Consider the following 104,629-nt stretch of genomic DNA (forward strand, 5'->3'; position numbering starts at 1 on the left):
TTCTTTTCTTTTTTTTTTTTTGGGCCCCCCCCCCCTAATTAAAAATTTTGCCCCCCCCCCCCCCCCCCCCGCCCCCCCCACCCCCGAAACCCACCCCACACCCGCACCCACACAACCGAGGCCCGCACAAACGAACCGCAGGACCCCAAGCGCGCCGCACGGCGCTACCGCACGCCACCCCCAAGATCAAGGTGCCCCGTCTCGTTCCACGCCTCGATCGCCGTCTCCCCGTACGCCCACCCCAGAATCGACAGCGACGTCGGATTCAGCTTGATCCGCGCCCCGAACGACACGTCCTCCCCCAGCCAGCGCGCCGCCAGCGCCCGCAGAATGTGCCCGTGCGCGAAGACCAGCACATCGCGGTCTGCCGAGCGTGCCCACTCCACCACCGCGTCCGCCCGCCGGGCGAGCTGCTCCAGGGTCTCCCCGTCCTGTACGCCGTCGCGCCAGATGAACCAGCCCGGCCGCTGTGCCTGGATCTCGGTCCCGGTCAGGCCCTCGTACGCGCCGTAGTCCCATTCCATCAGCGCGTCGAACGGCTCGGCACGGTCCCCGAAGCCGGCCAGCTCGCAGGTCTCGGCCGCCCGGACCAGGGGGCTGGTGCGGATCTCCGCGTCGGGGAGCCCGTTGAACGGGGCCCGGTGCAGGCGCTCCCCCAGGAGCTTCGCGCCGCGCCGCCCCTCCTCCAGGAGCGGGATGTCGGTCCGCCCGGTGTGTCTGCCGGACAGTGACCATTCCGTCTGCCCGTGCCGTGCCAGCAGGATGCGGGGAGCCATAGCGGACCTCTCGCCGTGTTGCGTCGTGCGCGCCTGCCGCACGGCACCCGCCCGCCGCGGCCCGGCCGGTCGGCCCGCCGGCCGTCGGCCGGTCCCGCCCGGCCTGCCGCGCCGCTCCGACCCGTACCGACCCGCCGGCCCGAATCCGCCCCGCCGAGCCCGTACGCGCCGGTGCGAGCCCATACGAGCCAGAGCGAGCCCGTACGCGCCGGTGCGAACCCGTACGAGCCGCCGGGCCCGTAGGGGCCCGCCGCGCCCGCGCGGCCGCCGTGCAGGTGATGCCCGTGCGACAGGTGTGACCTGTCGTCTCCATCATCACGCAGATGTTCGGGAAGCAACCCGCCGGGCGGACTCCACGTCTTCCCGCCCGGACGGCCGGACAGGGGACGGCCGGGGCCCGAAGGGCATCCGAACGGCGGGCGAAGCAGGGGGCGTGCGGCACCGGGGGCAGTGTGCCGACAGATTCACGTACACCGTACAGTTGAACGAGCGCCTCGGTGCCGTCCCAAGACTTGGAGAGCGTCCGCATGCCAGCGACCGCACCCGCGCACCACACAGCGGAGAGCCACCCCAGCCGGCCCCGCTGGTGGACCGAACTGCCGCTGGTGATCGTGGTGTACGCCGTGTACTCGGCGGGACGGCTGCTGGCCCGGGGGGACGCCACCACGGCCGTCGATCACGGACTGGCGATTCTCCGCTTCGAGCAGCGGTGGGGCCTGAACGCGGAGCACCCGCTCAACCGGATCTTCACCGCGCACGCCTGGGTGGGCATACCCGCCGACTTCGCGTACGCCACGCTGCACTACCTGGTGACCCCCGCGATCCTGATATGGCTGTGGCGGCGCCGCCCGGCGAGCTACCGCGCCGCCCGCGGCTGGCTGATGGGCTCCACCCTGCTCGGCCTGATCGGCTTCACCCTCCTTCCGACCTGCCCGCCCCGCCTCCTCGAGGCGGGGCACGGTTTTGTGGACACCATGGCGCAGTACAGCGCGTACGGCTGGTGGGGCGGGGCGGCGAGTGCGCCCCGCGGGCTGGGCAGCCTCACCAACCAGTTCGCGGCGATGCCGAGTCTCCACGTCGGCTGGTCGCTGTGGTGCGGGGTGATGCTCTGGCGGCACGGCCGCGGAACGGCGGCCCGGGTGGCCGGCATCGCCTATCCCCTGCTCACCACGCTGGTGGTGATGGGCACCGCGAACCACTACTTCCTCGACGCCGTCGCGGGTGCGGCGGTCATGGGGGCCGGGCTGCTGCTGACGCCGCCGGTGCTCCGGCTCGTCGACCGGGCCCGGGAGCGCGCCGGTCTCCGTCCCGCTCCCGGGGCGGCGGTGGCCGCCCGTTCCACGGCGCCGGCGGGGGCCCGTACCGCCATCCCGCGCCCCGCCGCTGCATCGAACTCCACCACTTCGCCGAGCCTCATCACCTCGCCCGGCCCCACCACTGCGCCCGGCCCCACCACTTCGCCGAGCGCCACCACTTCCCCGAATCCGGCCGTCCCGGAAAGCGGAACCGCGACGACTGTCGGTGGCGGATGCGAGACTTCGGCGGGTGAACGGATCCCTCGACAGCCGAGCCGTGGCGGCCGCCCCGACGGCGCCGCCACCGCAGGCCCTGCCACAGCCGGGGACGGCACTCCGGCAGCGGCTCGCTGAGCTGCGCGGACCCTCCGCGGCACCGCAGCCGCTCGACGCCCGTGCCCTCGCCGCGCTCGCGGCCAACCCGGGCTGCCGTCGGCGTGCTCTGCTCGACGGCGCCGGGGTGAACAAGGCCGCCCTGGCGCGTGCCCTGGGCTCCCCGGCGACGTTCGGCCAGTCCCAGTTCGCCTTCGTCCGCGGCAACGCCTTCGAGGCGCGCGTCGGGGCGGACAGCGGTGCGGAGCTGATGCGGCTGGTGCACGACCGCCTCGGCGGCCCCGGGGCCCCGCCCGCGCCGGACGAGGTGGACGTACCCGATCTGACGGCGGCGGGCCCCGAGGGCCGGGCCGCCCGCACCAGGTTCGCCCTGGCGGAGGCGACGTCGGCCGGACGCTGGGCGCTGCTGTTCCACCCCATGGTGCCGCTGGACGTGGCCGGTTCCCCCGTCCATCTGGAACCGGACGCCGTGGTGGTGCACCCGGACGGGCGGTGGACGGTGGTGGAGGTCAAGTCCTTCCCCGTGGTGGACGGTGCGGCGGACGCGGCGAAGGTCGGCGCCGCCGCCCGGCAGGCCGCGGTGTACGTGCTGGCGCTGGAGCGGCTGGCCGGAGGGATGGCCGCGACCACGGCCGCTGGAACCCCGGCCCCGGGCGTCCGGCACACCGTGCTGCTGGTCTGCCCCAAGGACTTCTCCAACCTGCCGGTCGCCGAGCCGGTGGACGTCCGCAAGCAGCTGTCCGTCACCCGGCGCCAGCTCACCCGGCTCACCCGGATCGAGGAGATCGCGGCGGCGCTGCCGGAGGGCACCACGTTCGACCTGCGGCTCGCGGACGACGGCAGCACGCCCACCCGGCCCGCGGAGGAGCTGACGGAGGCGGTCGAAGCGGTCGGGGCGACGTACGCCCCCGAGTGCCTGGCCGCCTGTGAACTGGCCTTCCACTGCCGCTCCCGGGCCCGGGCCGAGGGCGCGGTGGAGACGCTGGGCCGCGGGGTCCGGGGCGAGCTGGGCGGCCTCTCCACGGTGGAGAGCGTGCTGGCGGCGGCCCTCGGCGAGCCCGGCCCGCTGCCGGCGGCGTACGGGGAGGACGGGCCGGAACCGGCGACCGGTGAACCGGAAGCCGACGCCCCGGAGACCACAGCCCCGGAGACCGGCGCCCCCGAGGCCACACCCCCGGAAACCGGCGCCCCGGAAGCGGAGACCGGCACCCCGGAAACCGCGGCCCCCGAGACCGAGGACCCGGCCGTCGAAGCGCTCCGCAGAGCCGCGGCCCTGCGCGCCGAGGCGCTGGCCGGTTTCGAGCCGGCCGCCGGGTTCGAGCCGTCCGGACGCAAGGGGGAGGTCCCGTGTCGTTGATCGCCACCCTGGCCCGGCTGGAAGCCGTACGGTCGGGGCGCGCCCAGCCGGGCGCCACCGTGCTGCACCGTCATCTCTCCGCCCGGCCCCTCGTCTTCGTCCCGCTCACCACCGCGGGTGAGGCGGGCGCTCCGCTGGGGGCACTGGTCGGCACCGACCGGGACGCGCCGCGGCTGCTCGTGGTGGCCCAGCCGCGCGACCGGAATCTGCGGTTCGCGTTCCTCGCGGAGCTGGCGGAGGCGGTGCTGCCGCACATCGACGCGTACGCGGACGACGTGGAGACCGAGCAGCGCAAGGAGACCGACCCGGAGACCGGCAAGCGGGTGCCGGTCGAGGTCGAGCTGTGCGCGGACGCCCCGCAGCTGCTGGTGCCGAGCACAGCGGGGGTGGAGTTCGTCCGGCTGCTGGGGCGGTCCATGCGGTTCCGCCGCACCGCCGAGCAGGCCCCGGACACGCCCCATCCGGCGCCCGCCCGGGTGCCGCTGCTCGGCCGCTGGCTGACGCACTACGGCGAGCGGTCCCGGGTGCCCGGGTCCTCGCTGCTGCTGTCGATGACGGAGCTGCTGGGCCGGCACTGGGCGACCGGTCAGAGCAACCTGGAGGACCAGCATCTGGGCTCCCTCCTGGCCTGGATCGACCCGCCGGACGGCGAGTCGGGGGCGGAGGCCGCGCTCCGGGCCGAGCTGGCGCGCGACGCGGACGGGCTGCTGCGGTGCCCACCGGCCGGTCCGGCCACCGACCCGGTGTTCGACAACACGCTGCTGGCCCCGGCCATGTCCCGGTTCGACGCGGCGCGTTCGGGGACGGCGGGCGCCGCGGCCGGCCCGCGGGCCGTCGCCGCCGCGGAGGCCGAGATCCGCGAGCTGGTCGCCGCTCAGCTGCGCCCCACCTGGGACGCCCTGTGGCACGGGGTGGACCTGCTCCGCGCACTGCCCCCGGGCGGCCATGTCGCGGACCGGTGGAAGCGCGACCGCTGGTCGTTCACCGGCCACCGGGACCGGGTCCGCGCCGGTGAACCGCCGCAGCCGAAGCGGGACGACGCGGTGACGGCCGCGCAGAAGCTCGCCACCCGGGAGACCGCGCAGGCCCAGCTCGACGCGCAGGAGGCGCTGGACGACCCGTTGGTCATGGCGAGCCGCCGGCTGGCCGGGGAAGCCTTCGCGGGAGAGGTCACGGAGGTGGTGATGGCGTACAGCGAGGCGAAGGTCCCGCGGCCGCGCCCGCTGGTGACGGTGCGCACGGAGGACCGGCCGCATCTGGCCGAGTCGGCGAAGGTGTACCGGGCGCTGGCCGACGGCCGGACGCAGCCGGCGGAGTTCGTCTCCTACGCGCCCGACGGGCTGGTCGTCCGGCTGACGGGCGGGATGGGCCGGGGCAAGGTCCCGGAGCCGGGTTCGGTGCCGGAGAACGGCGACCGGGTGTGCTGGACGCTGTTCGAACATGCGCCGCGCGGCGGGCCGGAGCTGCCCGACCCGGAGGAGACGCCGTGGACGCACGGCGGGCCACCCGGCTCTCCGGCCGTGGCCGAAGCCCCCGACCCGGTGACCGATGAGGATCTGCTGTGAGCGACGACCCGACGGGCCGGTGGGCCCGGGACGGCCGGGTGCCGAACGCCCGCGTACCGAACGGCCGCGTACCGAACGACCCTGTCCGGAACGGCCGGGCACCGCATGCCCCGGATCCGGACGGCCCTCATCCGGACGGCCCGGAGCGGGACGACCGTCGCCCGGGCCACGAGGCGGTGCCGGGCGGCCCCGGTGGCGACCGCGGCACCGGCGGCCCGTACGACGACCACGGCCCCGGCGGCCAGTACGACGGCGGCGGTGCCGGTGGCTCCGGTCCCGGCGGCAGCCCGGCCGGCGACGGGCCGTTCGATCCGGGAGCCGCCGCGGCCCGGGCGACCGACGCGATCCTGCACGCCACCCTGCACGGCACGCACCGCGGCGTGGTCGTCGACTCGCCCCCGGGAGCCGGGAAGTCGACCCTCGTGGTGCGGGCCGCCCGCGAACTGGCCGCCGCCGGGCGCCCACTGATGGTGGTGGCGCAGACCAACGCCCAGGTGGACGACCTGGTGGACCGGCTGGCCACCGCCGACCCGGACCTCCCGGTCGGCCGGCTGCACAGCAGCGACCCGAAGGCGTACGACCCGGTCCTCGACCGGCACCCGTCCGTCCGCACCTCCGCCAAGGCCGCCGACCTGGCCGGACTCGACGTCGTGATCTCGACCGCCGCGAAGTGGGCGCACACCGGGAACGTCGAGCCGTGGCAGCACGCCATCGTGGACGAGGCCTACCAGATGCGGTCGGACGCGCTGCTGGCCGTGGCCGGCCTGTTCGAACGGGCGCTGTTCGTCGGCGACCCGGGGCAGCTCGACCCGTTCAGCGTGGTGGGCGCCGAGCAGTGGGCGGGCCTCTCGTACGACCCGTCGGCCAGTGCGGTCACCACCCTGCTGGCCCACAACCCCGATCTGCCGCAGCACCGGCTGCCGGTGTCGTGGCGGCTGCCCGCGTCCGCCGCGCCGCTGGTCTCCGACGCGTTCTACCCGTACACGCGCTTCCGCAGCGGCACCGGGCACGGCGACCGCCGGCTGGCGTTCGGGGTGCGGTCGGACGGTTCGGCGGCGGACCGGGTGCTGGACGAGGCCGCCGAGTCCGGCTGGGGGCTGCTGGAGCTGCCCGCCCGGCGGACGCCCCGGACGGATCCGGAAGCGGTCGGGGCGGTGGCGCAGGTGGTGCGGCGGCTGCTGGACCGGGGCGGAGCAGCGACGAGTGAGCGCTCCCCGGAGCCGGTGCCGCTGACGGCGGACCGCGTCGCGGTCGGCACCGCCCACCGCGACCAGGCTGCGGCCGTCCGGGCGGCGCTGGCCGGGCTCGGGGTGTCCGGGGTGGCGGTGGACACCGCGAACCGGCTGCAGGGCCGGGAGTTCGATGTCACGGTGGTCCTCCACCCGCTGTCGGGCCGGCCGGACGCCACGGCGTTCCATCTGGAGACGGGGCGGCTGTGCGTGCTGGCCTCGCGCCACCGCCACGCGTGCATCGTGGTGTGCCGGGCCGGGGTGGCGGAACTCCTGGACGAGCACCCGTCGACGGAGCCCGTCCAGCTCGGCGTGACGGTGAAGTTCCCCGACGGCTGGGAGGCGAACCACGCGGTGCTGTCGCACCTCACGGAGCACCGGGTGCGCTGGCGTCCCTGAACGGACGCCTCGCCGGGTCCGGCACGCTGCCCGGCGGCGCGGGGCTGCACGGGGAACCGGGGACGACGGGGGGCGACGGGGGTGACAGGGGCGAGGGGGTCCGGGGAGCGCCGCGCCCCAGGTGTCCGGGTGCAGGTGTCCGGGCCCCAGGTGTCCGGGTCCAAGGGTGCCCGGGGCCCGGTGCCGGGTACAGGACAGGGGGCTGCGAGTGCCGGGCCGCGCTCGCCGACAGCCCGCGGAAGGCACCTCGGGGCCGCCGGGAAGCACCTGCGGACGTCTTGCCGGACGCGGGACAATGGAGAACAGCGAATGTCTCATTCGGGAGAACGGCGGAGGTAGTTCCATGTCGGAGCCGGGGTCGGCTCACCACCAGACGGACGACGCCAAACGACGGCTGCGCCCCGCGGCACTGCTCTTCGAGCCCGCGGAGGTGGCCGAGGACGACGAGCACTTCTTCGACCTGGAGTCGATCGACGACCCCAAGGAGCTGCTGGGCCGGTCGACGGAGCTGACGCTGGCGTTCCGGGAGGCCGCCGACCGGGCGACCGAGTACCAGGCGATCGCCGCGGCGCAGCTCGCGGACCCCCAGCGCTTCGACAGACTTCCCGTGTCCGCCATCGCGGAGCGGGCGGACTGGAGCGAGGACTACGCGGTGCGCATGATCGAGTTCGGTCGCGATCTGCTGCGCAACGGCGGTTCGGCCGCTCCCTGACCCGCCGGACCGCGCCGCCTCCCCGCACTCACCGCACGACGCGCCGTCTGCACTGGTCATGCCGTCTGCACTGGTCATGCGGTCTGCACTGGTCATGGGCGTGAACAGCACCGACGGCAGCACGCTCCGACGCCCAGGACCGGCGCGCGGTGCCGCACGGCGAACGGTTCCAGGGCCGCCGACGGCCGCACCCGGCCGTCGGCATATGCGGGCGGGAAGGTACCCCACCCCTCCTCACCTTGTCCCCGTTTCTGCTATTCACCGGAGTCGGAGCATCCAAGTCCGGTACTTGTTTGTTTATGAACGACTGGCAGCGGGACAGCTGGCACTTCGACGCCGACCGGCGCCCGGACGTCTCCGACGCCAGCGCCCCGGAGCAGGGCCCCGCGGAGCCCGGACCGGAGTCCGCCTCCGGCTCCCCCGCGGCCGGGCACGGCGCCGCCCCCACGGCGGGGACGCGTCCGGCGGCGGGCCCGCGCCGGACCACCGCCGACCGGGTGACGAGCGCCGGCGCCCAGTGGCTGGTGTCCGCCGACCCGGCCCCGCACCGCCTGCTCGCCCGCTGGTCACGCCACCCCACCGCACCCGGCGTCCTGCCCTGCGGCACCGCGTTCGACGTGATCAACGTCCCGGCGGTCTTCGGCCGCCGCATGCTGGACCGGCTCTGGTCCGAGGGCCCGGGCACCGGACCGGTGTCGGTGCACCGCAGCCGGATGCTGATCTTCGCCGCGACCGGCACCGCCCGCCGGCTGCCCGAGCTGCTCGGCGGTGCGGCCCGGAGCCGCGCCGTGCCGCCGCTGCTGTTCCACGGCGCGGGCGACGCGGTGGCGGTGCCGCCGCCCGCCGGACCGCCGCGGAACGCCGGCCCGGAGTGGACGGAGCGGGGGATATCCCGCTGGCTGGTCGCCCCGGAGGTCCGGCACCCCTGGCTGCCGGGGCCGGAGATCCTGCTCCGGGCCGTCGTCCATGCAGCTCGGAGCTGCTGCGCCGGTGCGGACGAGCGCGGCGGAGCGGCAGAATCCGCCCTGGCCCCGGGCTGAGGCTTATCGATTTTTGATCCCCCGGATCCGGATGCTAATGTCTTCCACGTCAGGCGCCGCTAGCTCAGTTGGTTAGAGCAGCTGACTCTTAATCAGCGGGTCCGGGGTTCGAGTCCCTGGCGGCGCACTTACGGTTACACCGTTGACCTGGGCTTCCTCGCTCGCGAGGGAGCCTTTCGTCATTCTCGGGACAGGCCATCCTCGGGCACGGGTCACCCTCGGACACGGGTCACCCTCGGACACGGGTCGCCGCCGGACAAGGGGCGCTTCGGGCCCCGGATCACTCTCAGGCTCGGATCGCCCTCGGGCACGCGTCCACGCCTCGTCCGCCGGGCCCTGCCCACCCCGCCCCACACCCCAGCGGCTCCGCCCTCAGGGCCGGGTCACCTTGACCGTCCACCGGCCGCTGCTGTCCGTACCCAGCACCTCCACCGCGACCCCGCTGGCCCGGTCGGTCATCCGCTCCCCCACGCCGAGCGGCGCGTCCGCCAGGGGCGGGTAGACCGAGGACTCCCGGCAGGCGCTCGTCCGGGGATGGCCGTCGAGCACCTCCATCGGGCCGCCGCCGGAGGCGGCACCGCTGCGCACCCGGTAGACCAGCACGCCCCTGGTGCACGTCCCGGAGTCGTTCCCCCGGTTCTCGCGGACCTCGAGCGCGAGCGCGGCCGCCTCCCCGGTCCGGACGACCAGGAGCCGCTCGCCGTCGTCCGCACCGGGCGCGGCGGCCGGGGCGGTGAGCGGGGTGAGGCTGTGGAGGCTCGTGCCGCCCCGCCGGACGCAGCCGACCTGATGCCGGTCGAGCCAGCCCAGCTTCCACTTGTGCCAGCCGAACGGTTCGGGCGCGAGCCCGAACTGGCTGCCCATGAGGTCCCAGTCGCCGACGTGGGTGTCCCAGTCGCCCTTGCCGTCCTGGGGCCGCTTGTAGAGGTCGGGCAGGTCGAAGACGTGGCCGGTCTCGTGGGCCAGCACATTGCGGTCCGGGGGGTGCTGCTCGAAGACGGTGACGATCCGGCGCAGGGCCGACCCGTCGGCCAGCAGCGGACGGGCGAAGTTCACGACCTTGGTGGCGTCGGAGTCCACCCCGGGGGCGTCGGGATCGGCGATCAGATACACGATGTCGTACCGGGAGAAGTCCACCCGGCTGTCGGCGGCCTTGACGGCGTCACTGAGGTACTTGGTCCGCAGACCCGGGTCCCAGTCCCGTTCTATCCCATACGCGCCGGACGCGCGCGGCATCTTCACCCAGGTGCGCACCGGGTGGGCGCGGAGCTCGAAACGCCCGTACGACGCGCGGCGGAAGAAGCCGGAGGTGTCGGGGAAGTAGTCGGCGGCCAGTTCGTCGGGGGTGGCGTCCGGGGCGGAGTCGGGGAAGGACAGGAACACCATGACCGCGTCGAGACGGCCCTGCGGCCTGGAGTAGGCGGCGTTCCAGGAGTCGACCCCCTCGGAGTGGTGCGCTCCGGTCCGTGCGAGCGCGCACGGGCCCGCCGCCGAATCGGCCGATGCGGGGCCCGCGACGAGCGAGGTGGCGATCATCGCCGTGAGGGAGGTGAACGCGGCCGCGAGGCTGCGCAGCCGCGACCGTTCCACTCCCCCGGGTGTCTGCGGACGCGGCACGTCGACCTCCCCGAGCGGAATCGGAACTCCTCATCCACCCTGTGGGGGTTCATGCCTATATGTCCTGTTCCGGTGGCCCGGTCGAGTGATCGGGAGGACGCCTCCCCGTGTCACTGACAGTCACAGAAGGTCATTGAGAGAACAGGGGCGTTCAAAGTCGCGCAGGAATGGTCGGGACGGCCGCCACGGGTGCCCGGAATCACGGTTGCCTTACTGGAACGCCCCTCCCACCGGCCTCTATGATCGCCACATTTCCAGCGCGGATTCCTCCTTGAGCGGTCGTCCGCCGCCGGCCGGACCACCTCTGCGTGATCTGTACGAGACGAGTGCCCTGAGGGAGCGAGCGGTGAGCGAATCCCCCGACGGGCCGGGCCACGGGCCCGGCATCACGGTGCCGACGGTCACGGAACGTAGTGCGACGGGCCGCCGGTCCCGTACGGAACCCGGGGTCGGCAGGCCCGCATCGGAAGTACGTGATCTGCAGGCCGCGTTCAACGCCGCGCAGCTCGCCATGGCGGTCGTCGACCGCGAGGGCAAGGTGATCAGCGCCAACCAGGCGCTCGGGACCCTGCTCGGCGCCGAACCCGCCCGGCTCACCGACGAGCCCGCCGCCGACCTCGTCGGCCTGGGCCAGGACTCCCGCACCTGGGCCGCGTACTGCGAAGTGCTGCGCGGGCGCAGCGAACGCCTCCGCTGCACCCAGCGGCTCAAGAGCCCGGACGGGCAGTCGGTCTGGGCGGATGTGACGGTCGCGCCGCTGGCCGACAGCCGCAGCGTGCTGATGTCGGTCGCGGACATCAGCGACCGCCGCGATCTCCAGGCCCGCCTGCGCCATCTGCAGATGCACGACCCGGTGACCCGGCTGCCCAATCGCGCGCTGTTCTTCGAGCGGCTCGCCGCGGCGCTGGACACCTCGGTCCATCCGCGCGGCAGCACCGGCCGGATCGGGCTCTGCTATCTCGACCTCGACGGCTTCAAGGCGGTCAACGACACCCTCGGGCACCGGGTGGGCGACCAGTTGCTGAGCGCCGTCGCCCAGCGGCTGGCGCACTGCGCGGACCAGGCCGGCTACGGGCGGCGCGGCGGGCACCTGGTGGCCCGGCTCGGCGGTGACGAGTTCGCGCTGCTGGTCGAGGACTCCACCGGGACCGAGCAGCTGTCGGCGCTCGCCGGGTCCGTACTGGCCACCCTGCAGAGGCCGTTCGAGCTGGCCGGGCAGCGCCTGTCCATCTCGGCGAGCATCGGCGTCGTCGAGCGGATCGCGGCGGGGACGACGGCGACGGCCCTGATGCAGGCCGCCGACACCACGCTGTACTGGGCCAAGGCGGACGGCAAGGCCCGCTGGACCCTGTTCGACCCCGAGCGCAACGCCCACCGGATGACGCGGCAGGCGCTGGCGAGCACCTTGCGACCGGCCGTGGAGCACGGTGAGTTCACCCTGGAGTACCAGCCGCTGGTCGGCCTCGGCGACGGGTCGGTGCGCGGGGTGGAGGCACTGGTGCGGTGGCGTCACCCGCAGTTCGGCACGCTCGCGCCGAATCGGTTCATCGGACTGGCCGAGGAGGACGGCTCCATCGTCGAACTCGGCCGCTGGGTGCTGGAGACCGCCTGCCGGCAGGCGCGCCGGTGGCAGCTGCAGCACCCCGACGCCCCGGTCTTCGTCAGCGTCAACGTGGCCGTGCGGCAGGTGTGGGACTCGGACCTGGTGGCGGACGTCGCCGGAATCCTGGAGAACACCGGACTGCCGCCCGAGCTCCTGCAGTTGGAGCTGACCGAGTCCGCCGTCATGGGATCGGCCGGCCGGCCGCTCCAGGCCCTGCAGGCGCTCAGCGACATGGGGGTCTCGATCGCCATCGACGACTTCGGGACCGGCTACTCGAACCTCGCCTATCTGAGCCGGCTGCCCGTCTCCACGCTGAAGTTGGACGGATCGTTCGTGCAGGGCTTCCGGGACGAGGAGCACCCGAATCCGGCCGACGAGACCATCGTCGAGGCCCTGGTGCAGCTCGCGCACCGGCTGGGGCTGACCGTGACCGCCGAGTGCGTGGAGAGCGCCGAACAGGCGGACCGGCTGCGGCGCATCGGCTGCGACACCGGGCAGGGGTGGTTCTACTCCCGCCCGGTGCCGGCGGACCGGGTGTCGGCGCTGCTGGGTCCCCACCCCGCCCCCTGACCCCTCCCGTTCCGTTGCCGGTTCTGCCGCCGTCGGTCCGCCGAGGACGGCGGCGGGTGTCAGCCTTCTGTGCCGGGGAGTCCGTAGGCCTCGGCGATCAGTTCGTAGGAACGCAGCCGCACCTGGGCGCCGTGCGCATTGCTCGTGATCATCAGCTCGTCGGCGCCGGTCCGCTTGACCAGGCCGTCGAGTCCGTCGCGTACGGCGTCGGCCGTACCGTGCACGACGTTCCGCAGCCAGCTGTCGGCGAACTCCTGCTCCAGCGCGCTGAACTCATGGGCCTCGGCCTCTTCCGGTGACGGGATGAGCCCCGGTCGTCCGGTGCGCAGCCGGACCATGGAGAGGGCACCGGTCAGCACCTGTCGGCGGGCCTCCTTCTCGTCCTCCGCCGCGAGCGCCGAGACACCGATGAGCGCATACGGCTCGTCGAGCGTCGCGGACGGGCGGAAGGACTCACGGTAGAGATCGAGCGCGGGAATCGTATGGGCGGCGGAGAAGTGGTGGGCGAAGGCGAACGGCAGCCCGAGCACCCCGGCGAGCCGGGCACTGAACCCACTGGAGCCGAGGAGCCAGACGGGCGGCCTCGCCGGGGACTGCACCCCGCCGGCGACCGTGCCCTGGACCGGTCCGGGCACGGCGTGAATGCGGCGGTAGGGGTGGCCGTCGGGGAAGTCGTCGTCCAGGAAGCGGGTCAGTTCGGCCAACTGCTGGGGGAAGTCCTCGGCTCCTTCGTTCAGCCGGTCCGTGCGGCGCAGGGCGGCGGCCGTCGCCCCGTCGGTCCCCGGTGCGCGGCCCAGCCCGAGGTCGATCCGTCCCGGTGCCAGGGCTTCCAGGGTGCCGAACTGTTCGGCGATGACCAGCGGAGCGTGGTTGGGCAGCATGACTCCACCGGAGCCGAGGCGGATCCGCTCGGTGTGCGCGGCGAGGTGGGCGAGGATCACCGCGGGGGAGGAACTGGCCACTCCGGGCATGGAGTGGTGCTCCGCGACCCAGAACCGGTGGTAGCCGAGCCGCTCCGCGCCCCGCGCCAGTTCCACTCCGGCGCGCAGCGCGTCGGTCGCGGTCCGGCCACTGCCGACGGTGGCGAGGTCGAGAACGGACAGCGGAACCGGTGCGGTCCCGGCTGCCCCGGCGCGGATGCTGTCGTGCTGCTCGGCCATGCCTGGCCCGCCTCCCTGGTTGGTCTGCCTGCGACGCAGGCAGCAACCGGAGACACTCTCCGCTTATTCCCGGGTCCGGGTCCGGGTCCGGGGTTCCTGGGCGCTGGGCCCTGGGCGCTGGGCCCTGGGCCGCCGGCGTTCCCGAAGCGCCCGAGACGCTCACGGCTCCGCGGCTCACCCGGGGATCGGCGTGCGGCTCCCCGCTTCGGCCGTGAACAAGGTCCCGAGGTCCGGGCGGAGCACGGTCCGGTCGAGCAGGCGCAGCCCCTCCCAGACGGTGACCTGGTTGGCGGTGAGCACTGGCTTGCCCAGCTCGGCCTCGAGCTCGCTGAGGTGGGCGGCGGTGTGGAGGGCGGTGTCCGGGAGGAGGACCGCCTGGGCCTCGGGGTGGTCGCCCGCCCGGGCGAGCGCCAGCACTTCGTCACGCTCCCAGGTGCCGACCTCGGCCGCGGTGATGATGCCGCTGCCGCGCATGGCGACGACTTCCGTGCCGGCCGCCTTGAGGAACGCCATGAAGTGCTCGGCGACGTCCTCCGGGTAGGTCGCCGCGATGGCCACCCGGTCGGCACCGACGGCGCGGATGGCACGGGCGAAGGCGAAGGAGGTGCTGGAGGCGGGGAGGCCCGCGGTGCGGGAGAGCTCACGCACCTGTGCCTGGGCGCCCTCCCAGCCGAAGACGAAGCTGGCACTGGTGCAGGCCCAGACGACGGCCTGGGCTCCCCGGGCCTTCAGCTCCTCGACCCCGGCGGCGAGCCGCCCGGCCGACCCCATCTCCAACAGGGCGTCGACCCGGTGGGCGTCCTCGCCGATGTCCGTGTGGACCAGGGGGAGCCGGACGCCCGCCGACAGCATGGACTCCAGCCGGGGGTAGTCGTCCTCGGCCGAGTATCCCGGGTACAGGAAGCCGACTGCCGCTCCGGGCGCTGCTTCCTCCGATGCCCGCATCGTCGCCGCGTCTGTCATCTCCACCTCCGTGTCATGTTCCATGCGCTTCTTGTCGAGCTGCCTTCTCTTCGAGCTGCGCCGCCCTTTCGAGCAGCGCTGTTCCTCCTCCGGCCCGACCGGCACTTCCCACCCGGACCGGACGGCGCCCACGTGGCGCCGGCCGCCGTGCGTTGCGCGGACGGCTCCCGTGCAACTGCTCTGATGGCACCGGCGGGCTCCGTGGTGTTCCGCCCGTGCCGTCTTCGGTCGGCCTTCACCCCTGCGGGTGAGCGGGAGCCCGGCCGCCGCCGCGCCGCTCCCGGCCCGCCCGGCGCCGCACCCGGGACACACCGGCCCGGGACGCACCGCACCCGGGACACACCCGCCGGGCCCCGCCGCCCAGGGCGACCCGCCCGCCGCGAGCCACCCGGCCGGGCGGGCCGCCGGAGCCCAGGGTCCCGGTGCCTCACCCGAGCGCGGGCCCGCCCGGCTCGTCCGGGTACAGCGGCGGTTCCGGACCGTCCCCGGCGTCGCCCGCGTCCGGCTGGACCGCGGGGGCCGCGAAGGCCGCCTCCGGCTCCGGCCGTTCCGTCGAGTACGTCGGCCCCGGCAGGGAGCCCGGACGGACCGGCGGGTACTCCGGCTGGGACGCCATGGCCGCCGGACCGCGTCTGGCCACCGGGTCCAGCAGCGCCTGGTACGGGCCGACCGCCTGTTCCCCGATCCGGGCCAGGGCCGCCCACATGGTCACCTGGTTCGCCGACAGCACCGGCATGCGCAGCTCCGCCTCGAGCTGCGGGATCACGTCGTACGTCGGGAGGTTGGTGCAGCTGATGAAGAGCGCGTCCGCCGAGCCCACCACCGCCTGCCGCGCCATGTCCACCACATCGCGGTACGGCACCTTCCAGATGTGCCGGGTCAGTCCGAGGTACGCGCGCCCGGTGACCGAGACACCGCCCTCGGCGAGGTAGTCCTCCAGGGAGGCGGTCACCGACCTGGTGTACGGGGTGACCAGGGCGATGCGCCGGGCGCCGATCTCCCGCAGGGCGGCGAGCAGGGCACCCGAGGTGGTGAGCGCCGGGAGCTCCCCGGACTGCTCCATGGCCGCGCACATCCCGCGCTCCCCGGCCATTCCGCCGACGAAGCTGCCCGATGTGCAGGCGTAGGCGACGACCTCCGGGGCGACCGCGCACAGGGCCTGCACCGCTTCGCGCAGGGTCTCGTGCTCGCTCACCATCCGGGCCAGGTCGAGACTGACCTCGACCGGCACAAAAGGCGTCCGCGTGAGGTACAGCGACACGTCGTCGGGCACCCAACGCCACAATTCTCGATCAAGAGCGAAATCGAACGGCGCTACGACACCCACACCACGCTGTGGCTGCGGACCACCCAGAAAGGAGACGTCCATTTCGAGCCCCAATACACAACGGAGGGCTGGCACGATGGCAGAAAGAAAACGAAAGCCGGAACACGCCGGGACGCCGGGACAGAAGTCGGGCAGATGCCCGTGTTGACGAAGGTAGTTTCCGCTCCCTAGCGTGGTCAATCCTCGGTTTCTCCGGCTTCTCGTCGACCTTCCGAATCAGCCAAGCGGACCTACGTTGCGAAATGGTTTCCCGCCCATGTCCGAGCGCACCCTTCTCGTATTCGGCACCGATCCCGAGCCCCGGCTGGACCGGCTGACCGGACGCGTCCGCATCGTGACCAGCGACGAGCAGTCCCTTCCCGAGCTGCTGCCGACCGCGGACGCACTTCTCGTCTGGGACTTCACCTCCGACGCGGTGCGCGCCGCCTGGCCGGGCGGCGGCCCCCGGCCGGGCTGGGTGCACACCGCGAGCGCCGGCGTCGACCGGCTGCTCTGCCCCGAGCTGGCCGGCTCGGACACCGTGCTGACCAATGCCCGCGGGGTCTTCGAGCAGCCGATCGCCGAGTACGTCGCCGGCCTCGTCATCGCCATGGCCAAGGATTTTCCGGGCAGTTGGGAGCTCCAGCGGCAGCGGCGCTGGAAGCACCGGGAGACCATGCGGGTGGCCGGAAGCCGTGCGGTCGTCGTCGGTTCCGGGCCGATCGGCCGGGCCATCGGCCGGACCCTGACGGCGCTGGGGGTCGGCACGGACCTGGTGGGCCGGACGGCGCGCGAGGACGATCCCGAGTTCGGCCGGGTGCACGGCAGCGCCGCCCTGGACGGTCTGCTGCCGTCGGCCGACTGGGTGGTCTGTGCGGCGCCCCTGACGGATGCCACCCGGGGCATGTTCCACGCGTCCGTATTCGGTCGGATGAAGCCGTCGGCCCGGTTCATCAATGTCGGCCGCGGGCCGATGGTGGTGGAGAAGGATCTGATCGACGCTTTGCTGGCACGGACCATCAGCGGCGCGGCCCTGGATGTCTTCGAGGAGGAGCCGCTGCCCACCGACAGCCGGGTCTGGGATGTGCCGGGTCTGTTGGTGTCGCCGCACATGAGCGGGGACACGGTCGGCTGGCGGAATGCCCTCGCCGAACAGTTCATGGACAACTTCGACCGCTGGGCCGCGGGCGAGCCGCTGCTCAATGTGGTCGACAAACGGCTGGGCTACGTCCCGGTGGCCTGACCCGGTACCGGTTCCGGCGCCCCGTCCCACCCGGGCGCCGGGCGCCGCGTCCGGCTCCCGTCCGCGTTCCGATCCCCTGCGCCCCGAGCGATTTCCATGGAGGGCTGGATGACCGAGCTCAGCGACCTGACCGCGGCACGACTCGTCGAGGGCTTCGCCTCCGGCGCCTTCTCCCCCGTCGAGGCGGCCCGCGCCGCGCTGGAGCGGATCGAGCGGACCGAGCCGGCCCTCAACGCGTTCGTGCGGGTCGATGCCGAGGAGGCGCTGGGCCGGGCCGCCGAGTCCGGGGAGCGGTGGCGCCGCGGCGAGCCGGCCGGGCTGGTGGACGGTGTCCCGGTGACGGTGAAGGACATCCTGCTGCAGCGCGGCGGGCCGACCTTCCGCGGCTCGCGGACCGTCCGGGCCGAGGGCCGGTCCTGGGACGAGGACGCGCCCGCGGTGGCGCGGCTGCGCGAGCACGGGGCGGTGTTCCTCGGCAAGACGACGACGCCGGAGTTCGGCTGGAAGGGCGTCACGGACAGCCCGCGGCACGGGGTGACCGGCAATCCGTACGACCCGGGGCGCACGGCGGGCGGGTCCAGCGGGGGCAGTGCCGCCGCGGTGGCGGTCGGCGCGGGTCCGCTGAGCCTCGGGACGGACGGGGGCGGCTCGGTCCGCATCCCGGCGGGCTTCTGCGGGATCTTCGCCCTCAAGCCCACCTACGGCCGGGTGCCGAACTATCCCGCGAGCCCGTTCGGGACGCTGGCGCACGTCGGGCCGATGACGCGGGACGCGGCGGACGCGGCGCTGCTGATGGATGTGATCACCGGCCCCGACGCGCGGGACTGGTCGCAGCTGGGCCGGGTGCCCGGGTCGTTCCGTGACGCTCTGGGCGGCGGGGTCGCGGGCCTGCGCGTCGCCTGGTCCCCGGACTTCGGCGGCCGGGTGGCCGTCGATCCGCAGGTGGCCGGGGCGGTCCGGCGGGCGGTCGACCGGCTCGCGGAGCTGGGCGCCCGGGTGGAGGAGGCGGACCCCGGCTTCGAGGACCCGGTGGACGCGTTCCACACCCTGTGGTTCAGCGGCGTGGCCCGCGTGGTGCAGCATCTCGGCACGGAGGAGCGCGCGTTGCTCGACCTGGGGCTGCGGGAGGTCTGCGAGCGGGGCGCCGAGTACAGCGCGCTGGACTACCTGGCGGCGGTGGACGAGCGGATGGCGCTGGGGGTGGCGATGGGCCGGTTCCACGAGCGGTACGACCTGCTGGTGACCCCGACGCTGCCGATCACCGCGTTCGAGGCGGGTGCCGAGGTGCCCCGGGGCTCGGGGCTGAGCCGGTGGACCGGCTGGACGCCGTTCACCTACCCCTTCAACCTGACCCAGCAGCCCGCCGCGTCCGTGCCGTGCGGACAGGACCGGGACGGGCTGCCGATCGGGGTGCAGCTGGTCGCCGCACGCCACGGGGACGACCTGGTCCTGCGGGCGGCGCACGCGCTGTACGAGGCGGGCGTCGCGGACGGCGTCGGCCCGCCGCCGGCCGTGGGCGGCTGACCCGCGGGCCCACGGCCCGGCTTCCGGCCGCTCCGGACGAGTCCGGGCCCGTCGTCCCGCGGGGCGGGTGGCGGACCCGGACGGCTCGCGCCGGGCCGGTCGGACAGACCCTAGGCCCGTCGGAAGTTGAGCGTCTCGCCCAGCGCGCCGGCCCGCCAGAGGTCCTGGCAGGCGTCGGCCATGCGGTCGAGCCCGTCCACGACCGAGCCCCAGACGATGCCCGGGACCCACCCGGCGTCCCCGTTGATCAGCAGGTTGTTGCGCTCGTAGAACAGCGCCAGGTCGACGACCTGGGTCTGCCCCTGGTGCTTGGCCTGCTGCTCGTACCCGTAGGACTTCGTCCCCAACTGGGTGTCGGAGAAGGTGAAGTAGCACAGGTCCCCCGGGATGGGGGTGATGGTCGGGTTCTCCAGCGGCGGCTCGGCCGGGGCGAAGGGGGGCAGCAGCGCGTAGATCTCGTTGCGTGCGTACTTCGCGTGGTAGACGTCTCCGCCCAGCGGAAGGGCGTTCCACACCGCATCACAGGTGATCGGCGCGCGGTCGTCCAGCAGCTTCGCCGTACAGGTGACACCGCGCTTGTCGAGCGAGACTTCGATGAAGCGGTCTGCCATCGTGGGTCCTCTCGGTCGGATACGTGCCCCATTGTGTCTATCTGGTCAAGCGCGCCGATCACAACCGGCTGAAAACGATCGGAATATTTGGAGCAGGGCCGGGTAGCCGCGCGCCCATGGCTCACCTCAGGGGAACGACATGATCGAGAGACCGGTCAGCCGCCGTTCGTTGCTCGCGGGAGCGGCAGCGTTCGGCGCATTGGGGGCGGCCGGCTGCAGCCGGGTCTCCACTGCCGATGTCACGGACGGGGGCAACCTGCTGGAACGCCTCCGCGCCCAGGGCACGGTACGGCTGGGGATCGCGGGTGAGATCCCCTTCGGCTACATCAACAAGAAGGCGGAGGTCACCGGGGAGGCCCCGGAACTTGCAAAGATCATCTTCAAGCGGCTCGGCGTACCGCACGTCCAGCCGGTCCCGACCGAGTTCGGATCACTGATCCCCGGTCTCAATTCGCAGCAGTTCGATGTGATCTCCGCGGGCATGTTCATCACCCCGGAGCGGTGCAAACAAGTCCTTTTCGCCGACCCCGACTACCAGGTGCTGGACGCCTTGATCGTCCGCAAGGGGAATCCCAAGGGGCTGCGGAACTACGCCGACATCAAGCGGACCGGCGCCAAGCTGGCGAGCGGCACCGCCTACGCCGAGATCGACTATGCGGTGGACGCCGGCGTCAAGCGCGACTCCATCCAGGTCTACCCGGACCAGCTGGCCGGCCTGCTGGCGGTTGCCCAGGGCCGGGCCGACGCCTTCGCCGGGACCAGTCTGACGGTGCGCAACGTCATCGAGCAGACCAAGAACCCCAAGGTCGAGGGCACCAAGCCGTTCCTGCCGAGGCTCGACGGCAAGCCGGCGTACGGCGCGGGCGCCTTCGCCTTCCGCAAGGGCGAGACGACGCTGCGGAACGCCTTCAACGAACAGCTGCTGAAGATGAAGAAGAGCGGCGAGCTCCTCCGGGTGGTCAAGCCCTTCGGCTTCACCGCCACCGAGATGACCGACCTGACGGCAGAGGAGCTGTGCAAGGGATGACAGCCGAACTCTGGGGACTGATCTTCAAGGGCGTCTGGATCACGGTCCAGCTCACGATCTACAGCGCGGCCCTCGGCGCTGTGGTCGCCTTCGTCACCGGGATCGCCCGCACCTCGCGGTTCTGGATCGTCCGCTTCCTCTCCGGCTTCTACGTGGAGGTCTTCCGCGGGACATCGGCGCTGGTGCTGATGTTCTGGCTGTTCTTCGTGGTGCCGCTGGCGTTCAACTGGCAGTTCGTGCCGATGTGGGCCGCCACGCTCGCCCTGGGGCTCTCCTACGGCGCGTACGGCTCGGAAATCGTCCGCGGCGGCATCGCCGCCGTCGCCCCGGCGCAGCGCGAGGCCGGTATCGCCCTGAGCTTCTCCCCCTGGCAGCGGCTGCGGCTGATCATCCTGCCGCAGGCCGTGCCGGAGATGCTGCCGCCGTTCAACAACCTGCTGGTCGAGCTGCTCAAGGGCACCGCCCTGGTCTCGCTGCTCGGCGTCGGTGACATCTCCTTCGCGGCGCAGCTGGCGCGGCTGGCGACCGGCGAGAGCGGCAGCATCTACTTCACCATCCTCCTCATGTACTTCGTGCTGGCCTTCCTGCTCACCCGGGTGATGCGGCTGGCCGAGAGCCGGGCGAAGGCGCGGATCGGCCAGAAGCCGGAGAAGGGCGGCGGCATCGTCCGCAAGCTCGGCATCCGGCAGGAGACCGATCAGTCCTTCGGCATGACCGTCGTGGGAGGCCCGTCATGAGCTGGGATTGGTCCGTCGTCGGCGACTTCATGCCGATGTTCTGGGACGGCGTCAAGGTCACGCTGCAGGCGACCGCGCTGGGCTCCCTGCTGGCGTTCGCGCTGGGTCTGGTCTGGGCGCTGGTGCTGCGGGCCCCGTCCCGCTTCGTGCGGTGGCCGGTGGGGATCTTCGTCGAGTTCATCCGCAACACCCCGCTGCTGGTCCAGCTGTTCTTCTTTTTCTTCGTGCTGCCCGAGTGGGGCATCCAGACCACCGCGCTGGCCACCGGCGTCATCGGCATCGGTCTGCACTACTCGACGTACACCGCCGAGGTGTACCGGGCCGGTATCGAGGCCGTGCCGCAGGGCCAGTGGGAGGCGGCCACCGCGCTGAGCCTGCCGCGCGGCCGCACCTGGCGTTCGGTGATCCTGCCGCAGGCGATCCGCCGGGTCGTCCCGGCGCTCGGCAACTACGTCATCGCGCTGCTGAAGGACAGCCCGATGCTGCTGGCCATCGGCGTCCCGGAGATGCTGAACGAGGCGCGGCTGTTCGGGGCCGAGACGTTCCAGTACATCGAGCCGTACACCGTGGTCGGTGTCGCCTTCATCCTCATCTCCTACCCGGCATCCCTCCTCATGCGATTCCTGGAGCGTCGTCTTGTCCACTGACAACACCCCCGCCCCGGCCGTTCCGGGAAGCACGAACGGCAGCGAGCTGATCCGCTTCGACCAGGTGACGAAGCGTTTCGGCAGCAATACGGTCCTGGACCACCTCGACTTCACGGTGGCGCCGGGCAAGCACGTGACCCTCATCGGCCCGTCCGGCTCCGGCAAGACCACGATCCTGCGGCTGCTGATGACGCTGGCCAAGCCGGACGAGGGCACGATCCGGGTCGCCGGGGAGTACCTCACCCACGAGGACAAGGGCGGCAAGCTCGTCCCGGCGGGCGAGAAGCACAGCCGGGAGATCCGCAAGAAGATCGGCATGGTCTTCCAGCAGTTCAACCTCTTCCCCAACATGAAGGTGCTGCGGAACATCACCGAGGCGCCGGTCCACGTGCTGGGCCTGGGCAAGGACGAGGCCGAGGAGCGGGCCCGCGAGCTGCTGGAGCTGGTGGGGCTGACCGAGCACATCGACAAGTACCCGACCCAGCTCTCCGGCGGGCAGCAGCAGCGGGTGGCGATCGCCCGGGCGCTGGCGATGCGGCCGCAGGTGCTGCTGCTGGACGAGGTGACCTCGGCACTGGACCCGGAGCTCGTGGCCGGTGTGCTGGACGTGCTCCGGGACATCGCGCACAGCACCGACATCACCATGCTGTGCGTGACGCACGAGATGAACTTCGCCCGGGACATCTCGGACGACGTGCTGATGTTCGACTCCGGGCGGGTCATCGAGTCCGGTCCGCCGGAAAAGATCTTCAGCGAGCCGGAGCACCAGCGCACCCGGGAGTTCCTCAGCGCCGTGCTGTGATGTCCCAGCTCCGACGGTCACTCCGTGACCGGGGCATATGCCATGGTGGCGCGCTCCTGCCCGGCCGGGTGGGAGCGCGCCGTCGATCTGGCCAACAGCTGCTCCCTTTAGGCCTCTTGGCGGCTATCGTGGTATCCCAGCCCAGCTGCCGGGCCCGCATGGAGCGCCACTCCCTCGTCACCGGCAGCGACGGCGACGACGCAAGCGGTCACAACCTGCCAGGGGGGAAACCGTGGCGCTCAAGCCCGAGCCGACGGCGCCGTTCCAGTCGGTGCAGTACGCACTCCGTGTGCTCGAATGCGTCGCCCGGCACGGCGGTGGCGTCGTCGGCACGCAGATCGCGCGCGAGACCGGCGTGCCGTCCGGCCGCCTCTCCCCCATGCTGCTGATGCTGCGCCGCGAGGGCTACGTGGAGCAGGTCGCCGACGGCGCGTACGTCATGGGCGAATCGCTCGTCCTGCTGGGCTCGGGCGACGACCGCCGGCAGGCCCTGGAGGACAAGCTCCAGCGCACTCTGTCGGAGATCCGCGACTCGGTCGGAGCGGCGGTCTACATCAGCCGCTACATCGACGGCGAAGTCAAGATCACCCAGTACGCCGACGGGCCCCGCGCCCCGAAGGTCAACGAGTGGGTGGACTTCCGGTCCGCGGCGCACGCGAGCGCGGTCGGCAAGTGCCTGCTGACCCAGCTCGACCACAACGGCCGGCGCGACCACCTCTCCCGGCACAAGACGGCCCGGCTCACCTCGCGGACGATCACCAGCGAGAAGGTGCTCTTCACCAAGCTGGACAACCAGCCGCCGACGGTGCCGGTGCTGGACCTCCAGGAGTACGCGGTGGGCACGGTCTGCGCGGCGGTGCCGATCACCGCGGGCCAGGCCGTCGGCTGCCTGGCCCTGTCGCTGCCGATCGAGCACGCCCACCGGCTGCGCAAGGCTGCTGACGCGCTCAACCGCAAGGCCGCCCCGGTGCTGCTCTCGCTCGCCATTTGAGGTGGTCAGGAGCACCCCCGGGGAGCGGGTAGTATTTACGACGTCAGCGAGCGCCGCTAGCTCAGTTGGTTAGAGCAGCTGACTCTTAATCAGCGGGTCCGGGGTTCGAGTCCCTGGCGGCGCACCATGCAAAACGCTGTTGACCTGGGCGTTCTCGGTTCTCCGAGAACGCCCTGAGTCATTTCCGGGTCGCTTCATTTCCGGGTCGCTTCATTTCCGGGTCGCTTGATTTCCGGGCTGCGTCGCTTCCGGGCCGTGTCGCTTCCGGGCTGTGTCCGCTCCGGGCCCGGCGTCATGTCCGGGCCCGGTGGCCACGGCGGCCGGCACCCGCCGTGGGAGCCGGCGGCCGGCATCGGTCAGCGCCCCAGCAGATCGCCCCGCCCCTGTTCCCGGTAGTGCGTGAGCAGCCGCGCGACGTCCGCCTCGTCCAGCCGCCGGTACGCGGTCCCGCACCGGCCCGGGCCCGGCGGGGACCACCAGACGGGGTCGGGGCAGCGGAAGCCGTCGCGGCGGAGGGCGGCCCGGTGGACCTTGTTGGTCGCGGTGACCGGCATGGCGGCCGGTATCCGCACGAACCGGGGGGCCATCTTGGTGCCCAGGTCCGGCCGGGCGGCGAGGAAGGCGGCGAAGTCCTCCGGGTCGAAGGCCGCGCCCGCGCGCAGGGCCAGGGCGGCCATGACCTGGTCGCCCGCCACCGGGTCGGGGACGGCGTAGACGGCCGCGGAGACGACCGGCGGGTAGTCGGCGAGGATGTTCTCGATCATGGCGGCGGCCAGGTTCTCGCTGTCGACGCGCAGCCGGTCGTCGGTGCGCCCCGCGAAGTGGAAGAACCCGTGCGGGTCGCGGAAGAAGAGGTCGCCGGTCCAGTACCAGCCGCCGCGGGTGCGGGCCGCCTCCGCCGCCGGGTTCCGCCAGTAGCCCTCGAAGGGGCTGCGGCCCCGGTTGACCAGTTCGCCGATCGCCGCGTCGCCGTTCAGCAGCCGCCCGGACCGGTCGAGGACCGCCCGTGGCCGTTCCTCCCCGGTCTCCGGGTCGACCACCGCGAGGTCGGCGCCGGGGGCGGCGCGGCCGATGGCCCCGGGCGGGGTGTCCGGCGAGCGCTGGAGGGCGGCGCCGCCCTCCGAGGAGCCGTAGCCCTCGACGAGCCGGACGCCGAAGCGGGCGGTGAAGCGCGCCGCGTCGACCGCGCCCGCCTCGGTACCGAAGCCGGTGCGCAGCGGGTGGTCCCGGTCGTCCGGGCGCTCGGGGGTGGCGAGCAGATACTGCACGGCGCGGCCGACGTAGGTGAAGTAGGTCGCCCCGAAGGCCCGGACGTCGGGCAGGAAGCCGGACGCGGAGAAGGTGCGGCGCAGCGCGACGGCCGCTCCGCTCACCAGGGCGGGCGCCCAGTCGGCGAGCACGGCGTTGCCGTGGAACATCGGCATGCAGATGTAGTGGACGTCGTCCGGGCCCAGGCCGAAGTACGTCACCAGGGAGCGGCCCGCGGCGGCGAGCCGGCCCTGGGAGCAGATGGCCGCTTTGGGGGCGCCGGTGGAGCCGGAGGTGAAGGAGAGCAGGAACCGGGTGCCGGGGCCGACGGGACGGAGCCGCGCCTCGCCGGGGCGGGCGTCGGCGTACGGCGCGAGCAGGGCGGCGTAGCCGGGGTCGTCGACGACGAGGACGCGCTCCCGGGGAATGCGGAGGTCCAGGCCGCGGAGCAGCGGCAGATGGGACCGTTCGGTGATCAGCAGGGCGCAGTCGGTGTGGGTGATGTCGCGGGCCAGTTCGGGACCGCGCCGGGTGGGGTTGACGCCGACGACGGTGGCGCCGGCGAGGGCCGCGGCGGCGAGCCACACCGGGTATTCGGGGACGTTGTCCAGCAGGACGCCGATGTGCGGCTCCGCGCGGGGCGGCAGCAGGTCGGCGAGCAGCGCGGCACGGGCGGCGGCCCGGGCCGCGAGCTGGTGCGCGGTGAGCAGCCGGTCCTCGTACTTGAGGCCGGGGCGGTGGTCGTCCCAGCGGGCCTGCACCAGCTCCGCGACCGTTCCCGCTGTGGTCTCCGGTGTCGTCCCCATGACGAGGCACCATAATTGACGGTTCGTCAGATGGGCAGGGCGCGGACCGGCCGAACCGGCCCGCACCCCCGCGCCCAGCCGCGCCGAGGCGGCGGAAGGCGGCCCCGCGGGGCGAGGCGCAGCGGGCCCGTCAGCCCGGGAAGCGCACGTCCGAGCAGGCGTAGAAGGCGTTCTCCGTGTCGGCGATGGTCCAGACGCCCACGATCAGCTGCTTGCCGGTGCGTCCGGAGGGGAGGGTGCCGGTGTGGGTGACGGTGGTTCCCGGGCGGGCGCCACCGAACGGGACGGTGAGGAACGGCCGGGTCTCCAGCGCCGACCGGGTGAGCGGACGTGCGGGGTCGTAGCCCGGCTTGGTGAGGTAGTAGCGGAAGTCCTCGGTGGCGTGCGGGGCGGTGAGTCTCCAGCTGAAGGTGTAGCGCTCGCCGGCGGTCACCGCCGTGGCGGGCCAGGTGCCGCCGCGGGGGTCGTCGAGCTGGGCGAAGCGGCTGTTCCCGCCGCTGCAGATGGTGCCGTCGGCGGGGCCGCGCAGCGGGAAGCCCTTGGGGCCTTCGACGCTCTGCGGCTCCCACTGGATGGGCCCGCAGTCCTGCACGGCGCCGTCGGCGCAGAGGACCTGCCGGCTGACGGGGAGGTGGGGGCTGCCGTGACCGGTGGCGCTGCCGGCCGCGAGGAGGAGGGTGCCGGTGAGGGAGAGGCCGACCACGGCCGCCCGGGTGCGTGTGCGCATGCTGTGCTCCTGGAGAACGTGGGGGATGTTCTGCGAGCAGGGGTGATGAGCTCAGCGCGGTTCAGGTCCAGACCAATGCGCAGGCTAATCCCGGCCATTGGAGATGTCCAGACCAATCGGCGGCAGGACGCGGTCGCAGTTCCCCCGCACACGCTCGACCTGTTCACCGTTGGGGCGGTCGTTGGTGTCCACCCACGCCCGGGCCTCCGCGGCGGTCCGGCCGCCGGCCAACTGCCGGGCGACGAGCCGCCGGTCGCGCACCTCGACCGGAGCGTCGACGTACCAGACCTCGGCCATCCACCGCCGGGCGGCGGTCCAGCCGGGCTCGTCGCAGGCGAGGTAGTTGCCCTCAGTGACGACGAGCCGCGTGCCGGGGCGGATCAGGTGGCGGGCGGCGACGGGCTCGTGCAGGGTCCGGTCGTAGTCCGGTACGTAGATGGCGTGGCCGGTCTCGGTGACGGTCCGGTGCAGCAGCGCCGCGTACCCGTGGACGTCGAAGCTGGGCGCGGAGCCCTTGCGGGAGGCCAGGCCCAGCCGGTCGAGCTGGGCGTTGGAGAGGTGGAAGCCGTCGAGCGGGAGATACCCGGCCGCGCCGGGGCCGCGCCGCCGTTCGACCTCGGCGACCAGGGCGCGGGCGAGGGTGGACTTGCCGGCTGCGGGCGGCCCGACCAGCCCGAGGACGACCCGTGGGCCCGGCTCGCGCTCGGCGAGGCGCCAGGCGTCGGCCGCCAGTTCGTGGATCTCCATGCGGTCGCAGCGTACGCGCCCGGATTCCGCCCCGGCGCGTGTGACCCGGGCCACTCCACGCCCCCTCCACGAGGCCGGCCGGCGGCCGATTCGGAGCATCCCCGGACGTCGGGTAGGATCCTTCCGTCAGCAGGCGCCGCTAGCTCAGTTGGTTAGAGCAGCTGACTCTTAATCAGCGGGTCCGGGGTTCGAGTCCCTGGCGGCGCACATGACACTTCGGTCCCCCTCGCTTCGGCGAGGGGGACCGAAGTCGTTTTCGGGCCGGCGCCCTCCGCCGCTGACCTCCGCGACGGCCTGGGGATGGCCAAAACGGAGGTTGCGGTGCAGAGTCGCGGAATGGCGAGCGACATCCAGGACCGGATCAAGAAGCTGATCATCGACCGGCGGCTGCCGTCCGGCGCACCGCTGCCCACCGAGACCGAGCTCATGGAGCTGATCGGGGTCAGCCGCAACTCCGTCCGCGAGGCCCTCAAGGCACTGCAGGCGATGGGCATCGTGGAGATCCGGCACGGCTTCGGCACCTATGTGGGGCCGATGTCCATGGCCCCGATGATCGAGGGCCTGACCTTCCGCACGGTCGCCGGGCACTACCGCGGCGAGGACAGCCTCCTCCAGCTGCTGGAACTGCGCGAGGCGATGGAGACCGGCCTGATAGCGCGGCTCGCCGGACGCGTTTCCGCCGCCGATCTCGCTGAACTGGAAGCGCTCGTGGCACGTATGGAGGGGGAGGCCTCCGGTGGCGCGGTCCAGGCGGACACCGACCGGGCCTTCCACGCCACCCTCTACCGCGGGATGGAGAACCGTCTGTTGAGCGAGCTCCTGGAGGCATTCTGGGATGCCTTCCACCGGGTCCGCACGGATCTGACGCACACCCCTCCGGATCCCGGGGTCACCTTCCGGCAGCACCGGGAGATCCTGCACGCCGTGCGCTCCGGGGACGCGGCCCGCGCAGAGGAGGCCCTGCGCGACCATTTCGGCGACATCCGCACCCGGCTGCGGTCCGCCCGCGAGGAGCACCGGGCGCACGATCCGGAAGCACCGGCCGGCCCGGGAGCACCGATGACGCCTCTCCAGCGGGTCGCTGACGGAGCGTAAGCATCCTGTCCGCCCGACCCAACCCAAATGCCCCCTAAATGGACACATACGACCGATAATGTGTGCGTTTCGGCCTTGCGATCAAGCGTGCGGGTTCGGGAGCCTATCCTGAACCTCGCAGCTCCAGCGGGTAAATGGAATCTCAAACGTGCGCGCTGGAGCTCGAACGGTTGCGTTCGATATCAGGGTGGGGCCCCTGTTCACGTGCAGACACCTGAACGTGCATCATGCAACCGGAAGGTGGTTGTTCGAAGTCTTAACGAACGACCACCCGAAAAACGCTGGGCCGGGGTCTGTCGAGGGGGACCTTGACCCGGGACCAGAAGCCATACGAACACGCAGTGACCTGCGTGCGGGGGGAATGACCCATGACGTCGACGCCTGACGGCGCCCGGCACTCCTACGACGCGTCGCGGACGACCCGGCTCCGCGTACCCCAGCAGCACCGCCCGGCCCGCCGCCCTCGGCGCGCCAAGAAGGTCCTGCCGCGCTACGACTACGAGCACTACAGCCGGCTCGCCGGGCCCCTCACCCAGCCCGACCCCGACCAGCCGTACCGGGTGCGCTACCGCAGCCTGCTGGCCGAGGAGCCGCACCGCATCCGGGCGGCGCTGCTGCTGGGTGCCGCACCACTCGTGTCGCTGGGGCTGTTCGGCTGGCTGATGCAGCCCGCGCACTGGACCGAGCGGGACAACGCCTCGGACACGCTGATCGTCCTCGACGCCATCATGCTGGTGGCGATCGGGCTGATCGAGCTCTTCCGCACGCTGAACGTGCTGTCCAACGCGCATGCCACGCTGGTGGCGCGGGATCCGGTGCCGGTGGTGCCGGAGAAGGGCACCAAGGTCGCCTTCCTCACCTCGTTCGTGCCCGGCAAGGAGCCGATCGAGATGGTGACGAAGACCCTGGAGGCGGCCGTCCGCATCCGGCACCGCGGTCTGCTGCACGTGTGGCTGCTGGACGAGGGCGACGACCCCGAGGTCAAGGAGGTCTGCGCCCGGCTCGGCGTGCACCACTTCAGCCGCAAGGGCGTGGCCAAGTGGAACCAGCCCTCCGGTCCGCACCGGGCGAAGACCAAGCACGGCAACTACAACGCCTGGCTCGACGCCCACGGCGACGACTACGACTACTTCGCCTCGGTCGACACCGACCACGTGCCGCTGCCCAACTACCTCGAGCGGATGCTCGGCTTCTTCCGCGACCCCGACATCGCCTTCGTCATCGGCCCCCAGGTCTACGGCAACTACGACACCGCCGTCACCAAGGCCGCCGAGAGCCAGCAGTTCCTCTTCCACGCCCTCATCCAGCGGGCCGGCAACGCCTACGGCGGACCGATGTTCGTCGGCACCAGCAACGCCGTCCGCATCAAGGCCATCAAGGGCATCGGCGGGCTGTACGACTCCATCACCGAGGACATGGCCACCGGCTTCGAGCTGCACCGCCACCGCAACCCCGCCACCGGCCAGAAGTGGCGCTCGGTCTACACCCCCGACGTCCTCGCCGTCGGCGAAGGCCCCACCGCCTGGACCGACTTCTTCACCCAGCAGCTCCGCTGGTCCCGCGGCACCTACGAGACCATCCTCAAGCAGTTCTGGAAGGCGCCGTTCAGCCTGCCGCCGGGCAAGCTGTTCAACTACACACTGATGGTGATCTTCTATCCCATATCGGCGCTCAACTGGATCCTCGCGGCCCTGAGCTGTGCGCTGTTCCTCGGGTTCGGCGCCTCCGGCGTCCAGATCGACCCGGCGATGTGGATGATGCTCTACGGCAACGCCTCCGCCCTCCAGATCGGGCTGTACATCTGGAACCGGCGGCACAACGTCTCCCCGCACGAGCCCGAGGGCTCCGGCGGCGTGGCCGGCATGGTGATGTCGGCGCTGTCCGCCCCCATCTACGCCCGCTCGCTGATGGACGCGGTGCTGCGGCGCAAGAGCAAGTTCGTGGTGACCCCCAAGGGCGACTCGTCCAGCCCGGACACTCTCTTCGGCACCTTCCGGATCCACATGTTCTTCATGCTGGTCTTCGGCGGGTCCCTCGCGTCCTCCTTCTACTTCGGCCACAGCCACCCCGCGATGATCGTCTGGGCCTCGCTCGCGCTGATCATCACTGCCTCGCCGATCCTCGCCTGGGCCTGGACCCTCCGGCAGGAGAAGCGGAAGAAGCAGTCCGGGGGCGGCGCCTCCCGCGGCTCCGGCGGCCCGGGGGACGGTGAACGGCCGTCCGCGGGCCCGCAGCCCGAGCCCGCCCGGACCCGTAACGAAGAGACCATGCAGATCGCCCTTGGGGGACGTCACACATGAAGTACCGTCCGAGCCGCCGCGCCCGACGCATATCCATCGGCGCGGCGGCGGTACTCGTCGTGGCCGGAATGAACGGTCCGGCCCTCTACCGCTTCGGTACGGAGAAGTACCACACGTACTCGATCAACCGGCCGGAGTACAAGGCGAAGAACGGCCACTGGGACCTGCTGGACATCCCGCAGAAGAACCAGATCCACTCGATCCACGCCGCACTGCTGCACACCGGCAAGGTGCTGCTGATCGCCGGATCGGGCAACAACGCCAAGATGTTCGCCTCCAAGACCTTCCGCTCGGTCCTGTGGGACCCGAAGACGAACACCTACAAGAACATTCCGACCCCCAAGGACATGTTCTGCGCCGGGCACACCCAGCTGCCCGACGGCAAGCTGCTGGTGGCGGGCGGCACCGCCCGCTACGAGAAGCTGCAGGGCGATGTGAACAAGGCCGGCGGCCTGATGATCGTCAAGAACGAGAACCCGGACGCCCCCAAGACCCTCCCCCCGGGCACCCTCTTCACCGGCAAGAGCAGCGGCAAGATCTTCGAGTCCAAGGACAACCTGCTCGTCCCCCGGGCGAAGAAGCGGATCGACCCGGTGACCGGCCGGGCGACCGTCACCGCCAGTGAGGCGCGGGTCTATGTCGAGGCCCGGAAGCGCGGCCGCCAGTACTCCACCGGCGACACCGACAACTACCGCATCCAGGGGCTCAAGGGCGCCGAGGCGAAGAACCTCTACGGCATCGCCAACAAGCTCTCGTTCGACAAGAAGGACTTCCAGGGGATCAAGGACTCCTTCGAGTTCGACCCGGTCGCCGAGAAGTACATCCGGGTCGACCCGATGCACGAGGCCCGCTGGTACCCGACGCTGACCACGCTGAAGAGCGGCAAGGTCCTCTCGGTCTCCGGCCTCGACGAGATCGGGCAGGTCGTCCCGGGCAAGAACGAGGTCTACGACCCGAAGACGAAGAAGTGGACCTACCTGCCCAAGCAGCGCTTCTTCCCGACCTACCCGGCCCTGTTCCTCACCAACGGGGGCAAGATCTTCTACACCGGCTCCAACGCGGGCTACGGCCCGGCCACCCAGGGCCGTACCCCCGGCCTGTGGGACGTGGACACCAACCGGTTCTCCCCGGTGCGCGGCATGAGCGACCCGGACGTCCTGGAGACCTCGATGTCCGTGATGCTGCCGCCCGCCCAGGAGCAGAAGTTCATGGTGATCGGCGGCGGCGGGGTCGGTGAGTCGACCAAGTCCTCCGAGAAGACCCGGCTGGTCGACCTCAAGAAGCGCGACCCGCGCTTCCGGGACGGCGCGCCGCTGTCCGAGGGCACCCGCTACCCCGGCGGATCGATCCTCCCGGACGACACGGTCTTCGTCTCCGGCGGCTCCGGCGACTACCGCGGGCGCAGCGGCAGCAACATCCTCAAGGCCCAGCTCTACAACCCCCAGAAGGACACCTTCCGTCGCGTGGCCGACCCGACCGTGGGCCGCAACTACCACTCCGGCACCGTGCTCCTGCCGGACGGCCGGGTCATGATCTTCGGCTCGGACTCGCTCTACGCCGACGACGACAACACCAAGCCGGGTGTCTTCGAGAAGCGCATCGAGATCTACACCCCGCCGTACCTCTACCGGGACTCGCGGCCGAAGCTCGACTCCGGCCCGAAGCAGGTCCGCCGCGGCGGGACCGCCACGTTCGGGACCCAGCACCCGGAGAAGATCAAGACGGCGCGGCTGATGCGCCCCAGCGCCGTCACCCACGTCACCGATGTGGACCAGCGGTCCATCGCCCTGGACGTGAAGCGCACGGCGGACGGCATCCAGGTGACCGTGCCCAGGGACCGCTCGCTGGTCCCCTCGGGCTGGTACATGCTGTTCGTCAACGACGGCAAGGGCACGCCGTCCAAGGCGCGCTGGGTCGAGGTGCCGTAGGCGCCCGCCTCCGGTACTCCCCCGTGACGGGGCCGCAGCTCTTCGGCTGCGGCCCCGTCGTCGTGTGTCCGGACCGCGACACGCCGCGCCACCCTGCGGTTGTGTAACAGCGGTCGATGGACGGCTGTAACACGGTTGCCGGACGGCTGCGACCAGCGCCTTCTACGTTCTTGGGTGTCCGCGGGGCGAGCTTCTCCCCGGCGGTCACGAGGAACGGAAACGGCCCGCAAGGGTCCACGCGAACCATCGGAGGCAACATGAACACCAGCTCGAACAGGCGACGCAGCGCCGTGACGGCGGCGGCCGTGGCGGTGCTGGGACTCGGGACCGTATCGGCCTGGGCGTCCAACGCGTCCGCCGGCGAGACCGACGGAATGGTGAACACCAACCCGTACGTGCTGAACCTGTACGGCGAGGAGAACGCCGACCACGGGGACGCGCAGCGCACCCCGCGGAACCTGGTCCTCTCGGAGTTCACCTCGCTGAACAAGGTCGACTGGAAGCAGTGGGGCAAGGGCAAGGCCGTGGGCACCGCCGACGTCACCGGCAACTGGTGCCTGGAGACCTGCCAGGAGAAGCCGCTGCGCGGCAAGGTCACCCTCTCCGACCCCAAGGAGGTGGGGGGCGAGATGTACTACAGCTCGTTCACGCTGAAGCTGGCCCCCGGCTCCGGTCACTACGAGAGCGAGGACCTCAACCGGAAGCACGCCCTCCCCACCCCGTAAGGCCGGTGGCGTAACCTCGGCACCCCCAGCGGAGTGAAGCGGAGAGTCCGGATGAGCACGTCCACACCGCCCCGGGCTCCCCGCGCAGGGGCCCGCGTCCGCCCGGCACGGGTGGCGCGGGCCCTGGCCGTGGTTCTCGTGACGCTGGCCGGCTCGGGCTGTGCCGGCGCCGACCGGCTGCACGTCGAGGGGCCCGCCCCCACGGCCCGGAGCAACGGCCCGGTGTACGTGACCGACACCCTGGGCCACCCGCTGCGCCGCCCGGCGGGCTTCGGACTGACCGAGTTCAGCTCCGTCACCGAGCTGAAGTGGCGGTCCTGGGGCGGCGACCGGGCCGTCGCCACCGGCCGGGTCGGGGGCAACTGGTGCTACGGCGCCTGCCCGGAGGACGGCTATCCGGCGACCGTGGTGCTCAGCCGGCTCGAACGGCGGGAGAACATCGCCTACTACACCCGCGCGACCGTCAGATCGTCGAAGAGGCTGCCCGAGGTGGCGCGGGACGAGCTGCGGTCCGTGCACCTCTTCGTCCCCGAGGACTGACCGTCCTCGCCCGCGGGACCCGACCGCCGACCGCCCCCGTCCGCATCCCGGCCCGTCTCCCGGACCGCATCCCGTGAAGGAACCGAATGACCGGCGTACTGCTCGTCGAGGACGACGCCGTCCTGCGCGAGGCCACCCAGATCGCCCTGGAGCGCTACGGATTCGAGGTGCGCACCGCCTCCGACGGGCTCACCGGCCTGGACCTGGTCCGCAAGCACGCCCCGGACATCGCCGTGCTCGATGTGATGCTGCCGCATCTCGACGGGGTGAGCCTGGTCCGCCGGATCCGTGAGGCGAGCCGGATGCCGGTGCTGATGATCTCCGCCCGCACCGATCCCGTCGATGTGGTCCTCGGGCTGGAGGCCGGCGCCGACGACTACCTCACCAAGCCGTACGACACCAATGTGCTCGTCGCCCGGATCCGGGCCGCGCTGCGCCGGGCCGCGCCCGTGGAGGAGGAGTCCCGCGCGCCGCTGACCTTCGGCGACCTCACCGTGGACCCGGACTCCGTGGAGGTCCGGCGGGACGGCGCCCGGCTGGACCTCACCCCCACCGAGCTGCGGCTCATGCTGGTCTTCGCCGAGTCCCCCGGCGTGCTGCTCTCCCGCACCACCCTGCTGGAGCGGGTCTGGGACTACGCCTGGGGCGGCGACAGCCGGGTCGTCGACGTCCATGTGCAGCGGCTGCGCGGGAAGATCGGCCATCAGCGCATCGAGACCGTCCGCGGTTTCGGCTACAAGCTCAGGCACTGACGTGGGACTGCGCGGCAGAACCGCGGCGCTGGTCGCCGGTGCGGTGGTGCTGGTCGCCACCGTCATCGGCCTGCTGGTGCACCGGCAGACGGCCGGGGACCAACTGGCGGACGCCCGCCGGGTGGTGGACTCCCGGCTGCTCACCGCCGTCCGGGACCACGCCGACGGGGAGAGCGGCGCCGCCCTGACCGACCCGCCCGGGCTGCCGGACGAGCTGCGGCGGCTCGTCACCCGGGACCGGGTGCGCGCCACCTACCTCCAGGAGGGGGACGGCGAGCGGGATCCGGTGCTGTGGGCCGCCACCCGGACCGACGGCCAGGTGCTCGCGGTGCGGCACTCCTACGCCCCGCAGGCGCGCGCCCTGGCGGACCTGGACGGTGTCCTCATCGGATCGGGCGCGCTCGCCGCGGTGCTGGGCTGCGGGCTGGGGGTGGCCGTGGCGGCGGCGATGGGGCGGCGGATCGGCGCGTCCGCCCGGACGGCGCAGCGCATCGCGGACGGCGATCTGAGCGCGCGGGTCAGCCCGCGCGGCCGGGACGAGATCGCCCGGCTCGGGGCGGCCGTCAACACCATGGCCGACGCGCTGGCCGCCCGGCTGGAGGCCGAGCGGCGGGTGACCGCCGACATCGCCCACGAGCTGCGCACCCCGGTCGCGGGGCTGGTCACCGCGGCGGGGCTGCTGCCGCCGGACCGGTCCAGCGAACTCGTCCAGGACCGGGTGCACGCGCTGCGCTCCCTGGTCGAGGACGTGCTGGAGGTGGCCCGGCTGGATGTGCCGGGCGTCGAGCAGGTGCAGTGGGAACGGGCCACGGTGAGTTCGCTGGCGCGGCGCGCGGTCGCCGCGGTGGTGGACGGCGACCCGGCGGCCGGGGACCGCGTCCGGCTCCTCGTCGGCGCCGACGCCGACGTGGACACCGACCCCCGGCGCGTCGAACGCATCCTCGGAAACCTCGTCACCAACGCGCTGCGGCACGGGGCGCCACCGGTGGAGGTGGAGGTCGACGGCCCGGTGGTCCGGGTGACCGACCGCGGGACGGGCTTCCCCGGGGAGCTGCTGGCGCAGGGGCCGCAGCGGTTCCGCACCGGCGCCCGGGAGCGGGGCCGCGGTACGGGCCTGGGGCTGACCATCGTCGCAGGTCAGGCCCATGTGCTGGGCGTGGCGGTGACGTTCGCGAACCCGCCGGAGGGCGGCGCGCGGGCCACCGTGGACCTCTCCGCCCGGCAGCCGGCCCGGGACTGGGACAGCCCGGGGGCGGCGGGGGCGGGCGCCGGGGGCCGATAGCTCCCGGGTCCGGAGGGTCCGGAGGATCCAGGTCAGTGGTTCCGGAGCTGCGTGGCTCCGGTGCGGGCCTCACGCCCCGCCCCGGAGCCACGGCTCCACTCCGTGCCGCGCCGGTCCCACGCGGCGTTGCGGCACGGCGCGTCCCACGCGGCGTTGCCGCGCGCCGGTCCTACTCGGCGTTGCGCGCCAGGTCCAGGGCGTACTTCGGCCACCACTGGCCCGCGGGCGGGCCGCCCTTGCAGTCGCCGTCGGACTCGCCGGGCCGCTTGACCCAGAGGTAGGCGTCGACCAGGGCGTCGCCGGTCTTCGTCGTCGGGGGCTCGCCGAGCGAGCGGCCCTTCGGGTTGCACCAGGCCTCGGGGTCCTCCCGGCCGGGCGCCGGGCCGTTGCCGTTCCGGCTGGTGTCGATCACGAAGGGCTTGTTGCCGACCATGGCCGACAGCTTCTTGCCGTACTTCGTGTTCTCGGCGGTCGTCTGGTAGTTGGAGGTGTTGAGCGCGAAGCCGTCGGCCCGGTCGATGCCGGCCCGCTTCAGGGGTTCGACCATCCGGCCCGCGTCCTTGATCCAGTGCGGGTTGCCCGCGTCCAGGTAGACCTTGGTGCCGGGCAGGTCCCCGAGCTTCTGCACCGCCTCGTTGAGCAGGGCGAACCGCTCCTCGTGGAACTTCTTCGGGGTGCAGCCGTCCTCGACGTGCGGCAGGGCGTCCGGTTCCAGGACGACGGTCGCCTTGCGGTCGCCGATGCCCTTGGCCACCTTGCCGAGCCAGTCGCGGTAGGCGTTGCCGTCGGCCGCCCCGCCCTTGGAGTACTGGCCGCAGTCGCGGTGCGGGATGTTGTAGAGGACGAGCAGGGCGTCGCGGTCCGCCTTGGCCGCGGCCTCGGTGAAGCCGCGGGCCTGTCCCTCCGGGTCGTCGACGCCGACCCACTCCGCGACCGGCTGCCGGGAGATCTTCTCCAGCAGGTCGGCGTCCTTGCCGCGGCCGTTCTTGCGGAGGGCGGCGACCTCCTTGGCGGCCTTCCCGTCGGGATTCACCCAGTACGGGACCGTCGCCTTCGGCTGCTGCCGGGGGCGCGATCCCGCGTCGGACGTGCTGTCGTCGGACGGGGAGAAGCACCCCGACAGGGCGAGGAGCGCGCCCATCGTCGCGGTGCCCGCCATGAACCGGGCCGCCCGGGCCCGACGCCCCCGGCGGGTGTAACTGCCGTACATCCACTCCCCCTTGGTCTTGCTTTCCTGGGCCGTATGCCCAGGTCCCCTGGGATCAGACCGGTTCGCCCCATCGTGGCACACCGGTTCGAGGCACCACGACCGCGTCCGCGCATCGTCGATCAGCTGTTACAGCCCGGATCGGAGCGGTTCACGGCCCCGGCTCGGCTGTTCAACAGCCCGGCCCCGTCCGTTCACCGGCTGAGCCGTGAACGGACGGATCCGGGCTGTTCCGGGGCGCACGGGGTGCCCGCCCCGGGCCCGCTCTCAGAGCCTCGCCGCCGTGGTGGTCCCGCCGGACCGGGTTCCGGTCAGATACGCCGACACCACGACGTTTGCGGTGTAGGTGTGCCGCTTCCGGTCGTAGTCGCCCCCGCAGGTGATGAGGCGCAGCTCGGCGCGGTCGAGCTTGCGGGCGCCGTAGACCCGTTGGGCGTCGAAGCGGGCCTTGCTGAACGTCTCGACGGCCTCCACGGTGAACTCGGCGACGGACCGGTCCTCGCGCAGCACCCGCACCTTCTCTCCCGGCTTCACCCGGGCGAGCCGGTGGAAGACCGCGGGCTCGGTGTGGGTGTCGACGTGGCCGACGAGGACGGCCACGCCCGCGGCGCCGGGCTGGGCGCCGCCGTTGAACCAGCCGACGACGCCCGGACTGTCGAACGGCGGCGGATCGACTCCGCCGAACTCGTCCAGCCCGCGTTCGATGACCGGGGCCTTCACGCCCGCGGAGTCGATCGCGACCCGCAGCGGGCGCGCCGCGGTCAGCGGGATGCGGGACGCGGGCAACGGGGCGGCGGCGGGGTGTCCCACCGCTGCCACGTCACCGGCCGCGGGGCGTCCGACGGTGGGGCCGTCGGTGATCCGGACGCCCCACAGCCACAGCCCCGACAGGACGACGGCCCAGGTCGCACAGCTCACCAGACGGCCCAGCACTCGGTAGTGACGGTTGACCACGGTCGCCCGGCCCTCAGTCGCCGGCGGAGTGGACGCGACGGCGGTGCAGGGCGATGCCCGCGACGGCCAGGCCCGCGGCGCTCGCGAGTCCGGCACCGACGAGGATCTGCACGGCGCCGGGGCCGTCCTCGTCCTTGGACGCGAGTCCGGCGGTGCCGCCGCCCCCGGCCCGTACGGGCGCGCTCGGGGTCTCGCCCTCGCCCACGACGGTCAGTTCGGCCTCGCCGCCGCAGTCGCAGCGGACCTTGTACCGGCCTGGCGCGGTGGTGGACTTGACCTTCGCCGCGGCGTGGTGACCGCCGCCGCCCTCCTCGGCGGAGAGCTCGGCGTCCTCGACGAACACCTCGGAGCGGGCCATCACCTTGGTGCCGCGGCAGCCCTCGACCTTGACCTCGACCTCGGCTCCGGCCGCGACGACGGACGGGGTGAGCCGCAGCTGTTCGGCGCCGGCTTCGTGGCCGGTGCCGGTGTCCGCGTCACTGCCGGTGCCGGTGCCGGTGTCGCTGCCGGTGTCGCTGCCGGTGCCCATGTCACTGCCGGTGTCGGCGAGCGCGTCGGGGCCGGTTCCGGCCCCCTGGTCGCGCCCGGTATCGGTACCGGATTCCGCCGGTGGGTCGGCGAGCGGATCCTCCACACCGTCGGGGGACGACGGCGCGGAGGGCGCGTCACTGCTGTCGCGCTTGGCGAGCAGCGACGCGTCCGCGGAGGCGCTGGGCGCCCCGGGGTCGAGGTCGTCGGCGACGGCGGGCAGCGCGGTCGCCGAGCACAGGGCTGCCGCGGCGAGGACCACGGCCGCGCGATGGGTCACGCGGGACAGCCGCCGGGGCCGTCCGGAAGACCGTACAGATCGCATCGTGAACCTCCTCCTCACGTCAGCAGGTTCACGTGCGCCCGGCCGCTCCGCACCCGGAGCGTGACGCTGCTACTCCGTTCGGTGGTCAGGTGCGGCCACTCGGTCCACCAGGTCCGCGATGGAGTCGACCACGGTCGACGGGCGGAAGGGGAACCGGTCGACTTCCTCCGGCTTGGTCAGGCCGGTGAGCACCAGGAAGGTCTCCATCCCGGCCTCCAGACCCGCCAGCACGTCGGTGTCCATCCGGTCGCCGATCATGGCGCTGGTCTCGGAGTGCGCGCCGATCGCGTTCAGTCCGGCGCGCATCATCAGCGGGTTGGGCTTGCCGACGAAGTACGGTTCCCGGCCGGTCGCCTTGGTGATCAGTGCGGCGACCGAGCCGGTGGCGGGCAGGGCGCCCTCGGCGGACGGGCCGGTCTCGTCCGGGTTGGTGGCGATGAACCGGGCCCCCGCGTTGATCAGGCGGATCGCCTTGGTGAGCGCCTCGAAGCTGTAGGTGCGGGTCTCGCCCAGCACCACGTAGTCGGGCTCGGAGTCGGTGAGGACGTAGCCGATGTCGTGCAGCGCGGTGGTGAGCCCCGCCTCGCCGATGACGTACGCGGTGCCGTTCGGCCGCTGGTCATCCAGGAACTGGGCGGTGGCCAGGGCGGACGTCCAGATGTTCTCGACCGGTACGTGGAGCCCCATCCGGGACAGCCGGGCGTGCAGATCGCGCGGGGTGTAGATCGAGTTGTTGGTGAGCACGAGGAAGGGCCTGCCGGACTCGGACAGCCGCTTGACGAAGGCGTCGGCCCCCGGGATCGGAATCCCCTCGTGGATGAGGACCCCGTCCATGTCGGTGAGCCATGACTCGATCGGCTTGCGCTCTGCCATGCCGGACTCCTGCCGTGCTGCCGGTGCTGGGGCCTGCCGGCGGGCACCGCGCTGTGGCCGCCGACGCCCACAGCCTAGGCCAGGTGGCGGGTATCCCGGCCGGGCGGTCGTTCGCCGGTTCCGGAACGGGCGGACGGCCGCCCCCGGGGACCGGGAGGACGGGCTGATGGCCGGCCCCGGTCGTCGGAACGAGCGGACGGGCTCTAGGGCGCTCCCCCGGCGGGCCGGCCGCCCGGAAGCGCCGTGGTCAGCGGGACCGGCGGCGGGCCAGCGCCAGCAGGAGCGCGCCGCCGGCGAGGCAGACCCCGGCGCCGGCCGCGATCCAGCGCAGCGACGTCTGTCCGGTCCGGGCGAGCTCCTGGCCGGCCTCGGCGGCAGGCAGCGGCCGTTCCGGTTGTGCCTCGTTCCCCTTGGACTCCCGGCGGGGTTCCCGACCGGGCTCCGGGCGCTCGGGGAGGTCCGAGGCGCTGGGGCCGGGGGACGGCCGGTGCTGCTTCTCGTGGCTCTCCGGGCGGTCCGGCCGCAGGCCCGTCGTGCCGTCCGCGCCGCGGATGGAGAACTCGTAGTCGTTGGACTCGCCGACCCAGTCCCCGTCGTCAGCGCGGCGCTGCACGGTGGCGACGTTGACCCGGACCCGGTCCTCGCCGGTCTCCGCGGAGAACCGCATCCGCACCTGCACGGTCAGGGTCCGGCGCGCGGGCACGGCGAAGCCCCGGAAGCGGTCGCCGTCCTCGAACACCGCGATCTGCTCGTCCTGGTCGGTGGTCTCGAAGGTGACGGGCCGCCACTCCCGCTGCCCCGGGTCGTAGAACTCCAGGTCGATGCGGTCCCGGTCGAGCGAGCGCCGGTGGTCCACCAGCACCGCGACCGGGTGGACGTCCCGGCACGGCACCGTCGTGGTGTTCCGCAGGTCCAGGTTCCAGGTCTGCCAGTCGCCGCCCGCCGCGTAGCTGTCCGGGCCGCCGTGGATCCGGGTCTCGATGGGGAAGTCGGGGCTCTTGGGGTCCCCGCAGTACGGCTGCGGGCCCCGCCGGGATGCCTGGTCGTGCGGCGGCCGGTCCGCCTCCGCCGCGCCGGCGGGCCCGAGAAGTACCAGGACCGGGGCGAGGGCGGCCGTTGCGGCTCCGGCGAGGACTGTGCGCAGACGCATGGGGCACCTTCGAGGTTCGCGCGCGGCCGGCCGCGGGGCCGGCCGGTCGGGTTCGACCGGTACCGGCAGGACCCTGCCACCCGCGCCCGCCCGGTCGGCCGCACCACGGCGGGGGCGGCCGGGCCCGGCGGCGAATCCCCCTCGATCAGCCCACGATCTCCTGATCCGATGGGGTGGTGAGCGTTTCAGCAGGCCCCGGCCGCGCCGCCGCGTGGCCGAAGAGCGGGGCGAGAATCAGCTGCGCCGCCCCGTGCACGACGGTGTGTCCGCCGCCGGGCGCCACGGCGACCGGCACGGGACGGCCCGCGCGGCCGGCGGCTCCCTCGCGGGCGGCGCGTTCGGTGAGCACCGCGCCCACGCCGGTGAGGAACGCCTCGGGAGCGGCCACCACGGTGCGGCCGCCGAGCAGCACCCGGTCGATGTCGAGCAGCCCGACGAGGTTGGCCGCGCCGATGCCGAGGACCCGGGCCGCCGCCGGGGTGTCGCCGCGCGCCACGGCGGCCAGGCACAGCGCCTCGACGCAGCCGTGGTCGCCGCAGCCGCACGGCGGGCCGTCGAGCTGGATCACCTGATGGCCGAACTCCCCTGCGCCGGTGCGGCTTCCGCGGTGGAGCCCGCCGCCGAGCACCAGTCCGGCGCCGAGGCCGGTGCCGAGGTGGAGATAGGCGAACGAGGGCGCGGCGGAGGCCCCGTCGGGGTGCGGCGGGGCGGCGAGGGCGAGTCCCAGTGCGGCGGCGTTGGTGTCCTTGTCGAGGACGACGGGCAGCCCGAGGCGTTCGGCGAGGGCCGCCCGCAGCGGGTAGCCGTCCCACTGCGGAAATCCGGTGACCCGGCCCAGGACGCCCGTCCGGTGGTCCAGGGGCCCGGGGCCGGCGACGCCGACGCCGAGTACCGGTCCGACGCCGGCCCCTTGCAGCAGCGCCCGTACCTCCGCCGCCGCCCCGTCCACCACCGCGGCGGCGTCCGCGCCGAAGTCGAACGGCACGGTGCGGACGGCCAGCGGCTCACCGGTCAGGTCGGTGAGCACCGCCGTCAGCTCGTCGCGGTCCAGGTGCAGCCCCACCGCGCTGCGCGCCCCGCGGACCAGCCGCAGCACCGTGCGCGGCTTGCCGCCCGTCGACGCGCGCTGCCCCGCCTCGGCCGCCAGGCCCGCCTCCCGCAGCCGTGCCGTGATCTTGCTGACCGCCTGCGGGGTGAGCCCGGTGCTCTCGGCTAGCTCCAGCCGGCTGATGCCGGCCGCGCCCGCCGTGCGCAGCAGATCGAGCACGAGCGCGGCGTTGTGGCTGCGCAGCGCGGGAAGGTTGGCTCCGGAGTGTCCCCTGTTCACTCCCTCATTCTCGCTGCCGCTTGCTCTTTGGCAACAGCGTTGCTTAAGTGGGCGGCATGACTGGCAGCGACATGACCGGCCCGGGCACCCCCTTCCGCGTCGGCCTGATCGGTTACGGACTCGCGGGCTCGGCCTTCCACGCCCCGCTGATCGCCGCCACCGACGGTCTGACCCTGGACACCGTGGTCACCACGGATCCCGGGCGCCGCGCCGGGGTCGCGGCCGAGCACCCCGGGGTGCGCTTCGCGGCTTCGCCGGACGAGCTCCTGGCCCGTGCGGACGAGCTGGATCTGATCGTCATCGCCTCGCCCAACCGCACCCATGTGCCGCTCGCCGCCGCGGCCCTGCGCGCCGGGCTCCCGGTGGTCGTGGACAAGCCGCTGGCCGCCACCGCCGCCGAGGCGCGGGAGCTCGCGGCCCTCGCGGAGGAGCGCGGCCTGCTGCTCTCCGTCTTCCAGAACCGGCGCTGGGACAACGACTTCCTCACCCTCCGCGCGCTGATCGACGAGGGCGCGCTGGGCGACGTCCACCGCTTCGAGTCCCGCTTCGAACGGTGGCGGCCGCGGCCCAAGGGCGGCTGGCGGGAGTCCGGCGACCCCGCGGAGATCGGCGGGCTCCTCTACGACCTGGGGAGTCATGTCGTCGATCAGGCGCTGGTGCTGTTCGGCCCGGCCGTCCGCGTCTACGCCGAGTCCGACGTCCGCCGCACCGGCGCGGAGGCGGACGACGACACCTTCATCGCCGTCACCCATGCCTCCGGCGTCCGTTCCCATCTGTGGGTGAGCGCGTGCACCGCGCGGCTCGGCCCGCGGTTCCGGGCCCTCGGCAGCACCGTCGGCTACGTCAAGTACGGGCTCGACCCGCAGGAGGCCGCGCTGCGCGAGGGGCTGCGGCCGGGCAGCGCGCCCGGCTGGGGCGAGGAACCGGAAGCCCTGTGGGGCGTGCTGGGCGCCGGGGCGCCGGACGTCGCCGCGGGAGAGTCCCCGGCGACCGGCGGCGGCACCCCGGTCCGCACCCGGCCCGGCGACTACCCTGCCTACTACGCGGGCATCGCCGCCGCCCTGCGCGACGGCACCCCGCCGCCGGTCACGGCACACGAGGCCGCGGCCGCCCTGGACGTCCTGGAAGCAGCGCGCGTCTCGGCCCGCGAGGGCCGGACGGTCGGCATCGGAGCGGAGGCATGATGGGGGCAGAACGAGGCAGCCAGGTCGCTCCCGGCGGCACGGCGCGGGACAGCGGTTCCGCGGTGTCCCCGGCGGAGGAGGCCGCGGCGCTCATCCCGCATCTCGAGGCCCAGGAACGGCGCCTGGTACTGCGGAGCTTCACCCACGAGGACGCCTGGCACCTGGGGTCGATGCTGGTGGAGCTGGCCCGGCTGCGCGAGGCGCCGGTCGCCGTGGACATCCGCCGCGGGGCGCAGCAGGTCTTCCACGCCGCCCTGCCGCGCTCCTCCGCGGACAACGACGCCTGGATCGACCGCAAGCGCCGGGTCGTCGAGCGGTACGCCGAGAGTTCGTACCTGGTCGGGGCGCGGTTCCGGGCGAAGGGCACGACGTTCGAGGCGGCCTCCCGGCTGGACCCGGACCGCTATGCCGCACACGGCGGTTCGTTCCCCGTCCTCGTCCAGGACGCGGGCGTCATCGGCTCGGTGACGGTGTCCGGGCTGCCGCAGGCCGATGACCACGCACTGGTGGTCGAGGCGCTGGAACGCTTCCTCTCCGCGGGGCGCACGGAGTCCGCGACGCACTGATCCCGCACGCCGCGCCCTGGCCGGCATGACCCGCCCCGCCGTCAGGACGGCTTTCCGGCCCAGGCGGTGAGCGCCTCGGCCCGCTCGCCCCGGCGCTCGCCGACGGCGGTGCGGCGCGTGGCCCAGGCGATGTGGCCGTCGGGCCGTACGAGGATCTCCGTCACCCCCACGAGCTCGGGGTGGTCGTCGCGTCCGGTGACGGTGACGGGGGTGACGCGCGAGCCCCACCCGGGCCCGGGGGACGCGCCGGACTCCGGGTCGCCCGCGAGGTCGAGGTGGACGAACCGGCCCGCGGGCAGCAGGTCGTAGACCCGTGTCGCGTCCGACCCGGCGGCGGTCAGCCCGATGTCGGGCATCCGGCGCCCCACCAGCGGGTCGGCCCCGGGCGTCGTGGCGGGATAGACGGTGCCGAGGCCGGAGACCCGGGCGGCGATCCGGCGGTTGACCTCGGCCACGCCCAGGAGTTCGTCGAAGAGCGCCCGCAGGGCGAGCGCGGGGCGCCGGTACTGTTCGACGAGCGTCAGCTCCGCGAGCAGCGCCTGGACCTCGGTGTTCTCGGTGACCGCCCGGCCGACCGGGTTGCGCTCCGCGTCGTAGCTGTCCAGCAGCCCGGGCGGCGCCCATCCGGCCACGGCGGCGGCCAGCTTCCAGCCGAGGTTCATGGCGTCCTGGAGGCCGGTGTTGAGCCCCTGGCCACCGGCGGGGAAGTGGATGTGCGCGGCGTCGCCCGCGAGCAGGATGCGGCCGGAGCGGTACCGCTCGGCGAGCCGGGTGGCGTTGCCGAAGCGGGACAGCCAACGGGGCCCGGCGACACCGCAGTCGGAGCCGCAGAGCCGGATCAGCGACGCCCGGAACTCCTCCAGGGTGACGGGCTCCCGGGCCGGCACCCGCATCCGTTCCGGGTCGAGGTAGATCAGCCGGGTCAGCCCGTCCTCCAGCGGTGCGACCAGTACGCCGCGGGACCGGAGGGCGTCGAGGGCCGCCGGGTCCGGGTCGAGCACCGCGAAGTCGCCGAGCACCCCGGTGAGGGTCTCGTCGGTGCCGGGGAAGCCGATTCCGGCGGCCTCCCGCACCGCGCTGCGGGCTCCGTCGCACCCGACGAGGTACCGGGCCCGGAGGGTCTCGGTGCCGCGGGGCCCGCGCACCTCCGCCTCGGCCCCGCCGTCGTCCTGGCGTACGGCCACCACCTCGTGACCGCGCAGGATCTCCACGCCCAGTTCGGCCGCCCGCTCCGCCAGCAGCGCCTCGGTGCGCGCCTGGGCGAGGAACAGCGTGTAGCCGTGCCGGGAGTCCAGCGCGGAGAAGTCCAGGTGGGTGGGGAGTGCGGAGAAGTGCCAGCCGGGCACGGTGCGGCCGAGCGGGAGGAACCGGTCGAGCAGGCCGCGCTGGTCCAGCAGCTCCACGCTGCGCGCATGCAGGGTCAACGCCCGCGAGTTCCGGTGCGGTTCGGCCCGGCGTTCCAGGACGCGGGTGCGCACCCCGGCCAGGGCCAGCTCGCTGGCGAGCATCAGCCCGGTCGGTCCCGCCCCCGTGACGATCACGTCGACGTCCATCGAAGTCACCTTCCCCCATCAGTGAACAGTGTTCACGTGAACGATGTTCACTATACTGACGCCCATGAGCTCCCCGTCAATCCCCGCCCGCGGCCGGCCGTCCCGCCTGGACCGGGCACGGACCGTGCAGACGGCCCTCGACCTGCTGAACCAGTCGGGCCTCGACGCCCTGACCATGCGGCGGCTCGCCGACGCGATGGGCGTTCAGGCCGGTGCGCTGTACCGCTACTTCGCCACCAAGCAGGACCTCCTGACGGCAATGGCCGAGCGCATGATGGACGGCGCCACGGACGCGGCCACGGCGGCGGACGACGACGACTGGGCCGGGCAACTGACCGCCCTGGCCCGCGCGATGCGCACGGCCCTGCTCTCCCACCGCGACGGCGCCCGGGTGTTCGCCGGGACGCACTCCAACGGGGAGAACACCCTCGGCTTCGCCGACGCGCTCGTGGGCGTGCTGCGGGACGCGGGCTTCCCTGACGACGACGCGGCGCTGGCCCTGTACACGGTGGCCAACTACACCGTGGGCCACACCCTGGAGGAACAGGCCGCCCGCCAACCGGGGAACGGCGGGCCGGCGGATCCCGGAGTCCTGCGGGACGCGGTGACGGCCGGCGCGTATCCCCACCTCAGCGCCACCCTCCCCACACTCACCGGCCAGGACTTCACCCGGCTCTTCGAGTTCGGGCTCGGGCTGCTCGTGACGGGGCTGCGGGCGCGGCACTGAGGGCGGGGCAGTGGGAGCGGGACACTGAGGGCAGGCCGGCCCGAGTCCCGTGCAGGGGCCGGGCAGCGGCCGAGGCCCGGATCCGGGCGGGCACCACGGGATCCGGGCGAACGACCCACCGGGGGGGTGGTGGTCCATGACGTGACCGTGGCGAAGGACACGGACGACGGAACAGCCCCTCAGGCGGCCCCCGACTCCCGTCGTGCCACCACGACGAGAGCCTTGCGCCGGAACATCCGTCCCGGTTCGCATGGGACCAGCATCACGGCCCGACGGTGGGAAGTCGTTCGCACTCCGTCCACACATCACTGCGCAATGCGTGCACCCGCAACCCCGGTGCGGGGCCCGGACGGAGGCGGCCGGACGGAGGAGGCCCGACGCACCCGCCCGTCACCCCTCCGCCGTGCGTACGCCCCACGACCGTCCCCCGGCGCCCTCGGCATCGGCATCGGCATCGGCATCGGTGACGGCATCGGTGACGGTGGCGGCGGCGGTGGCAGCAGGGCCCCCGGTGGCCGCCCAGCCCGCGAGGAACCGCAGGGCCTCCGCGGAGCGGGACCCCGGCTCGGCGGTGTAGACGATCATCGTCTGGTCGGCGTCGTCCCCCACCGTCAGCGTCTGGAACTCCAGCTCCAGAGGGCCCGCCAGCGGGTGCCGGAACGCCTTCCGGCCGAACGCCCTGGTCCGCACCCGCTGGTCGGCCCACCAGCGGCGGAAGTCCGGGTCCTTGACGGACAGTTCGCCGACGAGGGCGGCCAGCAGCGGATCACCGGCGTAGCGGGCGGCGTCCATCCGCAGATAGGCCACGCACTCGCGGGCCGCCGTGGGCCAGTCCGCGTACAGCGCGCGGAACTCGGGGCGCAGGAAGGCCAGCCGTACGAGGTTGCGTTCGGCGTCCGGGAGCGCTCCGAAGTCGCCGAGCAGGGCCGCCGCGAGGGGGTTCCAGGCGAGGACGTCGAGCCGCCGCCCGAGCACGATCGCGGGCATCTCCCGGAGCCCGTCCAGGAGTTGCCGGGTCTGCGGGCGGACGTGCGGGCCGTTGGTCCGGGCCGCTGCCGCCCGCCGGGCGGGACCGGCGATCCGCAGCAGATAGGCCCGTTCGTCGTCGGCCAGCCGCAGGGCGGTGGCGAGCGACTCCAGGACGGCCGGGGAGACGTTCGTCATCCGGCCCTGCTCCACCCGCACCAGGTAGTCCACGCTGACGTTCGCCAGCTGCGCCAGCTCCTCGCGGCGCAGGCCGGGGACGCGCCGGACCCGGCCGTCGTCGGGGAGCCCCACGTCGGCGGGGCGGACGCGCGACCGGCAGGCGCGCAGGAATCCGGCGAGCGGGGCACTGGTCTCGGGGCGGGCATCCATGGCCATGCGCCCCATTGTGGGCCGGTGGACGGCCCGTTGCCTGGTACTGCCGGACCCAGGGAGGGCGGTACCCGGGGACGTCCGGTCCCCGGACGGTCCGTCCCTGGTGGCGCCTGCCGCCGCCCCCGCAGGGTGGCGGAGACGGCAGGGGGCGTTTCCCCTGCTCCACCGCCCCGGCAGGGGCTCTCACCGAGGAGCACCATGACCATCTGGTTCATCACCGGCGCCTCCCGCGGCTTCGGGCTGGAGATCGCCCGGCAGGCGCTCGCGCAGGGCGACCGCGTCGTGGCCACCGCCCGTGATCCGCGCGCCGTGGACGCGGCGCTGCCCGGGAATTCGGGCCGGCTGCTCACCCTCCCCCTGGACGTCACCGACACCGGCCGGGCGGCCGAGGCCGTCGCCACCGCGGTCGACCGGTTCGGCGGGATCGACGTCCTGGTCAACAACGCCGGGCGGGGCCTGCTCGGCGCCGTCGAGGAGACCAGCGACGCGGAGGCCCGCGCGATCTTCGACATCAACGTCTTCGGGCTGCTGGCCGTGACCCGCGCGGTGCTGCCCGTCATGCGGCGCCGGGGCAGCGGACGGATCATCAACCTCAGCTCCGTGGGCGGCTTCGTGAGCTGGGCCGGCTCCGGTCTGTACTGCGCGACGAAGTTCGCCGTGGAAGCCCTGACGGAGAGCCTGCGGATCGAGGCGGCGCCGTTCGGGGTACAGGTCACGGCCGTCGAACCGGGCCCGTTCCGCACGGACTTCCTCGACCCCAGCTCGCTGCACCGCACGGCGGCGGTCATCGACGCCTACGCGGCGAGCTCCGGCGCGCTGCGCACCTGGGCGGACGACACCAACCACGGCCAGGCGGGCGACCCGGTCAAGGGCGCGGCCGCCGTCCTCCTGCTCGCCGCCACCGCCGAACCGCCGACCCGGCTCCCCCTCGGCTCCGCCACGGTGACCGACATCGAGGACAAGCTCGCGCGGGTCGCCCGGGAGGTCGATGCCTGGCGGGAGGTGGCCAGGAGCACCGACTACCCGGCGGGCGACTCGGCGGGCGAGCGCAGCGGACCGACGGGCGAGCTGCCGTGCGCGGTGTGACGGCGGACCGGTCCGCCGGGCCGGCCCGCGACAGCGCGTGGAAGGCGTTCCCCGACAACGCGTGGGACGCGTTCCCGGGCGGCACGTGGGGCGCGCTCCTCGACAGCGCGTGGGGCGGGTTCGCCGACAGCGCGTGGGGCGCTTACTGATCGTTTCAAAATGAGGTTTGCAGGCGGCGCAGGCAGATGAGGCTGCAGGCCAGTTCGAGCAGGCCGTTGTGGAGTTCGGCACGTCGTTCATACCGTATGCGCAGCCGTTTACTGGTGCAGCCAGTGGGACTCGACCACCCAGCACTCGTTGTTCGGACTGGAACTGTGGCCGCCGCCGAGTGGGGCGATCACCGGCGTGATGCCGCGCTTCCGCAGCAGACGACGTCACTTGTCGAAGTTGTAGCTCCGTTGGGTGTACAGGCGCCGAGGTTTGCCGCGGGGTCGTCTACGAAGTGCCCTCATCAGTGGGACCGAAGCCGAGGTGGACGTCAAGGAGTCGCGCGGCGGCCGGCCGGGGCAGCGATGGCCGGGCGCCGCGAGACGGTGAGTGACATGGGAGAAAGCCTTCTCCGGCTAAGGAATCGAAAGCTCCGCTAGGGCCGGCGATCGGTCGGCAGGGCGATCGCCGCGGCAGGGCAGAGGTCGACGGCCTCACGTACCGCGCCCTGTGTTTCGGTGGGCGGCTCGGGGCGCAGGACGATTGCCTTGCCGTCGTCCTGACGCTGGTCGAACACCGTGCCGGCCGTCAAGACGCACATTCCGGAGCCGACGCAGCGCTGGGCGTCCACGGTGATCCTCATGGGTCACGCATCCCAGGTGACCGGGAGGCGCTTCACTCCGAAGACGTCCGCGGTTTCGGGGCGCAGGTCGACCTCCTCGGCCGGTACGTCCAAGCGCAGGGTGGGGAAGCGTTTGACCAGCGCGGGGAAGGCGACCTGCATCTCGACTCGCGCCAATTGCTGGCCCAGGCACTGGTGGATACCGTGACCGAAGCCGAGGTGTCCGGTGGCCTGCCGTCGGATGTCGAGGGTGTCGGGGTCGGTGAAGCGCTGCGGGTCGCGGTTGGCGGTGTGGAACGACAGGATGACTGTGGTGCCTGCCTTGATGGTCCGGCCGCCCAACTCGACGTCCTCCAACGCCGTTCTCATGAAGGTCTTGGCGACGCTCAGATAGCGCATCAGTTCCTCGACGGCCTTGTCGGCGATCGCCGGATCGGCGTGCAGCGCGGCGAACTGCTCGGGATGGCTCAGCAGGGCGAAGGTGCCCAGTGCCAGCATGTTGGTGGTGGTGTCGATCCCGGCTGCCAGCAGAAGAAGGCCAACCCCCATCAGTTCCTCATCGGTCAGGTCGCTGCCGGTGAGATCGCTGAGGATGTCATCAGTGGGACGGGCGCGCTTGGCGGCCACCAGCTGTGCGAGGTATTCCTGGATCGCGGTGTAGGCGTCCATCTGGTCCTCTGCGCTCGTATCCCCGCCGAAGATCGTCGCGGCCTGCTCCTGGAAGGAGCCACGATCCCGATACGGCACTCCCAGCAGCTCGCAGATCATGATCGCGGGGATGGGCTTGGCGAACGCGGTCACCAAGTCCGTCGGCGGCCCGGCGCTTTCCATGGCGTCCAAGTGGTCGGCGGTGACCTGCCCGACGCGCTCGGTGAGCGATCGCATCCGCCGGACGGTGAACTTGCCTGCCAGCAGCTTCCGGTAGCGGCCGTGCTGTGGCTCGTCCATGAGGACGAACTCGCCGGGCGCCGCCGGAGGCATCCTGATGTCGCCGATGTCCATGTACGGGTGGAGCATGAGCTCCTTGCGGGAGCTGAACCGTGAGTCGGCCAGGACCGACCGGACCAGGCCGTAGCCGGTGATCAGCCAGCCCTGGCGTCCGCCGGGGAAGGGGTATCGGCTGATGGGACCGTGCCGGCGGGCCTGGATCAGCTCCTTGGGCGGGTCAAAGGGGCAGCCGGACTGACGCGCCGTCGGCAGCACGCTGACGGTGTGTACGGGTTCTGTCATGTTCGCCGTGATCGGATCCGCCATAATCTCCCCCACTGGGTACCTTGTACGCGGTCGTGGCGGTCAAGCTAAGGTACTGGGTACCAGGTACGCAAGTGGGTGATGAAACGGTGACCGGCGCCGAGTACGTGAACATCTGGATGCGGCCCGAGCGCCAGGGCCACGGGCCGAAGCCGGCCTACAGCCGCGCCCGGATCACCGAGGCGGCGGTCCGGATCGCCGACGCCGAGGGACTGGAAGCCGCCACCATGCGGCGGATCGCCGCCGAGATCGGCGCGGGCGCGATGTCGCTCTACCGGTACGTACCGAGCCGCGACGACCTCATCGAGCTCATGGCCGACCAACTGATGGGCGAGATCGACGTCACGGGCATGCCCTCCGGCGACTGGCGCACGGACCTGACGCGCTACGCCGACGGGGTGCGGGCGATGTGGCTGCGGCACCCGTGGATTGCCACCGTGCACCGGTCACTCCCCAGCTACGGCCCCAACCAGCTGCTCTTGATCGAACGCGTGATGGGAGCCCTTGATACGCACGTCTCCATCGACGAGAACCTCGGTCTCATGGCGATCCTGAACGGCTATGTCGAGGGCACCGTCCGCGACGAGGTCAGCTGGGCCGAGGAGGTCCGCCGCAGCGGGCTCAGCGAGTCGCAGTGGCTGACGCGCAGCGCCCCGCGCGTCCACCAGCTGCTGAAGAGCGGGGAGTATCCGATCTTCGCCAAGATCGCGACACAGGCGCACCAGCCCCACCTGAACCGCGACGACCACTTCCGGCACGGGCTGGAGCGCGTCCTCGACTGCATCGCGGCAGCCCTCCCGTCAACGGCTGAGCCTCCGTCGGAGGCCATCGCGGGCAACCGGCTCCCGGCCACCATGCCCGACCTGTCCAGCGCCATGCGTGATGAAACGCTCGCCGTGGCGGGCTGGGAGACTCCCGCATGTGACGAAACGCCGGATGATCTCAGCCCAACCCCAGGGTGCACTGTGTGCGGCGACGTCGTCCCCCAAAACGTCACCGGACGGCCCCGCGCATACTGCTCACGGGCATGCCAACAGCGCGCCTACCGCACGCGGAGAAGGGCTGGATCTTCAGGGTGATCACCGAGGACTGGGCCCTGTGACACGACGCAGCTCCCTCACAAACTGATCGCTTCAGCATGAGTTCGGTGTGGCGGCTGGGAGTTGGAGACGGGTGGGGCAGGTTCTGTCGCAGGCGCTCAGTCCGTCGGGCGCTTTCCTGGGAGGACGGCCGACCCCTACCCGACGACGGCGGCGGTGGCCGCTCCCGCGTCCGTCCGGTCCCGGTACAGCCAGGCCCGTTCGGCGGCGCTCCAGGCCGTGGTGGTGGCCAGGTAGAGCCCGGCGGCCAGCGGTACGACGGCGGCGGTGATGAGGGTGCCGAACGACAGCAGCGGCATGACCTTGGCCACCCCCGCCATCCCGGGCAGCGCCTCCGGTTCCGCGGAGGCCTTCCGGGACGCCCCGGCGCTACGGTTCGCGGCCGTGGCTGCCGCCGCCGCGGCCGCGGCCTTCCGGCCCCGGGTGTAGTTCCAGCCGGCCACCGCGGCGATCACGGCGAACAGCCCCAGGTAGACCAGCCCGTGCGGCCCGGCCACGCCCCCGTCGGCCAGCGCGTCGGACCACCGGCCGCCGAGCGGCGCACCGAGCAGGGTGTGGTCGAGCAGTCCGCTGCCGCGGCTGGTGAACAGGTGGTACATCACGACGAACACGGGCAGTTGGAGCAGCGTCGGCAGGCAGCCGGCCACCGGCGAGGTGCCGGTCTCGGCCTGCAGTTCGGCCACTGCGGCGCGCAGCTTCTCGGGGTCCTTCCCGTGCTTCTTCTTCAGCTCGGCGATGCGCGGCGCGAGCGCGGAGCGGGCCTTCTCGCCGCGCGCCGCGGCCCGGGCGAGCGGGTGCAGCGCGAGCCGTACGCACAGGGTGAACAGGACGATGGCGGCGGCCGTCGCCGAGCTGCCGAAGAACGGGTCGAGCGCGTCGGCGACATGGGAGAGAAGCGCACCGAGGGATGCGAAGACGGACATGGTTGAGCCCTCCACGGGGTCTCGTCGTGCCGGGATGAGGATTCGGCGTGACGAGCCGCGCGGGCCCTGCGGTCCAGGGTTCAGCGAGCCCGAAGGGGGCTGTTGCGGGTCCCGGGTCCGGGGAGCACCTACGCGGCCGTCAGGAGGGGACGGCCGGGTGCTCGCGGCCGGGGGCGGCCGGAGGCGTCGGGATCTCGCTGGGGAAGGAAGGCGGTACGGCGTTCGCGGTCCCTGATCGCCGTACGGATCCGGGTCCGTGGCACGGGCGGTGCCGACCGGGCCGCCCAGAGCATGCAGGCCAGCAGCGCGGCGCTGACGGCCGCGGTGGCCGCGAGGGTGACGGCGCCGCCGAGTCCGCTCTCGGCGAGCAGGATCTCGGTCAGCAGGAAGAGGAGCGCGTTGAGGTGCATACGCACCGATCCGAGTGGACGGATCACACGGCCCCCCTTCATCCCTCTCGCGTCCGCACCGGCTCTTGCCGGTATGTGACGCCGGTGTCCTTCACCGCGATGCTAACCGGACGCCGAGCCGGAGCGGTAGGAGATCCGTGCCACGCCGGCCGCGGGTCCTGGGCACCGGCACGGGCAACCTCCCCCGCACCGTCAGCCCGACGCCGCCACCACCCGGTCGCCGTCGCCGCTGCCCAGGTCCTCGCGGTCGCTGGCCAGCACCTCGGAGTCGGGCCGCTCGTCCGTCCCCCGCGGGCCGAGGAACGTCACCAGGAGCGCCACCCCCAGGTTCACCGCGAGGGCGACGATCCCGGCGTTCACGCCCCACACGGGGTCGTGCCCGGTGAAGACCAGCGCGCACACCACGGCGACGCCGACGGCGAGCCCGCTCACCGCCCCGGCGAGGGTCAGCCGCCGCCACACCAGCCCGAGCAGCAGCATGGGGACGAGCTGCGCCATGCCCTCGTACGAGATCAGCGACAGCCGCACCAGGGTGTTGGGCGCGACATACGTCATCACCAGGGCCAGCGCGCCCGCGATCACCACGACCGTCTGCGAGGCGGCCTTCTCCCGCCGCCCGCGGACCGACGGCATCAGCGACAGCACGCTCCGGCCCCACATCGTGCCGATGACCAGCATGAACACCGCCATCGGCACGATCGACGACAGCGCCGCCGCCACCCCGACGAGGCCGACCGCCCAGGCCGGGAGGGCGTCGACGATCAGCTTGAACAGGGCCAGGTTGGAGTCGGCCCCGGCCAGGCCCGGCACCACGAACGCCGCCGCCAGCCCGAGCAGCATCGGGACGAACAGCAGCACGTTGTAGGAGGGGAGCCAGATGGCGTTGCGCCGCAGCGCGTCGGCGTTCCGGGCGCCCAGGTAGCCGGCCACGGTCGTCGGGAAGATCACCACAGTGAGGGCGTTGAGCAGCGAGGTGGTGATGAACCACCCCTCCCCCAGCCCGCCGGAGTCGTGCCCGGGCAGCGTCAGCCAGGCGCGCTTCTCCTCGACCACCCGGTGCAGCAGCTCCCCGTAGCCGTCGAAGTAGTGCAGCGGCACGTAGACCGCGAGGAACCCGAGGGTCGCGATGACCAGCACGTCCTTCAGCACCGACACCCAGGCGCTGCCGCGCAGCCCGCTCACCACGACGAAGCCGGTGGCCACCGCGAAGGCCAGGAAGTACGCCCAGTTCAGCGAGACGGCCCCGTAGGAGATCGTCGAGACGACGACGCCCATGCCGGTGATCTGCAGCTGGATGTAGGGCAGCAGGAAGACGGTGGCGAGCACGGCGACGGCGGCGCCGAGCCACCGGCTGCCGAACCGGTGCGCCACGATGTCCGTGATGCCCACCAGCCCGTGCTTCCGGGCGTACGTCCAGAGCATCGGCCCCACGACGTAGCCGAGGGCGTAGCCGCAGGACATGTACGCGATGACGTACAGGACGGGCGCGCCGAAGTTGTACCCCCAGCCCGCGGCGCCGAGGTAGCTGAAGCTGGTGTAGCCCTCGCCGGCCATCAGCACCCAGATGAAGACCGGCCCCAGGCTGCGCCCGCCCACGGACCACTCGGCGAGCCCGCCGCCGCTGCCCCGGCCGCGGACGGCGAGCAGGCCGAGGGCGACGGTGAGGACCATGAAGGCGGCGAAGACGGAGGTGGCGACGGCGGCGTTCACCGGCGGTCCCCCCGCCAGGCGAGCCACACGGCGACGGGCGTCGCGACGGTCGCGGCGAACAGCCACACCATCAGGAACGGCACCCCGAACACCAGGGGCTCCACCCGGTTCGCCCAGGGCAGGACCCCGAGGTAGAGCACGAACGGCACCAGCAGCCACAGCAGATGAGGACGTCGTCGGAACACGACGCCCGACCTTACTCGGCGCCCCGCACCCGGACGCTCGCCAGCCGCCCCCAGACGACGAGCCGGTAGCGCGAGGTGTACTCGGGGGTGCAGGTGGTGAGGGTGAGGTAGTACCCCGGCTCGCGGTATCCCCGGCCCGGGTGGACGGAGCTGCGGGGCACGGCGCCGAGTACGGCGGAGTCGCGGGCGGAGGTCTGCGGCAGCGTCTTCTCGATCACGTAGGCGTACCGGGCCTCGGCGGTCTCGACGGTGACCCGGTCGCCCGCCCGCAGCCGGTCGAGCCGGCGGAACGGCTCCCCGTGGGTGTTCCGGTGCCCGGCGAGCGCGAAGTTCCCGGCCTCCCCGGGCCGGGCGGTGCGCGGATAGTGCCCGACGTACCCCCGGTCCAGCACCCCGGCCTTGCCGGTGCCCTCCGCGACGGGCACGGTCACGCCGATCCGGGGGATCCGCAGCACGGCGTACGCCTGGTCCCAGCGGGGCGCCCGTGGCCGTCCCGCTGTCGGGCTGCCCGGCGTCCCCCGGCCCGCTGCCGCCCGGCCTGGCGCCTGGGGCTCCTCCCGGCCGGTCTTCTCCGGGCCGGAGGCCGCCCCGGGCCCGGTGCCGGCGGCGTCCGCACCGGCCCCGTCGGCCGCCGGGCCACGGGCCCACTCCCGCTCCAGCGCCCGTACCTGCCGCTCGGCGCCCTCCCGGGCCTGCCGGTTGGTCCACCACAGCTGGTGGGCGACGAGCAGCAGCACCAGCACCCCCAGCGTCACCGCCGCCTCGGCCGCACCCCACAGGCCCCGCGCGAGAAGGAGCCGCGCCCCTCCCCGCCGCTGTCCCCGGACCACGACCGGCACCCGACCGCGCACCCCGACCACCTCCCGGCCGCCGCAGACCGCCGCCGCGGACCGCCGCCCACGCACGGACAAGGGCCGCACGATAGGGCCTTCCCCGCCAACCCACCAGGGGCGACGGCGCAGGAACGGCCCCCGCCGGAGGGGTCGCTGTCGGCGGACGGCAGTACGGTGGGCCCATGCCCTCCGACACCCCCGCCCAGCACGCGTCCGAAGCCGAGCGCCTGGAGCGCATCGCGGTGCAGCACCCCGAGGACAACGAACAGGTGCTCCTGCGCGCCGCCGCCCACCGCGAGCTGGCCGGCGACCGTCCCGGAGCCACCGCCCTCTACGACCGGCTCCTCTCCGACGAGCCCCGGAACCCGCCCCTGATCAAGGCCCTCAAGGCGGCGAACCTCTGGGAGTACGGGCACGAGGCCGAGGCCCGCGCCATCATCGACGGCATCCGCGCCGCCGCCCCGCGGGACTCCGCGCCCTGGGAGATCATCGCCGAGGCCCTGGAGACGCACGACGACCTCCAGGCCGCCCACGACTGCTTCACCACGGGCGCCACTCTGCTGATCGACGGCAGCGAAGTCCCGTACGAGGCACGCCTCCTGCTGGTCGGCCGCCACCGCGTCCGCCGCATGCTGGGCACGCCCCACGACGAGTGGGACACCCTCGCCGACACCCTGCACGCGGGGGACATCTCCCTCGACGAGCTCCACAACCCCAAGCGCCTCTGGGCCCTCGGCTCGGACGACCCGACCGAACTCCGCGCCGAAATCGCCCGCCTCCGCGCCGAGCTGGGCGAGCGCCGCGCGGCCCTCTCCCGCCCGTTCCCGGTGGCCGTGCTGCACTGGCCGGCCTCGGAACTGGCCGAACTCCTCGCGGCCTACCCCTCCATCGCCGCCGAGTACCCCTCCCACGCCGAGCACGTGGCCGGCGTGGAGTCCGCCCTCCGCGAGCTGGCCTCGACCGGCGCGGAGAACTTCGGCATCGTCACCGGCACCGTCCCCTCCTTCGAGGCCTTCGCCGCCGCCGAACAGACCTCCCCCGACGACCCGTCGCTCCTCCCGGAATACACCACCTCGATGGCCGCCCGCGGCCGCGCCACCCCCTGGCCCCCGGCCCGGAACGCCCCGTGCTGGTGCGGGTCGGGGCTGCCGTACGGGGGGTGCCACGGGGGGTCGTCCGGGGGGTGAGGGCGCCGTCCCCCGTCCCGGGCGTGACGGCGCCGTCCCGGGAGTGACGGCCTCTTCCGGGGCGTGACGGCCTCTTCCGGGGCGTGAGGGCCCGGGGCCGACGTGAGTGCCCTGGAGCCGCGCGAGTTGCCCGGGGCCCACATGCGTGCCCGGGCCCTCGCGCCTGCCTGGGGCCACTCGCGCCTGCCCGGGGCCCTCGTGAGCACCCGGGACCCTCATGGCGCGTTCCAGCCCCGGGGTGAGGGGGTGAGCACCCCGGACCGGGCGCGAACCTCCGCCCCACCCCGCCCGCAGCCCGACAGTGACGACGACCGGCTGCCTCCCGACCGGATCTAGGCCCGGCCGGGATGTCGCCCGGCCAGGAGGCCTCCCGGCCCGGCCGGCGGCCGCCCAGCCCGTCCCGACCGAAAGGCAACCCACCATGCCGAGGACCCACCACTACGACGTCACCATCACCTGGACGGGCAACCGCGGCACCGGCACGAGCGGCTACCGCGCCTTCGACCGGGACCACGAGATCACCGCCCCCGGCCTCCCGCCCATCCCGGGCAGCTCGGACCCCGCGTTCCGCGGCGACCCGTCCCGCTGGAACCCGGAACAGGGCCTCACCGCGTCCCTCTCCCAGTGCCACATGCTGTGGTACCTGCACCTCTGCGCGGTGGCGGGCGTCGTCGTCACCGACTACAAGGACGAGGCCCACGGCACGATGGCCGAAACCCCGGACGGCGGCGGCCACTTCACCGAGGTCGTCCTCCGCCCCCGCGTCACGGTCGCCTCCCCGGAGATGATCGCGAAGGCCACCGACCTCCACGCAGCAGCGAACGAGAAGTGCTTCATCGCCCGCTCAGTGAACTTCCCGGTGAGGCACGAGCCGGTGGTGGGGGTGGCGGGGGGCTGACACGGGGGCACGTGCCGAAGGCCCCGTCAACGCCGCTGACGGGGCTGGCACAGGCCATCCCTGCGCTGCTGGGCCCGGCCGTGCCCCAGTGGCTAGTCTGGAACTGATGCCGACCGAGGACCCGAGCCAGATGCAACCAGCCGCGTGGCAGCCACCCGAAGGATCATGGGCGTCCTCGGCTGCCAGACGCCGCAATATGCAGGCCATCCGCAGCCGTGACACCAAACCTGAGCGGCTGATCCGGCAACTTGTACACGCTCAGGGTCTGCGCTACCGGGTCAGCGCCAAGCCCTTGCGCGACCTTCGCAGGACGGCAGATATAGTCTTCCGCCCCGCGAAAGTCGCGGTCTTCATTGACGGGTGCTACTGGCATGGCTGCCCCGAGCACTATGTGTCACCGAAGACAAATCCCGGCTACTGGTCAGACAAAGTAGCCCGCAATGTCACCCGTGACCGGGACACAGATCATCGGCTGACCGAGGCGGGATGGCTCGTACTCCGCTTCTGGGAGCATGAGTCACCTGATGAGTGCGCCTTCACGATCAGCAGCGTCGTCCGCGAACGCCGGAGCCAGCTCAGTCTCTGAGATCTCACTGACAGAATCCTGCTGCGATACAGCGGCCCCGCGGTCCTCTGCCCTGCGCGCGGCCATGAGCACCTGCGCAATCGATTCGCCCACTGCCTTGGCGACGGGCGGGGGAAACGCATTTCCGACCTGGCGATACCGGGCCGTCTTCCCGCCTTCAAACTTCCAGCCTCGCGGGAATCCCTGAATAATCGCCGCCTGCTCAACTGTGAGCATCGGCCCGTCTGGGCGGAGGAAGTCCCGCTCCGGAACGCATGCTTCGGGGTCGTTGGCTACGCCCATCGGGTCGACGCCCAGCGCCCGCCAGGCCGCCTTCGCGCGGCTGGGGCCCAGGTCCGCCCCTCCATGCTTCTTGGAGCCGCCTACGAGCGTGGGCGCCACGCTGTCGGCCTTCGTCACGTCGCCCAGCCACTTGTCGTACGCGGCCTGAGCACGCTTGGCGAGCTCCGGATGATCACGCTTCAGTGACTCCAGACGCTCTTGCATGGAGATTCCGAGAGCCTTGGCGACCGTGACCTGCTCGGCACTTACGCCCGTAGGCCACTCATACTTCACACCCTCAAGAGCCGCGAGTTCCAGGATGTCTTTCCTGATCGCTACCAAGAGAGCCCGGGGCCTGAGCTGCGGAACGCCGAAATCACATGCCTCCAGCAGATCCCACTCGCAAACCTGGTAGGCATGCCCACCGGGATAGCGACCATCATCCTCAAGGCTGCTCGAGATACGCCCGCGATACTCATCGAACTTGGAGTCAAGAATCCCGCGAACATTCTCAATCATGACGGCTCTTGGCTGAAGCTGCTGAACGATGCCAAGCATCCGCGGAAAGAGGTCGCGGTCATCGTCCTCGCCCAGCTGCTTGCCGGCATGAGAAAACGGCGGGCACGGGACTCCGCCAGCCAAGAGGTCGAGTTCCCTCGGTTCAAGAACTCCGCCATCGCAATCTGAATCGCCCCGGCGCAGAGCAGTCATGGTGCGCAGCGCATCGAACTCATCTACCAGGTCTTCTTCCAGAACCTCACAGCCGCCCCATTCCTCCACGCCTTGGACATTGGCGCGCAGGGTACGGCAGGCGAACTTATCGATCTCGACAAGCGCCAAATGCTTGAACATGGCCTGGTGCAGTCCGACCGCCTGGCCGCCAGCTCCCGCGCAGATCTCGATCGAGGTCAGCGAACGCTCGCTGGAGCTCATGGGTCTCTCCTGTAACGAAGTACTCGGCCCCGCCCGTCGAGGCCTCGATCATTCAAGTCAGGCCCATAGCTTCGCACGAGCGCCGGCAGGCTCACTGGCTAGTCCGCCTCATTGTTCAGCGGCAGCGGTCCAGACTGCCACAGATGTGCCCATACCAGTCAATCCACAGTCAAGTGGATGACGGTATCGCAACGTTGCCCCCTGGCTTGCCGAGCCATCCAGAAGAAGCCGCTCATCAGCCCCGGCACGGATCCCCACGAGAAGCGCCTCAGGAGGAACGGCCAACCGCACCGACTCCCACTGCCCCCGCTCGTTCTGGTCCTCGGGAACTACTGACGCCAGCCAAGCCCTGCGCACTGTTGCCACAGCCGCCGCTTCACCTTCGGCATCCACCAGTACGGCGACCATGCTCCACTCCGGATCGGCCCGCATGGTCTCGTACTCGTGCCGGGTGAGGTGCACGACAAGCCGGTCCGCGCCGACCGTTGCCTTCACTTCCAGGTGCGCGGAGAGTCTTCCGGGCACCATGACCTCGATGTCGTAGCCGAAGCCGTCAGAGATGGCCGCTGCATGGCGGACTTGGCAGCCTGCGGCGCGCAACAACGCAAGGAGGGCCAGTTCCCCAGCCAGCCCCGTCCGTCGGCGCTTTTCCGGATCTGCCTCACCGTGACCAGCCAGGTGGAGACCGGCCAGGGGGTGCCACTCCAGACCGAGCTCTCTCGTGGCAGTCCATGCCTCATCACATAGCACGCTAGCGTCCACTCCGCCTGCGGCTGCCGCCTCCTGCCACCCCAGGATCAACGGCTCAAGCGTTCGCAGACACTCCTCCAGAACCGGACGTCCGTCGGGCCCCAGCAGCCCAGAGCGGCGCAGCCAGGCGAGCGCGTCCGCATACTGCACGGGAGCGAGGTCGGCATAGCGCCGTTGATGGGTGAAGAGTGCCCGGGCGCGGCTGACGTCCTCCGTCCGCAGGTGCGTCAGCCAGCGCAAGGCCGCACGGAGCGTGCCGTTACCGGGCAGCGACCGCATCGACGTGCCGGAGCAGGGCGCGTACATCGGCCGAATCCATGCCCCCAGCCGCTGAGGGCTCTTCTTGCAGATCGGCAAGCTGCTGCACGGAAGGGTCATCGAGGATCTGGCCCATGAATTCCAGCTTCTCTTCCAGGCGCAGAGCGACGACCTCATCAATCGTGCCTTCCGAGGCGAGCACGGTGACCCGGGTCTCGGTTCCGGGCTCCAGGCCGAGACGGTGGATGCGGTCGAGGCTCTGCAGGAAGCGGCCAGCCATGAAGTCACGGTCCACGTAGACGGCGTCGTGACACTCATGGTGGAGGCTGATCCCCTCTCCGAGCGTGGCCGGATTGGAGAGCAGGACCCAGCAGTCCGGGTCATACCGGAACCTGCGGATCTGCTCCTCCCGGTCCGGAGTCCCCCCGTGCACGACCGCCGGCTGGTACGGGCTGAACAGCTGCTCCAGGGTGGTCAGGCTCCTCACGAACGTCGTCCAGACCAGCGTCTTGCGGCCCTGCCGGGCATTCTCGGCGACGATGCTGAGCGCTTCCTTGTACTTCGGAGAGAGCTCGTACTTCGGCAGGTCGCCCATCAGCGAGTACAGCGAGTCTCCCTCAGGAATCTGCAAGGGCGGTACCTGGTAAGACAGCGGTTCGTAGCGGCTGGTCCCCTCCAGCAGGAGCGCAGGACTCGTCGCAGCCATCAGCAGGCGGAGCATCGCCTTGCCCAAGGCGTCGAAATCCGAGCGGGAAGCCTCAGCCCGGGTGGTGAACCGCCCCACCAGCGCGTCATACACCTCCCGGTGCAGTGGCGGCATTCCGACGTACCGGATCCTCGTCTCAAAGGGCGGCAGCCCCAGTTCACCCTTGGTCGTGCGCGTGAACATCGGCCGCAGGACGGTACTGGCGTGCGCCAGATCACCTCCCGCTACAGCGCTGGTCACCACCCGCCGGCCGTGGCCGGGCCAGACGAAGGACAGCAAGTTCTCCAGGTCCCGGGCGCCATTCGGAGCGGGAGTACCCGTCAGGATCAAGCGGCGTCGGCTCAGCGGCCCCAGGGCCATGCAGGCACTGCCATAGATGCCCCGCGCCCCGAGCTTCATCCGGTGCGCTTCATCCAGCACGATCATCGACGGAGCTGCCCGCAGCCAGGAAGCGAGGGCCGCTAGTGAGCGGTCCAGGCGCTCGTAATTCACGATCAGGACTTCGGTACCCGGCTCAGGAGTCCGCTCCATGACGCGGGCCGACAGCGGCTCCTTGAAGCAGGCATCGCTCTCATACAGCCACGACTCATAGGCCGACTTAGGACTCACGACCAGCAGACGACGCACCTGCCCCCGTTCCCGCAGGGCAGCAAAGACCGCCAGAGCCACGCGGGTTTTCCCAGCACCAGGAACGCTGAAGTTGGCACCGTGCTGGAGTGAGAGCAGCCGCGCAATGTCCCGACGCTGAAAGTCCGTGAGGTCAGCACACCAGTCCGTTCCCAACAGTGTGTCGACATCATCGGGGGTGACCGCAGCCGTTCGCTCACCGTCCGAGAGACATCGCTCTGCCGCCTCCGCGTCGTCGAGCACCCCGCCAACCAGTTGGGCCAGCGCCTCTTCCCACTGGACCTCAGGCGAGGGCCAGGTGGCGAGAGCATCGAGCCCGACAAGGAAGTCGTCCAGGTCAATGTCCGCGGACAGGAGTTCCCGGTGTCCGCTCGCGGGGAAGCGGGAGACCAGCCGGGCCAGGTCCCGCTGGAACTCCGGAACCGTGCGGAGCACTGCCTTGGTGCGGGTCACATCGAATTCGATCCGCAGTGACGGACCGTCGGCCGTGCTCACTGCCCCTCCTGCCGGGCAGCGTTCAGCAGCCAGGTCACACCGTCTCCGGGTTCTTCAATACTCCGAGCCGATTCAGCAGCGAGCTTCTGAAGGCTGTCCCGAAGCTTCAGTACAGCCTCATCGAAGGTCTCTTCATCAAGGCTCCTCGACGCCCGGGCCAGGACCAAGTCAGTGACAGCCTGCTCGATGTCCTGACAAGCGTCCACAACACGGTCTGGCGCGGCTTGCTTCCGCTTTCGCAACCGGGCATCGCGGCCGGCAGGCTCCAGTGCGTCTTCCATCGCCTGCCGCACGTCCGCGTAGACCCGGGAGGCCTGCTTGCCCTCTTCCGTGGTTTCCAGCCGCCTGGTGCTGCTGACTGCCCGGGCTTGGAGGACTACATCGGTGAGCCTCTTGGCCGCTTCGACCTTCGGGTCTGCCGCCTTGACGGAGCGGCCGAGCCCCGGGATGGCGACAGGTGCGCTCGCGGACTCCTGCGGCTTCAGACTCTCCGGCAGCCGCGTCTCCAGGTAGCGCGCCCGGAAGTCGGGCTCGATCAGACGAATATCCGTCTTGGAGAATTTCAGCGCAATAGCCGCCAGCCTAGCCTCCTTCAGGAGTTCAGCATTCTCCTGGTTGACCAGCGACTCCTTGACGTAGCGACGGTAGAGCTCGGCGAGCTTTTCCTTGGCCTCTTCAAAATCGAGCAGCTTCAGCTGTGCTTCACCGTCACGGCTTCGGTCGATCAAGTCCCGCAGGCATTCGAGCACCCAGAGATCCCGCTTGCACGTCTTGACCTGCACTCGGAAGTCATGAGCGATCTTGTCCAGCGGCCGCCCCTGGGCGTGCTGTTCCTCCATCGCGAGCAGATGGTTGATGTAGGAATAGTCCCGTCGGTGATCCTTGCGGAGCTGGAGGGACAGCTCGACGGCGTTGATGTCTTCCCAAGTGCAGGACTCCGGAAGCACTCCGACGCGGATATGTCGGTTGCCGATTTCCTTAAGTGCGGCACGGCGCGTATTTCCGTTGACGAGGATCCCGTCACGCGTAATGAGCCCAGGCTCATTCTGCTGGAAGTCCCGCAGGCTGTTCAGCAGTTCATCGAAGTCCGGATCACGATCATTCGGGTTCGATGGCATCGCCTGGAGCAGGTAGTGAAGATATTCCTGGCTCTCCGGGCTCCACGGGTCTTCATCGAGCTTCCGGTCCCCTGCTGGGTCGTGGCTGCGCTGTGCCCGGATGCGATGCGTATTGGGGTTGAAGTACAGGACGTCGACCGGCATGTCGATCACTTCGACGTGCTCTGGCTTCCCCCTCCACTCGATGGTGAGGGTTTCCTTGACGCCGGCGGTCTTCGCCGCCTCCGCCAGCCGCTCCTTGACCAAGGCTTCGATGTCCGCTGCCCGTGGCGGACGTCCAATGGTCGAACTCATGAGATGACTCCTTGAAGAATGTCGAGTGGCCTCGCTCCCGGGGCGGGCGGCGCTCGGTGTGCGACCGGCCCGCCCGGGACAAGGACCTAAGGCGGATGACGCGCGGGTCCGGCACGTCACCCCCGCGTACGCTAGGACGGATTCAGAGCGTCCCGGACCATCGCCCGGGCCTCCTCGGGGAGCGTCCGGTAGTCGGCCCACAGCGTTTCCAAGGCGCTGAACTCCCGCCGGTCCTCCGCAATCCAGCCGACCAGGATGCTCTGCTCGATGGCGCCCAGATGCTGCACGCCGGCAATCACCTGAGTCACGTCCGCAGTGAGCTTCCGCCCCCCGACACGACACCGGTTGCACTCAGTGATCAGCGCGACTTCGGTGGTGCCGTCCGGCCGGATCACTTCACGGCGCGCGATGTCGAGCTGGGCCGCCTCGTAGGAGCCGGCGTAGTTCTGACCGGGCGCGATCCCGCACGCGCGGCAAAGGTGCCCGTCGCGGGACATGATTTCCCGGCGCCGCGTCGCCGTAATGCTGTTGCTGGCCTTGGTCGCCTTCCCCGGTTCCCAGACCGGCTCCCCCTGCTTCACGAAGCGCTGCTCGTTCATGCCGAGGCTCAGGTCCTCGCGGTTGGTGTCGATGCGCCACCCGTAGTCACGAAGGTCGCGCATGCGCCGGTCGATCTGCGCGGTGTCCGGAAAGGCGTCCCTCAACTGTGCCTTGGTGAAGCTCTTTCCTTCGCCGACGACCTCAACGAGCCACAGCGCGGCCCGCTTCATCGTGCCGAGCTTCGGGTTCTTCCACGACGGCTGCTCCATCACGCTCGCCCTCCATCCGGATCCATGCCTCCATACAGGGCCCTCACCGAGGCACCCCCCTGACCACGAAGGAGCGCGGCTCCCCCATGACTTCATCCATCTCAGCCTGGCCATGGGGGAGCGCGCTAGTGCTGGAGGCTGTCTCGCCGAAAGTGGAGACAGCAACGGGTTCCCTCAGCCATTCCCGCCCCGGCAGACTCGGAGGTCTGAAGTCCCATGGCGCGAATGAGGTGGAAGTGCCGAGCAAAGGCGAGATCAAGGAGAGCTTTCCGCCGGGCTGTACCCCTGCCCAGGTTCAGCTCGCGAAGGCGTTAGGAACGCTTCGTCAGCAAGCGGGGGACCTGTCGCTGCGGAGCATGGAACTGGAGGTGCGCTACAGCAGGACGTCGATCTCGAAGTGCCTCAATGCGAAGCAGCTCCCGTCTGTGGACATGATCGAGAGGCTTCATCAGCTCGCCTACAAGTACGTCCAGGCATCGGGTGGGACCGTCTCGATCCCGCTGCCGAGGCTCCTGGACCTGCGCGCGCGAGCTGCGGAACGCCCCTGCTCACACTGTCCCGTCGTCAACGAGCCGCAGGAGCAGCTGGCCATGCCGGACGATGAACCGGCCACCAGCACCGAGGTCCTGCATATCCGGAGGGCCGCAGAGCGCTCCCGTAAGCCGGCTCGCTCCCAGGCCAGCAAGCACCGCTCGGCGAAGGAGCTGCGCCGCCTGTTGGACCGCCGCCGCTCCGGCAACGGAAGCGAACGAGTAACGCCGGTCCCCCTTCAGGAGGGGGACCGGCGACACGATACGGACCAACAGCAGACGTGGGACGGGCTGGAAGAGGTTCGCCGTCATCTCAGCCGAGGGAACATGCTCGACGCAGCGGTGCTGCTCCGGCACCACGGAAGATCTCTCTCGTCTGACGATCTGCCACCGGCAGTCGCTGCCTGCCGGTCAGCGGGCTTCGACGATGCGGCAGAACTCATCCTGAGCGCCGCTGGCTCACGGGGGCTGAACACCTTGCTGAACCTGGCGAGCGCGTTCAACGAACAGCAGCGGCACACCGACCTCGAGATCCTCCTTCGCGCTGCGCGGCGCGCCACCACAGCGCAGCGTCTGCCTGCCGCACCCTGAAAACCGACATTAGGAATGATCTTCTGTGACCCGATCACAGCCTCGGGGCCGCCGTGGTCCCCGGCGCAGCATTCTCATTGACCTGACGGCGTATCTGGCAGCCCTGGTCGTCAGCGGAATGGCAGGGGCCGGTGCCGCTGTGGCTACTGGCAGTGCGGCACCCGGCATCATGACCTTCGCCGCGGCCGCAGCGTTGACATTCGGCGCCTGGTCGCGATTCAGGCAGTCGGCCAACCGGCCGGCGGTCTCGAACCGCCTTGCCCGGGGCCACCTGCGGTACGGCAGCGGCAAGGGGGTTGACCTTCGCTTTGAGTGGACGTCTTCCGGCAACGGCCCCGGGGAGCTGCCGCCGTCGAACCAGTGACACCGGGAGGCCGCACTTGCCGCACGCTTGAGCTGCTTGGGGCTTCCGGTCAGACTTTTGCCACCTCAGCTTCGAAGTGCGTCTGGGCCCGGTCAAGGATGTCGTCCGGGTCCCTTCCCTGCGCGGACAGCCAGTGGAGGAGATCGGCGATTAGCACGGTCGCCGCGTTCTCCAGGACGGAGGTCCATCGCGCCCCAGTGGGGGACAGTCCTCCGCTGTCTCCTCGATAGGCATCCAGGACTGTCGTCACCCGCTGAATCCGGCGGCAGTTCTGGTCATACGTTAAGGGCAGCTCACACCAGACGGCCTTGCCCACCGCCGTGATGACCGTGCCCCAGTTCAGGGCCATGCCGGCGATCAGAAGCAGCCCGCGCCCCCATTCCTCCTCCTCACGGAGGGGCATCTCCGCGGGTACGGCATGACTGGTGTCGTGCAGTTCGACACGGAGTGAGTGCTCCCGCGGTTCCAAGATCAGAGTTGCGGCGGCGCCTTCACCGACATGCCTGATGACATTGGTCGCGAGCTCCGTGACAGCCAGTTGCGCTTCGTCTGACACCGCCGGCATGCCCCAGAGGAACAACTGAGACCGGACCGCCCCGCGGAGGGCCGAAAGCTCAGCCGGCGCGGCCTCGAAAGGCAGCACGCAGCGGAGCCGGGGTGCCCCGATACTGCTGCGCTGCATGACTCCACCGCCGCCTGATGCTGCCTGCCACGCTGCCGTCGTCACGATGGTTCCTCTCGGTCGACTTCCACCCACACCTGCTGCCTGCCTTCGGCACACCCGTGCCCATAACGGTCAGCACTCACCAGGGCCGCGAGCACAACCCGCCATGCCGACGCGCTCAGCCGGTCAGGGAGTTCGGCAACCACCCGCGTGCCGGTCGCGATGCCCTCGACGTGGGCGGCCATCCCGGTGGCTGCGGTGAGCCGCGAGGCGATGTCGGCCGCCCGTGCCTTCACTGAGCGCACGGCTCCCCCAAGTACACGTGGAGTCACTGAACGTGTTTCTGATGCATCAGACTGCACCTAATGCATTAGCTTGTCAACGCAGTCGAAAGCACCTGTCACGCCCGACCCGTTCGGGCCACCCCGGAGAGCCACATGGTCCAGGAGACGCCGTCGTACATGCGCGTCGCGGACGCCCTACGCCGACGCATCACATCGAGCGAGTGGCAGACCGGGGACCGCCTCCCCTCCCGCGCGCAACTCGCCCAGGAGTACGAGGTCGGCCCCAACGTCGTGCAGAAGGCTGTTGAGCGCCTGATCATCGAAGGGCTCCTCGAAGGCCGCGCGGGCTCGGGCACCTATGTCCGCCGCCCCCGCCGGCGGATGCGCATGGTGCGCTCCCACCACCGCGAGCGCCGCGGTGGTTCACCCTTCCAGTCCGACATGCAAGAACACGGCCGACGAGGCACTTGGGAGTTCCACACCCAGGCACGCGTTCCGGCGCCCGAACCCATCGCTCAGCGCCTGGCTATCGAACCGGGTGAGCTCTGCGTCAGGACGACTTACGAGTTCCTGTCCGACGGGCAGCCGGTCCAGCTCTCCGAGTCCTGGGAACCCATGGCCATCACGGGCGAGACTCCGATTGTCCTTCCGGAGATGGGCCCCTACGCAGGCATGGGTGTGGTCGAGCGCATGCGGTCGATTGGCGTGCTCATCGACACGGCGGTCGAGATCCCTCGCCCGTCACGGGCGACACAGGAACAGGCGAATCTGCTCGGCATCAGCCTCGGGGACCTCGTCATGCTGATCGAGCGCACGTACTACGACGGGGACGGGCGCCCCGTAGAGACTGCCGACATCGCCGTGCCAGATCTGCGGTGGGAGATCGCTTACGAGATCGGCATCGAGCACCCCGGCTGATAGCGAGAGCTCTCCTGGCCGTGGTACTGGAGCATCCACCCTGGACCTGTCTGGAAGATAGTTCCAGGGTGGAGCCAGAGAAATGAGCCGACCCAACTCGAAGAGGTACCGGCGCAGCCGGCAACCACTACTTCGTTCCGAACCCGTTCGGCACCTGAACGCGCGAACTCACAGTGCAGCTCGCTCAGTGGAGCTGATAGGTAATGCACGCGACCGACATGAGGCCGACGCCACTGCCGTCAGAGCCAAACTCGCCTCGCGGGGGTTCGAGCACCCACGGTACCCATGGCATTCACATGAACCATCAATCGACCACGACACCCTGAGAGTTGCCGGGGGCAATGCGAAGCCTCGAAGCCCATCGGCGAAAGTGACGGCGTACACAAAGGTCGAGGGCATCGGCGTTTCACTTACCCACAGAGCCTAACATCCGGAATCCATGAACTTAGCGATTGATTCGCCTATGTCTAGCTCGATGCGAGACCGGATAAGCCTCACTGCGAGTGCATTCCCTGCCACCAAGCAAGTTCACCAGCTTCTCAGCCAGGACGATGAGCAGCACTCCCAGGCATGCTCCTGCGGCGTTAAAGAGGAGGTCGTCGACATCTGCAGTCCTGCCCGCTCGCATTACCCACTGGATAATCTCGATTCCGAAACTGAGGCCACATCCACCAGCAACAATTCGCTTGAGCGGAAGACCCCTGAACGAATAGCGGCCAGAGATGGCAAGGGGAGTGAACATTATGGCATTGGCCACCCGAAGACGGAGAAGCATCTCACGCTCGCCTGCCGACATGTATTCAGACCCAAAAAGAGTCCCTTCGCCCGGAACCCACCAGATGTGAGTATCACCTGTACCAATAGGCTGGGTAGGCGAAAGGGTGGCGACCAGAACCAGCGAAATACAAACGTAAAAAATGACACGCGAAAATAGGAGCTTCGCGCGTCGCCAATTATCGGAGTTCCATTCAAGGGCGCAGCAGCCCAGGAACAGCACCACCACCAGCAGCCCGACCCGGAACGGCGTAAGGAGCAGCACAACCTGCCACATCTGGTCCCTTTACTCTCGAAGCACGCCGAGGGGCTCGGGCACGCATTGAGCCCCTCGGCACTTGCTGAGATCCTACCGACACCACCACTTCGTAACGAAGCTCTCCCCGCCCGACTTCATAGCCCCCCGGATACAGTTACCCGGATTCATGGTCAGATAGCGAGTATGCTTCACCAACGAATTGCGCCCATCCCGTTCGGCAGTCTTCTTTGGTGAGTCATAGTATTTGGGGTGGGTTGCCTGCGATGTCTTGACCTGATAACCCAGAACAACCGTCGTCTTGCCACCCCTCGTCTTCCAATACTGAGTGGTGTACTTTCCACTGACCCTGGACTGGCCGTTAATGCAAAGCTGCCCATGGGATAGGTCCCCACAGCCAGTGGGTGTTGCGCTTGCCGTGGGAGCAGCAACAAGACTGGCCCCCAGAAGCGCAACTAAAGCACTTGCAACACCCATGATTCGCCGCACGAAATTCCCCCCTCATCCCTCGCGTGTCACCTAGTCAATAGCAACGCACATCGCAAGGTCTTAGTTTACTGCAGCGCGGCATGAAACCCTCGCGCCACATTTGACGACGCTCCAGAGTTTACATGACGTGCGGCAAGTATCTGAAATAATTACGCCATCGTATCCCACCTGACGAAACCGAGAAGCAGTGCACCGGGTTGGCTGATTTTCGATTGTCTCAAATTCGCCTACCGAGCCTTGAGGGGGGGGAGCGACGCCCTTTCGAGTCAATGGCGCCGCGAGGCACAGACTGGAAACGGAAAACCGTCGGCCCGGCCAGGGCATGTCAGGCCGCGTCCCACGCCATTCCAGGTGCCGTGACGGACTCCCATTGCGCCTCACGGCGACCGTTTCGGCACACACCCTATAGGGTGCCGACAGCCCCGCTTCCTCGCCAATGCCGCTCCCCCGAGCCCCGACGAAAGGACCGCCCCATGGGTGAGAACAAGCAGCGCATGCTCGCCGGTGACTGGTATCTGCCCGACGATCCCGAGCTGGTGGCCGATACGCGGCGGCGGGTCGAGCTGTGTGCGGAGTACGACGCGGCTGCCACGGCCACGCCCGACGTGCGCCACAAGATCCTGGAGCGGCTGCTCGGGTCCGTTGGGGAGGCGGTGGGGATCCGGGCGCCCTTCCGGTGCGACTTCGGGTACCGGATCGCCATCGGTCCGCGGACGTTCATCAACTTCGGGGCGGTGTTTCTCGACGCCGGGCCGATCCGCATCGGGGCGGATGTGCAGATCGGGCCGAACGTGCAGCTCCTCACCCCGACCCACGAGCTGGACACGGAGCGTCGGCGGGCCGGCTGGGAGCGGGCGCTGCCGGTGACGATCGGGGACAACGTGTGGCTCGGCGGCGGAGTGATCGTGTGCCCGGGAGTGACGATCGGAGAGAACACCGTGGTCGGTGCCGGAGCCGTGGTCACCAAGGACCTGCCGGCCGGTGTGCTGGCCGTCGGCAATCCGGCCCGGGTCATCCGTGAGCTGGAGCCGCGGTCCGGCGAGCCCGACGGTCGGCCCGCTGACGGTCGGCCCGCCGTCGGCTGAGCCGGGTACGGCGGTGCCGCTGATCGAGTCCGGCAGGCCGTGGCCGTTCGCGAGCCGGGCAGGCCGTTAATGCGTGGCATCGCCGCAGGCTGTGGGCCCATTCTGGGGCACATGCAAGAACCCAAACACCAGATCCGCGCCCTCCACACGGACTCCACCGTCACCGTCTACCAGGCGTACGCACCGGGCCTCGGCCTGCCCGCCGCCCGCGAGGGGCGGTTTCCGGCGGCCTGGAAGCGGGACCGGATGACGTGGATCAAGCCGTCGGTCCTGTGGATGATGTACCGCTGCGGCTGGGGCACCAAGCAGGACCAGGAGACCGTGCTCGCCGTCGAGATCACCCGTGAGGGGTTCGAGTGGGCGCTGCGGCATGCGTGTCTGTCGCACTACGAGCGTGGCGTTCACGCCGATCTCGCCGCCTGGAAGAGGGAGTTGCGTCGCGCACCGGCTCGGGTCCAGTGGGATCCGGAGCGCGATCTGCATCTGCGGCCGCTGCCGCACCGGTCTCTTCAGCTCGGGCTGTCGGGCGAGGCCGCGCGGAGTTACGCGGACGAGTGGACGGTGTCCATCACCGATGTGACGCCGCTCGCCCACCAGGTGCACGGCCTGGCCCGAGAAGGCGCGTTGGACGACGCGGCGCGGCTGCTGCCGGAGGAGCGTCCGTATCCGGCCGGGGAGGAGCTGCTGGCGCACCTCGGGGGGACGGGGCAGGTTCCGGCGTAGAACGCGGGGCGGGCGCTCACCACGTCCCGGTACGGCACAGCTCTGTGTGCCGACCACTTGGCGCGGGGTGGGCCCCCATCGCTTCAAGGCTTGGTTCAGTCAGTGGCCCGCTGCCGGAAGACCGGGCAGACAGGTGGCTCCACCCCTCAAAGCCGGGTCCGCCCCCGTCCGGTTCTCCCAGGGGACAAGCTCCTCGCCGATTGCAGCGAGGAGCCTGTCCGGCTAGTTCAGGCGTACTACGACCACGCCTGTGACTCCGGCCCCGGGCCTCGGTTTCGACCGATCGGATCTCCAGAGCACCTACACGGTGGACTGATCAGGCCCTACCTAGACGGCGAACCAGCAAGCGGCCACGACCCAGCCCTTGGCGCCGTGCCACTTCACCGGGTACCAGTTCGTATCGGTGGTTCCGCAGACCTTGTAACGACTGCCGGGCACACCGTCCAGGTCGTCGGTGGTGATGACCGTGCCCTTGGGCATAGTTCCCACAGCAGCAGACTTGGTCGTCCGCTTCGCCCTCACGGTGAGGGTTTGCTGAGCCTTGACCTTCCACGCGGCAGCAGTGCCCACCTCCGCGGCCTGGGTCGTCGGAGCCGTGCTTGCCGTGGCGACACCGCTGGTCAGGGTGGTGCCCATCACGGCTGCAGCTGCGACGACGAGCGCTGTGAACTTCTTCTTCATGCGCGTATTCCCCTAAATGCTTACATCGATTGTTCGCGGTAGAGCCAGCGATACTGAAATCGCGTCAACTATCGCGGCTGTACTCGCTCGACGTAGCTAACACCAAAATGCTCAACGTGCGGTAAGCGCAGGTCGCGACCCACCTACGTGGTGCCGGAGGAGGTAGCTGCCGCACCGGGATCGGAGCCACAGAGCACCGGGTAACCGAGAGCCTGCCCGCCGGATCCCCGTCTACCGGGCCCCGGTGGCACACGACCAGGGCCGGGCCCGCCGGGATGCGGTGGGGCGCGTGGCTACCCAAGAACCCTGGTCAAGAACTTCTCCCCACCCCACCCACCGACCTGTCGCGAGCCATTCGCCAACCTGTCGCCCGTTCGGGTGAGTTGGGGTCGTACGCGCGATCCCGGCCGCTACGCTCGGCGGCACATCCCCCATACGACGGCCCCCGGCCGGGACGGCAATCCCGATCGAGGGCCTGACCGATCAGGAAGAGCAGACTTCCCGATGGCTGAGCCGCAGCTTAGCGCGCCGCCGTGCGCGCCCACAGGTTTCCCGACAGCACCGCCGACAGCAGCGACACCCCCGGCGCCCGGCCCGTCCGGCTGCGTTCCGTCCGGTGTCACCCACATCCGCGTCCGTCACACCCGCGACTTCACCGTGATCGCCAACCGCCTCGCGCAGCGGGCGGGCAGCGCGGTCACCGTCGGGGTCGCCGTGTATGTCCTCTCTCTGCCGGACGGTGCCCCCATCAGCATCAAGGCCCTCTGCGCGCACTTCTCCGAGGGAGAGATCCTGATCGGCCGCGCCCTGCGCGAGTTGGAGGCCGACGGGTGGATCGAGCGGCGGGTGGAGCGTACGGCCGGTGGCCGGATCCGCACCCGGACGTTCTTCTACGACGATCCGGCGCGGCGGCACCGGGAGCCGACGCCCGAGCCGTACGAGCCGTACGAGTTGTACAAGCCGAACGGGCCATTCGAACCGTACGGGCCGCCCGCACCCCCGTCCTCGTCCTCGCCCCCGTCCTCGTCCCCAACCCCAGCCCCGACCCCGGCAACCGCCCGCGCCTCCGATCCCAACCGGGCCCCGGGCCTGGCCCCGCTCACGGCCCTGGCCCCGGCGGAGACCCCGACGGCCCCAGAGGAGCCCCCGTGCCCGGTTCCGCGGACAGCGCCCGCCTCCCTCACTCCCACCTCCGTCACACCCGCCTCCCTCACTCCCACCTCCAGCACCCCCACCTCCATCACTCCCGCCTCCCCTGCCGCCGCCTCCCCGACCCCCTCCGAGGCAGAAGCCGCGACCGCCGTGCTCGGCGCTCTGCGGGTGCGGGATGCGCGGCTGTTGCTGTCCGAGCGGGAGACCCGGCAGCTCGTCCCGGCCGTCGTCGGGTGGATGCGGCTCGGCGCTGAAGCTGCCGAGATCGTCGAGGCGTTGACCAGCGGCCTTCCGGCCCGTATCGACCGACGGCCCGCCCGGTTGCTGGCCTACCGGCTCCGGACGTGCACGCCGTCCCGCCACAGGGACACCCCAGCGGACCGGACAGCGGGCACCACGACGGGCACCACGCCGGGCACCGCAACGGGCCGTGCTCCCGGCGCCGTGACGGCCGTACCGCCGCTGCAGAACTGCGACGGCTGCGATCGGGCGTTCCGGTCTCCGCGGCCCGGCAAGTGCCGTGACTGCCGCGACTGCAGCGGCCGACCCGAGAGCGGCAACAGCGAGCAACGGGGAACGTGCCCAGCCGGGTGATTCCGGGCGGGAAAGCCCAGGCGGTACCGGATCCGAACAAACACGGAACGCCACTGTCATGTACGCGCAGTGACGAATCGGTTGCTACTCCCCCGTAACGCCGCATGTGATCGAAGTCAAGTACTGCGATGCTCACAAAGTCTTAACGAATTGCTGACTTTCAGGCAGTTGAAGTGTCACAGTGATCGGCAAGACTCAAGTCCCGCACTGTCGTGGACACATAGGAGGGGAGGGTGCATGACATCGCGTCGCGGCGTACTGCCTGATGTCGTCACGGCCCTCACCGCCTTCCTGTTCGCGGGTCTGCTCTGCTTCCTGGTCACCATGTCCTCGGCCCTGCCCGAGCCGATGAGCCGGGTGAGCAGCAGCGCCGGAGCGGCCGACCTGTCGTCCGACCCGTGCTGGGACCATCCCGAGACGCCGTACGGGCACTTGCCGCAGCACCGCGGCAGCCGCTCGTACGGGCCGCCCACGGCCCATCCGCCGCCGCAGGACCGCCGGGCCGTCACGGCCTTCGCGCAGTTCAGCGGCTCGGACTTCGCGCTCTCGCACCGCCGGGCCACCGCTCATGCGCCTCCGCACGGCCCGCCCGGCCTCCGCCCCGCAGCACGGCCCGCCGTTCTGCAGGTGTTCCGCCTGTGACCGTTCCCGTCGGCTCCCGCACGGCATTCGCCACGCCAATCACTTGCGATCCGACCAGAACGACTCACACCGCGCGACCTTCGACCGGGCGCGCTGGAGGAACACCCCTATGCACCAGTACATCGACAGCGTCCGCGCCTTCCGGCAGCGAGCCACCGCAAGCCCCGACGAGTTCGGGCCGCTCGCGAACGGCCAGTCCCCCGACGCCCTGTTCATCACCTGCTCCGACTCCCGCGTGATCCCCTCGCTGATCACCGGCTCCCGCCCCGGCCAGCTCTTCGAGCTCCGCACGGCAGGCAACATCGTTCCGGAGCACCTCCCCGGCAAGCCCTCCAGTGAGGCAGCCACCATCGAGTACGCCGTCCAGGTTCTCGGCGTCACCGACATCGTCGTCTGCGGTCACTCCCACTGCGGTGCGGTGGGCGCGATGGTGCGCGGCGACGATCTGTCCGCCGTTCCCGCCGTCCGCGACTGGCTGGACACCACGCCCGCGCCGGCGCGCAAGGCCCCCGACGCACCCGACCTGGCCGATGCCGTCCAGGACCACCTGCTGCGCCAGCTCGGGCGTCTGCGCGAGTACCCGTTCGTGGCCCGCGGGCTGGCGGACGGCAAGCTGAACCTGCACGGCTGGTTCTACGAGGTCCACACCGGCACCGTGTTCGCGCACCGCGCGCACGACGACTCCTTCCTCCCGCTGTGAGCGCCGACGCCCGCGAGCGCGGGACACATAGTGGGGCCCACAGCAGCGGGACACCCGCCAGCGGGACCCCCGGTAAGGACCGGGCCACCGGCGGCGGGTCGGGGGGACTGCTCTCGCGGGCTCCCTGGCGGCGCGGGGAGCGTCCCGGCCCGGGGACGCTGCGGGCCGACCTCATCTCGTCCGTCGTCGTCTTCCTCGTCGCGCTGCCGCTGTGCGTGGGCATCGCCGTGGCCTCCGGGGTTCCGGCGGAACTCGGCCTGGTGACGGGCATCGTCGGCGGCATCGTCACCGGCTTCCTGCCGGGCAGCAGCCTCCAGGTCAGCGGCCCCGCGGCCGGGCTGACCGTCCTCATCCTCGAAGCCGTCAACGAGTACGGCGTCGGGGCGCTGGGCGTGTTCGTCCTGATCGCCGGAGTGCTCCAGCTGGCCATGGGTGCGCTGAAGCTCGGCCGCTGGTTCCGGGCCATCTCCATCTCCGTCGTGGAGGGGATGCTCGCCGGTATCGGACTGGTGCTGATCGCCGGTCAGCTCTACGCCCTGGCCGACGCCAAGGCACCCGGCTCCGGCCCGGCCAACCTGGCGGGCCTGCCCGGTCTGGTGATGCGGACGGCCGGTTCGCCGGAGGCACTGACCGCGTTCGCGCTGGGCGCGGGCACGGTCGCGGCGATGGCCCTCTGGAAGCACCTGCCGCAGAAGGTGCGGGTCGTGCCGGCGCCGCTCGCCGCGGTGGCCCTGACCACGGCCCTGGTCGCGGTGTTCCGGCTGCCGGTCAAGCGGGTGGAGGTCAAGGGGCTGCTGGGCAGCATCCAGCCGCCGTCCCTCGACGACGTGAGCGGACTGCTGAGCGTCGGGGCGATCGGCACCGTGCTGGCCATCACGCTGATCGCGTCGGCGGAGAGCCTGTTCAGCGCGGCGGCCGTGGACCGGCTGCACAACGGTCCCGGCACCGACTACGACAAGGAGCTGATGGCGCAGGGCGCGGGCAACGCCGTCTGCGGCGCCCTCGGTGCGCTGCCGATGACCGCCGTCATCGTGCGCAGCGCGGCCAACGTCCAGGCGGGGGCGCGCACCAAGGCGTCCCGGGTGCTGCACGGGGTGTGGCTGCTGCTGTTCGCCGCCCTGTTCCCCGCGGCGCTCGGCCTGATCCCGGTGGCCTCGCTCGCCGGCATCCTCGTCTTCTCGGGGTGGAAGCTCATCCCGGTGCAGCAGTTGGCGCCGCTGTGGCGGGAGCACCGCGGTGAGGCGCTGGTCCTCATCGCGACGGCCGTCGCGATCGTCGCCACCAACATGTTCGAGGGCGTGATCATCGGTCTGCTGCTCGCCGTGGCGAAGACCGCCTGGGAGACCTCCCATGTGCACGTCCGGGTCGAGGACCGGGGCACGGCGCCGGCGCACCGGCGCGAGGTCGCGGGCTCGGTCCCGGAGAGTGCGAAGGCCGGGCGCGAGGGCGCGTCGGGGCAGGAGCGGCCGGCGGACGGCGGCACCTTCGTGCCGGGTCCCCGGGCGGCGGCCGACGACGCTCCGGCGGCGGACAGCGGACGGACGGCGACGGACGGCGGACGGTCGGCGGCGGACGGCGGGACACCGGTGATGGACGGCCCGCCTCTGCGGGTGGTCATCTCGGGCAACGCGACGTTCCTGCGGCTGCCGCGGATCCTGGACACCCTGGAGGCGCTGCCGACGGACCGTCCGATCGAGCTCGACCTGCTGGACCTGCGGCACCTGGACCACGCGTGCCACACGGCGCTGCTCAACTGGACGGAGCGGCACAACAACCAGGAGGGCGAGGCCCGGGTGCTGATGCCCACGGCCGCCTGACCGAGGGCGTGATCCGGGCGGACCGCACGGCGCCACGGGAGAACGGCGCCACGGGAGAACACGGTCCGGTCGGACGGCGTTGCTCCAGCGGACCGCGCCGCTGACCGGACCGCGTGACAAGGCCCGTCCGACGGGGTGTCGACCACCCCGTCGGGCGGGCCTTCGCGTACGCGGCGGCAGGGCGTCCCGCGGCCGACGGGCCGTGCGGGCGGCACTCACTGCCCGGGCGCCACCCGCTGCCCGAGCGCCGCCCGAGCACTGCCCGAAAGGCAGTTCGAGAAACCGGGAACCATCCGGTCCGCCGGTCCGTCGTGACGATCATGATCGATCCCACCGGCCTCACCGTCCCCCAACTCGCCGACGCCTGGCAGAGCATCCACACGACGTCCCCCTCGGAGGAGGCGGACCCCCTCGTCCTCGACTGCGCCCGCCGCCTCGCCGCCGATCCGGGCGGGGAGCAGGCCCGCCTGTGGGTGGCCGGACTGGTGACGATGACGGGGTATCTCGCCTGGCGCCCCGGGCGGTTGGCCGAGCAGGCGGCCCTCGACGCCCTGCACGCCGCGGTGAAGGCGCTGGACGGGCAGCCCTGTTCGCACGACAGCCACCCCTTCCAGGCCGAGATGGACGCGCTGGAGGACGAGATCTGGCTCGGTGACACCGGGCTGCTGACCGGCAAGCGCACCACGGACGAGGGTGACACCGGCCCGGAACGGGTGCTGTGCCCGGGGAACGTCGCGGGGTGGGCCCGCCTCGCCGCGGACGTCATCGCCCCGTTCTCCGTCCGGCGCGTGCCCGTGGGGGCGCCGGAGTACCACGAGAGCTGCCGGAAGACCCTCTCCGGGATCGTCAACGACTACCCCTACTGCGATCCCTACGAGGAACTCACCGACGAGGCCGACGGCCTGCCCGCCCGGCCGACCCGTGGCGTGCTGGCCGGCTTCCTGGTCACCATGAACGCCACCTGCTGGTACGCGACCTCGGAGCGGGTCACGGAACGCTCGGTGCTCGAAGCGATGATCAAGGGCGTTGAAGAGGCCGTACCGCTGCTGGACGACCGCCCCTGCACGCACGACCCCGGGGAGCACCCCGACACCCGCGATCCCGACGCGGCGAACAGCGCCGGCTACCAGCTCCGCAGCCCCGGCGGCCGGGCCGAGATCGCCGAGTACTACGGGTGGGACGAGGAGGACGAGGCGGAGCACGAGGACGTCGCCCTGGACGCCTGGGTGTGCCCCGTCTTCCTGGAGGGCCTCGCCGAGGACACGCTGACCGAGCTGAGGAGCGGCCTGGAGGCGTTCGGGACGGCCGACGGGGACCATCCGGAGACGGGCGACGACGAGCCGGAGGCGGACGCTCCGGAGGCGGACCACGAGCCGTAGGACTACGCGCCGTAGGGCGACGCGCCGACACAGGGCGGCAGGACGACGGGGGGCGGCCGGACGGGAGCGGGCGACGGGAGGACGGCTGGACGACGGAAGGCCGCGCCCCGGCAGCAGGCGCCGGAGCGCGAGCCGCCACCGGGACGCCGGCACACCTCACCGGCCTCCCCGGGGCGTGCCGCGTCCCGGCCCCGGCGGCTCAGGCCCCCAGGGCCCTGGAGACGGAGTAGATGACCAGCCCGGCCAGCGCGCCGACCACCGTGCCGTTGATCCGGATGAACTGCAGGTCCCGCCCGATATGGGCCTCGATCTTGCGGGAGGTCTGCTCCGCGTCCCAGGCCGCCACGGTGTCCGTGATGAGCAGGGTGATCTCGTTCCGGTAGGTCGTCACCACATGGACCGCGGCGTCCTCCAGCCAGCCGTCGACCTTGTCCCGCAGCCGCTCGTCCGACGCCATGCGGGTGCCGAGGGAGATGAGGCCCGTCCGGGTCCGGACACGCAGCTCGCTGTCTTCGTCCTCGGACGCCGCCACCATCATGGCGCGCACCGAACCCCAGGTGGAGGCGATGAGTTCCTGCACCTCGGCGCGGTTCACGATGTCCCGCTTCAGCCGCTCCACCCGCTCCCGGGTGTCCGGGTCCCGCTGGAGGTCCAGTGCGAAGTCGGTGAGGAAGCGGTCCACGGCTCCGCGCGCCGGGTGGTCGGGCTCGTCGCGCATCTCGCTCACGAACCGCAGCAGTTCCTTGTAGACGCGCTCCCCGACCCGCTTGTCGACGAACCGCGGCGTCCAGCCCGGCGCCCCGCCGGTGACCGCCTCCATCACCGAGTCGCCGTGCCGCACCAGCCAGTCGTGGGCGCGGACGCACACCAGGTCCACGACCCGGCGGTGCCCGTCGTCGGCGAGGAGCCGCTCCAGCATCCGGCCCAGCCCGGGCGCCACCTCCTGGGCCTCGGCGCGCCGGGTGACGGCCTCCCCGACGACCGCCTGGACGTCGGAGTCCCGCAGCACCGTGAGCGCGCCGCGCAGCGCGGTGGACAGTTCCCCCGTCACCCGGCCGGCGTTGGCGGGCTCGGCCAGCCAGGCGCCGAGCCGGCTGCCGATGCCCACGGCCCGCAGCCGCTGCCGCACCACGTCGGAGGAGAGAAAGTTCTCACCGACGAAATCGCCCAGGGTCTGCCCCAACGTGTCCTTTTTCGTGGGGATGATGGCGGTGTGCGGGATGGGCAGGCCCAGCGGGTGGCGGAACAGCGCCGTCACCGCGAACCAGTCGGCCAGGGCGCCCACCATGCCCGCCTCGGCCGCGGCGGCGACATATCCGGCCCACGACCCGGCGCCCGCGGCGCGGCCCCAGGCGGCGAGGCCGTAGACCACGGCGACGCACAGCAGCAGGCCGGTGGCGAAGGTCTTCATCCGCCGGACACCGCGCTGCCGCTCCGCGTCCGCTGCGCTGTAGAGAAAGGCGCCGCGGGCCGCCGTCACCCGTCCGGCCCCATTGGCTCCGACTTCTTGATCGGCGGCGTTCGACTTCGTACGATCCATGCACTCCACCTGTCCGCACCGTCCCCCCGTGCATTGTTCCCATGTGACGCAGTTAATGGCCGTACCGAGGGAACGAACCAGGGGTTCCCGGCGTCTCTGAGGGCGGGACAGGAACCCGGCCCCCGGCCGAGGAGGAGTCCCGACCATGGGATCATGATGGGTCCATAGGACCGCGCCACCGCAGCCGCCGCCAACCGGACATCCACACCCCCGCCAAACGGAGCCTCGGGCTCCCTGTCCGAGGAGACACACCGCGCATGGCCATGCGCCACGCTCGCTTTTCACGCAAGCACCTTGGCTTGCTCGCCGCGTTCGCGGCAGTGGTGATCATCATTTCCACCGCGATCTACGTCGGGGTCGGTGGCCGGGACAACAGCCTGGGCACGACCGCGACCAAGCCCCGGGGCGGCGCCGCACAGGCCTCCGCCGGCACCTGGGTCGGGACCTGGGCCACGTCACCCGCCGCAGCGGAGCCGAACACTCCGGACGGGTACGCGAACATGTCCATCCGTAACGTGATTCACACCAGCGTCGGCGGCAACGGCGCCCGCATCCAGCTGTCCAACCTCTTCGGCAAGCGGCCGCTGACCATCAGCCACGCCACGCTCGCCGTGGCCGCCGCGCCGAACAACCCGACCGCGGCGCAGGGCACCATGCGGCGGCTGACCTTCGCCGGCAACTCCTACGTGACGATCCCCACCGGGCAGTCGGTCGTCAGCGACCCGACCCGGCTGGAGATTCCGCAGGCCGCGGACCTGCTGGTGACCACGTACTCGCCGAGCCCCTCCGGGCCGGTCACCTACCACCCGCACGCCCGCCAGATCTCCTACCTGGCGCGCGGCGACCGCGCCGAGGACCCGGCCGGCACGACCTACACCGAGCAGACCCCGTCCTGGCGCTACCTCACCGGGGTGGACGTCCTCACCAACGAGGCGCGCGGCGCGGTCGTCACCCTCGGCGACTCCATCACCGACGGCATCACCTCGACCGCCGGCGGCAACCGCCGCTGGCCGGACTACCTGGCGGAGCGGCTGCGCACCGAGTCCGGGGCGCCCCGCTACGGCGTGCTCAACCAGGGCATCAGCGGCAACCGGGTGCTGACCGACGGCACGAAGTTCCCGCCGGACAACCCGAGCGCCCTGAGCCGGGTCGAGCGCGATGTGCTCGGCGGGACGGGCGTGAAGGCGGTCGTGGTCGAACTCGGCGTCAACGACATCCTGCGCAATCCGGCCCGAGCGGACGCAAAGGAAATCACCGACGGACTGCGCAAGCTGGTGCAGCAGGCGCACTCCCGCGGACTGCGGGTGGTCGGCGGCACGCTGATGCCGTTCGGCGGCCACCGCGGCTTCACCCCGCGGCTCAACGCCGTGCGCGAGCAGGTCAACGCGGAGATCCGCGCGGGCCGGGTGTTCGACGAGGTCGTCGACTTCGACCTGGCGCTCCGCGACCCGGCGGCCCCGATGCGGCTGCTGCCCCGCTTCGACTCCGGTGACCACCTGCACCCGAGCGACGAGGGCTTCCGGCAGATGGCGCGGGCCCTGAACCTGGAGCACCTGAAGGGCTCGGCCCCGGCCTCGCTCTGACCCGTCCCGCTCCGGAACACCACCGGCCCCCGGCTCGCATCGAGCCGGGGGCCGGTGCGTGTCGCGCCTGCGGCGAGGGGCGGGGTGTCTCGCTGGGGAGGCGGGCGCGTGTCGCCTGCGGCGAGGGGCGGGGTGGTTCGTGGGGCGGGGTGGTTCGCTGGGGGCGGGCGGGCGACCCGTCACGCCTCCGTACGCCGCCTCCCGCCGGGCAACCCCGCAGCGGGCGGTCCCACCCGCCGCGGCTCAGACCGCCGACCGGTCCGCGTACATCGTGGCGATGACGTCCTCGATCGCCGGTTCCCGCACCGACAGGTCCACCAGCGGGTACTCCGCGGCCACCGCCGCCACCACCGGGGCCGCGCTGCTCGCGGCGGGGAACGCCAGCCACTGCCGCGGGCCGTCCACCTTCACCGTCCGGGTCCCCGGGATGCCGTCGATCGGCGGCAGTTCGCGCTCCAGGTCGACCACGAGCGTCCGCTCGCTCTCCCCCACCGCGTGCAGCCCGTCCAGCCCGCCGTCGTACATCAGCCGGCCGTGGTCGATGACCATCACCCGCTCGCACAGCTGCTCGATATCGGTGAGGTCGTGGGTGGTGAGCAGCACCGTGGTACCGCGCTCCGCGTTGAGATCCCGCAGAAAGCCCCGCACCTTCGCCTTGCTGACCACGTCGAGCCCGATCGTCGGCTCGTCGAGATACAGCACATCGGGATCGTGCAGCAGGGCCGCGGCGATGTCGCCCCGCATCCGCTGCCCGAGCGACAGCTGACGGACCGGCACCTCCAGCAGCGGCGCCAGATCCAGGAGTTCGACACAGCGGTCCAGATTCTCCCGGTAGCGCGCGTCGGGGATCCGGTACATGCGGCGCACCAGCGCGTACGAATCCCGCAGCGGCAGGTCCCACCACAGCGTCGTCCGCTGCCCGAACACCACCCCGATCCGCCGCGCCAGCCGGGTGCGCTCCTTCGCCGGGTCGATGCCCGCCACCCGCAGCCGGCCGCCGCTCGGCACCAGGATCCCCGTCAGCATCTTGATCGTCGTCGACTTGCCCGCGCCGTTCGGGCCGATGTAGCCGACCATCTCGCCGCGCGCCACCCCGAAGGACAGCCCGTCGACCGCCCGCACCTCATGCCGCTCCCGGCGCAGGAACCCGGCCTTCCGCCGCACCTCGAAGACCTTCTCGACCCCGTCCAGATCGATGAAACGCGCCTCGTCCACCGTCACCACCAGCCCTCAGCTCCCCGTACTCCGGTACGACCGCAACCCCACCCGCCACGCCGCGCCCGCCAGCAGGCAGCAGACCACCGCCACCGCGGGCGACCCGAACGCCGCCGCGTCCGGCAGCCCGAGCGGATCCTCCCGGCCCAGCACGTACAGCGCGGGCAGCCAGTTGACGAAGGCCAGCGGCACCACGAACGTCACGCCGCGCAGCAGGTCCTGGGAGAACAGCGTCGGCGGATACTGCAGCAGCGTGTTCCCGCCGTAGGTGAAGGAGTTCTGCACCTCCGCCGCGTCCTGCGCCCAGAACTGGAACGCCGCGCCCAGCACGAACACCGACGCGAAGATCGCCGCCCCGCTCAGCAGCATCAGCGGCACCAGCAGCAGCCGCAGCGGCGTCCAGTCGATGTCCAGCCGGGCCAGCGCCCAGCCCAGCACCAGCAGCCCCTGGCTGATCCGGCCCAGCCGGCGCAGCGCGAACCGGTCCGCCGCCACCTGCGCCAGCACCGGCGCCGGCCGGACCAGCAGCGTGTCCAGCGTGCCGTCGCGCACCCGCCGGCCCAGCCGGTCCATGCTGCCCATCGCCAGATCGGCCAGACCGAACGCCACCCCCGAGGTGCCGTAGAGGAAGGCCACCTCGGAGAGCGTGAACCCGCCCAGCACCGTGATGTGCGAGAACATCAGCAGGATCGCCGCGAAGTCCAGGGCCGTCGCCGCGAAGTTGCCGAACGCCGTCATCAGGAACGACGCCCGGTACGTCATCGTCGACCGCATCCACATCGCCACGATCAGCCCGTACGCCCGCACCCCCGCCACCAGCGGCCGGTCCGCGGGCCACTCCTCGGACGCGGCCCCACCCGGCGTCCCGCGGTCCGCCGCCGCCCCGGGAACCTCAGCCACCCTGCACCACCACCTTCCGGGTGGCGACCGACTGCAGCGCCCGCCCCGCGCCCAGCAGCGCCACCGCCCAGGCCACCTGGAACAGCAGCGCCCCGGCCAGATCCCAGCCCACGACTCTGCCGAGGAACACATCCGACGGCACCTGGAGCAGCGCCGAGAACGGCAGCACCCGCGCCAGCTCCCCCAGCCAGCCCGGGAACAGCGGCAACGGCAGCAGCATCCCCGAGAAGAACACCGTCACCAGATTGGCCATCTGGCTCACCCCGTTGCCGTCCAGCAGCCAGAACGCCGTCAGCACCACCAGATAGCGGATCGCGAAACTCACCACCACGCCCAGCGTCACCGACAGCAGGAACAGCGCCCACACCTCCGGGCGCACCGGCAGCACCAGCTCGAACGCCAGCCACCCGAGGACCATCGGCAGAATCCCCCGGCCCAGCAGATGGAACGCCGCCCGCCCCAGATCCGCCGCCAGCCACCACAGTTGGAGGTCCGCGGGCCGGTACAGGTCGATCGCCACGTCCCCGGTACGGATCCGCTCCACCAGCTCGTCCGAGAAGCCGCCGCCCATCATCGCCGAGGTCATCAGCAGCGCCTGGCCCAGCCACACGAAGGTCAGCGCCTCCGGCAGGTCGTAGCCGCCCAGCCCCGGCCGCTCGTCCCACAGCGCGATGTAGGTGTACGCCATGATGAAACCGAAGACGGTGTTGGTGAACACCCCTGCCGCCGTCGCCACCCGGTACGTCGCGAAGCGCCGGAAGCCGCTCACCGCCACGGCCGCGTACAACCGCATGCCCCGCCCCCCATGGCCGCCCGTCCACACCAAAGTGCAGGAGCCTAGCCCAACCGGCGGACGCACTGCCATCGATTAGTCACTCGTTGGAGTGGCGGGCCAGAGCCATTCGGCCTGTCACGGAGCGGTATCGGGAGCGCGGCACCCGAAAGGTACGGGGCAAGTGATGGAAGAGTTCCCGGCGTGGGTACCCGCTTGCGCAAGCCCGCCCGCAGCGGGAACCCAGGGGAGTACGAGCGACCACCGAAACGACACCCCGCCGCGGCAACCCCCGGCGGTGGCCGAGGAGTCCCTGAGTACATGAGTCACGATCCGGAGTGGCGATACGGCCGGGGAAACACCTCTCCGGGCCGGCCGGACCAGGACGGCCGGCCGCCGAGGCCGCGGCGCACCGGGCTGCGCCGGCTCCTCCCCACCTGGCGGACGGTCCTCGGCGGACTGCTGCTGGTCCTGCTCCTCCTCACCGGCGGCTTCGTCGCCGGCTATCTGCTCGTCGAGATCCCCCCGGCCAACTCCGCCGCCGTGAAGCAGAGCAACGTCTACCTGTACGCCGACGGCTCCCCGCTCGCCCGGGACGGCGAGGTCAACCGGGAGAACGTCCCCCTCAGCCAGGTCCCCCGCACCGTGCAGCACGCCGTGCTCTCCGCCGAGGACCGGGACTTCTACTCCGAGTCCGCCGTCGACCCGCAGGCCATGCTCCGCGCCGCCTGGAACACCGTCACCGGCAAGGGCAAGCAGTCGGGCTCCACCATCACCCAGCAGTACGTCAAGAACTACTACCTGGGGCAGGAGCAGACCGTCACCCGCAAGGTGAAGGAGTTCTTCATCGCGATCAAGCTCGACCGCGAGGAGAGCAAGGACGACATCCTCACCGGCTACCTCAACACCAGCTACTTCGGCCGCAACGCCTACGGCATCCAGGCCGCCGCCCAGGCCTACTACGGCACCGACTCCGACAAGCTGACCGCCGGCGAGGGCGCCTACCTCGCCGCGCTGCTCAACGCCCCCAGCGCCTACGACGTCGTCGCCCACCCCGAGAACCGGGGCCGCGCCGTCGCCCGCTGGAACTACGTCCTCGACGGCATGGTCGACAAGGGCTGGCTCGACCCGGCCGAACGCGCCGGCATGGCCTTCCCGACCCCCGGCCGCAGCAAGGCCCCCGCCGGGCTCTCCGGCCAGCGCGGCTACCTCGTCGAAGCCGTCAACGCCCACCTCGCCGAGCAGCGGATCCTCGACGCGGACACCCTCCAGGGCGGCGGCTACCGGATCACCACCACCCTGCAGAAGCCGAAGCAGCAGGCCCTCGTCGGCGCCGTGCGGGACCAGCTGATGAACCGGCTCAGCGAGACCCGCGCGGTCGACCGCTACGTCCGGGCCGGCGGCGCCTCCATCGACCCCGCCACCGGACGGATCGTCGCCATGTACGGCGGCATCGACTACACCAAGCAGTACGTCAACAACGCCACCCGCCGCGACTACCAGGTCGGCTCCACCTTCAAGCCGTTCGTCTTCACCGCCGCCGTCCAGCACGGCTCCACCACCCGGGACGGGCAGCGGATCACCCCGAACACCGTCTACGACGGCACCAACAAGCGCATGGTGGAGGGGCCCGACGGCGCGACCGGCTACGCCCCCGCCAACGAGGACGACAAGGACTACGGGGACATCAGCGTCGCCGAGGCCACCGACAACTCGGTCAACGCGGTCTACGCGCAGATGGGCGAGGACGTCGGCCCGGACCGGGTCAAGCGGACCGCGATCGCCCTCGGCGTACCGGAATCCGCCCCCGGGCTGCGGGGCGCACGCCAGTCCGTCGCCCTCGGCGTGGTCAACGCTAGCGTCCTCGACATGACCAAGGCCTACGCCACCCTCTCCGACCACGGCCGGCACGGCACCTACAGCCTGGTCTCCAAGGTCACCAAGGGCGGCCAGGACCTCACCCTGCCCGATCGGGACGGCGTCCGGCAGGCCGTGCCGCGCGAAGCCGCCGACACCACCACCTCGATCCTCCGCGGCGTGGTGGAGAGCGGCACCGGCACCGCCGCGCGGTCGGCCGGACGCGAGGCCGCGGGCAAGACCGGCACCGCGGAGGAGGACAAGGCCGCCTGGTTCGCGGGCTACACCCCCGACCTCGCCACCGTCATCGCCGTCATGGGCCAGGACCCCGACACCGGCGAACAGAAGCCGCTCTACGGGGCCACCGGGCTGCCCCGGATCAACGGCGGCGGCTACCCGGCGAAGATCTGGGGCCAGTACACGGCCGCGGCCCTCGCCGGCAGCCCCGCGAAATCCTTCGACCTGGATCTGGAGAGCGGCGCCGAGCCGTCCGGCAGCCCGTCCGGAAGCCCCTCCGGGGAGCCCTCGGAGTCCGCCGAGCCCTCCTCCTCACCCAGCGTGCCGGGCACCCCGCCGCCTTCCGTCCCGCCGAGCTCGCTGCCCCCGCCGGCCACCATCACCCCCACCGCGCCCACCGAGGCTCCGAGCCCTACGGCCACCACACCGGGGGACGGAACGGACATCTTCTTCCCGGACGGGGAGCCCTGGGACCGGCCGTAGGGCGCTGGGCCTGGGCTGAGGGGAAAAGGGTGAGCTCCCGGAGACGGGACGTCGCCGGGAGCTCACGGAGAGGATCAGGAGCTCGCGGAGACAGTCCGGAGCTCGGGGAGAGGGCCAGGCACTCGCGGAGCCGGCCAAGAGCTCAGGGAACGGACCAGGAGCTCCGGGCGAGGATCAGAGGTACAGGCCGGTGGAGTCCTCGGAGCCCTCCAGGCGCTCGGCGGCGACCGCGTGCAGGTCCCGCTCCCGCATCAGCACGTACGCCACCCCGCGGACCTCGACCTCGGCGCGGTCCTCCGGGTCGTACAGCACCCGGTCCCCCGGCTCCACGGTCCGGACGTTCTGCCCGACGGCGACCACCTCGGCCCAGGCCAGCCGACGGCCGACCGCCGCGGTCGCGGGAATAACGATGCCGCCGGTCGAACGGCGCTCGCCCTCCGCGGTGTCGGTCCGGACCAGCACACGGTCGTGCAGCATCCGGATGGGCAGCTTGTCGTGGGTAGGGTTCGCACTCACGTCATGACCGTACCTGGCCGTGCGGCACCCCAGGGCCAGGGGGCGGAGATCCACCCGTGGGCTCCCCACCGGTGCGCGGGGGCGCCTCTGCCGGAACCGCCCTCCGCTCAGCGGCGGGGCGACCGGCGGGCCGGGGCCTCGGCCCCGGTCATCAGCCCCGGCGATCAGCCCCGCCGGCGGCGCGTGGAGACGGCCAGCAGGCCCACCACGGCCACCGCGACCATCGCCACCGGCACGATCCGCTCCAGCCGCGGCGCGCCGTCCTCCGAGACCAGCCGGCCGCGGGCATCCGTCAGCGTGCGGTTCACGACCACGTACGCCCGGCCCGCCGTGCGGTCCACCGTCGCCGCCGCCCGTGCCTTGACGTCACCCATGATCGTCTTCGGGTGCACCCGCACCGCGATCTCGTCGAGCGTCACCGCGAGCGCCTGGCGCCTCAGGGCGATGTCCGCCTCGATCTGCGCCGGGGTCCTGGCATCCGACACCGCGCTGCCTCCATCGTCTCGGGCCGATCCTGCGTGGACAGTCTGTCAGCTCCACCAGGGACGCGCCCCATGGCACCCCCATATCCGCGACTAATCTCTCCGGCAGCAACCGCATCACCTGAGGAGTGTCATGAGCGAGCGACTGCAGCCGGGCGACACCGCCCCCGCCTTCACCCTGCCCGACGCGGACGGCAACGAGGTCTCGCTCGCCGGCCACGCCGGCCGCAAGGTCATCGTCTACTTCTACCCCGCCGCCCTCACCCCGGGCTGTACCAAGCAGGCCTGCGACTTCACCGACAACCTCGAGCTGCTGGCCGGGGCGGGCTACGACGTCATCGGCGTCTCGCCGGACAAGCCGGAGAAGCTCGCGAAGTTCCGCGAGAAGGAGGACCTCCGGGTCACCCTGGTCGGCGACCCGGAGAAGAAGGTCCTGGAGGCCTATGGCGCCTTCGGCGAGAAGAAGCTCTACGGCAAGACCGTCACCGGGGTGATCCGGTCCACCGTCATCGTCGACGAGCAGGGCACGGTCGAGCGCGCCCTGTACAACGTCCGGGCCACCGGGCACGTCGCCAAGCTCATCAAGGACCTGGAGATCTGAGGACGGGATCCGAGATCCGGAGAGGCTCCGGAGGGGCCACGGCCGGCGGGTCCGGCGGCATGCCCGCCCCGGGCCCGGCGGCCGCCCGTCACGGACCCGCGGCCGCCCGTGACGGACCCGTCGGCCGCCCGTGACGGACCCGTCGGGCGCCGGTCACGGACCCAACCCCTCCGTTTCTCCGCCCCGACGGCGGACAAACCATGATCAAAGTCCCACTCCGGTGGGACTGTGGTTTAGACCGCGCTCTCCTGCGCAGACGTCCCCACTGCACCCACCACGCAGTGAGAGGACCACCCATGGCTGTCGGCGCCGAAGCCGGACTGGACCCGGAGGCACAGAAGCGCCACCCGAACCTCTTCCGTGCCCTGAAGCGCAGACGGAATCCCAAGCTGCGCCGGAGTGACATCACCGTCACCGACGAGCGGGTCGTCAAGCGCGCCGTGAAGGCCGCCGCGCTGGGCAATGCCATGGAGTGGTTCGACTTCGGCATCTACAGCTATCTCGCCGTCACCATCGGCAAGGTCTTCTTCCCGGGCGGCAGCGACACCACCCAACTGCTGTCGTCCTTCGCGACGTTCGCCGTCGCCTTCCTCGTCCGGCCCATCGGCGGCACCGTCTTCGGCACCCTCGGGGACCGCCTCGGCCGCAAGAAGATCCTGGCCGCGACGATGATGCTGATGGCGGCCGGCACCTTCTGCATCGGCCTGATCCCCAGCTACCGGAGCATCGGGCTCTGGGCCCCGGTGCTGCTCATCTTCTTCCGGCTGGTCCAGGGCTTCTCGACCGGCGGCGAGTACGGCGGCGCGTCCACCTTCATCGCCGAGTACGCCCCCGACAAGAAGCGCGGATACTACGGCAGCTTCCTGGAGTTCGGCACCCTGGCCGGCTACGTCGGCGCCGCCGGGCTGGTGGCCGTCCTCAACGCCTGGCTCGGCAGCGCCGCCATGGAGGAGTGGGGCTGGCGGCTGGCCTACCTGGTGGCGGGCCCGCTCGGCATCGTCGGCCTCTACCTGCGGCTGAAGCTCGACGAGACTCCGGCCTTCCAGAAGCTGGAGGCCCAGAAGACCCATGTGCAGGCGGAGAACGGGGCCGAGGGCCGGGCCAAGGAGGAGGCGGAGTTCGCCCACCTCTCCGAGAACGCCCCGCAGAAGACCCTCGGCCGGATCTTCTCCGAGCAGTGGCGGGCACTGATCCTGTGCATAGCGCTGGTCGGCGCGTACAACACCACCCACTACATGCTGCTGTCGTACATGCCGACCTACCTGACCGACGAGCTGCACTACGACGACACCCACGGACTGCTCATCCTGCTCGGCACGATGGTCGCGCTGATGCTGATCATCACCCGGGTGGGACCCCTCAGCGACCGCTACGGCCGGAAGCCGCTGCTGATGACCGGCATGACCGGCTTCCTGGTGCTGTCCACCCCGGCCTTCCTGCTGGTGAAGCAGGGCAGCCTGCCCGCGGTGATCGCCGGCATGGGGATGCTCGGCCTCTCCCTGGTGTGCCTGATGGGCACGATGTCCGCCGCGCTCCCGGCGCTCTTCCCGACGGACGTCCGCTACGGCTCGCTCTCCATCGGCTACAACATCTCCGCCTCGCTCTTCGGCGGCACCACACCGCTGGTGATCACGGCGCTGATCGGCGCGACCGGCACCGACATGATCCCCGCGTACTACACGACCGCCGCCGCCCTGGTCGGCCTCGTCGCGGTGGCCTGCATGAAGGAGACGGCCCGGCAGCCGCTGGCGGGCTCGCCGCCGGCGGTGGCCACCAAGGAGGAGGCCGCCGAACTGGTCCAGGCCCAGACCCCGGAACCGAAGTTCTGAACCCTGCCCTCCCGCACGCACCTGCGCCCCGTCCGGCTCCGGACGGGGCGCAGGTGCGTGTGCGTAACCCTGGAGGCGTTTGCTCGTTGGCATGTTCGAGGTCGCGACATGTGGTCGAAGGGGTGCGAGGGGGCCATGCGAGCCGAGGAGTACGCGCGGGAGCCGCTGGCCGCGGCGGTGGCCGCCTCGTCGAGCTGGGCCGGTGTGCTGCGTGCCCTGGGCCTGGAGAGCAGCGGCGGGCGGCGGCGGTCCGTTCAGCGCGCGGTGCGCGAGCTCGGCCTCGACACCGGCCACTTCACCCGGCAGCACCTGCGGTACTCCGACGAGGCCATCGCCGCGGCCGTGGCCTCGTCGTCGACGCTGCGCGAGGTCGCGGTCGCGCTGGGGGCCGCGCCGGCGCCCGGGACGCTGTCCCATCTCAGCCGCCGGATCCGCGCCGCGGGCCTCGCCGCCGAGCACCTCCCCGGCCTCAACAGGCCCTGCGGAGAACTCCCGTTCACCGCGGAGGAGCTCGCGGCGGCCGTCGCGAGCGCGGACAGCGTGCGCGGGGTGGCGCGCGCCCTCGGCGTCCCGGACGACGGCCGGACACGCGCCGTACTGCGCCGCATGCTGGCCAGGTCGGGGACCGACACCTCGCACTTCCGCCATGCCCGGAACCCTCTCCCGGACGACGCGCTGCGCCGGGCCGTGGCCGACGCGACGAGTTACGCCGGTGTCGTACGGGCCCTCGGCCTCCCGGTGAACGACGCGAGCCACCGCCGGGTACAGCGCCGAGCGGCCCGACTCGGCCTCGACACCTCGCACTTCACCCGGCGCTCCCGCCGGGTACCCCGCCCGGCCGCGCCCCCGCGCCGTACCGCGGAGGAGGTGCTGCGCATACGCCCGGAGGGCTCCCCACGCGTGGGCCGGGAGCGGCTGCACCGTGCCCTCGCCGAGACCGGCGTCCACTACGCCTGCGCGACCTGCGGCAACCCGGGCGAGTGGCGGGGCCGGCCGGTCACCCTGCAGATCGACCACATCGACGGCAACTGGCTCGACAACCGGGCGGAGAACCTCCGTTACCTCTGCCCGAACTGCCACGCGATCACCGATACGTGGTGCCGCTCACGGCGAAGCCGCTCCAGCCTCTCCGCGCCCACCCGCAGTGAGTAAGATTCCGAGTACGCGCGAGTGCCGGAACTGGTAGACGGGACGGCTTTAGGTGCCGGGGTCTTCGGACGTGGGGGTTCGACTCCCCCCTCGCGCACGGACGGCCGTGGCCCCGGGCGGGCCACGGCCGCTGTCGTCTCCGCCGGGTCAGCCCAGCAGCTCGCGCACCACCGGTGCCAGGGCGCGGAAGGCCTTGCCCCGGTGACTGATCGCGTTCTTCTCCTCGGGGGTCATCTCCGCGCAGGTCCGCGTCTCGTCCTCCGGCTGAAGGATCGGGTCGTAGCCGAAGCCGCCGGTGCCCGACGGGGCGTGGCGGAGGGTGCCGTGCAGGCGGCCCTCGACCACCCGCTCCGTGCCGTCCGGCAGGGCCAGGGCCGCCGCGCACGCGAAGTGGGCGGCACGGTGGGCGTCGACGATGTCGGAGAGCTGGGCCAGGAGCAGTTCGAGGTTGGCCTTGTCGTCCCCGTGCCGGCCCGCCCAGCGGGCGGAGAAGATGCCGGGCGCACCGCCGAGCACGTCCACGCAGAGGCCGGAGTCGTCGGCGATGGCCGGGTGGCCGGTGGCGCGGGCGAGGGCGTGGGCCTTCAGCAGGGCGTTCTCGGCGAAGGTGACGCCGGTCTCCTTGACGTCCGGGATGTCGGGGTAGGCGTCGGCGCCGACGAGTTCGACGGCGAGGCCCGCCCCCGCCAGGATGGCGCGGAGTTCGGTGACCTTGTTGGCGTTGCGGGTGGCGAGGATCAGACGCTGCATGGGCCCATTGTGGCGCCTCGGCGGCGGCCGGGTGAGCGGGGTGGCCGCGGCGGGGGTACACCGCCCCTGCCGCGGGCAACCGCGCCCGCCTCCGTACGGGGCCCCGCGCGCCCTCCCGGGACGCGGCCCGTACGCTCCCTCAGTCCACGGCCCGCACGGCTCCCGATCCGCGACTCGTACGCTTCCCGGTCCGTGGCGCGTGGGCCGTCCCGCCCCGCGGTGGGTGGGTTCAGCCCGGGGAGCAGACCTTGGTCAGCTCGGAGGCGGCGTCGGTGACGGGGGTGATGTTGGGCGTCTTGCCCTGCTCGAGGGCCGCGCGGGCGTCCTTCACTCCGGCGTTCATGTCGTCGACGGCCTTGCTGATGTCGGCGTTGTCGGTCTTGTCGCCGAGCTTGTCCAGGTTCTTGTCGATCCGGTCGAGGGCCTGCTGTGCCTTGGTGGGGTCCTCGGTGGCGTCGGAGACGGCCTGCTGGAGGTCCTGGACGCTCTCGGAGATGGTGACGGCGGTCTGGGCGCAGCTCATGGCCTTGTCGACGGCGCCGCAGCCCGCGGTGACCGGTATGGCGAGGGCGACGAGGGCGACGGCACTGAGGGCGGTGTTGCGGTGGCGCAGGGCCATGGAGTGGTTCCTCCCGTGAGGGTTCGGCCGGGCGCACGGGAGAGTCCGTGCACTCGTACTGTAAAGAACGCTCAAAGTCCCGCGGCGGTTGCCGATCCAGCGTGGTGTTCGCCACTCAGGGCGGTCCCGGCCATGGGCCTGTCGTTGGATCGGGCCGGGCCCGCGGTGCCGGCGGCGCCGCTCCCGGATTCCGCCCCGTCCGGACGACAGGCCCTCACCGGTCGCTACAGGGTGGCGGCGAGTGCCGTGCGCTGGGCCCGGTCGAGGTCGCCGCAGCCGGCCACCGCGAGGTCGAGGAGGCCGTCGAGTTCGGTGCGGGCGAAGGGGACGCCTTCGGCGGTGCCCTGGACCTCGACGAAGCGGCCGTCGCCGGTGCAGACGACGTTCATGTCGGTCTCCGCGCGGACGTCCTCCTCGTAGCAGAGGTCGAGGAGGGGGGTGCCGTCGACGATGCCGACGCTGACGGCGGAGACGGTGCCGGTGAGCGGCTTGCGCCCGGCCTTGATCAGCTTCTTGGACTGGGCCCAGGCGACGGCGTCGGCGAGGGCGACGTAGGCGCCGGTGATGGCGGCGGTGCGGGTGCCGCCGTCGGCCTGGAGGACGTCGCAGTCGAGGACGATGGTGTTCTCGCCGAGGGCCTTGCAGTCGATGACGGCGCGGAGCGAGCGTCCGATGAGCCGGGAGATCTCGTGGGTGCGGCCGCCGATCTTGCCTCGTACGGATTCGCGGTCGCCGCGGGTGTTGGTGGAGCGGGGCAGCATGGAGTACTCGGCGGTGACCCAGCCCTCGCCGCTGCCCTTGCGCCAGCGGGGGACGCCTTCGGTGACGCTGGCGGTGCAGAAGACCTTGGTGTCGCCGAAGGCGATGAGGACCGAGCCCTCGGCGTGCTTGCTCCATCCGCGCTCGATGGTGACGGGGCGCAGCTGGTCGGGGGTCCGACCGTCGATACGAGACATGGGTCGACCCTATCGGCTGTCCCGGGGAGCTTTTCCGGCCACGGCCGGGGCCGGGCGGGCGGGGGTGTTCACGCCCTGCCCGTGACGGCTGAGGGGCTGGTTCCCGGCTGCCGGCCGGCCTGTTCCTGACGGCTGACCGGGGCCGTTCCGGACGGCTGACCGGCCCCTTCCGGGCGGCTGGCCGGCCTGTTCTGAGCGGCTGGCGGCCCTGTTCCGGACGACCGGCGGGCCAGGTCCGTCCTCACGGCCGGCCTGTTCCCGGAATGCCGCGGGCCTGCGGAGCGGTGGCTCCGCAGGCCCGTGGCAGCAAGATCAGTGGCGCATCGTCCGGCGTTCGGGGGCCCGCACGGCGTCGGGGGCGCGAGCCGGGCCGCCGGTGGCCGGTGCCGGCCTCCGTGGCTCACATCATGTCTTCGATGTCCGCGGCGATGGGGTCGGCGTCGGTGCCGATGACGACCTGGATGGCGTTGCCCATCTTGACGACGCCGTGGGCACCCGCGGCCTTGAGCGCGGCCTCGTCGACGAGGGAGGAGTCCTCGACCTCGGTGCGGAGGCGGGTGATGCAGCCCTCGACCTCGACGATGTTCTCGATTCCGCCGAGCCCGGCGACGATCTTCTCAGCCTTGGTGGCCATGTCCCACTCCTGCGTGCTTCGGGGCGTCGGCGGGGTCGCCGAGTTCCAAACCGTAACGCACGTTTGGCCCACCTTCGCGGGCAAGTGTCCGCGATCGGGCGGATGATGTCGATCACGGAGCCCGCTTGCACGGGTGCGGCACAAGCGTGCTGCGACTGGTCTACACCAGTATGCCGTGTCCGCCAAACCGGCTGTCACCGGGAGGTCCGATGAGCTCCGAAGCCACCGCGGCCGCGCAGCTGCCACCGGGGAGGAACTGGACGTCGGGCCTCTTCCAGGGGCTGCAGAAGATGGGGCGCTGCCTGCAACTGCCCATCGCCGTACTGCCGGCCGCGGGCCTGCTGGTCAGCCTGGGCAATCTCTCCGCCGCGTATCTGCACGGCACGTTCTGGGACAAGACCTCCAAGGTGCTGCTGGCGGGCGGCACGGCCATTCTCGACGTCGGGCTGGGGCTGCCGCTGCTGTTCGCCATCGGGGTGGCGATCGGCTTCGCGAAGAAGGCGGACGGGTCGACGGCACTGGCGGCGGTGGCGGGCTTCCTCGTCTATCACAGCGTGCTGGCGGTGTATCCGGTGGCGGGTTCGGTCACCGACAAGACGCCGGACGGCGTGCCGCAGAATCCCGGCGTGCTCGGCGGCATCGTCATCGGACTGCTGACGGCGGTCGTCTGGCAGCGCTACCACCGCACCAAGCTGGTGGACTGGCTGGGCTTCTTCAACGGCCGCCGGCTGGTGCCGATCATCATGGCGTTCCTCTGCGCCGTGCTGGGGGTGGCCTTCGGGCTGCTGTGGGAGCCGGTGGGCGACGCCCTGAACTGGTTCGGGAAGCAGCTCATCGGCATGGGCGCGCTGGGCGCCGGCCTCTTCGGGGTGGCGAACCGGCTGCTGATCCCGATCGGGATGCACCAGTTCCTGAACACCTTCTTCTGGTTCCAGGCCGGTGAGTTCACAGGACCGGACGGGGAGACGGTGCAGGGCGACCTGACGCGGTTCCTCGCCGGGGACCCGGCGGCGGGCCAGTTCATGTCCGGCTTCTTCCCGATCATGATGTTCGGCCTGCCCGCCGCCGCGCTCGCCATCGCCCACTGCGCCCGCCCGGAGCGCCGCAAGGCCGTGACCGGCATGATGATCTCGGTGGCGCTGACCTCGTTCGTGACGGGTGTGACGGAGCCGCTGGAGTTCTCGTTCCTCTTCGCCGCGCCGCTGCTGTACGGCGTCCACGCCCTGCTCACCGGCCTGTCGTTGGCGGTCACCTGGGCGCTGGGCGTGCACGCGGGCTTCAGCTTCTCCGCGGGCGTGATCGACTACATCGTCTACTGGCACCTGGACACCAAACCCTGGCTGATCATTCCGATCGGGCTGGCGTTCGCCGTCATCTACTACATGGTCTTCCGGTTCGCGATCACGGTGTTCGACATCCGCACTCCGGGCCGGGAGCCGGAGGAGCTGGAGGAGGAGTCCGAGCGCGAGGTCACCCGGTAGCCGGAGGGGAAGCCTGCCGGGGGGAGAGAAAGCGGCCGGCGGGGCAGGGCAGTCGGCGATCCGGTCGTTCCGGAGTGGTGCGGCCGGCGATCCGGTCGGCCGGCGGCCCGGGAGCGGGGCAGCCCGGCGTCCGAGCCCGGCCATGAGACCCGCGCCCCCTCCCCCGCCCGAAACCGCAATGTCCCCTCATCCGGGAGACATCACCCGCCCCTTCCCGGGAAGACTGATTCCGGTCGTCGGCCGCTCTCCCCTGCCCCCGGGGCGTTTTGCCGGGTGTGTGAGGGTGTGAGGGAGAGCGTGGGAATCGCGGGTTCCTTATCCCGCCTTCACCGTGTTAGAAACGTGGTCTAAACCTCTGGTGGTGTAGACCACGTTTCACGCGCTCCCGAAGGAACCCCCCATGAGTACGACGACCGCCGACACGGCGCCCGCGAAGAAGCGCGGCTCCGGTCTGCTGCAGGGCCTGCAGAAGGTGGGCCGCAGTCTTCAGCTGCCCATCGCCGTCCTTCCGGCCGCCGGCATCCTCCTCCGCCTCGGCAACGACGACGTGTTCGGCAAGGACGGTCTCGGCTGGGACAAGGTGGCCGCCGTCTTCCAGACGGCGGGCGACGCGGTCTTCAAGAACCTGGCGCTGCTGTTCTGCGTGGGCGTGGCCATCGGTTTCGCGAAGAAGGCGGACGGCTCCACCGCCCTCGCCGCCCTCGTGGGCTTCCTGGTCTACAAGAACGTGCTGACCGCGTTCCCGGTGACCGAGGCGCAGATCAAGGCGGGCGAGGACGTCGCCGCGACGTACAACGACCCGGGAGTGCTCGGCGGCATCATCATGGGGCTGCTGTCCGCGGTGCTCTGGCAGCGCTACTACCGCAAGCGGCTCGTGGACTGGCTGGGCTTCTTCAACGGCCGCCGGCTGGTGCCGATCATCATGGCCTTCGTCGGCACCGCGATGGGCGTGCTGTTCGGCCTGATATGGGGCCCGATCGGCGAGGTCATCCACGGCTTCGGGGAGTGGATGACCGGGCTGGGCTCGGCGGGCGCGGGTGTCTTCGGTCTGATCAACCGGGCCCTGATCCCGGTCGGTATGCACCAGTTCGTCAACACGGTCGCCTGGCAGGAGCTCGGCAGCTTCACGGACGGCCAGGGCGACATCTGGCACGGCGACCTGAACCGGTTCTTCCACCATGACCCCACGGCCGGTCAGTTCATGTCGGGCTTCTTCCCGATCATGATGTTCGCGCTGCCCGCCGCAGCGCTCGCCATCGCCCACTGCGCCCGCCCGGAGCGGCGCAAGGCCGTGACCGGCATGATGATGTCGCTCGCGCTGACCTCGTTCGTCACCGGCATCACCGAGCCGATCGAGTTCGCGTTCATGTTCATCGCCCCGTTGCTCTACGCGATCCACACGGTGCTGACGGCCCTCTCGCTGGCCCTCACCTGGGCACTGGGCGTGCACCACGGCTTCAGCTTCTCGGCGGGGGCGATCGACTATCTGCTCAACTGGCACCTCGCCACCAAGCCGTTGCTGATCCTGCCGATCGGTCTGGCCTTCGCCGCCCTCTACTACGTGGTCTTCCGGTTCGCGATCCTCCGGTTCGACCTCACCACTCCGGGCCGGGAGCCGGAGAGCGAGGTCGAGGACATGACGAAGGCCTGATCCCTGCGGCGGGACACGCCCCGCTCGAGGACCCGGCCCTCGTGGCACGTCTTCCCCACCGGCCCCGGACCACAACGGTCCGGGGCCGGTTCGCGTTCCGGGACCGGTTCGCGTTCCGGGACCGGTTCGCGTTCCGGGGCCCGCCCCTGATCCCGTCCGCGGCCCCGCGTCCGCTCCGCACCCCTCAGCGGCGCCGGACCAACGGAAACGGCAGCGTCTCGCGGATCGTCAGGCCGGTCAGGAACATCACCAGCCGGTCCACTCCCAGACCGAGTCCGCCCGTCGGCGGCATCGCGTACTCCAGGGCCGTCAGGAAGTCCTCGTCGAGCTCCATCGCCTCCGGGTCGCCGCCCGCGGCCAGCAGCGACTGGGCGGTGAGGCGGCGGCGCTGCTCCACCGGGTCGGTCAGCTCCGAGTAGGCGGTGCCGAGTTCGGTGCCGAAGGCGACGAGGTCCCAGCGCTCGGCGAGCCGCGGGTCCTTCCGGTGCTGCCGGGTCAGCGGTGAGACCTCGGTCGGGAAGTCCTTGTAGAAGGTGGGCGGTCCGGTCCGCTCCTCGACGAGCGTGCCGTACATCTCCTCGACCACGTCGGCGCGGGAGTGCTCGGGGGTGTGCGGCACCCCCGTGCGGTCGCAGAGCCGGCGCAGCCGGGCCTCGTCGGTGTCGGGGCCGATCTCCTCGCCCAGGGCGTCGGAGAGCGCGTCGTACACGGTCCGGACCGGCCAGACACCGGAGATGTCGTGTTCGGTGACCCGGCCGTCCGGTCCGGTGGTGCGGGCGACGGGGCTGCCGAACGCGGCGGTGGCGGCGCCCTGGACGAGTTCCCGGGTGAGGTCGAGCATCACGTCGTAGTCGGCGAACGCCTGGTAGGCCTCCAGCGAGGTGAACTCGGGGTTGTGCTTGTAGGAGATGCCCTCGTTGCGGAAGTTGCGGCCCATCTCGAAGACCCGCTCCAGGCCGCCGACGCAGAGCCGCTTCAGATACAGCTCGGGGGCGATCCGCAGGTAGAGGTCGAGGTCGTAGGCGTTGATGTGGGTGGTGAACGGGCGGGCGTTGGCGCCGCCGTGGACCTGTTGCAGCATCGGCGTCTCGACCTCCAGGTAGCCGCGGTCCAGCAGCCCCTGGCGCAGGGCCTGGACGGCGGCGCCGCGCGCCCGTACGGCCTCCCGGGCCTCCGGCCGGACGACCAGGTCGAGGTAGCGCTGCCGGACCCGGGCCTCGGGGTCGGCGAGGCCGCGCCGCTTGTCGGGCAGCGGGTGCAGGCACTTGGCGGTCAGCCGCCAGTCGGTGACGAAGAGGGTCGGTTCGCCGCGGTCGCTGGTGCCGATCTCGCCGGTGGCGGTCACGTGGTCGCCGAGGTCGGTGTCGGCGGTGAAGCGGTCCAGGGCCGGCGCGCCGGTGCGGTCGCGGGTGACGGCCAGCTGGAGGTCGCCGGACCAGTCGCGGAGCACGGCGAAGACGATGCCGCCCAGATCCCGTACCAGCATGATCCGGCCGGCGACGGTGGCCCGTTCCCCGGTGCGGGCTCCGGCGGGCAGTGCGGGGTGGGCGGCGCGGACCGCGGCGAGGGTGTGGGTGGGGGTGCCGGCGTCGACGGGGTACGGGTCGGTGCCGGCCTCCCGCAGCCGCCGCAGCTTGCGGTGCCGGACGCGGACCTGTTCCGGCAGGCCGGCCAGGCCGTCCGCGGCGTCCGGCCCCGACGGGGGTCCGGCCGGGCCGAGCCGGTCGATGGGCGGCAGCCCCTCGGTGGCCGCGGGCGCGGTGATGCCGTGCGGGTGGCCCCGGCCCCACTGGGTGCGCAGGCTGGGGACGAAGCCCTCGGCGATGCCGGAGGCGAGGCTGATCCGGGCCAGGGCCCCGGCGTCGGAGTAGCAGAGGAAACGCGGGTACCACTCGGGCTGGTACTTCACGTTCGACCGGTACAGCGCCTCCAGCTGCCACCACTTGGAGAAGAACAGCAGCAGCCGGCGCCAGGCGCGCAGCACGGGTCCGGCGCCGATCCGGGCGCCCTCCTCGAACGCGGCCCGGAAGACGGCGAAGTTGAGGGAGACCCGGCGGATGCCGAGCCTTCCGGCCCGGCCGCAGACTTCGGCGACCAGGAACTCCACGATGCCGTTGGGGGCCCGCCGGTCACGGCGCATCACATCCAGCGAGATGCCGTCCCGCCCCCAGGGGACGAACGACAGCAGGGCGACCAGGCCGCCGTCGGCGTCGAACGCCTCGACGAGCAGGCAGTCCCCGTCGGCGGGGTCCCCCAGCCGGCCCAGGGCCATGGAGAAGCCGCGTTCGGTCTCGGTGTCCCGCCAGGCGTCGGCCCGCTCGACGACCTCCCGCATCTCCTCCTCGGACAGCGCGGAGTGGCGACGGATCCGGACGGTCGCGCCGGCCCGCCGCACCCGGTGGACGGCCTGCCGGGTGACGCGCATGTCCCGGCCGTCGAGGTCGAAGCCCGCCACCCCGAGCACGGCCTCGTCGCCGAGCTGCAGGGCGTTCAGGCCCGCCCGCGCGTACGCCCGCGCGCCGTCCTCGCTCGCGCCCATGACGGCGGGCACCCAGGCGTAGCGGCGCGCGAGCCGCAGCCACGCCGCGATCGCCGGGTCCCAGGCGCCGGGGTCGCCCACCGGGTCGGCGCTGGCGAGGCAGACCCCGGCCTCCACCCGGTAGGTGACGGCGGCCTTGCCGCTGGGGGCGAAGACGACGGCCTTGTCGCGGCGGGTGGCGAAGTAGCCGAGCGAGTCCTGGGCCCCGTAGGCGCCGAGGAGGGCCCGGATGCGCGCCTCCTCGTCGCCGTGCAGGGCGGAGACCACCCGCTGCGAGCGGAACAGCGTGGCGGCGGCGTTGAGCAGCGCGAGCGCGCCGAACAGCCCCAGCAGGAAGAACAGCCAGTGCGGCGGCCGGCCGTCGAAGGTGGCGCCCTCCACCAGGCCGCCCAGCACCCGGTTGGCGGCCCACGGCAGCGCCTGGTCGCGGGGCAGGGTGCCGGGGACGGCGGCGACGAGGCCCCAGCCGACGAGGATCGCCACGGCCAGCCCCGCCACGAGGACGAGCAGGGCGCGCCGGACCGCTCCGCGCCGGGTGGCGGCGTAGAACTCGCGCCGGGCGAGGAACAGCAGGGCGAGCGCCGCCGAGGCCAGGACCAGGGAGGGGATGGTGGCCCAGTAGTGACCGCCGGCGAGATAGACGGCGTCGGCGAGGACCACCAGCACCAGGTAGGCGGTGACCAGCCGCCGGGCGATCCGCTTGCGGGCGGTGGTGGCTCCGGCCAGCAGGAAGAGGAAGACGGCGTAGGCCAGGTTGGGGCTGACCGGCACCGTGAGGGTGTCGAGGAACCGGATGACCGGCCGGAGCAGGTCCCGCAGCGGGGCGATGACGGCGGTGACGGCGCAGAAGACCGCCAGGGCGCCGAAGAAGACGCCGAACCCCTCCGGCACCCGGTGCAGCAGCCGGTCCCGGGCGGCGCCGCCGCCCCGCTCCCCGGCCGGGCTGTCCCGCTCCGTCCCGGCCGCCGGGGGCCGCTCGGCGGTGGCGCTCATGCGGTCACTCTAGGGAGACCGCTGGTGGGCCGCGCGCCGAGCATCCGGTGGGCGGTACCGGTGGGCCCGCCGGTCGGGCCGTCCGGCGCGGGCCTTCCGGCCCGCTCGGTTCCGGTACCCGGCCCGGCCCGGCCCGGCCCGGCCCGGCGAGGAGTAAACCGGTGTGTCCAGCGCACGCCGGTACTAGCGTTTGCGGTGTGGTGACGTTGGCGCAGGGCGGCTGGTTCCAGCGGGAGATCGTCGCCCCCGGGCTGCTCCCGCTCTTCGTCTTCCTCTGCTCCTTCATCGCCGGATTCGGCTTCATACGGTTCAGCGTGCGCATGATCCGGGCGCAGGTGCGGTGGTGGCCGGGGAACGTCCGGCCGGGCGGGCTGCACATCCACCACGTGGTGTTCGGCGTGGTGTTCATGCTGGTGAGCGGCGTCTCGATGATCCTGGTGAACGATCCGTCGGCCACCGTGAAATCGTCCCTCGCCGGCGTCTTCGGGGTCGGCGCCGCGCTGGTCCTGGACGAGTTCGCGCTGATCCTGCACCTGCGGGACGTCTACTGGACGGAGGCGGGGCGGACCTCCGTCGACGCGGTGTTCGTGGCCGTGGCCATCTGCGGGCTGGTGCTGCTCGGATTCCGTCCGGTCGGCGTGATCGACTGGGCCGACTACTCGGCCGATCCGACGCCCGGCAGCGCCCTGCTGCTGGTCCTCTTCGTCGCCGCGGAGCTGGGCCTGGCCGTGATCACCCTGCTCAAGGGCAAGGTGTGGACCGGACTGCTCGGCCTCTTCCTCGTCCCGCTGCTGATCGTCGGTGCGGTCCGGCTGAGCCGCCCGCAGGCGCCCTGGGCCCGCTGGCGGTACCACGACAAGCCCCGCCGGCTGGCCCGGGCCGCCCGCCGGGAGCAGCGCTGGCGCCACCCGGTGGTCAACGCGAAGATCAAGTTCCAGGAGTTCCTGTCCGGCCGGCACGATCTGCCGGACCGGTGAGCGGGGTCCGGGGCGCCGCCCCGACGGCCCGTCGGCTCTGCGCGCGTCGGCCCCGTGAAAGCGGGCCCTACACCTCGTACACGGCCCGCGGGCGGGCCAGTTCGACCGGACCGTCGAAGACCTCACGGGCGTCCCGCAGATTGATCTCCGGGTCCGTCCACGGCGGAATGTGCGTCAGCAGCATCCGCCCCACCCGGGACCGCTGCGCCTGCTCCCCGGCCTCCCGGCCGTTGAGGTGCAGGTCCGGCACGTCCTCCTTGCCGTGGGTGAAGGACGCCTCGCACAGGAACAGATCGGCCCCTTCGGCGAGCCCGTCCAGCGCCGCGCAGACCCCGGTGTCGCCGGAGTACGTCAGGGTGCGCCCGCCGTGCTCGATCCGGAACGCGAACGCCTCCACCGGGTGCGCCACCCGGTCGGTGTGCACCGTGAACGGGCCCAGCTCGAAACGGCCCGGCTCCAGGGTGCGGAAGTCGAAGACCTCGCTCATCGACTTCTCCGACGGCACGTCGTCGTACGCCGTGACCAGCCGCTGCTCCGTGCCGTCCGGCCCGTAGACCGGGATCGCCTCGGGCCGTCCGCCGTCGTGCCGGTAGTAGCGGGCGACGAAGTAGCCGCACATGTCGATGCAGTGATCGGCGTGGAGGTGGCTGAGGACCACGGCGTCGAGGTCGTAGAGACCGCAGTGGCGCTGCAGCTCGCCCAGGGCGCCGTTGCCCATGTCGAGGAGCAGCCGGAAGCCGTCGGCTTCGACGAGGTAGCTCGAGCAGGCCGAGTCCGCGGACGGGAACGACCCCGAGCAGCCGACGACGGTGAGCTTCATGGAGCAGGAACCTCCGAGGCTGAGGTCCCCCATGCCGGGGGTCGAGGGGTCGGTCCGGGGAGCGTGCGGTGGGTCGAGCGTAAGGCGCGAAACGGCTGGTCGCTCCTCCACGGGCCGCCGTTGTGGGGGAACTCACCCAGCACTTCACCAGTACGGGGGGCGGTGCTGCCGCGCGGGTCCGCGGCGCGCCGGGCCACCCTGCCAGAGTACGGTTCTGAGGTTTCGGAATCCTCGGCGGACGTGGGGAGTGGTCGTGGACACCTCATGGTGGCCCGTGGTGGGTGCGGTCGTCGTCCTGGCGCTGATCGCGGCGCTGGTGGACGGGCTCGGGCGCAGCGGGCGGGGCGGGCGCCGCCCCCGGCCACGGCCGTCGCCCCGCCGCCCCTCGCGCCGGCCGCCGCGCTCCGCTTCCCGGCCCTCCGCCGGTACGGCGACGCGCCCGCCGTCGGGCACGCCGGGCCGCCCGCCGAAGCGGGTCGTGCCGGGGGGCGCGCCGCGGCCCCGGCCGGGCGAGATCTGGTGGGCGGACGTCCCGTACGAGGACGGCCCCGGCTCCAAGGACCGCCCCTGCCTGGTGCTGGACGTACGGGGGCACACCGTGCTGGTCGCCAAGATCACCAGCAAGTTCCACGACGGGCGCGCCGGGGTGATCCCGCTGCCGGAGGGGACGGTGGGGGACGCGCGGGGCCGCCAGAGCTTCCTGGAGACGGACGAGCTGCGCGAGGTCCGACTGGACGAGTTCCGCCGCTGCGCGGGGAGGCTGGACCGGTCGGTGTGGACCCGGGTCCGGCATCTGTCGGGGTGACGGGGGGCGGGGTACGGGTTCGGGGGTGACGGGGCTCCGGCCCCGTCTGCCCCTGCGGGGCCGCTCGGGGCGGGTCCGGGTATCGGAACGTCGCGCTCGTGGGCCGGAGGCGGGGGCGTCGTCCGGTCGGCCGGGGCTCGGAACGTTTCTCTCGTCGGTCGGAGGCGGGGCGTCGTGGGGTGACGGGGCCCGGAACCTTCCCCACGTGGGCCGGAGGCGCGGGCGTCGTGGGGTGACGGGGCCCGGAACCTTCCCCACGTGGGCCGGAGGCGCGGGCATCGTGGGGTGACGGGGCCCGGAACCTTCCCCACGTGGGCCGGAGGCGCGGGCATCGTGGGGTGACGGGGCCGAGGCCTCCGGGGTGGGGGGTTCTGGAACGTATATTTACGGGCCTGGCGGCCCACAAATACACGGCAGCTTCCAGAACCCCCCACCCCTGCGGCCTCGTCCCCTCCTCCCGGTGGCCCACTTCCGGTAGACACGCGCGCGCCGTGTACGGACGCCCTGCGGCCCACACCGCGATCGAGCGCATGACGCGAACGGCCGTCCGGAAGCGCGCTGTTCAGAACCCAAGTAGCCGTGCCCCGTTGCCGATCCGGCCCGTGTCCGTTCCTGGAAGACGCTCAGTTTCCCTGTCGGGAGCAGCGCGGCCCCTGTCCGGAACAAGCGGCAGGTCGGCGAAGGGCCGTTGCCACGAAACCGGCCGGGTGGGCGGACGCGCCCCGGTCCGGGACGAACTGCGCCTGTCCGTACCGAACTGCGCCTGTCCGTGCCGGACTGCGCCGGGAAGCACCGCACTCGTGCAGACGGTCACCGGGAGACGCGACATGGTGGGCGAACGGGGCCACCGGTGGGAGGGGACGGGGCCGCAGGGGTGGGGGTTCCGGGAAGCTTCCGTGTATTTGTGGGCCCCCAGGGCCCGTAAATATACGTTCCCGGAACCCCCACCCCGGAGGCCCCGGCCCCGGCACTGACTGGCATGCGCCCGCACCCCCGGG

Annotated in this window: 93 protein-coding genes, 4 tRNA genes and 1 pseudogene; 52 read left to right on the top strand and 46 right to left on the bottom strand. The window is 71.7% G+C overall.

The window, feature by feature from the left end; genetic code table 11:
• Positions 1 to 164: 164 nt before the first annotated feature.
• Positions 165 to 776, bottom strand: coding sequence for a histidine phosphatase family protein (locus ACFYYR_RS02975; RefSeq protein ID WP_388846215.1), 612 nt, complete (start codon positions 774 to 776; stop codon positions 165 to 167).
• 527 nt (positions 777 to 1,303) lie between these two features.
• Here ACFYYR_RS02975 and ACFYYR_RS02980 point away from each other — a divergent pair.
• The 7 genes from ACFYYR_RS02980 (at position 1,304) to ACFYYR_RS03010 (ending at position 8,833) form a co-directional block, all read left to right on the top strand.
• Positions 1,304 to 2,425: a phosphatase PAP2 family protein gene (locus ACFYYR_RS02980; protein ID WP_388846217.1), complete on the top strand. Its 1,122-nt coding sequence runs from the start codon at positions 1,304 to 1,306 to the stop codon at positions 2,423 to 2,425.
• On the top strand, positions 2,322 to 3,761 hold the full coding sequence (locus ACFYYR_RS02985; protein WP_388846219.1) for a hypothetical protein: 1,440 nt from the start codon (positions 2,322 to 2,324) through the stop codon (positions 3,759 to 3,761). Before ACFYYR_RS02980 ends, ACFYYR_RS02985 begins: the two co-directional genes overlap by 104 nt.
• Positions 3,752 to 5,326: a hypothetical protein gene (locus ACFYYR_RS02990; RefSeq protein ID WP_388846221.1), complete on the top strand. Its 1,575-nt coding sequence runs from the start codon at positions 3,752 to 3,754 to the stop codon at positions 5,324 to 5,326. Before ACFYYR_RS02985 ends, ACFYYR_RS02990 begins: the two co-directional genes overlap by 10 nt.
• A 344-nt stretch (positions 5,327 to 5,670) precedes the next feature.
• A complete protein-coding gene (locus ACFYYR_RS02995) occupies positions 5,671 to 6,954 on the top strand; it encodes an AAA domain-containing protein (protein WP_388846439.1) in 1,284 nt (427 codons plus the stop codon).
• A 343-nt stretch (positions 6,955 to 7,297) separates the two neighbouring features.
• Complete coding sequence (locus ACFYYR_RS03000) at positions 7,298 to 7,666, top strand: hypothetical protein (RefSeq protein ID WP_388846223.1); 369 nt, start codon at positions 7,298 to 7,300, stop codon at positions 7,664 to 7,666.
• Positions 7,667 to 7,965: 299 nt separating this feature from the next.
• Positions 7,966 to 8,706, top strand: coding sequence for a bifunctional DNA primase/polymerase (locus ACFYYR_RS03005; protein WP_388846225.1), 741 nt, complete (start codon positions 7,966 to 7,968; stop codon positions 8,704 to 8,706).
• Between the two features lie 53 nt (positions 8,707 to 8,759).
• A tRNA-Lys gene (locus ACFYYR_RS03010) sits at positions 8,760 to 8,833 on the top strand.
• A 245-nt stretch (positions 8,834 to 9,078) separates the two neighbouring features.
• On the opposite strand, the gene ACFYYR_RS03015 is transcribed toward ACFYYR_RS03010, so the two are convergent.
• Entirely contained in the window at positions 9,079 to 10,323 is a 1,245-nt protein-coding gene (locus ACFYYR_RS03015; RefSeq protein WP_388846227.1) for a M6 family metalloprotease domain-containing protein, read from the bottom strand.
• A 346-nt stretch (positions 10,324 to 10,669) separates the two neighbouring features.
• Between ACFYYR_RS03015 and ACFYYR_RS03020 the strand changes: the two genes are divergently transcribed.
• A complete protein-coding gene (locus ACFYYR_RS03020) occupies positions 10,670 to 12,496 on the top strand; it encodes a putative bifunctional diguanylate cyclase/phosphodiesterase (protein WP_388846229.1) in 1,827 nt (608 codons plus the stop codon).
• A gap of 59 nt (positions 12,497 to 12,555) precedes the next feature.
• Here the strand turns inward: ACFYYR_RS03020 and ACFYYR_RS03025 are convergent, their stop codons facing one another.
• From ACFYYR_RS03025 to ACFYYR_RS03035, 3 genes are all read right to left on the bottom strand, one after another.
• Positions 12,556 to 13,656 carry an LLM class flavin-dependent oxidoreductase gene (locus tag ACFYYR_RS03025; protein WP_388846231.1) on the bottom strand — a complete coding sequence of 367 codons (1,101 nt, stop codon included), beginning with the start codon at positions 13,654 to 13,656 and terminating at the stop codon, positions 12,556 to 12,558.
• Between the two features lie 174 nt (positions 13,657 to 13,830).
• Positions 13,831 to 14,619 (bottom strand): decarboxylase, encoded by a 789-nt coding sequence (locus ACFYYR_RS03030; RefSeq protein ID WP_388846441.1) that lies wholly within the window; start codon positions 14,617 to 14,619, stop codon positions 13,831 to 13,833.
• A gap of 427 nt (positions 14,620 to 15,046) precedes the next feature.
• A complete protein-coding gene (locus ACFYYR_RS03035) occupies positions 15,047 to 15,988 on the bottom strand; it encodes a decarboxylase (RefSeq protein WP_388846233.1) in 942 nt (313 codons plus the stop codon).
• A gap of 214 nt (positions 15,989 to 16,202) precedes the next feature.
• Here ACFYYR_RS03035 and ACFYYR_RS03040 point away from each other — a divergent pair, with 214 nt between their 5' ends.
• Both ACFYYR_RS03040 and ACFYYR_RS03045 read left to right on the top strand, forming a co-directional pair.
• On the top strand, positions 16,203 to 17,168 hold the full coding sequence (locus ACFYYR_RS03040; protein WP_388846235.1) for a D-2-hydroxyacid dehydrogenase: 966 nt from the start codon (positions 16,203 to 16,205) through the stop codon (positions 17,166 to 17,168).
• Between the two features lie 108 nt (positions 17,169 to 17,276).
• Positions 17,277 to 18,692 (top strand): amidase, encoded by a 1,416-nt coding sequence (locus ACFYYR_RS03045; protein WP_388846237.1) that lies wholly within the window; start codon positions 17,277 to 17,279, stop codon positions 18,690 to 18,692.
• 110 nt (positions 18,693 to 18,802) lie between these two features.
• Here ACFYYR_RS03045 and ACFYYR_RS03050 read toward each other — a convergent pair whose 3' ends face one another.
• Complete coding sequence (locus tag ACFYYR_RS03050) at positions 18,803 to 19,303, bottom strand: DUF3830 family protein (RefSeq protein WP_388846239.1); 501 nt, start codon at positions 19,301 to 19,303, stop codon at positions 18,803 to 18,805.
• A gap of 139 nt (positions 19,304 to 19,442) precedes the next feature.
• Between ACFYYR_RS03050 and ehuB the strand changes: the two genes are divergently transcribed.
• From ehuB to ACFYYR_RS03080, 6 genes are all read left to right on the top strand, one after another.
• Positions 19,443 to 20,330: an ectoine/hydroxyectoine ABC transporter substrate-binding protein EhuB gene (gene ehuB, locus ACFYYR_RS03055; protein WP_388846241.1), complete on the top strand. Its 888-nt coding sequence runs from the start codon at positions 19,443 to 19,445 to the stop codon at positions 20,328 to 20,330.
• Positions 20,327 to 21,067, top strand: coding sequence for an ectoine/hydroxyectoine ABC transporter permease subunit EhuC (ehuC, locus tag ACFYYR_RS03060; protein WP_388846243.1), 741 nt, complete (start codon positions 20,327 to 20,329; stop codon positions 21,065 to 21,067). The genes ehuB and ehuC overlap by 4 nt, the downstream gene beginning before the upstream one ends.
• Entirely contained in the window at positions 21,064 to 21,714 is a 651-nt protein-coding gene (gene ehuD, locus ACFYYR_RS03065; RefSeq protein ID WP_388846245.1) for an ectoine/hydroxyectoine ABC transporter permease subunit EhuD, read from the top strand. Before ehuC ends, ehuD begins: the two co-directional genes overlap by 4 nt.
• Complete coding sequence (ehuA, locus tag ACFYYR_RS03070) at positions 21,704 to 22,516, top strand: ectoine/hydroxyectoine ABC transporter ATP-binding protein EhuA (RefSeq protein ID WP_388846247.1); 813 nt, start codon at positions 21,704 to 21,706, stop codon at positions 22,514 to 22,516. The genes ehuD and ehuA overlap by 11 nt, the downstream gene beginning before the upstream one ends.
• 232 nt (positions 22,517 to 22,748) lie before the next feature.
• Positions 22,749 to 23,507: an IclR family transcriptional regulator gene (locus tag ACFYYR_RS03075; RefSeq protein WP_388846249.1), complete on the top strand. Its 759-nt coding sequence runs from the start codon at positions 22,749 to 22,751 to the stop codon at positions 23,505 to 23,507.
• 50 nt (positions 23,508 to 23,557) lie between these two features.
• A tRNA-Lys gene (locus tag ACFYYR_RS03080) sits at positions 23,558 to 23,634 on the top strand.
• 229 nt (positions 23,635 to 23,863) lie between these two features.
• On the opposite strand, the gene ACFYYR_RS03085 is transcribed toward ACFYYR_RS03080, so the two are convergent.
• The 3 genes from ACFYYR_RS03085 to ACFYYR_RS03095 all read right to left on the bottom strand — a co-directional run bounded on the left by ACFYYR_RS03085 (position 23,864) and on the right by ACFYYR_RS03095 (position 27,035).
• Positions 23,864 to 25,561: an AMP-binding protein gene (locus ACFYYR_RS03085; protein WP_388846251.1), complete on the bottom strand. Its 1,698-nt coding sequence runs from the start codon at positions 25,559 to 25,561 to the stop codon at positions 23,864 to 23,866.
• Between the two features lie 130 nt (positions 25,562 to 25,691).
• Positions 25,692 to 26,288, bottom strand: coding sequence for a lytic polysaccharide monooxygenase (locus ACFYYR_RS03090; RefSeq protein ID WP_388846253.1), 597 nt, complete (start codon positions 26,286 to 26,288; stop codon positions 25,692 to 25,694).
• 84 nt (positions 26,289 to 26,372) lie between these two features.
• Entirely contained in the window at positions 26,373 to 27,035 is a 663-nt protein-coding gene (locus ACFYYR_RS03095) for a nucleoside/nucleotide kinase family protein (protein ID WP_388846255.1), read from the bottom strand.
• Positions 27,036 to 27,168: 133 nt separating this feature from the next.
• On the opposite strand from ACFYYR_RS03095, the gene ACFYYR_RS03100 reads away from it, so the two are divergent.
• The 8 genes from ACFYYR_RS03100 (at position 27,169) to ACFYYR_RS03135 (ending at position 35,657) form a co-directional block, all read left to right on the top strand.
• Positions 27,169 to 27,242 (top strand) — tRNA-Lys (locus ACFYYR_RS03100).
• 129 nt (positions 27,243 to 27,371) lie between these two features.
• Positions 27,372 to 28,130: a FadR/GntR family transcriptional regulator gene (locus ACFYYR_RS03105; RefSeq protein WP_388846257.1), complete on the top strand. Its 759-nt coding sequence runs from the start codon at positions 27,372 to 27,374 to the stop codon at positions 28,128 to 28,130.
• Positions 28,131 to 28,498: 368 nt separating this feature from the next.
• A complete protein-coding gene (locus tag ACFYYR_RS03110; protein WP_388846259.1) occupies positions 28,499 to 30,430 on the top strand; it encodes a glycosyltransferase family 2 protein in 1,932 nt (643 codons plus the stop codon).
• A complete protein-coding gene (locus tag ACFYYR_RS03115; protein WP_388846261.1) occupies positions 30,427 to 32,358 on the top strand; it encodes a galactose oxidase-like domain-containing protein in 1,932 nt (643 codons plus the stop codon). Before ACFYYR_RS03110 ends, ACFYYR_RS03115 begins: the two co-directional genes overlap by 4 nt.
• 257 nt (positions 32,359 to 32,615) lie before the next feature.
• Positions 32,616 to 33,083 (top strand): hypothetical protein, encoded by a 468-nt coding sequence (locus tag ACFYYR_RS03120; RefSeq protein WP_388846263.1) that lies wholly within the window; start codon positions 32,616 to 32,618, stop codon positions 33,081 to 33,083.
• Between the two features lie 51 nt (positions 33,084 to 33,134).
• Positions 33,135 to 33,623, top strand: a complete 489-nt coding sequence (locus ACFYYR_RS03125; protein WP_388846265.1) for a hypothetical protein — start codon at positions 33,135 to 33,137, stop codon at positions 33,621 to 33,623.
• Between the two features lie 86 nt (positions 33,624 to 33,709).
• Positions 33,710 to 34,375, top strand: coding sequence for a two-component system response regulator CseB (cseB, locus tag ACFYYR_RS03130; protein WP_388846267.1), 666 nt, complete (start codon positions 33,710 to 33,712; stop codon positions 34,373 to 34,375).
• Between the two features lies 1 nt (position 34,376).
• Complete coding sequence (locus ACFYYR_RS03135; RefSeq protein WP_388846269.1) at positions 34,377 to 35,657, top strand: ATP-binding protein; 1,281 nt, start codon at positions 34,377 to 34,379, stop codon at positions 35,655 to 35,657.
• Between the two features lie 169 nt (positions 35,658 to 35,826).
• Here the strand turns inward: ACFYYR_RS03135 and ACFYYR_RS03140 are convergent, their stop codons facing one another.
• From ACFYYR_RS03140 to ACFYYR_RS03165, 6 genes are all read right to left on the bottom strand, one after another.
• Positions 35,827 to 36,867, bottom strand: a complete 1,041-nt coding sequence (locus ACFYYR_RS03140) for a glycoside hydrolase family 6 protein (protein ID WP_388846271.1) — start codon at positions 36,865 to 36,867, stop codon at positions 35,827 to 35,829.
• A 264-nt stretch (positions 36,868 to 37,131) separates the two neighbouring features.
• Positions 37,132 to 37,818: a class F sortase gene (locus tag ACFYYR_RS03145; protein WP_388846273.1), complete on the bottom strand. Its 687-nt coding sequence runs from the start codon at positions 37,816 to 37,818 to the stop codon at positions 37,132 to 37,134.
• Positions 37,819 to 37,831: 13 nt separating this feature from the next.
• Complete coding sequence (locus ACFYYR_RS03150) at positions 37,832 to 38,626, bottom strand: hypothetical protein (RefSeq protein WP_388846275.1); 795 nt, start codon at positions 38,624 to 38,626, stop codon at positions 37,832 to 37,834.
• Between the two features lie 114 nt (positions 38,627 to 38,740).
• Positions 38,741 to 39,544, bottom strand: coding sequence for an HAD-IIA family hydrolase (locus ACFYYR_RS03155; RefSeq protein ID WP_351511687.1), 804 nt, complete (start codon positions 39,542 to 39,544; stop codon positions 38,741 to 38,743).
• Between the two features lie 247 nt (positions 39,545 to 39,791).
• Positions 39,792 to 40,694 carry a hypothetical protein gene (locus tag ACFYYR_RS03160; protein WP_388846277.1) on the bottom strand — a complete coding sequence of 301 codons (903 nt, stop codon included), beginning with the start codon at positions 40,692 to 40,694 and terminating at the stop codon, positions 39,792 to 39,794.
• 145 nt (positions 40,695 to 40,839) lie between these two features.
• Complete coding sequence (locus ACFYYR_RS03165) at positions 40,840 to 42,021, bottom strand: ROK family protein (protein ID WP_388846279.1); 1,182 nt, start codon at positions 42,019 to 42,021, stop codon at positions 40,840 to 40,842.
• Positions 42,022 to 42,077: 56 nt separating this feature from the next.
• On the opposite strand from ACFYYR_RS03165, the gene ACFYYR_RS03170 reads away from it, so the two are divergent.
• Both ACFYYR_RS03170 and ACFYYR_RS03175 read left to right on the top strand, forming a co-directional pair.
• Positions 42,078 to 43,205: a Gfo/Idh/MocA family oxidoreductase gene (locus ACFYYR_RS03170; RefSeq protein ID WP_388846281.1), complete on the top strand. Its 1,128-nt coding sequence runs from the start codon at positions 42,078 to 42,080 to the stop codon at positions 43,203 to 43,205.
• The gene (locus ACFYYR_RS03175; protein WP_388846283.1) at positions 43,205 to 43,771 is read left to right on the top strand and encodes a heme-degrading domain-containing protein; all 567 of its coding nucleotides are present in this window, start codon (positions 43,205 to 43,207) and stop codon (positions 43,769 to 43,771) included. The genes ACFYYR_RS03170 and ACFYYR_RS03175 overlap by 1 nt, the downstream gene beginning before the upstream one ends.
• Positions 43,772 to 43,812: 41 nt before the next feature.
• Here the strand turns inward: ACFYYR_RS03175 and ACFYYR_RS03180 are convergent, their stop codons facing one another.
• Positions 43,813 to 45,324 carry a monooxygenase gene (locus ACFYYR_RS03180; RefSeq protein ID WP_388846285.1) on the bottom strand — a complete coding sequence of 504 codons (1,512 nt, stop codon included), beginning with the start codon at positions 45,322 to 45,324 and terminating at the stop codon, positions 43,813 to 43,815.
• Between the two features lie 64 nt (positions 45,325 to 45,388).
• Between ACFYYR_RS03180 and ACFYYR_RS03185 the strand changes: the two genes are divergently transcribed.
• Positions 45,389 to 46,051: a TetR/AcrR family transcriptional regulator gene (locus ACFYYR_RS03185; protein WP_388846287.1), complete on the top strand. Its 663-nt coding sequence runs from the start codon at positions 45,389 to 45,391 to the stop codon at positions 46,049 to 46,051.
• Between the two features lie 390 nt (positions 46,052 to 46,441).
• On the opposite strand, the gene ACFYYR_RS03190 is transcribed toward ACFYYR_RS03185, so the two are convergent.
• Positions 46,442 to 47,407, bottom strand: coding sequence for a helix-turn-helix domain-containing protein (locus ACFYYR_RS03190; protein WP_388846443.1), 966 nt, complete (start codon positions 47,405 to 47,407; stop codon positions 46,442 to 46,444).
• Between the two features lie 201 nt (positions 47,408 to 47,608).
• On the opposite strand from ACFYYR_RS03190, the gene ACFYYR_RS03195 reads away from it, so the two are divergent.
• Both ACFYYR_RS03195 and ACFYYR_RS03200 read left to right on the top strand, forming a co-directional pair.
• Complete coding sequence (locus ACFYYR_RS03195) at positions 47,609 to 48,496, top strand: oxidoreductase (protein ID WP_388846289.1); 888 nt, start codon at positions 47,609 to 47,611, stop codon at positions 48,494 to 48,496.
• Complete coding sequence (locus ACFYYR_RS03200; RefSeq protein WP_388846291.1) at positions 48,493 to 48,645, top strand: hypothetical protein; 153 nt, start codon at positions 48,493 to 48,495, stop codon at positions 48,643 to 48,645. Before ACFYYR_RS03195 ends, ACFYYR_RS03200 begins: the two co-directional genes overlap by 4 nt.
• A gap of 5 nt (positions 48,646 to 48,650) precedes the next feature.
• On the opposite strand, the pseudogene ACFYYR_RS03205 reads toward ACFYYR_RS03200, so the two are convergent.
• The 3 genes and pseudogenes from ACFYYR_RS03205 to ACFYYR_RS03215 all read right to left on the bottom strand — a co-directional run.
• Positions 48,651 to 48,960: pseudogene (locus ACFYYR_RS03205) on the bottom strand (IS5/IS1182 family transposase); the annotation flags it as partial.
• 119 nt (positions 48,961 to 49,079) lie between these two features.
• Positions 49,080 to 49,286: a ferredoxin gene (locus ACFYYR_RS03210; protein ID WP_388846293.1), complete on the bottom strand. Its 207-nt coding sequence runs from the start codon at positions 49,284 to 49,286 to the stop codon at positions 49,080 to 49,082.
• 3 nt (positions 49,287 to 49,289) lie between these two features.
• The gene (locus tag ACFYYR_RS03215; protein WP_388846295.1) at positions 49,290 to 50,495 is read right to left on the bottom strand and encodes a cytochrome P450; all 1,206 of its coding nucleotides are present in this window, start codon (positions 50,493 to 50,495) and stop codon (positions 49,290 to 49,292) included.
• 95 nt (positions 50,496 to 50,590) lie between these two features.
• On the opposite strand from ACFYYR_RS03215, the gene ACFYYR_RS03220 reads away from it, so the two are divergent.
• Entirely contained in the window at positions 50,591 to 51,595 is a 1,005-nt protein-coding gene (locus tag ACFYYR_RS03220; RefSeq protein ID WP_388846297.1) for a TetR/AcrR family transcriptional regulator, read from the top strand.
• Positions 51,596 to 51,753: 158 nt separating this feature from the next.
• On the opposite strand, the gene ACFYYR_RS03225 is transcribed toward ACFYYR_RS03220, so the two are convergent.
• From ACFYYR_RS03225 to ACFYYR_RS03245, 5 genes are all read right to left on the bottom strand, one after another.
• Positions 51,754 to 52,539, bottom strand: coding sequence for a YidC/Oxa1 family membrane protein insertase (locus ACFYYR_RS03225; protein WP_388846299.1), 786 nt, complete (start codon positions 52,537 to 52,539; stop codon positions 51,754 to 51,756).
• Between the two features lie 128 nt (positions 52,540 to 52,667).
• Positions 52,668 to 52,991: a DUF6412 domain-containing protein gene (locus ACFYYR_RS03230; protein WP_388846301.1), complete on the bottom strand. Its 324-nt coding sequence runs from the start codon at positions 52,989 to 52,991 to the stop codon at positions 52,668 to 52,670.
• A gap of 150 nt (positions 52,992 to 53,141) precedes the next feature.
• Positions 53,142 to 54,659, bottom strand: coding sequence for a sodium:solute symporter (locus tag ACFYYR_RS03235; RefSeq protein ID WP_388846303.1), 1,518 nt, complete (start codon positions 54,657 to 54,659; stop codon positions 53,142 to 53,144).
• Complete coding sequence (locus tag ACFYYR_RS03240) at positions 54,656 to 54,844, bottom strand: DUF3311 domain-containing protein (RefSeq protein ID WP_388846305.1); 189 nt, start codon at positions 54,842 to 54,844, stop codon at positions 54,656 to 54,658. The genes ACFYYR_RS03235 and ACFYYR_RS03240 overlap by 4 nt, the downstream gene beginning before the upstream one ends.
• An 11-nt stretch (positions 54,845 to 54,855) precedes the next feature.
• On the bottom strand, positions 54,856 to 55,704 hold the full coding sequence (locus ACFYYR_RS03245; RefSeq protein WP_388846445.1) for a class E sortase: 849 nt from the start codon (positions 55,702 to 55,704) through the stop codon (positions 54,856 to 54,858).
• A gap of 155 nt (positions 55,705 to 55,859) precedes the next feature.
• Between ACFYYR_RS03245 and ACFYYR_RS03250 the strand changes: the two genes are divergently transcribed.
• The 3 genes from ACFYYR_RS03250 (at position 55,860) to ACFYYR_RS03260 (ending at position 58,348) form a co-directional block, all read left to right on the top strand.
• Positions 55,860 to 56,864 (top strand): SEC-C metal-binding domain-containing protein, encoded by a 1,005-nt coding sequence (locus tag ACFYYR_RS03250; RefSeq protein WP_388846307.1) that lies wholly within the window; start codon positions 55,860 to 55,862, stop codon positions 56,862 to 56,864.
• A gap of 421 nt (positions 56,865 to 57,285) precedes the next feature.
• A complete protein-coding gene (locus ACFYYR_RS03255; RefSeq protein WP_388846309.1) occupies positions 57,286 to 57,762 on the top strand; it encodes an OsmC family protein in 477 nt (158 codons plus the stop codon).
• A 106-nt stretch (positions 57,763 to 57,868) separates the two neighbouring features.
• The gene (locus tag ACFYYR_RS03260) at positions 57,869 to 58,348 is read left to right on the top strand and encodes a very short patch repair endonuclease (protein WP_388846311.1); all 480 of its coding nucleotides are present in this window, start codon (positions 57,869 to 57,871) and stop codon (positions 58,346 to 58,348) included.
• Here ACFYYR_RS03260 and ACFYYR_RS03265 read toward each other — a convergent pair.
• The 5 genes from ACFYYR_RS03265 to ACFYYR_RS03285 all read right to left on the bottom strand — a co-directional run bounded on the left by ACFYYR_RS03265 (position 58,280) and on the right by ACFYYR_RS03285 (position 64,599).
• On the bottom strand, positions 58,280 to 59,542 hold the full coding sequence (locus ACFYYR_RS03265; protein ID WP_388846313.1) for a DNA cytosine methyltransferase: 1,263 nt from the start codon (positions 59,540 to 59,542) through the stop codon (positions 58,280 to 58,282). The two genes, ACFYYR_RS03260 and ACFYYR_RS03265, sit on opposite strands and share 69 nt — an antisense overlap.
• 108 nt (positions 59,543 to 59,650) lie before the next feature.
• Positions 59,651 to 60,598 (bottom strand): protein NO VEIN domain-containing protein, encoded by a 948-nt coding sequence (locus ACFYYR_RS03270; RefSeq protein ID WP_388846315.1) that lies wholly within the window; start codon positions 60,596 to 60,598, stop codon positions 59,651 to 59,653.
• The gene (locus tag ACFYYR_RS03275) at positions 60,552 to 62,378 is read right to left on the bottom strand and encodes a DEAD/DEAH box helicase (RefSeq protein WP_388846317.1); all 1,827 of its coding nucleotides are present in this window, start codon (positions 62,376 to 62,378) and stop codon (positions 60,552 to 60,554) included. The genes ACFYYR_RS03270 and ACFYYR_RS03275 overlap by 47 nt, the downstream gene beginning before the upstream one ends.
• Positions 62,375 to 63,790: a transcriptional regulator gene (locus tag ACFYYR_RS03280; RefSeq protein WP_388846319.1), complete on the bottom strand. Its 1,416-nt coding sequence runs from the start codon at positions 63,788 to 63,790 to the stop codon at positions 62,375 to 62,377. The genes ACFYYR_RS03275 and ACFYYR_RS03280 overlap by 4 nt, the downstream gene beginning before the upstream one ends.
• 131 nt (positions 63,791 to 63,921) lie before the next feature.
• A complete protein-coding gene (locus ACFYYR_RS03285) occupies positions 63,922 to 64,599 on the bottom strand; it encodes a hypothetical protein (RefSeq protein WP_388846447.1) in 678 nt (225 codons plus the stop codon).
• Between the two features lie 236 nt (positions 64,600 to 64,835).
• Here ACFYYR_RS03285 and ACFYYR_RS03290 point away from each other — a divergent pair, with 236 nt between their 5' ends.
• Positions 64,836 to 65,720 carry a hypothetical protein gene (locus tag ACFYYR_RS03290; protein ID WP_388846321.1) on the top strand — a complete coding sequence of 295 codons (885 nt, stop codon included), beginning with the start codon at positions 64,836 to 64,838 and terminating at the stop codon, positions 65,718 to 65,720.
• Between the two features lie 413 nt (positions 65,721 to 66,133).
• On the opposite strand, the gene ACFYYR_RS03295 is transcribed toward ACFYYR_RS03290, so the two are convergent.
• Positions 66,134 to 66,811, bottom strand: a complete 678-nt coding sequence (locus ACFYYR_RS03295; RefSeq protein ID WP_388846323.1) for an ATP-binding protein — start codon at positions 66,809 to 66,811, stop codon at positions 66,134 to 66,136.
• The gene (locus ACFYYR_RS03300; RefSeq protein ID WP_388846325.1) at positions 66,808 to 67,053 is read right to left on the bottom strand and encodes a hypothetical protein; all 246 of its coding nucleotides are present in this window, start codon (positions 67,051 to 67,053) and stop codon (positions 66,808 to 66,810) included. The genes ACFYYR_RS03295 and ACFYYR_RS03300 overlap by 4 nt, the downstream gene beginning before the upstream one ends.
• 132 nt (positions 67,054 to 67,185) lie before the next feature.
• Between ACFYYR_RS03300 and ACFYYR_RS03305 the strand changes: the two genes are divergently transcribed.
• On the top strand, positions 67,186 to 67,950 hold the full coding sequence (locus tag ACFYYR_RS03305; protein WP_388846327.1) for a GntR family transcriptional regulator: 765 nt from the start codon (positions 67,186 to 67,188) through the stop codon (positions 67,948 to 67,950).
• Between the two features lie 445 nt (positions 67,951 to 68,395).
• Here the strand turns inward: ACFYYR_RS03305 and ACFYYR_RS03310 are convergent, their stop codons facing one another.
• On the bottom strand, positions 68,396 to 69,001 hold the full coding sequence (locus ACFYYR_RS03310; RefSeq protein ID WP_388846329.1) for a VanZ family protein: 606 nt from the start codon (positions 68,999 to 69,001) through the stop codon (positions 68,396 to 68,398).
• A 941-nt stretch (positions 69,002 to 69,942) separates the two neighbouring features.
• Between ACFYYR_RS03310 and ACFYYR_RS03315 the strand changes: the two genes are divergently transcribed.
• On the top strand, positions 69,943 to 70,554 hold the full coding sequence (locus ACFYYR_RS03315; RefSeq protein WP_388846331.1) for a sugar O-acetyltransferase: 612 nt from the start codon (positions 69,943 to 69,945) through the stop codon (positions 70,552 to 70,554).
• Between the two features lie 111 nt (positions 70,555 to 70,665).
• Positions 70,666 to 71,277, top strand: coding sequence for a DUF4291 domain-containing protein (locus ACFYYR_RS03320; RefSeq protein ID WP_388846333.1), 612 nt, complete (start codon positions 70,666 to 70,668; stop codon positions 71,275 to 71,277).
• A 327-nt stretch (positions 71,278 to 71,604) separates the two neighbouring features.
• On the opposite strand, the gene ACFYYR_RS03325 is transcribed toward ACFYYR_RS03320, so the two are convergent.
• Positions 71,605 to 71,958: an SH3 domain-containing protein gene (locus ACFYYR_RS03325; protein WP_351511604.1), complete on the bottom strand. Its 354-nt coding sequence runs from the start codon at positions 71,956 to 71,958 to the stop codon at positions 71,605 to 71,607.
• 657 nt (positions 71,959 to 72,615) lie between these two features.
• Between ACFYYR_RS03325 and ACFYYR_RS03330 the strand changes: the two genes are divergently transcribed.
• From ACFYYR_RS03330 to ACFYYR_RS03350, 5 genes are all read left to right on the top strand, one after another.
• Complete coding sequence (locus ACFYYR_RS03330) at positions 72,616 to 73,704, top strand: hypothetical protein (protein ID WP_388846335.1); 1,089 nt, start codon at positions 72,616 to 72,618, stop codon at positions 73,702 to 73,704.
• A gap of 237 nt (positions 73,705 to 73,941) precedes the next feature.
• Positions 73,942 to 74,346: a hypothetical protein gene (locus tag ACFYYR_RS03335; RefSeq protein WP_388846337.1), complete on the top strand. Its 405-nt coding sequence runs from the start codon at positions 73,942 to 73,944 to the stop codon at positions 74,344 to 74,346.
• Positions 74,347 to 74,455: 109 nt separating this feature from the next.
• Positions 74,456 to 75,046, top strand: coding sequence for a carbonic anhydrase (locus ACFYYR_RS03340; RefSeq protein WP_388846339.1), 591 nt, complete (start codon positions 74,456 to 74,458; stop codon positions 75,044 to 75,046).
• Positions 75,047 to 75,153: 107 nt separating this feature from the next.
• Positions 75,154 to 76,863: a SulP family inorganic anion transporter gene (locus ACFYYR_RS03345; RefSeq protein ID WP_388846449.1), complete on the top strand. Its 1,710-nt coding sequence runs from the start codon at positions 75,154 to 75,156 to the stop codon at positions 76,861 to 76,863.
• A gap of 320 nt (positions 76,864 to 77,183) precedes the next feature.
• A complete protein-coding gene (locus ACFYYR_RS03350; protein WP_388846340.1) occupies positions 77,184 to 78,242 on the top strand; it encodes a hypothetical protein in 1,059 nt (352 codons plus the stop codon).
• A 199-nt stretch (positions 78,243 to 78,441) separates the two neighbouring features.
• Here the strand turns inward: ACFYYR_RS03350 and ACFYYR_RS03355 are convergent, their stop codons facing one another.
• The gene (locus tag ACFYYR_RS03355) at positions 78,442 to 79,782 is read right to left on the bottom strand and encodes a DUF445 domain-containing protein (protein ID WP_388846342.1); all 1,341 of its coding nucleotides are present in this window, start codon (positions 79,780 to 79,782) and stop codon (positions 78,442 to 78,444) included.
• 257 nt (positions 79,783 to 80,039) lie between these two features.
• Between ACFYYR_RS03355 and ACFYYR_RS03360 the strand changes: the two genes are divergently transcribed.
• Entirely contained in the window at positions 80,040 to 81,365 is a 1,326-nt protein-coding gene (locus tag ACFYYR_RS03360; RefSeq protein WP_388846344.1) for an SGNH/GDSL hydrolase family protein, read from the top strand.
• Positions 81,366 to 81,608: 243 nt separating this feature from the next.
• Here ACFYYR_RS03360 and ACFYYR_RS03365 read toward each other — a convergent pair whose 3' ends face one another.
• From ACFYYR_RS03365 to ACFYYR_RS03375, 3 genes are read right to left on the bottom strand one after another with little or no spacing between them, the layout of a single operon-like run.
• Positions 81,609 to 82,580: an ATP-binding cassette domain-containing protein gene (locus ACFYYR_RS03365; RefSeq protein WP_388846451.1), complete on the bottom strand. Its 972-nt coding sequence runs from the start codon at positions 82,578 to 82,580 to the stop codon at positions 81,609 to 81,611.
• 15 nt (positions 82,581 to 82,595) lie between these two features.
• On the bottom strand, positions 82,596 to 83,480 hold the full coding sequence (locus tag ACFYYR_RS03370) for an ABC transporter permease (RefSeq protein WP_388846346.1): 885 nt from the start codon (positions 83,478 to 83,480) through the stop codon (positions 82,596 to 82,598).
• Entirely contained in the window at positions 83,473 to 84,273 is an 801-nt protein-coding gene (locus ACFYYR_RS03375) for an ABC transporter permease (protein WP_388846348.1), read from the bottom strand. Before ACFYYR_RS03375 ends, ACFYYR_RS03370 begins: the two co-directional genes overlap by 8 nt.
• Before the next feature lie 300 nt (positions 84,274 to 84,573).
• On the opposite strand from ACFYYR_RS03375, the gene ACFYYR_RS03380 reads away from it, so the two are divergent.
• Positions 84,574 to 86,829: a transglycosylase domain-containing protein gene (locus ACFYYR_RS03380; RefSeq protein WP_388846350.1), complete on the top strand. Its 2,256-nt coding sequence runs from the start codon at positions 84,574 to 84,576 to the stop codon at positions 86,827 to 86,829.
• Between the two features lie 174 nt (positions 86,830 to 87,003).
• Here ACFYYR_RS03380 and ACFYYR_RS03385 read toward each other — a convergent pair whose 3' ends face one another.
• Together ACFYYR_RS03385 and ACFYYR_RS03390 are read right to left on the bottom strand one after the other, a co-directional pair.
• On the bottom strand, positions 87,004 to 87,306 hold the full coding sequence (locus ACFYYR_RS03385; protein WP_247492542.1) for a co-chaperone GroES: 303 nt from the start codon (positions 87,304 to 87,306) through the stop codon (positions 87,004 to 87,006).
• A 203-nt stretch (positions 87,307 to 87,509) separates the two neighbouring features.
• Positions 87,510 to 87,830, bottom strand: coding sequence for a DUF3618 domain-containing protein (locus tag ACFYYR_RS03390; protein ID WP_351511586.1), 321 nt, complete (start codon positions 87,828 to 87,830; stop codon positions 87,510 to 87,512).
• 130 nt (positions 87,831 to 87,960) lie between these two features.
• On the opposite strand from ACFYYR_RS03390, the gene bcp reads away from it, so the two are divergent.
• The 4 genes from bcp (at position 87,961) to ACFYYR_RS03410 (ending at position 91,503) form a co-directional block, all read left to right on the top strand.
• Complete coding sequence (gene bcp / locus ACFYYR_RS03395; RefSeq protein WP_388846352.1) at positions 87,961 to 88,428, top strand: thioredoxin-dependent thiol peroxidase; 468 nt, start codon at positions 87,961 to 87,963, stop codon at positions 88,426 to 88,428.
• A 296-nt stretch (positions 88,429 to 88,724) separates the two neighbouring features.
• Positions 88,725 to 90,257, top strand: coding sequence for an MFS transporter (locus ACFYYR_RS03400; RefSeq protein ID WP_388846354.1), 1,533 nt, complete (start codon positions 88,725 to 88,727; stop codon positions 90,255 to 90,257).
• Between the two features lie 135 nt (positions 90,258 to 90,392).
• A complete protein-coding gene (locus ACFYYR_RS03405) occupies positions 90,393 to 91,409 on the top strand; it encodes an HNH endonuclease signature motif containing protein (RefSeq protein WP_388846356.1) in 1,017 nt (338 codons plus the stop codon).
• Between the two features lie 12 nt (positions 91,410 to 91,421).
• Positions 91,422 to 91,503, top strand: a tRNA-Leu gene (locus tag ACFYYR_RS03410).
• Between the two features lie 50 nt (positions 91,504 to 91,553).
• Here ACFYYR_RS03410 and rdgB read toward each other — a convergent pair.
• The 4 genes from rdgB to ACFYYR_RS03430 all read right to left on the bottom strand — a co-directional run bounded on the left by rdgB (position 91,554) and on the right by ACFYYR_RS03430 (position 94,611).
• Positions 91,554 to 92,156, bottom strand: coding sequence for an RdgB/HAM1 family non-canonical purine NTP pyrophosphatase (gene rdgB, locus ACFYYR_RS03415; protein ID WP_388846358.1), 603 nt, complete (start codon positions 92,154 to 92,156; stop codon positions 91,554 to 91,556).
• Positions 92,157 to 92,385: 229 nt separating this feature from the next.
• Positions 92,386 to 92,775 carry a hypothetical protein gene (locus ACFYYR_RS03420; protein ID WP_388846360.1) on the bottom strand — a complete coding sequence of 130 codons (390 nt, stop codon included), beginning with the start codon at positions 92,773 to 92,775 and terminating at the stop codon, positions 92,386 to 92,388.
• A 224-nt stretch (positions 92,776 to 92,999) separates the two neighbouring features.
• Positions 93,000 to 93,731 (bottom strand): ribonuclease PH, encoded by a 732-nt coding sequence (gene rph, locus ACFYYR_RS03425; protein WP_388846362.1) that lies wholly within the window; start codon positions 93,729 to 93,731, stop codon positions 93,000 to 93,002.
• A 400-nt stretch (positions 93,732 to 94,131) separates the two neighbouring features.
• Positions 94,132 to 94,611 carry a glucose PTS transporter subunit EIIB gene (locus ACFYYR_RS03430; RefSeq protein WP_388846364.1) on the bottom strand — a complete coding sequence of 160 codons (480 nt, stop codon included), beginning with the start codon at positions 94,609 to 94,611 and terminating at the stop codon, positions 94,132 to 94,134.
• Between ACFYYR_RS03430 and ACFYYR_RS03435 the strand changes: the two genes are divergently transcribed.
• Entirely contained in the window at positions 94,575 to 95,846 is a 1,272-nt protein-coding gene (locus tag ACFYYR_RS03435) for a PTS transporter subunit EIIC (RefSeq protein WP_388846366.1), read from the top strand. The two genes, ACFYYR_RS03430 and ACFYYR_RS03435, sit on opposite strands and share 37 nt — an antisense overlap.
• A gap of 400 nt (positions 95,847 to 96,246) precedes the next feature.
• On the top strand, positions 96,247 to 97,497 hold the full coding sequence (locus ACFYYR_RS03440) for a PTS transporter subunit EIIC (protein ID WP_388846368.1): 1,251 nt from the start codon (positions 96,247 to 96,249) through the stop codon (positions 97,495 to 97,497).
• 184 nt (positions 97,498 to 97,681) lie between these two features.
• Here the strand turns inward: ACFYYR_RS03440 and lysX are convergent, their stop codons facing one another.
• Entirely contained in the window at positions 97,682 to 101,029 is a 3,348-nt protein-coding gene (gene lysX / locus ACFYYR_RS03445) for a bifunctional lysylphosphatidylglycerol synthetase/lysine--tRNA ligase LysX (RefSeq protein ID WP_388846370.1), read from the bottom strand.
• Positions 101,030 to 101,226: 197 nt separating this feature from the next.
• Between lysX and ACFYYR_RS03450 the strand changes: the two genes are divergently transcribed.
• Positions 101,227 to 102,006 (top strand): hypothetical protein, encoded by a 780-nt coding sequence (locus ACFYYR_RS03450; RefSeq protein ID WP_351511569.1) that lies wholly within the window; start codon positions 101,227 to 101,229, stop codon positions 102,004 to 102,006.
• Positions 102,007 to 102,073: 67 nt separating this feature from the next.
• Here the strand turns inward: ACFYYR_RS03450 and ACFYYR_RS03455 are convergent, their stop codons facing one another.
• On the bottom strand, positions 102,074 to 102,826 hold the full coding sequence (locus ACFYYR_RS03455) for an MBL fold metallo-hydrolase (RefSeq protein WP_351511567.1): 753 nt from the start codon (positions 102,824 to 102,826) through the stop codon (positions 102,074 to 102,076).
• Positions 102,827 to 103,079: 253 nt separating this feature from the next.
• Here ACFYYR_RS03455 and ACFYYR_RS03460 point away from each other — a divergent pair, with 253 nt between their 5' ends.
• Complete coding sequence (locus ACFYYR_RS03460) at positions 103,080 to 103,631, top strand: type II toxin-antitoxin system PemK/MazF family toxin (RefSeq protein WP_388846373.1); 552 nt, start codon at positions 103,080 to 103,082, stop codon at positions 103,629 to 103,631.
• Positions 103,632 to 104,629 lie beyond the last annotated feature (998 nt).

Source organism: Streptomyces sp. NPDC001922, assembly GCF_042891165.1.
Lineage (GTDB): Bacteria > Actinomycetota > Actinomycetes > Streptomycetales > Streptomycetaceae > Streptomyces.

Bases quoted from the DNA above. Each gene is read 5' to 3' on its own strand.
- ACFYYR_RS03265 (WP_388846313.1), bottom strand. From the start codon at position 59,542: ATGAGCTCCAGCGAGCGTTCGCTGACCTCGATCGAGATCTGCGCGGGA.
- ACFYYR_RS03095 (WP_388846255.1), bottom strand. From the start codon at position 27,035: ATGGAGATCCACGAACTGGCGGCCGACGCCTGGCGCCTCGCCGAGCGC.
- ACFYYR_RS03355 (WP_388846342.1), bottom strand. From the start codon at position 79,782: ATGGATCGTACGAAGTCGAACGCCGCCGATCAAGAAGTCGGAGCCAAT.
- ACFYYR_RS03120 (WP_388846263.1), top strand. From the start codon at position 32,616: ATGAACACCAGCTCGAACAGGCGACGCAGCGCCGTGACGGCGGCGGCC.
- ACFYYR_RS02975 (WP_388846215.1), bottom strand. From the start codon at position 776: ATGGCTCCCCGCATCCTGCTGGCACGGCACGGGCAGACGGAATGGTCA.
- bcp (WP_388846352.1), top strand. From the start codon at position 87,961: ATGAGCGAGCGACTGCAGCCGGGCGACACCGCCCCCGCCTTCACCCTG.
- ACFYYR_RS03225 (WP_388846299.1), bottom strand. From the start codon at position 52,539: ATGTCCGTCTTCGCATCCCTCGGTGCGCTTCTCTCCCATGTCGCCGAC.
- ACFYYR_RS03040 (WP_388846235.1), top strand. From the start codon at position 16,203: ATGTCCGAGCGCACCCTTCTCGTATTCGGCACCGATCCCGAGCCCCGG.
- ACFYYR_RS03420 (WP_388846360.1), bottom strand. From the start codon at position 92,775: ATGGCCCTGCGCCACCGCAACACCGCCCTCAGTGCCGTCGCCCTCGTC.
- ACFYYR_RS03320 (WP_388846333.1), top strand. From the start codon at position 70,666: ATGCAAGAACCCAAACACCAGATCCGCGCCCTCCACACGGACTCCACC.
- ACFYYR_RS03440 (WP_388846368.1), top strand. From the start codon at position 96,247: ATGAGTACGACGACCGCCGACACGGCGCCCGCGAAGAAGCGCGGCTCC.
- cseB (WP_388846267.1), top strand. From the start codon at position 33,710: ATGACCGGCGTACTGCTCGTCGAGGACGACGCCGTCCTGCGCGAGGCC.
- ACFYYR_RS03230 (WP_388846301.1), bottom strand. From the start codon at position 52,991: ATGAAGGGGGGCCGTGTGATCCGTCCACTCGGATCGGTGCGTATGCAC.
- ACFYYR_RS03325 (WP_351511604.1), bottom strand. From the start codon at position 71,958: ATGAAGAAGAAGTTCACAGCGCTCGTCGTCGCAGCTGCAGCCGTGATG.
- ACFYYR_RS03195 (WP_388846289.1), top strand. From the start codon at position 47,609: ATGACCATCTGGTTCATCACCGGCGCCTCCCGCGGCTTCGGGCTGGAG.
- ACFYYR_RS03190 (WP_388846443.1), bottom strand. From the start codon at position 47,407: ATGGATGCCCGCCCCGAGACCAGTGCCCCGCTCGCCGGATTCCTGCGC.
- ACFYYR_RS03180 (WP_388846285.1), bottom strand. From the start codon at position 45,324: ATGGACGTCGACGTGATCGTCACGGGGGCGGGACCGACCGGGCTGATG.
- ACFYYR_RS02980 (WP_388846217.1), top strand. From the start codon at position 1,304: ATGCCAGCGACCGCACCCGCGCACCACACAGCGGAGAGCCACCCCAGC.
- ACFYYR_RS03375 (WP_388846348.1), bottom strand. From the start codon at position 84,273: ATGCGGTTGTACGCGGCCGTGGCGGTGAGCGGCTTCCGGCGCTTCGCG.
- ACFYYR_RS03210 (WP_388846293.1), bottom strand. From the start codon at position 49,286: ATGAGGATCACCGTGGACGCCCAGCGCTGCGTCGGCTCCGGAATGTGC.
- ACFYYR_RS03400 (WP_388846354.1), top strand. From the start codon at position 88,725: ATGGCTGTCGGCGCCGAAGCCGGACTGGACCCGGAGGCACAGAAGCGC.
- lysX (WP_388846370.1), bottom strand. From the start codon at position 101,029: ATGAGCGCCACCGCCGAGCGGCCCCCGGCGGCCGGGACGGAGCGGGAC.
- ACFYYR_RS03340 (WP_388846339.1), top strand. From the start codon at position 74,456: ATGCACCAGTACATCGACAGCGTCCGCGCCTTCCGGCAGCGAGCCACC.
- ACFYYR_RS03085 (WP_388846251.1), bottom strand. From the start codon at position 25,561: ATGGGGACGACACCGGAGACCACAGCGGGAACGGTCGCGGAGCTGGTG.
- ACFYYR_RS03110 (WP_388846259.1), top strand. From the start codon at position 28,499: ATGACGTCGACGCCTGACGGCGCCCGGCACTCCTACGACGCGTCGCGG.
- ACFYYR_RS03105 (WP_388846257.1), top strand. From the start codon at position 27,372: ATGGCGAGCGACATCCAGGACCGGATCAAGAAGCTGATCATCGACCGG.
- ACFYYR_RS03030 (WP_388846441.1), bottom strand. From the start codon at position 14,619: ATGACAGACGCGGCGACGATGCGGGCATCGGAGGAAGCAGCGCCCGGA.
- ACFYYR_RS03360 (WP_388846344.1), top strand. From the start codon at position 80,040: ATGGCCATGCGCCACGCTCGCTTTTCACGCAAGCACCTTGGCTTGCTC.
- ACFYYR_RS03260 (WP_388846311.1), top strand. From the start codon at position 57,869: ATGCCGACCGAGGACCCGAGCCAGATGCAACCAGCCGCGTGGCAGCCA.
- ACFYYR_RS03280 (WP_388846319.1), bottom strand. From the start codon at position 63,790: ATGAGTTCGACCATTGGACGTCCGCCACGGGCAGCGGACATCGAAGCC.
- ACFYYR_RS03175 (WP_388846283.1), top strand. From the start codon at position 43,205: ATGGGGGCAGAACGAGGCAGCCAGGTCGCTCCCGGCGGCACGGCGCGG.
- ACFYYR_RS03000 (WP_388846223.1), top strand. From the start codon at position 7,298: ATGTCGGAGCCGGGGTCGGCTCACCACCAGACGGACGACGCCAAACGA.
- ACFYYR_RS03435 (WP_388846366.1), top strand. From the start codon at position 94,575: ATGAGCTCCGAAGCCACCGCGGCCGCGCAGCTGCCACCGGGGAGGAAC.
- ACFYYR_RS03350 (WP_388846340.1), top strand. From the start codon at position 77,184: ATGATCGATCCCACCGGCCTCACCGTCCCCCAACTCGCCGACGCCTGG.
- ACFYYR_RS03035 (WP_388846233.1), bottom strand. From the start codon at position 15,988: ATGGACGTCTCCTTTCTGGGTGGTCCGCAGCCACAGCGTGGTGTGGGT.
- ACFYYR_RS03255 (WP_388846309.1), top strand. From the start codon at position 57,286: ATGCCGAGGACCCACCACTACGACGTCACCATCACCTGGACGGGCAAC.
- ACFYYR_RS03185 (WP_388846287.1), top strand. From the start codon at position 45,389: ATGAGCTCCCCGTCAATCCCCGCCCGCGGCCGGCCGTCCCGCCTGGAC.
- ACFYYR_RS03170 (WP_388846281.1), top strand. From the start codon at position 42,078: ATGACTGGCAGCGACATGACCGGCCCGGGCACCCCCTTCCGCGTCGGC.
- ehuC (WP_388846243.1), top strand. From the start codon at position 20,327: ATGACAGCCGAACTCTGGGGACTGATCTTCAAGGGCGTCTGGATCACG.
- ACFYYR_RS03160 (WP_388846277.1), bottom strand. From the start codon at position 40,694: ATGCGTCTGCGCACAGTCCTCGCCGGAGCCGCAACGGCCGCCCTCGCC.
- ACFYYR_RS03270 (WP_388846315.1), bottom strand. From the start codon at position 60,598: ATGTACGCGCCCTGCTCCGGCACGTCGATGCGGTCGCTGCCCGGTAAC.
- ACFYYR_RS03405 (WP_388846356.1), top strand. From the start codon at position 90,393: ATGCGAGCCGAGGAGTACGCGCGGGAGCCGCTGGCCGCGGCGGTGGCC.
- ACFYYR_RS03455 (WP_351511567.1), bottom strand. From the start codon at position 102,826: ATGAAGCTCACCGTCGTCGGCTGCTCGGGGTCGTTCCCGTCCGCGGAC.
- rph (WP_388846362.1), bottom strand. From the start codon at position 93,731: ATGTCTCGTATCGACGGTCGGACCCCCGACCAGCTGCGCCCCGTCACC.
- ACFYYR_RS03215 (WP_388846295.1), bottom strand. From the start codon at position 50,495: ATGACAGAACCCGTACACACCGTCAGCGTGCTGCCGACGGCGCGTCAG.
- ACFYYR_RS03335 (WP_388846337.1), top strand. From the start codon at position 73,942: ATGACATCGCGTCGCGGCGTACTGCCTGATGTCGTCACGGCCCTCACC.
- ACFYYR_RS03125 (WP_388846265.1), top strand. From the start codon at position 33,135: ATGAGCACGTCCACACCGCCCCGGGCTCCCCGCGCAGGGGCCCGCGTC.
- ACFYYR_RS03315 (WP_388846331.1), top strand. From the start codon at position 69,943: ATGGGTGAGAACAAGCAGCGCATGCTCGCCGGTGACTGGTATCTGCCC.
- ACFYYR_RS03140 (WP_388846271.1), bottom strand. From the start codon at position 36,867: ATGTACGGCAGTTACACCCGCCGGGGGCGTCGGGCCCGGGCGGCCCGG.
- ACFYYR_RS03005 (WP_388846225.1), top strand. From the start codon at position 7,966: ATGAACGACTGGCAGCGGGACAGCTGGCACTTCGACGCCGACCGGCGC.
- ACFYYR_RS03045 (WP_388846237.1), top strand. From the start codon at position 17,277: ATGACCGAGCTCAGCGACCTGACCGCGGCACGACTCGTCGAGGGCTTC.
- ACFYYR_RS03250 (WP_388846307.1), top strand. From the start codon at position 55,860: ATGCCCTCCGACACCCCCGCCCAGCACGCGTCCGAAGCCGAGCGCCTG.
- ACFYYR_RS03385 (WP_247492542.1), bottom strand. From the start codon at position 87,306: ATGCTGCACGACCGTGTGCTGGTCCGGACCGACACCGCGGAGGGCGAG.
- ACFYYR_RS03025 (WP_388846231.1), bottom strand. From the start codon at position 13,656: ATGGCCGAGCAGCACGACAGCATCCGCGCCGGGGCAGCCGGGACCGCA.
- ehuB (WP_388846241.1), top strand. From the start codon at position 19,443: ATGATCGAGAGACCGGTCAGCCGCCGTTCGTTGCTCGCGGGAGCGGCA.
- ACFYYR_RS03090 (WP_388846253.1), bottom strand. From the start codon at position 26,288: ATGCGCACACGCACCCGGGCGGCCGTGGTCGGCCTCTCCCTCACCGGC.
- ACFYYR_RS03115 (WP_388846261.1), top strand. From the start codon at position 30,427: ATGAAGTACCGTCCGAGCCGCCGCGCCCGACGCATATCCATCGGCGCG.
- ACFYYR_RS03305 (WP_388846327.1), top strand. From the start codon at position 67,186: ATGGTCCAGGAGACGCCGTCGTACATGCGCGTCGCGGACGCCCTACGC.
- ACFYYR_RS03380 (WP_388846350.1), top strand. From the start codon at position 84,574: ATGAGTCACGATCCGGAGTGGCGATACGGCCGGGGAAACACCTCTCCG.
- ACFYYR_RS03155 (WP_351511687.1), bottom strand. From the start codon at position 39,544: ATGGCAGAGCGCAAGCCGATCGAGTCATGGCTCACCGACATGGACGGG.
- rdgB (WP_388846358.1), bottom strand. From the start codon at position 92,156: ATGCAGCGTCTGATCCTCGCCACCCGCAACGCCAACAAGGTCACCGAA.
- ehuD (WP_388846245.1), top strand. From the start codon at position 21,064: ATGAGCTGGGATTGGTCCGTCGTCGGCGACTTCATGCCGATGTTCTGG.
- ACFYYR_RS03310 (WP_388846329.1), bottom strand. From the start codon at position 69,001: ATGTGGCAGGTTGTGCTGCTCCTTACGCCGTTCCGGGTCGGGCTGCTG.
- ACFYYR_RS03050 (WP_388846239.1), bottom strand. From the start codon at position 19,303: ATGGCAGACCGCTTCATCGAAGTCTCGCTCGACAAGCGCGGTGTCACC.
- ACFYYR_RS03285 (WP_388846447.1), bottom strand. From the start codon at position 64,599: ATGGAGCAGCCGTCGTGGAAGAACCCGAAGCTCGGCACGATGAAGCGG.